Consider the following 109,371-nt stretch of genomic DNA (forward strand, 5'->3'; position numbering starts at 1 on the left):
TGGGCCCGGCCGGTGCGCAGGCCCGAGTATTCTTCCTTCAGCGAGGCCACGGACTTGTCCATGCGCTCGCGATAGGTGTTCAGGTCTGGCTTCGCCATGTTGTTCTCCTTGAGTCTCTTATAGTCAGGCGACGGTGGCGTTGTCGCTGATCACCGTAAAGGCGCCCTCGCCGCGCAGCACTCGGTGGAAGGCCCCCTCCTCCCGGATCGAGAAGACGACGATCGGAATGCCGCTGTCGCGCATCAGGGCCACGGCCGAGGCGTCCATGACGCGCAGGTCCTGCGCCAGCACCTGCTGATAGGTCAGCGTATCGTAACGGGTGGCGTTCTTGTCCTTCTTGGGGTCGGCCGTATAGACGCCGTCCACGCTGGTGCCCTTCAGCAGGGCGTCGCAGCCCATTTCGGCGGCGCGCAGGGCGGCGCCCGAGTCGGTCGTGAAGAACGGTGCGCCAACGCCGGCGGCGAAGATCACGACCCGGCCCTTTTCCAGATGACGCAGGGCGCGACGGCGGATGTAGGGTTCGGCGACGGCCGGCATGGTCAGGGCGCTCTGCACCCGGGTCTGGACGCCGATCTTCTCCAGCGCCGCCTGCATGGCCAGGGCGTTCATGACCGTGGCCAGCATGCCCATCTGGTCGGCGGTGGCGCGGTCCATGTCCCCGGCCGCCTTCGACAGGCCGCGGAAGATGTTGCCGCCGCCGATCACCAGGCAGATCTCGATGCCCTCGCTGGCGACCGAGCCGACGGCCCGGGCCACCTCGGCGACCGTCTTCATGTCGATGCCGTAGGGCTGGTCGCCCATCAGCACCTCGCCCGACACCTTCAGCAGCACCCGTTTATATTTCGGGGCGTGTTCGACGTCGGACATGGGAAAGCTCTTTCGCGAGGGGCGGCGCGGATTCGGGACAGCGCCTTATAGACGAAGGGCGCCCCTCGCTTCAAAGCCTTATGGATACGATCTTTTCGCAGATCGTCTCAGTCGCGGGCCGGATAGGCGAACGGGTCGCTCGGCGTCGGCGTGGTCGGCAGCGGCATGCGCGGCAGGGGCTCGTCGCTGTTGGCCGCGCTCAGCAGGATGCTGGCCAGCACCACGGCCGCCTGACGCAGGTCCTCGGCCTTCAGGTGGTCGTAGGTGTCGACCGAGGTGTGGTGGATGCGGCTGTTGTAGTCGAGCGGGTCCTGGATGAACTGGAAGCCCGGGACGCCCACGGTCTGCATATAGACGTGGTCGGTGCCGCCCGACGGGCGCAGGCCCACCGTCGTCACGCCCATGCTCTCGAACGGCTTCAGCCACTGCTCCAGGATCGGGGCGGCGGCGATATTGCCCTCGGCGTTGATGCCGCGGATCTTGCCCGAGCCGTTGTCGATGTTGAAATAGGCGACCAGGTCCGAATAGGTCGAACGCGGCTGGATCGGCCAGCGGGCGCGCCAGGTGCGGTTGTTGGGCATGTTGGCGAAGGCCGGATCGCTCAGCGGCGCCCGCGTCGCCAGATGCTGGTCGACATAGGCCAGCGAGCCCCACAGCCCCTGCTCTTCCCCGCTCCACAGGGCGAAGCGGATGGTGCGCTTGGGCTTGACGCCCATGGCCTTCAGGATGCGCGCGGCCTCCATGATCACCGCGCTGCCGGCGGCGTTGTCCGAGGCCCCGTCGCCCGCGACCCAGCTGTCCAGGTGGGCGCCGGCCATGACGTATTCGCCGCCCCGGGCCGAACCCGGGATGTCTGCGATGATGTTGTAGGCGTTGACGTCTGAGTCGTCGTACTGGACCTCGCTCATCAGCTCCAGCGTCGGCGCCGTGCCGCTCAGGGCCAGGCGGGCCAGACGGCGATAGTCCTCGGCCGCCAGCTCCATGCCGGGCACGGTCGGGGTCTGGCCGACGCGATAGCCCGAGCCGGTGCCGTGCAGCAGGTCGCCGTCACGCGCCGACATCCGCACCATGGCGATGGCGCCCTCGGCCTTCAGGAAGGCGTCCAGCTTGCCCGCAAATTCGGCCTGCGGGCCACGCAGCGCCCGCTCGGCGCCTGCCGGATCGTTGCGCGGCTGGGAGAAGGACATCCGGTCGGCCAGCTGGGCGTCGGTCCAGCGCAGGAAGGGCGCCGTGTCGGGCTCCGAGCCCGTGTCCGGGGTCGAGATCATCACGATCTTGCCCTGCAGCTTGCCCTTCCAGGCGTCGAACTGGCCGGCCGAGGTGATCGGAGCGACCACGACCGGGCCGCTGATGGTCCCGCCGGTGCCGGGCGTCCAGGCGATCGGGATGGCGTGCAGGTCCAGCGGACGGGGCTCGATCATCCGCGCGCTCGAGCGCACGATCGACCAGCCGCGGCCGAACTCGAAGCCCTCGGCATGGACGTTCGACAGGCCCCAGTCGCGGAACTGCTGCTGGGTCCAGCCCTCGGCCTGACGCATGGCCGGCGAGTTGGTCAGGCGGCCGCCGATGACGTCGGTCAGGTGCTGGGCCGTCTGCATCACCTGGCTGTGGTTCATGCCCTGATCGACGATGCCGTTGACGGCGTTCAGGTCCACCTCCTGGGCCAGCGACGGCGTGGCGATGAACAAGGCGGCGGCGGAAACGGCGGCGAGCAGACGTGACATGGCGGGGGCCCCAACTTCGATCCAGACTCAAATGAGGCCCTTCTGTGCCCGGAACCGTCACGGTTCGCAAACGCCCCTTCGCCGCAGCAGCGCCGCGAAACGCAAAAGGGGCCGGCGATCGCTCGCCGGCCCCTTCCGTGGTCTTCGGATGAACCGAGGACTTAGCCCAAAGGCTTAGCCCTGCATCATCGAGGCGACTTCGGTGGCGAAGTCCGGGCCTTCGACCTTCTCGACGCCTTCACCCAGGGCCAGGCGCACGAAGCCGGCCAGGTGCAGGTTGGACGAGCCGAGGTCCTTGGCCGTGTTGGCGACCAGCTGCTCGACGGTCACGTCGGGGTCCATGACGAACGGTTGCTTGGACAGCACCACGTCCTTCTGGAACTTGTTGATCTGGCCTTCCACGATCTTGGCGATCATGTTTTCCGGCTTGCCTTCTTCCTTGGCCTTTTCGGTCAGGACCTGACGTTCCTTCTCGATGGCGGCGGGGTCCAGGTCGTCGGTGTTCAGCGACAGCGGGGCGGTCGCGGCGACGTGCATGGCGATCTTGCGGCCCAGTTCACGCAGGGCGGCCTTGTCGCCTTCGCCTTCCAGGGCGACCAGAACGCCGATGCGGCCCAGGCCCGGCGAGACGGCGTTGTGGACGTAGGAGGCGACGACGCCTTCCGACACGGCCAGACGCGCGGCGCGACGCAGCTGCATGTTCTCGCCGATGGTGGCGATCATCTGGGTCACTTCGTCCTGGACGGACTTGCCGTTTTCCAGAACCGCGCCGTGCAGGTCCTCGACCGAACCGTGCTCCAGGCCGTGAACGGCGAACTGGTTGGCGGCGTTCTGGAACAGCTCGTTGCGGGCGACGAAGTCGGTTTCCGAGTTGAACTCGATGGCGGCGCCGATTTCGCCCTTGCCCTCATCGCGCGTGGCGACGGCGACCAGGCCTTCAGCGGCGACGCGGTCGGCCTTCTTGGCGGCCTTGGACAGGCCCTTGGCGCGCAGCCAGTCGATCGCGGCGTTGATGTCGCCGTCGGTCTCTTGCAGGGCCTTCTTGCAGTCCATCATGCCCACGCCGGACTTGGCGCGCAGTTCCATCACGAGGGCGGCGGTGATCTCAGCCATTGTATAGCTCCTGGGTATTCGTAATGCGGTAACGGCCGGGCTTGGTTAGCCCGGCCGTGTGTCAGTTCAACGCACGGCCTTTGTTTAAGGCCGCGGTAGAGGGCCTTAGCCCGCGGCTTCTTCGGTCTGGGCGGCTTCCAGCTCGGCGGCGACACCTTCCGTGCCGGCCGGGGCGGCGTCGGCTTCAACCGGAGCCGAGGCTTCGGCCAGCATCGGCTCAACCGGGTTTTCCGAGGCGCCCAGGTCGACACCGGCAGCGCCGGCGCCGGCGGCCAGGCCGTCCAGGACGGCGTCGGCGATCAGGTCGCAGTAGGTCTGGATGGCGCGGGCGGCGTCATCGTTGCCGGGCACCGGATAGGTGATGCCGTCCGGATCCGAGTTGGTGTCCAGGATGGCGATGACCGGGATGTTCAGCTTGCGGGCTTCCAGGATCGCGATCGCTTCCTTGTTGGTGTCGATCACGAACATGATATCCGGGATGGAGCCCATGTCCTTGATGCCGCCGAGGGACAGTTCCAGCTTGTCCTTCTCGCGACCCAGGGTCACCAGTTCCTTCTTGACCCGGCCTTCGCCGCCGCGCTCCATGATGCCTTCCAGCTCGCGCAGGCGGGCGATCGAGCCCGACACGGTGCGCCAGTTGGTCAGGGTGCCGCCGAGCCAGCGGTGATTCACATAGTACTGGGCGCAGCGCTTGGCGGCTTCAGCCACCGGGTCCGAGGCCTGGCGCTTGGTGCCGACGAACAGGACGCGGCCGCCCTTCGCGGCGACGTCACGCACGGCCACCAGAGCCTGGTGGAACAGGGGCATCGTCTGCGACAGGTCGATGATGTGGATGTTCGAGCGCGCGCCGAAGATGTAGCGATCCATCTTCGGGTTCCAGCGGTGCGTCTGGTGGCCGAAGTGAGCACCGGCTTCGAGCAGGGTGCGCATGGAGAATTCAGGCAGAGCCATCTTTGGAAGTCCTTTTTCCGATTATTCCGCCGCAGACGGTGAAAGAGCCGAATGGCCCCTCGGAACGGCCCGGACCGGGATGTCTCCCCGACCCACGCCACGCCTGCGTGTGAAGTGGGCGCGGATGTAGGGGGATTGGAGGCAAAAGGCAAGCCGCATAGGCTCCCTTCCTGATCGGAGCTCCTATACATGCTTCTGCCGCCCCTCGCCCTCCTCCTCGCCGCCCTCTGGCCCGCGCCCGCACCCGTTCAGCACGACCCCGCCCTCGCGGCGCGGTGCGAGGTGGCCCGGTCGGTGATCGCGGAACGGCTTCAGGGGCGAGAGAAGCCGGTCATCATCACTTCCGACGCCGGCTTTGGGGACAGCAAGATCAGCCTGACACAGTTCCTGCTCGGCTGGATCCGGGACCAGAAGCCGCCACGCGATCTTGCGGCCCGCTTCCTCGCCACGCCGAACGTCGATCTTCTGGCCTCCTGTCCTGAACTGACCCGGACGCTCGCGCGCGACGGGGTGGAGTTCGGCGACGAAGCGGTAACTGCGATGATCCAACGCGGACGCGACGCCGAGGGCCGCATATTGATGGTCTATTCGTCCGACATTTTCTCCTTCTCCCTCCCTGTGATCAGTGCGGACGGCCGGTCGGCCCTGATGCATTCCAGCGGGGTCTGCGGCGCCCTCTGCGGCTCGGGCTTCGTGACCTGGTTGAAACGCGACGCCGAGGGCCAATGGAAGGCGCAGAGTGGCCGGACCAGCTGGGTTTCGTGAGGGCCGGCGGCGACGTCGTCACGACCTGCCCCGACCTCGCCGCCCGGCTGGGCGCTCTGGGCGTCCGCTTCGGCGATGACGAAGCCACGAAGGCCCGGGTCGAGGCGCCCGACGGGACCGTGGTCTATGCCTTCTCCCTGCCCGTCCTCAGCACCGAAGGCCGCGAGGCCATGGCCTATGCCCATTATCTCTGCGGGGTCCGCACCTGCGGCGCCGGCGTCTTCTTCTACCTGCGCCGAGCCGATGACGGATCATGGACGGTCGCGGGCGGCAAGCCGGCCTGGATTTCGTGAACGGGCTACCACTTACCAACGGTCCAACCGCAGGTAAATCAAAGGCCTGCGGCGCTCGCGCCGCAATCGGTCCGGCACCCGTCCCCACCGTGCTAGACTGTGCCCGAACTATCGTCTCTGGTCTTTGACATCCACGAACACCTGCACACGCGTGCACTCCGAGTGCAAAAGTATCACCGGCTATGCATCGTTTGAATTCAGAGTCTTGCAGGCGAAACCTGCGCTGTGACTTTCAAAATTGCACTTTTTGCACCCGCTTTTTTTGAGTGCATTCTGCCGCTGCTGACAGCCCGCGGCCCGCCTGACGAAAGCGTAACTACCGGTCGCCGCCGAGCCCGGTTACCCAAAGGTCGTCCCGCTCCGGAGCCGCACCTTGCACCCCGCTTTTTCTGCACCCGCCCGATTTTCCTTCCCGGTTCTGGCTGCCGCTCTGGCCGCCCTCTGCCTCGCCTCAGGCCCGATCGCCGCCCTCCCCGCCGCCGCCCAGACCCCGGCAGCCCAGACCGCTCCCGACGCCGCCGCTTTCCGGGAGGACGCCCTGTCGATCCAGCCGCTGATCGACAGCCAGTACGCCTACCTCGACCGCTTCCCAGGCGGGGTCATGCCGATGACGCCGGAGCTCAAGGCCGAGGCTGAGGCCGTCTCTGACAGCCGGTCCCTGCTCCGCTACGCCGAACACGCCCTGACCGCCCTGGCCGACCACCACGCCATCACCGGCCGGTCGTTCAGCGACGACTGGGCCATCGTCCCCACCTACGGCGACCTCTGGATCGAGGCCCAGGCCAGAGACGGGGGCGCCGACTACGTCATCACCGCAGTCCGCCCCGGCTCCCCAGCCGAGGCCTCGGGCGTCCGGCCCGGTGACCGCCTGACCGCCGTCGGCAAGACCCCCACGGCCGCCGCCGTCGCCGCCTTCTGGAGCCCTCTGGGCCTGACCGCAGAGGGCGAGCGCGCCGCCTGTGGGGCCCGCGTCCTCGCCGCCGGCCGCCGCGATCGGCCCCGCGAGCTGACCTTCGACGGCCCCGCCGGAGCCCGCCGCCTCACCCTGCCCAACCTCTACGTGGGGGCGGTCGACCGCCCGCCGCTGGACGTCCGGACCGAGGGAGACGCCCTGGTCATCCGCTTCAACGACAGCCTGGGTCAGGACGGGACCGTCGCCGCCTTCGACGCGGCCATGGCCGCCGCCCGCCCCGGCCAGCCCATCGTCATCGACCTGACCGACACCCCCAGCGGCGGCAACACCGTCGTCGCCCGCGCCGTCATGGGCTGGTTCGTCAGCGCCCCGACCGGTTATCAGGTCCACAACCTACCCTCCGAGGAGCGCGAGACCGGCGTCCCCCGCCAGTGGGTCGAACAGGTCCTGCCCCGCCCCGGCAAGCATCACGACGGCCCGGTCTCGGTCCGCGTCAGCCGCTGGACCGGCAGTATGGGCGAGGGCCTCGCCATCGGCTTCGACGCCCTCGGAGCGCGGGTCACCGGCGGCCCCATGGCGGGCCTGCGCGGCGCCGTCTCGGACCTGACCCTGCCCCACTCGGGCCTCGTCCTGAAGCTCCCGACCGAGCGGCTCTACACCGTCGGCGGCCTGCCCCGCGAGGCCTTCGTCCCGGCGCCATAGGGGCCCAGACGCAGGAAGGGCGGCCCCGCAGGACCGCCCTTCCGCTCTCTCCCCAGAGACCTGTCAGCGATGCCCGAGGGTCAGTGCATCGCGTCCAGGAGGGCCTTCGCCCGGTCGCGGTGCGCCGTGACCTTGGGGGTGATCTCCCGGGCCAGCGCCGCCAGCGTCGGGGCCTCGGTGTTGTCGGCGAAGCCGTTCAGCAGGGTCAGGGCCTCGTCATGGGCCGCCGCCTGCTGGGTCAGGAAGACTTTGTCGAAGTCGGCCGCAGACGCCGCCTTGAGGTTGTCGATCAGCCCCTGACGGCGCTCGTCCAGCGCGGTCGGCAGGGCCACGGTCGGCGCCGCCGTCGGGGCCAGGGCCTTCAGCTTGGCCGAGGAGGCCGTGTGGTCGGTCGTGATCATGGCCGCCAGCGCCTTGACGTCGGCGTTGTCGGACTTGGAATAGGCGATCTTGGCCGCCTCCAGCTCGTACATGTCGGAGACGGCCAGGCCGTTGACGAAGCCGCCCACGGTGTTGGCGCCCAGGGTCGCCGCCGAGGTCTGGCCGACCGCGGTCGAGGTCGCGTCCTGGGCCGCGTTGACGGCGGCGTTCGCGTCGTCGGCGGTCTTGTCCGTCTGCTGCTGGCTGCAGGCCGCGAGAAGGGCGGCGACGGCGGCGGCGGCGAGGACGGGTTTGGCGAAGGTTCGGATCATGGGGTCTCCCTTGGTTGCCGGGGAGAACCGCTGCGGGCGCCGTTCGTTCCCATGTCCGTGACCGGACAGGGACGGCTCGGGATCAGTTCGCCGGCAGGCTGTACTCGAGGTCGTAGCGGTGCTCGCCGCCCTCGATCGTCAGGTGGAAGACGCCTGCGATCCCCGTCAGCGCCCCCGTGCCCGAGCCCGGCACGATGGTGATCAGAAGCTCCTGCGCCCCCTGATCCATCAGCCCCCGGTGGACCAGGGCGAAGGTCCCTTCGCGCCCGTCCAGCGTCCCGGTCACCCGCTCCATCGCCACATAGGCCCCCGAGTTCCCGCCGGCCATGGTGGCCAGCATCTCGCCCACGCCGGTCCCGCTCAGGCCGCCATGGAAGGTCTTGGCCAGGGTCATCCGACCCGGCGCATCGGGCGCGGCGTCCGCACCCGGCTGGACCGGGGTGATGGTCACGTCGAAGGTCCCGCGGGCGTGGCGGGTCTCGGCGGGCGCTTGAGCGGCTTCGGTCATGACGGCTCCAGTCGGGGGTTCGGACGCGGCGGCTCCGGTGGCCGAGGCCAGAATCAGCAGGGCGGCGGCGACCCGTCCGGACATCACGCGTCCTCCAGCATCAGCACGCCCGGCGCGGACTTGAGCGCCCCGCGCAGGGCGGCGTCCATGCGGTAGCGGCCAGGCAGTCGCAGCTCGACCTCGCGGCGCCCGTCCAGCGAGGCGACCAGGGTGATCTCCCCGCCCTTGGCGCCCTTCGACGCCTGCTGCGACCGTTCCAGCCGCGCGCGGATGGCCTCGGCGTCCGTGCCCCGCGCCGAGACGTGGACCCGCATCCCCGCGGTCGACTCGTCGATCAGGGTGTCCAGCCGCGAGGCGTCGTCGCCGAAGAAGCGCACCTCCCCGTCCGAGGACTTGGCGCGGATGCGGACCAGGACCGAGGCCCCGACCTCCAGCACCTCGCGGCACTTCCTCAGCTGCTCGGGCGGGAACAGGCATTCGAACTCGCCGGTCGGGTCCGAGAAGTTGACGAAGGCGAACTTCTCGCCGGTCCGGGCGCTGGCCCGCTCCTGACGGCGGCGCACGACCCCGGCCATCATGAAGGCCTCATGGCCGCTCTCGGCCAGGGCCGTGGCCTCGGCGACGAAGGTCACGCGCTTTCTCTTCAGGGCCGGGATCATGTCCTCCAGCGGGTGGCCGGACAGGTAGAAGCCGACGGCCGAGAGCTCGTGATCCAGCTGCTCGGGCCCGATCCACGGCTCGACGCTCTTGAGGCGCGGGCGGGCGGCGGCGGCCTGATCGGCGCCGAACAGGCTGACCTGCGACGAGGTCCGGTCGGCCGCCACGCTCTGGCAATAGGCCATCAGGACGTCGGCCTGTTCGAACAGCTGGCGACGGTTCGGATGGATGGTGTCGAAGGCGCCGGCCCGCGCCAGCCCTTCCAGCGCCCGCTTGTTGACCGCGCGCGGATCGACCCGCTCGAGGAAGTCGAAGATGTCGGTGAAGCGGCCGCCGGTCTCGCGCACCTCGACCAGATGCTTCATCGCCTCGAGGCCCACGTTGCGGATGGCCCCGAGCGCATAGAGGACCGACCCCTTGCCCTCCTCCCAGCTGACGTCGAAGTCGGCCGAGGAGCGGTTCACGTCGGGCGCCAGGACCGGCACCTCGAACTTGCGGGCGTCCTGGTAGAAGACCGCCAGCTTGTCGGTGTTCGACAGATCGAGCGACATGGAGGCGGCGAAGAACTCGACCGGGGCGTTCGCCTTCAGCCAGCCCGTCTGATAGCTGATCAGGGCGTAGGCGGCGGCGTGGGACTTGTTGAAGCCATAGCCCGCGAACTTGGCCACCAGCTCGAAGATACTGTCCGACTGCTGCTCCGGCACGGACTTCTCGGACGCGCCCTTGATGAAGCGCGCCTTCTGGAAGTCCATCTCCTCCTTCTTCTTCTTGCCCATGGCGCGGCGAAGAAGGTCGGCCTCACCGAGGCTGTAGCCCGCCAGGATCTGGGCGATCTTCATCACCTGCTCCTGGTAGATGATGACGCCGTAGGTCTCGGTCAGGACCTCCTTGAGGGAGGGGTGCAGATAGTCGACCTCGGCCCGGCCGAACTTGCGGTCGATGTAGGTGTCGATCATCTCCATCGGGCCCGGCCGATAGAGGGAGATCAGGGCGGTGATCTCCTCGATGGAGCCGCAGCGCATCTTGCGCAGGGTGTCGCGCATGCCCTGGGATTCCAGCTGGAACACCCCCACCGTCTGGCCCGAGGCCATCAGCTCATAGGTGGTCTTGTCGTCCAGCGGCAGCTGGTTCCAGACCGGCGCCGCGCCGCGCCGCGACAGATAGCCGTGGGCGCGGTCGAGCGTCGTCAGGGTCTTCAGGCCGAGGAAGTCGAACTTGACCAGACCCGCCGGCTCGACCCACTTCATGTTGAACTGGCTGGCCGGGATGGTGGAGCGCGGGTCCTGATACAGGGGCACCAGCTCGACCAGGGGCCGGTCGCCGATGACGATGCCGGCGGCGTGGGTCGAGGCGTTGCGGTAGAGGCCCTCGAGCTCCAGCGCCGTCTCCAGAAGGTTCCGCACCGCCGGCTCGGCGTCGCGCGCCTCCTTCAGGCGCGGCTCCAGATCGATGGCCTGGGCCAAGGTCACCGGATTGGCCGGGTTGTTGGGCACCATCTTGCAGAGCCGGTCGACCTGGCCCAGCGGCATCTGCAGCACCCGGCCGACGTCGCGCAGCACGGCCCGCGCCTGCAGGGTGCCGAAGGTGATGATCTGGGCCACCCGGTCCTTGCCGTAATGGGCCTGGACGTAGTCGATGACCTCTTCGCGACGCTCCTGACAGAAGTCGATGTCGAAGTCGGGCATGGAGACCCGTTCGGGGTTCAGGAAGCGCTCGAACAGCAGACCGAACCGCAGGGGGTCGAGGTCGGTGATGGTCAGGGCCCAGGCGACCAGTGACCCGGCCCCGGAGCCCCGCCCCGGTCCGACCGGGATCGAGTGGTCCTTGGCCCATTTGATGAAGTCCGAAACGATCAGGAAGTAGCCCGGGAAGCCCATCTGCTGGATGATCCCGACCTCCCATTCGAGGCGGCTCCAATACTCTTCCTCGGGGACCGCGGCGGTGACTTCGGTCAGCCGGACCTTGAGCCCTTCGCGGGCCTGGTGGGCCAGTTCATCGGCCTCGGAACGGCCCGCGCCGGTGTCGAACCGCGGCAGGATGGGCGCGTGGGTCTTGACCAGGAAGGCGCAGCGGCGGGCGATGTCGATGGTGTTGTCGCAGGCCTCGGGCAGGTCGGCGAACAGCTCGCGCATGGCCTCGGCGGACTTGAACCAGTGCTGGTCGGTGATCCGGCGCCGGTCCTCCTGACCGGTGAAGGCGCCGTCGGCGATGCACAGCAGGGCGTCGTGCGACTTCGCCTGGGCCTGTTTGGCGTAATAGACGTCATTGGTGGCGACCAGGGGCACGTCATTGGCATAGGCCCAGCGGACCAGCCCCTGCTCCCCCTGCCCTTCGTGAGGCAGGCCGTGGCGCTGGAGCTCGACATAGAAGCGGTCTCCGAAGACCCGGGCCATCTCGGCCAGGGCCGCATCGCCCTCGGCGGTCTTGTTCTGGACATAGAGGGGATCGACCGGGCCGTCGGGACCGCCGGACAGCAGGATCAGCCCCTCCGAATGGGCGACGATCTTCTCCCACGGCACGCCGGGCTCGTTGTCGCCGGCGTCGAGATAGGCGGAGGACGACAGGGCCGCGAGATTGCCCCAGCCCGTCGCGTCCTGACAGATCAGGACCACGGTCGGGACCTTGGCCCAGCGCTCGCCCGCCCGGCCGCCGATGCCGGTGACCGGCAGGGCGCAGGCGATCAGGGGCTGAACCCCCGCGCCCTTGGCCGCCTCAGAGAACTCCAGCGCGCCGAACAGGTTGGCGCGGTCCGCCACCCCCACCGCCGGCATCCCCGCGTCGGCCGCCAGCTTGGGGATCTTGCCCGCCTTGATCGCGCCTTCCAGCAGCGAATAGGCCGAGCGGACCCTCAGATGGACGAAACCCGTGGTGGAGACAGCTTCGGTGATGGCCTGATCCTCTTCGGCAGGCCGGAAGCGACTCATGACGCCAGCAGGGCCGCCTGCCAGACCATCCAGACAAAGCCGCTGCACGATGCAAGCGACAGCATATCCCTGACCAACCGCGACATAGGCTTATCCCCAGACTGTGTGTTCCGGGTATGTTCTATGTTCTGTTTGTGTTCTCGTCAACAGGCGTTCGATAAGCCGGGACAGAACGGGGGACGGCGCGTATGGCTGGCCGCCGACGCCCCGACCCGCCTTCCCGGCGGCAGGCGTTTCGGAGAGCGGTCATGGCCAAGGGTCAGGTGCGCAGCAACAAGGAAGTCCGCAAGCCCAAGGCGGAGAAACCCAAGCCGGCCGTCAGTGTGGGAACCTCGCCCTTCACCCAGATCCCGGGCAAGAAGTAGCGGCCCTGAGGGCGGTCGCGGCCGCCCTCCCCCAACTCAGCCCTTGTCGCGCAGCAGCCGGGCCTTGTCCCTCTGCCAGTCGCGTTCAGCCGAGGTCTCGCGCTTGTCGTGGAGCTTCTTGCCCTTGGCGAGGGCGATCTCGAGCTTGGCCTTGCCGTCGTCGTTCAGATACAGGCGGATCGGGATGATGGTCTGGCCGTCCTTCTGGACAGCCCCGATCAGCTTGTCGATCTGCTTGCGGTGCAGCAGCAGCTTCCGCGGCCGGCGCGGCTCGTGGTTGAAGCGGTTGGCCTGGACGTAGGGCGGGATGTCGGCGTTGATCAGGACGATCTCGCGACCCTCCACCGCCGCATAGCTCTCGGCGATGTTGGCCCGACCCATGCGCAGGGACTTGATCTCGGTGCCAAGCAGCATGATCCCGGCCTCGACGTTGTCCTCGAGGAAGTAGTCGAACTTCGCCCGGCGGTTCTCGGCGATCGTCTTGGCCGTCGAGATCGGCTCCTTTTCCTTCTTCGGCGCCATCAGCTCACGCCGGCGGCGACAAGCGCCGCGTCGATGGCCGGCTTGACCGCGTCACTGGTCGGCACCAGCGGCAGGCGCATCTCTTCCGAGCACAGGCCCAGCTTCGCCAGCGCATACTTGGCCGGGGCCGGCGAGGCGTCGAGGAACAGGGCCTTGTGCAGGCCGATCAGCCGGTCCTGCCAGACGCGGGCGGTGGCGAAGTCGCCGGCCATGACGGCGTTGTAGAGGGCGACCATGCCCTCGGGCGCGACATTGGCGGTCACCGAGATCAGGCCGACGCCGCCATGGGCCAGATAGCCGAGGAAGCTGGGGTCATCGCCCGAGATCAGGTCGAACTGCGTCTCCTGCGAGACGATGTTGGCGTGCATCCAGCTGGCCCGGCTCATGTCTCCGGTGGCGTCCTTGATGGCGACGATGTTCGGGTGTCGGGCCAGGCGCGCGACGCTCTCGTTCGACAGGTCGACGCCGGTGCGGCCCGGGACATTGTAGATGATCTGCGGCAGCTGGACCGCCTCGGCGACCGCCTCGAAGTGGGCGATCAGGCCTGCCTGGGACGGGCGATTGTAATAGGGCGTCACGACGAGCGAGCCATCGCAGCCGCACGCCTTGCCGTGGGCGGCCAGGTCGATCGATTCGTAGGTGGCGGGCGATCCGGCGCCCGCGATGACCTTGATCCGGCCGGCCGCGACACGAACGCACAGGGCGGTCACGCGCTTGTGTTCCTCGATAGTCAGGCCCCCGCCCTCGCCCGTCGTGCCGACGGCGACGACGCCGTGCACGCCAGCAGCGACCTGACGCTCCACCAGGGCTTCGAGCGCGGCTTCGTCCACGTTTCCGTCACGAAGTGGTGTGATCAGGGCGGTGATCACGCCCTTGAACAAGGGGGCGGACATAGGAACTACTCTACCTGCGTGGGAAAGGGGCGACGCGCGCCCGGATCAAGCGGTAGAGGGTAGGTTGCCGGCTTGGCCGCTGCAACCGGGTTGAATGGGGTTTGTTCGAACGATGATAGCGACCAGCCTGGCCGCGGCCCTTGCGATCCTCGCGCCGCTCCCTTCCGCATTGCCGCAGACGACGTCGGAACTGAACACCGGACCCCAGCCCTATTCAGAGGTCGTGGGAACCCCGAACCCGACCAACCAGCCGCGCGTGCTGAGCGCCTCGGACGGCGCCGCCTTCCGCGAAGGCCTGGCGGCGGCCCGCGCCCGCAACGTCATCGCCACCCAGGACGCCATCGCCCGCATCAACGACCAGACCGCGCGCAAGCTGGTGGAATGGGCCCTGGTCGACACCTCGGCGCCGCAGCTGGCCTTTGACGAACTGTCGCGCGACCAGCGGACCCTGGCCGGCTGGCCCCGGGCGGACGGACGCCGCGCCGCCGGCGAAATCGCCCTGGACCGCGCGGGGCTGCAGCCCAACGCCGTCCTCGCCTTCTTCGGCGACAGCAAGCCGACGACCGTCCAGGGCGCGATCGCCCTGACCTGGGCCCTGCAGCAGACGGGCCGCACCGATGAGGCTCGACGGCTGATCACAGACTGGTGGCGCACCCAGTCGTTCGACGACGCCAACCAGAGCCGCATCCTGGGCCAGTGGAGCAACTGGCTCACCCCGGCCGACCACGAGGCGCGGCTGAACATGCTGCTGTCGGGTCCGCACGGCCCGGCGACGCGGTCCATGATCAGCCTGGTCTCGCCGGAGCGGGCGGCCATCGCCAATGCCGTCCTGTCCCTGCGGACCGCCTATAGCCCCGACGCCATCGTCGCCTCGCTGAGCGCCAGCCAGGCGCTGGATCCCAATGTGGTGCTGGAGCGGGTGCGGATCCTGCGCGGCGCGAACCGCGAGCGCGAAGGCTATGAGCTGCTGCGCTACCTGCCGCCTGCCCCGCTGCATTCCGAGGGTCAGAACACCCTCTGGAGCGAGCGCCGCAACTACTATCTCGACGCCCTGCAGGACCGGAACTGGCAGGCCGCCTATGACGCCATGAACGGCCACGGCTTCGCCGGCGGCGACCGCAAGGTGGACGCCGAGTTCTTCGCGGGATGGGTGGCCCTGACCAAGCTGAACGACCCGGCGCGGGCGGCGCGGCATTTCGAGACCCTGCGCACCGTCTCCTCGACTCCGATCACCCAGGGCCGCGCCCTCTACTGGCTGGGCCGGGCGGCCGAGGCGCAAGGGGATCGCAACGGCGCCCAGCAGTGGTACCGGGCCGGATCGACTCATATCCAGACCTTCTACGGCCAGCTCGCCGCCGAAAAGGCCGGCTATACGACCCTGACCCTGCCGGCCGATCCTGCCGTCAGCGCCGCCGACGTCGCCCGGTTCGAGGCCAACGAGGTGGTGCGCGCGATGCGCATCCTCGGCGAGACGGGCGAAATGAGCCTGTTCCGGGTCTTCGCCTACCACCTTGACGACACCGTGCCCGGCGCGACCGACCTGGCCCAGCTGATGGATCTGTCGCGCGCCTATGGCGACGGCTTCGGGGCCATGATGGTCGGCCGCGCGGCCAGCCAGCGCGGCGTCCTGATGCCCGAGCGCATGTATCCGATCCGCATCCCGCCCCAGGTCGGCGGCGCGGCGCCGCTGGAGTTCACCCTGGCCATCACCCGTCAGGAATCCAGCTTCGACCCGCGCGCCCGTTCCGGCGCCGATGCGCGCGGCATGATGCAGTTCCTGCCCGCCACCGCCTCGGGCGTCGCCCGGCGCCTGGGCATGGGCTATTCGGCCGAGCGGCTGTGGGAGCCGGACTACAATATGACGCTCGGCAGCTATCATCTGGGCGAGCTGATGAACAACTACGGCGGCTCGATGCTGATGACGACGGTCGGCTATAACGCCGGCCCCGCCCGCCCGCCGCAGTGGGTGGCCCGTTGCGGCGACCCGCGCACCGGCCCGGACGCCGCCATCGACTACATCGAGTGCGCGCCCTTCACCGAGACGCGCAACTATATGATGCGGGTGATGGAGAATATGTCGGTCTACAAGGCCAGGCTGAACGGCGGTTCGGCGCCGCTGACCCTGTCGTCGGACATTTCGCGCGGCGTGGTTCCGGGGCCGCAGCCCTATACGGCGACGCCCTACCAGCCCTCGGGCCAGCCGTAGGGTCGGTCAGTCCTTGATCAGGCCCGTCAGCAGGGCGTCGATCATGGTCCGGGTCAGAAGGTCGCGCTCGACCCAGCCGAAATAGGGCTTGGTGATCACCAGGGACACCACGCCGTGCGCCCCGGCCCAGAAGACCTGGCCGGCCAGTTTGGCGTTGTCGACGCGCAGCCGGTCCGCGGCGATCAGCTGGGCCAGCAGATCCTCGAAGGTGCGGAACAGTTCGGCGCCCATCTGCTGGGCCGCCGACTGGGCGCCGTGCCGGGCCTCGACCGGACGGGTCAGATAGACCAGCCGATAGGCGTTCGGATTGGTGAAGCCGAAGCGCACATAGGCCTCCAGCATGTGCCGCAGCTTGACCTCGGCGGGCTCATTCACCGCGGTGATGGCGCGGTTCTCGCAGATCAGCTTCTCGAAGGCCTCGCGGCAGATCTCATGCAGGATCTCGCCCTTCTCGGAGAAGTGCATGTAGAGGGCGGTGGAGGACAGTCCGACCTCGTCGGCGATCTTGCGGATCGTCGCGCCCTCATAGCCGTGCTCGACGAAGATGCGCTCGGCGGCGGCCAGGATCTCGGCGCGGCGGACATGGCCCTCGCCCTTGGGCTTTCGCGCGGAACGGCCGGCGGTTTCGGGAGAAGCGAGACTGGCGGTTGGTGCGTCGGACAAGGACCAAACTCCACGAACGGGTCGATTGCATAAACCCATTCGCGGGCAGGCGGCAATCACCTCCCAGCATGGCTTGATTCGAACGCAACCCCAAGTTAACCATTTCCCATGGCGGGGGGCGGACCAGAACGGGCCGTAGGGGGCTGTTCCCCGTGCGAAAGCGCGGGCTGGAGAGGCGTCAGTGTCTTTCAGACCCTGTCGCTGGCTCTTGCTCTGGTTGTCAGCCTCGCCGCCCTGGCGGTCTGGAAGGACACGACGGACTGGCTGATCCTCGGCGTGCAGATCGGGTTCGTGATCCTGGCGGTCTGGCGGATCGCAACCATCCTGATCAGCCGGAACCCCGCCCTCTTGCAGCCGTCGGAGATGATACAGCCGAAGGGCGGCTGGCCGCGTTACACGATCCTCGCCGCCCTGCATGACGAGGCGGAGGTAGTCGGCCAACTCATCGCGCGTCTGTCGATGATCGACTATCCGGCAGACAGGCTGGAGGCGCTGTTGCTGCTGGAGGCCCATGATGCGGCGACGATCGCGGCGGCGATGCGGGCTTCCCGTCCCCACTGGATGCGTGTCGTGATCGTGCCGCCGGGCTCGCCCCAGACCAAGCCCCGCGCTCTGAATTTCGGTCTCGCCCAGGCTCGGGGCGAGCTGGTGACCATCTATGACGCGGAGGACGATCCTGATCCGTTCCAGCTGCGCGAAGCCGCCAGCCGCTTCGCCGCGGAGCCTACGGGCCGCCTCGCCTGCCTTCAGGCGCCGTTGCGCATCCGGCGGCGCGGGCGCTGCGATCACGCCGCCCCCTTTCTGGACCGGCAGTTCGCGGTCGAATACGCGGGGCTGTTCGAGGTCGCCCTGCCCGCGCTCGCGCGGCTGGGCCTTCCCTTCCCGCTGGGCGGAACCAGCAACCATTTCCGCGCCGATGTTCTGGGAACCGTGGGCGGCTGGGACGCCTGGAACGTCACCGAGGACGCCGATCTGGGTTTTCGGCTGTGGCGCGGCGGCTGGCGACTAGGGGTGCTGTCGCGGCCCACATACGAGACCCCGCCGGGCGCGCTCGAGCTGTGGCTGCCGCAGCGGACCCGCTGGCTGAAGGGCTATATGCAGACCTGGGGCGTCCATACCCGCAGCCCGGACGGGCTGGGCCTCAGGGGTGCGGCGGCCCTGATCCTGACGCTCGGCGTCGGCCTGGCCTCGGCGGCGATCCATGCGGTGAGCCTGGCCTGGGTGCTGGCCGCGGGGCTGGTGGCCGCGACCGCCGGCCTGTCCCCGCATACGCCGGTCTTCGGCCTGTGCGTCCTGGTGCTGGGCTCCGCCGCGGCCTGGCTGCAGGGCAAGATCGGGGCGATGCGCGCCCATGTGCCCTATTCCGCGACGGACATGATGGTCGCCCCCGCCTACTGGTCGCTGCTCAGCCTCGCCTTCTTTCACGCGGTCTGGAGGCTGGTCCGGGAGCCCTTCGCATGGGACAAGACCGCCCATTTCCGCGATGCCGAGCCGGAGCTGGAAGAGGTCCTCGTCGCGGTCGATGCTGGACGACAAGCCGCCTGACCCTCTAAGCAGCGCCCGATGGCTCCCGTTCTTTCCAAGACCCCCGAAACCCTGCTGACGACCGGCTGGTCCGACTACGCCCTGCTGGACAGCGGCGACGGCAAGAAGCTGGAGCGCTACGGGCGCCACACCGTCGTCCGGCCCGAGCCCCAGTGTTTCTGGTCGCCGCGCGACCCGGCCGCCTTCGAGGCCGCCAACGCCCTGTTCGATCCGCAGCAGGAGGAGGAGGATTCCGGCCGCTGGCGCTTCGACAAGCACGGCCCGATCGACGCCTTCCCCCTGGCCTGGCGCGACGTGCGCTTCGTCGGCCGCTTCACCCCCTTCCGCCACCTGGCCTTCTTCCCGGAACAGGCCGCCAACTGGGAATGGATGGACGCGCGCATCCGGACCCTTGAGAAGCCCCGGGTGCTGAACCTGTTCGGATATACCGGCGTGGCCTCTCTGGCCGCCGCCGCGGCCGGCGCGGAAGTGACCCACGTCGACGCCTCCAAGAAATCGGTCGCCTACGCCCGCGAAAACGCCGAGCTGTCGGGCATGTCCGACAAGCCGATCCGCTGGATCGTCGAGGACGCCCGCAAATATGTGGCGCGGGAGGTCCGGCGCGGGGCGAGGTATCAGGGCATCATCCTCGACCCGCCCAAATACGGACGCGGGCCGACGGGCGAGGTCTGGCGACTGTTCGAGGACATGCCAGCGCTTCTGAAGGACTGCGCCGCCCTCCTGGCCGACGACGCCTCCTTCCTGCTGCTCAACGCCTATGCGGCGCGGGTCTCGGGCCTGTCGCTGGCCCATCTGATGGCCGAGGCGACCCACGATCGGGGCGGACGCATCGACTGGGGCGAACTGGCCCTGTCGGAGGATCCGCCGAAGGGCGGCGGCGACGCCCGCGCCATCGGCCTGAGCTTCTTCGCCAGGTGGTCGGCATGAGTGACGAACGTCTGATCACCTCCCTGACCAACGACACGGTCAAGGCCGTCCGCGCCCTGAACATGCGCAAGGAGCGCGAGAGCACGGGCCGTTTCCTGGCCGAGGGGCTGAAGTTCATCGGCGAGGCCCTGGATCAGGGCCGCACCCCCAAGCTCCTGCTGGTCGGGATGGAGGCGCGGCCGCATCCGCTGCTGGACCGGGCGAAGGCGGAAACGCTCAAGGCCGGGGGCGAGGTCGTCACTGTCACCCACCCGATCCTCGAGAAGATCAGCCGCCGCGAGAACCCGCAGACGGTGCTGGCGGTGTTCGAACAGGCCTATACGCCTCTGTCGGCGCTCAAGCCCGAGAGCGCGCCCTGCTGGGTCGCGCTGGAGCAGGTGCGCGATCCGGGCAACCTCGGCACCATCATCCGCACGGCGGACGCGGCCGGCTGCGGCGGGGTCATCCTGATCGGGGACTGCGTCGATCCCTTCTCGGTCGAGGCGGTCAGAGCGACCATGGGTTCGGTCTTCGCGGTCAGCATCTCGAAGGCCACGCCCGCCGAGTTCCTGGCCTGGCGCCAGACCTGGCCGGGCAGCGTGGTCGGCACCCGACTGGACGCCACCTTCGGCTATCGCGACGCCGACTTCGCCAAACCGTCCCTGATCCTGATGGGCAATGAGCAGGCGGGACTGACGGATGCGCTCGCCGCCGCCTGCGACGTCAACGTCAAGATCCCCATGCGCGGCAGGGCCGACAGCCTGAACCTGGCCATCGCGACGGGGATCATGGTCTATGCGGTGACCGACAGCGTCTGACCCCGATCGGGCCAGTGATCAGGCCAGTGATCAGGCCGCCCCCTCGCCTTCCTCGTTCCTCAGCCGGGTCATGGCCCACAGCGCCAGGGTGGTCAGCAGGGCCGCGCCGGACAGATAGAGGCCCACCGCGCCCAGTCCGAAGGTCTTGCCCAGCTTGGTCGCCACATAGGGCGCGAGCGACGCGCCGAGGATGCCCGCGATATTGAAGGCCATCGAGGCTCCGGTGTAGCGCACAGCCGCCGGAAAGGGCCGCGCCATGGCCGCGCTCAACGGCCCGTAGGTGCAGCCCATCAGGGCGAAGCCGAGCGCGAAATAGACCAGCAGCCCCGGCAGGCCGGCGCCGAACAGCGGCGCGATCAGGAAGCCGAACAGACCGATCCCGATCGAGGCCAGCATAAGGATGCGCAGCTGCCCCCACTTGTCCGCCGCCAGGGCCGCGACCGGGATGAAGGCGCCGAAGAACATCACCCCGATCAGCTGCAGCGGCAGGATGTCGGCGCGGGCCAGACCCAGCTCTCCCGTCGCCCACGACAGGCCCCAGACGGTCAGCAGATAGAAGACCACGAAGGTCGTCGCCCCGCCCAGGGCGCCGAGCGCCAGCGCGCCCTTGTAGCGGGCGAAGAGGGTCACGACCGGGGCCCGCACCCGCTCGGCCTTGGCCAGCACCTTGCGGAACTCGGGCGTCTCATGGATGCGCAGCCGCACCCACAGGCCCACGAAGACCAGGGCCGAACTGGCGATGAACGGAATCCGCCAGCCCCAGCTCAGGAAGTCCGCCTCGGCCATGAAGCTGGTCAGCAGGATGAAGGCTCCGGTCGACAGGATGAAGCCGATCGGCGCGCCCAGTTGCGGGAACATGCCGAACCAGGCCTTGCGTCCGGGCGGCGCGTTCTCGGTCGCCAGCAGCACCGCCCCGCCCCACTCGCCACCGAGGCCGAAGCCCTGACCGAAGCGGCAGATGGCCAGCAGCAGGGGCGCCAGCACCCCGACCTGGGCGTAGGTCGGCAACAGGCCGATGGCGATGGTCGACAGGCCCATGGTCATCAGGGCGGCCACAAGCGTGGCCTTGCGTCCGATCCGGTCGCCGAAATGGCCAAACACCACGGCGCCGACGGGCCGGGCGAAGAAGGCGATGGCGAAGGTGACGAAGGAGCTCATCTGCGCCGCCGTCGGATCGCTGCCCGGGAAGAACAGGGCCGGAAACACCAGCACCGCCGCCGTGGCGTAGATGTAGAAGTCGAAGAACTCGATGGTCGTGCCGATCAGGCTGGCGAACAGCACGCGGCGGGTCGACGCCGGGCTGGGCGCGAACAGCAGGTTGGAGTCGGTCACGGGGGGCTTCCTCAGGCTCTTTCGACCATGGGATGCGCGGGGGCGCCGGTCAGGTCAAGCGCGAAGCTCTGCCGTGGCGGCCTCGGGCCGCGCTTCCGGCTCGGGGCGCTCGGCGTAGCGGCGAGCCAGGACCGCGCAGACGAACAGCTGGATCTGATGGAACAGCATCAACGGCAGGACGATCAGGCTGACCGCCTGACCGGCGAACAGGATGGCGGCCATGGGGATGCCCGAAACCATTCCCTTCTTGGAGCCGCAGAAGACGATGGCGATCTCGTCCTCCTTCGAGAAGCCCAGCCGCCGGCTCGCGATCGTCAGGGTGACCATGACGACGCCCAGCACCAAGATGTTGAGCAGGAAGACCAGACCCAGATCGAGGACGTCCAGCTTGCTCCAGATGCCGGCGACCATGCCCGCGCTGAAGGCGGCATAGACGACCAGCAGGATCGAGCCCCGGTCGACATAGCCGACCAGTTTGGCATGTCGGCTCAGGAAGGCCCCGATCAACGGCCGCGCCGCCTGACCCAGGACGAAGGGCAGAAGGATCTGCAGGGAGATGTCCTCGACCGCCTTCAGCGAGATGCCGCCGCTGGCGTGTGGCAGCAGGACGGTCACGAGGATGGGGGTGATGACCACGCCCAGCAGGTTGGACAGGGAGGCGCTGCACAGGGCGGCGGGAACATTGCCCCGGGCGATGGAGGTGAAGGCGATCGACGACTGCACCGTCGAGGGCAGCAGGCTGAGGTACAGCAGGCCCACTGCGATCTCGGGCGCCAGGAAACGCCCGAAGACGGCGTTCACCGCAAGGCCGATCAGCGGGAACAGGACGAAGGTCGAGGCGAACACCATCGACTGCAGCCGCCAGTGCGACAGCCCGGCCCAGATCGCCGCTGGCGACAGCCGCGCCCCGTACAGGAAGAACAGCAGGGCCACCGCCACCGCGGTCACCCACTCCGCCACGACCGCCCCCTCTCCCCGCGCCGGCAATATGGCGGCGACGGCCACCGTCGCGATCAGCATCAAGAGATAGGGGTCGATCAAGCGGCGCAGCGTGCTCATGCCAAGGCTTTGGGCCTCCGCGCTGCGATGCACAACCGCCCGCCGGGTCGACGGGTGTCACGAACGGTGACGGCGCCTTTCGGCGTTCACGTCCCGCGCGGCTTGGCCCGGCTGGTGGCCTCGGCGTTGGCGGGGTCTTCGGGCCAGGGGTGGCGAGGGTAGCGGCCGCGCATCTCGGCGCGCACAGCGGCCCAACTGCCGGACCAGAAGCCGGGCAGGTCCTTGGTCATCTGCACCGGGCGGCGCGCGGGCGACAGCAGGGCCAGGGTCAGGGCGACGCTCGCCTTTCCGCCGACGGTCGGGTGGGTCTTCAGCCCGAACAGTTCCTGCACCCGGATGTCGACGCGGGGTCCACCCTCGGCGGCATAGTCGATAGCGGCCGAACCCAGAGGCGTGACCAGACGCGCGGGCGCCAGATCATCCAGCGCCCGCTGTCGATCCCACGGGATCAGGGTCCGGAGCCCCTGCTCCAGCGCCCCGTCCGAGATCGCTTCCAGCGACTGGACGCCGTCCAGCAGCGGCCAGAGCCAGGTCTCGCGTTCGGCCAGCAGCCCGGCCTCGGTCATGTCCGGCCAACCGTCTTCGAGCGCGCCGAGCCAGCTCAGCCGGGCGCGCAGGTCAGAGGCGCGCTCACCCCATTTCAGGTCGCGCAGACCGTCGCGCTCGACCTCGGCCTTCAGGGCGGCGGTGACGGCGGTGTGGTCGGGAGCGCCGGTGATCTTCTCGTCGACGACGATGGCGCCCAGCCGCCGGATGCGGCGCATGACCATCCGGCCCGAGGGTTCGCGCGTCAGCCGGTCCTCGACGGTGACCAGATCCTCCAGCGCCGCCGGATCGGCGGGGGCGGCCAGACGGATGCGGTCCCGCGCGTCGCCGCCCCCGACTTCCGCCACCGCCAGCCACGGCTCGCGGGCCAGAGGGTCGGTCGGGTCGAGGAAGGCGCCGCGTCCGGAGGCCAGCAGCACCTCGCCGGGCTTGCCGCGCGCCTTGGCGATCCGTTCGGGGAAGGCGGCGGCCAGCAGGGTTCCGACGTCCGCGTCCCCACCCCTGCCCACGCCCTTTGACGCGGCCCGGCTCCAGCGTTCGGCCAGTTTCATGGCGTCGCGGGCGCGGGGCGAGCGATCGCGCTCCAGCCCGCGCAAACGCTCGCGGATATCGACGTCATTGCCGCCCAGCCCGGGCTCGGACAGCACCGCCGCCATCCGGGCGCCCAGCATCGCCTCCCCCGCATCGGCGGCGACGGCGGCCAGATGGCCGAGGCGGGGCGTCAGGGGAATGCCGATCAACCGCTGCCCGTGCTCCGTCAGGGCGCCGGTGGCGTCCAGCGCGCCCAGCCGGGTCAGGACATTCCGGGCCTCGGCGAAGGCGCCGACGGGCGGCGGATCCAGCAGGGCCAGTCCCTCCGCCGACCGCGCGCCCCAGCGGGCCAGATCCAGGGCGAAGGCGGTCAGGTCGGCTTCGAGAATCTCGGGCCTCTGGTGCTGGACCAGTCCGCGCGTCTGCTCCTCGTCCCACAGGCGGTAGCAGACGCCGGGCTCGACCCGCCCCGCCCGGCCCCGGCGCTGCTCGGCGGAGGATCGGCTGACGCGGACGGTGACCAGCCGGGTCAGGCCGCTGGACGGCTCGAAGCGGGGCACACGCGACAGGCCGCCGTCGATGACGACCCTCACCCCCTCGATGGTCAGGCTGGTCTCGGCGACCGAGGTGGCCAGCACGATCTTGCGCCGTCCGGGCGGCGACGGGTCCAGCGCCCGGTCCTGCTCGGCCTTGTCCAGCGCGCCGTACAGGGCGACCACATCGACCGAGGGATCACGGACCTGCTCCTTCAGCTTCTGCAGCGTGCGGTGAATCTCCCCCTGTCCCGGCAGGAAGGCGAGGATGGAGCCGGTTTCGTCGGCCAGGGCCTGACGGCAGGCGCGGGCCATGGCGTCCTCGAACCGTTCGGCGGCGTTGCGGCCCAGATAGCGGGTCTCGACCGGGAACATCCGCCCCTGCGCTTCCACGACCGGGGCGCCATCCAGCAAGGCGGAGACCCCGGCGATATCCAGTGTCGCCGACATGACCAGCAGCTTCAGGTCGGGCCGCAGCAGGGACTGGCTCTCGCGCGCCAGGGCCAGGCCGAGGTCGGCGTCGAGGCTGCGTTCGTGGAATTCGTCGAACAGGACCGCGCCAACGCCGTCGAGGCCCGGGTCGTCGAGGATCATGCGGGTGAAGACGCCCTCGGTGATCACCTCGATGCGGGTCTTCGGTCCGATCCGGCTCTGCAACCGGGTCCGATAGCCGACCGTGTCACCTGCGGCCTCGTTCAGCGTCGCGGCCATCCGCTCGGCGGCGGCGCGGGCGGCCAGCCTGCGCGGCTCCAGCACCAGCACCTTGCTGTCGCCCAGCCAGTCCTGATCCAGCAGGGCCAGGGGCACGACCGTCGTCTTCCCCGCCCCCGGCGGCGCGGCCAGCACGACCGCGTCCGACGCGGCGAGCGCGGCCTTCAGGTCGTCGAGAACGGCATGAATCGGGAGCATTTCGGGCTCAAGTAGCGCAAAGCGCGGTAGCCCCAAGAAGAAAAGTCGCGCTTTACCGGCAACGCAGCCGGTCACGAAAGCGTCGTCGCGGGTTCACCAGACTGATACCACGTTGCGTACCGGGATTTCCGTGGCTAGCGTCCCGCCCAAACCGGCAGGAGCCGGGGGCAACAAGTCGAGGGGTAATCCATGTGGCGCGTTAAATCGCTAGACGCGATTCTAGCCACGGCCGAGAAGAAGTCTCTTCATCGGTCGCTAGGTCCGGTTCAACTCACCCTTTTGGGTATCGGGGCCATCATCGGCACCGGCATTTTCGTTCTGACGGCGGCCGCCTCGCAAAAGGCCGGCCCGGGCATGATGCTCAGCTTCGTCATCGCCGGCGCGGTCTGCGCGGTCGCGGCGCTCTGCTACTCCGAACTGGCGGCCATGGCCCCGGTTTCGGGCTCCGCCTACACCTATACCTACGCCGTCATGGGCGAGCTGCTGGCCTGGTGTGTCGGCTGGGCCCTGATCCTCGAATACGCCGTGGCGGCCTCGGCCGTGTCGGTCGGCTGGTCGGGCTATGTGCTGGGGTTGATAGAGAACGGGCTACATTTCGACTTCCCTGACCTTCTATCCGCCGGGCCGACCTGGGCCATGAAGGGCTTCATCCCGGTGCCTGACTTCTCGGCGGGCATCGTCAATGTGCCGGCCATCATCGTGGCTCTGGCCGTGACCGGCCTGCTGATCCTCGGCACGACGGAATCGGCGCGCGTCAACGCCATCCTGGTGGCCATCAAGGTCATCGCCCTGACGGTCTTCATCGCCCTGACCCTGCCGGTCATCGACACCGCCAACCTGTCGCCCTTCACGCCCAACGGCATGTTCGGCGCCTATTCGGGCATGGGCGTCGTCGGCGCCGCGGCCTCGATCTTCTTCGCCTATGTCGGCTTCGACGCCGTTTCCACGGCCGCCGAGGAAACCAAGAACCCGCAGAAGAACGTTCCGATCGGCCTGATCGGTTCGCTGGCCTTCTGTACGGTCTTCTATCTGCTGGTCGCCCTCGGCGCGGCCGGCGCGATCGGCGCCCAGCCGGTGCTCGGCGCCGGCGGCGCTGCTGTCGAGCCGGGCTCGCCCGCCTTCGTCGCGGCCTGCGCCCTGCCCGCCAACGCCCAGCAACTGGTCTGCTCGAACGAAGCCCTGGCTCACGTCCTGCGCGTGATCGGTCACCCGCAGGTCGGCAACGCCCTGGGTCTGGCCGCCATGCTGGCCCTGCCGTCGGTCATCCTGATGATGATCTACGGCCAGACGCGCATCTTCTTCGTGATGGCGCGCGACGGTCTGCTGCCGGAAGGCCTGACCAAGATGCACAAGACGTTCAAGACGCCTTACATCGTGACCCTGTTCACCGGGATCGCCGTGGCCATCGCCGCCGCCCTGTTCCCGGTCGGGAAGCTGGCCGACATCTCCAACTCCGGGACGCTGTTCGCCTTCTTCATGGTGTCGATCGCGGTCATGGTTCTGCGCAAGACCGACCCCAACCGCGTCCGTCCGTTCAAGATGCCGCTGGTGTGGATCATCGCGCCGATCTCGGCCGCCGGCTGCGCCTTCCTGTTCTGGAACCTGCCGCACGACGCCAAGATGGTGCTGCCGATCTGGGGCGGCGTCGGCCTGCTGCTCTACTTCGCCTATGGCTACCGCAAGAGCCACATGGCCAAGGGTCGGATGGAGGTCCACGAGGACGACGCCGACATCCCGCCGCCGCCGGCGACGACCTGATCGGTCTGAAACGACAGAAAGGCCCCGGAGCGATCCGGGGCCTTTTTTGTTGGGCAGTAGAGGTGTTCAAGGCGCTCAGGCAGCGAGCCACCGCGTCGCGAGCGTTAGCGCCCTTCAAGAAACGCGCTCAAGCAGCGAGCGCCCGCGGCGCGAGCGTTAGCGTAACAAGAAAGAAGTTGGTGCGGATGAGAGGACTCGAACCTCCACATCTTGCGATGCCAGAACCTAAATCTGGTGCGTCTACCAGTTTCGCCACATCCGCACGGTAGGAGCGCCGCTCTACAGGCGAGCGCCGTCGCCGTCTACGGCTTCACGCCCACAGGCGGATGGCGTCCTCGTTCAGCGGGTCGTCGTTCGCGACGACGCCCGCCGTATAGGTCAGCCGGGTCTCGCGCGAGCCGCAGCGGCAGCGGAAGCGCTCGGAGCGGCCGCTGACGGGCCAGAACCGGCGCGCGCCGAACAGGGGCTGCGGATCGACCAGAATCTCATGGCTGCAACTCGCGCCCGCGCAGGCGACGATCAGCTGGGCGCCGGTGACGTGGATCGTCGTCGCGCCGACAGACGCGGTCGAAACCCGCAGGCCGGGCCGGCTGTAACGTTCGGTCCTGATGTCGTGCCTGACGTCGTGCATGGGGCGCCTCCTCGACTCGCGAGGCTAGGCAAACGGCCTGAACGGCTCAAGCCGGTTGTTGCTGTTCTGTTCCTGTTCCTGTGGATCGCTCCGACGACCGTCGTTCGACCTCAGGCGGCGTTGGGCGCCAGGTCCCCCAGCACCGCCGGAAGCAGTTCGGGCAGGTCCTCGGCGATCAGGCCCGGGCCGAATCTGGCGGCGGCGTCACAATGCATCCAGACGGCCGCGCAGGCCGCGTCGAAGCTGTCCATGCGCTGGGCGATCAGGCCCGCGATCATCCCCGCCAGCACGTCGCCGCTGCCCGCCGTGGCCAGCCAGGGCGTGCCGTTCGGATTGACCCTCAGCCGGCCGTCGGGGGCGGCGATGATCGTCTCCCTGCCCTTCAGCACCACCACGGCGCCGGCGACGCGTGCGGCCTCCCAGGCGGCGGTCTCGCGCCCGTGCTTGAGCAGATTCGGGAAGACCCGATCGAACTCCCCCTCATGCGGGGTCAGGACGTCGTCGCGGTCCAGACAGGCGAACAGGGCCTTGGGCCGGTCCTTGAACAGGGTCAGGGCGTCGGCGTCGACCACCAGGGCCGCCCCGGTCCGGCCGAGCGCCGCGAGGTTGTAGCCGGTCTCCTCCTCCAGGCCCGCGGCCGGGCCGATGACCACGGCGTCCAGCGGGTCGGCCAGCCGGCCGAGCGCCTCGGGCGACAGGAACTCGTCGATCATGATCGCCGTCACCGTCGGGGCGATCACCGGCGCCGCGCCGGGCGGACACAGGATGCGCACCAGGCCGGCGCCGATCCTCAGACCCGCCCGCGCCGCCAGCCGCGCCGCGCCCGTGTTGAAGGCGGGGCCGGAGACCACGCCCAGACGCCCCCGTTGATGTTTATGCGCATCCGGACCGGGCCACGGCAGAATATTGCGCCACAGGGCCGGGGTATTGGATTCCGTCATCTATCGGTCCGTCCTCTGACACGGAAAGTACAAATGGGGCTTGCCTTATTGTGCAATGCGATGTCCCTTTGGTCCCCGAGCGTCCGGCCAATCAAGAGCCGCCTCGGGAATGCGATGAAAAAGATCGAAGCCGTCATCAAGCCCTTCAAGCTGGACGATGTGAAAGAGGCGCTCCAGGACATCGGAGTGCAAGGTATGACTGTGCTGGAAGCCAAGGGATATGGCCGCCAGAAGGGACATTCCGAGCTCTATCGCGGGGCTGAGTACGTCATCGACTTCCTGCCCAAGATCAAGATCGAGGTGGTGGTCGCCGACGACCTCTACCCGGCCGTGGTCGAGGCGATCCAGACAGCGGCCCGCACCGGCAAGATCGGCGACGGGAAGATTTTCGTCACCGAAGTCACCGACGTCATCCGAATCCGAACCGGAGAAACCGGCGCCCAGGCCGTTTGATTCCATCCCGTCGGAGGGTTTCTGGGACCCGACGACACAGCTTCCTCCCCATAAGAAACAGGACCATCGAGACATGAGCGCGGCCGACAAGATCCTCAAGGAGATCAAGGACAAGGACGTGAAATACGTCGACGTCCGTTTCACCGACACCCGTGGCAAGCTTCAGCACGTCACCTTCGACATCGACCTGGTCGACGACGACTTCCTGAACGAAGGCACCATGTTCGACGGCTCGTCGATCGCGGGCTGGAAGGCCATCAACGAGTCGGACATGCTGCTGAAGCCCGACCTGACCACGGCCTATATCGACCCCTTCTACCAGGCCACGACGCTGTTCCTGTTCTGCGACGTCATGAACCCGGACACCGGCGAGCCCTACAACCGCGACAGCCGCTCGATGGCCAAGAAGGCTCTCAGCTACATCCAGTCCTCGGGCGTGGGCGACGTGGTCTATTTCGGCCCGGAAGCCGAGTTCTTCATCTTCGACGACGTCCGCTGGACGACCGAGCCGGGCCACACGAGCTATTCGTATGACTCGATCGAACTGCCGTCGAACACCGGTTCGGAATACACCGAAGGCAACATGGGCCACCGCCCTGGACCGAAGGGCGGCTACTTCCCCGTCAACCCGGTCGATTCGGGCCAGGACCTGCGCGCCGAGATGTTGGGCGTGATGCGCGACATGGGCATGCAGCCCGAGAAGCACCACCACGAGGTGGCCCCGGCCCAGCACGAGCTCGGCCTGAAGTTCTCGGACATGCTGACCATGGCCGACCGCCTGCAGCTGTATAAGTACATCATCCACAACGTCGCCGCGGCCTACGGCAAGTCGGCGACCTTCATGGCCAAGCCGATGTTCAAGGACAACGGCTCGGGCATGCACGTGCACCAGTCGATCTGGCGCGACGGCAAGCCGCTGTTCGCCGGCGACAAATACGCCGGCCTGTCGCAGGAATGCCTGTGGTACATCGGCGGCATCATCAAGCACGCCAAGGCCATCAACGCCTTCTCGAACTCGACGACCAACTCCTACAAGCGTCTGGTCCCGGGTTACGAAGCGCCGGTCAAGCTGGCCTATTCGTCGCGCAACCGCTCGGCCTCGATCCGTATTCCGTGGGTCTCCTCGCCGAAGGGCAAGCGTATCGAAGCCCGCTTCCCCGACCCCATGGGCAACCCCTACCTGACCTTCACCGCCCTGCTGATGGCCGGTCTGGACGGGATCGAGAACCAGATCGATCCGGGCGGCCCCGCCGACAAGAACCTCTACGACCTGCCGCCGGAAGAGCGCGGCTCGATCCCCGAGGTCTGCGGCTCGCTGAAGGAAGCTCTGGACAGCCTCGACAAGGACCGCGCCTTCCTCAAGAAGGGCGGGGTCATGGATGACGACTTCATCGACAGCTACATCGAGCTGAAGATGGAAGAGGTCGCGCGTCTGCAACTGCACCCGCACCCGGTCGAGTTCGACATGTACTACAGCTGCTGATGGATCACGGCGGGACTTCGGTCCCGCCGGACAATCAGACGCAACCCCGGCCGGGACGACACCGTCGCTCCCGGCCGGTTCGTTTTTGAAGGGGCTCGCACGTGAAACTGCTGAACTGGCTGCGAAACGCCCTGCCCCAGGCTCTGACCGGCGCGCGCCCGATCCCGCTGAAAGCCCTGCGCCGGATGGATGGGGAGACCCTGCTGCGGCGCAGCCGGGGCATGGCGAGCGCGGTCTATGTGGGCGACCGCACGGTCCTGTGCCGTGTGCTCAGCCGCTATCGCCTCTATGTCGCCTCCGACGACGTCGGCTTCGGCGTCCACGTCATGCTGGACGGGCTGTGGGAGAGCTGGCTGACGGCCTTCATGGCCCGGCGGATCCGGCCCGGCATGCGGATCGTCGATGCGGGCGCCAACCACGGCTATTACGCCCTGCTGTTCGCCCACCTGACCGGCTCCGCGGGCCGGGTCGCGGCGATCGAGCCCAATCCGCGTCTGGCCAACCTCATGCGGCGCTCGCTCTACGCCAACGGCTTCCAGACGCGTGTGGATCTGTTCGAACAGGCAGCCGGCGCCGAGGACGACGTGACCCTGCATCTCAGCGTGCCCGATCACGAACCCAAGAACGGCCATCTGATCGGCGAGGCCGCGCCGGGGACCGTCGCCGTGCGCGTCGCCCGCCTGGAGACCCTGCTGGCCGACTGGCCGCGCGTCGACTTCATGAAGGTGGATGTCGAGGGCCACGAGGAGGCCTTCCTCGACGGCGCCTGGTCGCTGATCCAGCGCGACCGGCCGATGCTGGTGCTGGAGTTCAACGCCCTGCGCTGCGCGGACCCCGCAGGCCTGCTGGATCGGCTTGAGGGCGTCTATGGCCGCATCGGCGTCATCGGGCGCGATGGCCGCACGACGCCGGCGGATCGGGCGCGGTTGCTGGACACGACCCGCACGGATGACTGGATGCTGTTCCTGGAGCCTTGAAGGCGCTCAGGCCACCTTCGCGTCGCGAGCCAGCATCCGGTCGATGGCCTCGGCCTCGACCGGGCGGCTGAAATAGAAGCCCTGGATGTCGCCGCAGCCGACGATGGCCAGACGGTCGACCTGGGCCCGGGTCTCGACCCCCTCGGCCAGCACCTTGAGGTCCAGGGCCTCGGCCATTTCGACGATGGCGCGGACGATGGCGTCGCTCTCGGGCTGCATGCCCAGATGGGTGACGAAGGACCGGTCGATCTTGATCTTGTCGATCGGGAACCGCTTCAGATAGCCGAGGCTGGAATAGCCGGTGCCGAAGTCGTCGATGGCCAGGGTGAAGCCCATCTTGCGCACGGCTTTCAGCGTCTCATAGGTCTCCGGATCGTCGGACAGCAGGACGCTTTCGGTGATCTCGATCTCCAGCGCCTTCGCCGAGGCGCCCGTTTCGGTCAGCAGGTCCTGCAGCAACCGGACCAGATCACCGGCCTGGACCTGGGTGGCGGAGATGTTGATCGCGGTGCGGATGCCGGGCCAGCGACGGCTGTCGATGAAGGCCTGCTTCAGGGCGAACCGGTCGACGGCTTCCGACAGGCCGCAATGCTCGGCCAAGGGCACGAAGACGGTCGGCGAGATGACCCCACGCACCGGGTGGTTCCAGCGCATCAGGGCCTCGACGCCCGTCATGGCGCCCTTGGCGTTGATCTGCGGCTGATAGGACAGGGTGAGCGCGCCTTCCCCGAGCGGAGTCTGGCTTTGGGCAAGAGCGGCGCGCAGATCGGCCTCCAGGGCCTTTCGCTCGCGCAGTTCGCTGTCCATGGCCGGGTCGAAGGCGCGCCAGCCGGCGCCGCCGTGCTTGCGGGCTCCCGCCATGGCCAGTCTCGCGCGGCGCAGCCCCTCCTCCGGCCGGCCGTCCGCAGGCGTCCAGAAGGCCAGGCCGATGGAGGCGGAGATGACGGTGTCCTTCGACGCGGCCTCGCACGGCGCAGCCAGCAGGCGCAGCAACTGGGCGGCGACGCCCTCGGCCTTGGCCGGTGTCAGATCGCGCCAGTAGAGGGCGAACACCCCGTCGGCGATCCGGGCCACGGTGTCGGTCTCGGGGCAGACGGTGGCCAGCCGCTTCGACAGCTCGGCGATCACCCGGTCACCGACGTCATGGCCGAGGAAGTCATACAGCTCCTCGAACTGGTCGAGGCCGATACAGAAGACCCCGACGCGGGCCTCATCCGGCAGATCGGCCATCCGGTCCAGGAACAGGGATTTGGTCGGCAACTGGGTGACGGGATCGTGGGTCGCGGAATAGTGGGCCCGCGCCTCGCTCATCCTGAGCCCGCCCTCGTTCTTGCGCAGTTGGCGGTAGAGGATCAGTCCGGCCGCGCCCAGGCCGATGGCCACCGTCGTGACCAGGCTCCGGCTCGCCGGGTCGTTCGCCGCGATGACCAGAAGAACGACCATCAACGCCATGATCGACAGGGCGGCGGCCGTGCTGAGGATATCCAGCGGCTGGCGGGCGGGAACAGGGCTCACGGCGGATCCTGACAGGAGAGGCTCAGGGTGCGCCTCAATCCTTGGCAAGCCGTAAACACCGGGAGTAGAGCCGCGCCCCGAGGCGAATGCCACCGGTAGTATCGACACGCCGGGCCCGGCCGTTCAACGGGGCCGAATCAGGCGGTCAGGCCCTCGGCCTCGTCTGCCTTGCGCTTGCGCAACTCGATGATGCGCACGCACCAGATCGAGATTTCGTAGAGCAGCACCAGGGGCACGGCCAGCATCAGCTGGCTGATCGGATCCGGCGGGGTGACCACAGCGGCGATGACCACAACCCCGACGATGGCGTAGCGGCGACCGGCGACCATGATTTTGGAGGTCACCAGTCCCGCCAGGCCCAGAAGCGTCGTCACGACCGGCAGCTGGAAGCACAGGCCGAACGCCAGCAGCAGCGAGGTCACCAGGCTCAGATATTCCGAGATTTTGGTCGTCTGGACCACGGCGATGCCCTCGGCCGCGACCTGCTGGCTGAGGGTGAACAGCATCACGAACGGCAGCATGACGAAATAGACCAGGGCCGCCCCCATGATGAACAGCGCCGGCGCCGCGATCAGGAACGGCAGGAAGGCGCCGCGTTCGTTGCGGTAAAGCCCGGGCGCCACGAACCGGTAGAGCTGCCAGGCGATGATCGGGAAGGCCAGGACGATGGCGCCGAAGCCGGCGATCTTCATCTTGCTGTAGAGCTGCTCGAGCGGCGCCGTGGCGATCAGCTCGACGGCGGCCTGACCGCCCTTGGGAATGGGCTTCAGGCCGGAAGTGACTTCCAGCAGTTCGATCGGATTGGCGTGTTTGTGCTGGGCGGTCGCCACGGCGTGGATGGCTGTAGCAGCCTGATAGGGCTTGATCAGGAAGATCTGGATCGGCGCGGCGAAGTAGAAACAGACCAGGAAGCCGATGACGAAGGCGGCGACGCAGACCATCAGCCGGCCGCGCAGCTCGATCAGATGGTCCATCAGCGGGGCGCGCGACGCCTCGATCTCGGCCTCGTTGCGATCGTAGGTCATAGGTCGAGCTTGCTGTTGCGCGGGGCGCGGGCCTTGGGCGCGGTCTTGGCGGCAGGGACCTTGGCCTTGGCGGCAGGCGCCTTCGCGGCAGGCGCCCTGGCGGCAGTCTTGGCGGGCGAGGTCGCGGCCTTGGCCGGCGCCTTGCGCTTCGCGGCGGTCTTCACCGGTACGGGTTCAGCCTCCGCCAGCGGCGGCGTGGCGACAGGCATCATGACCGGCTCGCCATCGGGCCATTCCGAGGCCGCGGGCGTCATCGCGGGTTCGGCGACCGACTCCGGAACGACCGTCGCCGGGGTATCGGCGAACAGCGGCTTGTCGAACTCGTCCTTGATGCCCTTGAAGGCGGCGTCCGCGTCGGCGCCCAGCCGCACGGGACTGTTCTGGCCGGTGCGCAGGGCCTCGACCTCCTTGCGGAGCTCGTCCAGTTCGGACTGACGCGCCATCTCGTCGAAGCTGGCGCGGAATTCATTGGCCATGCCGCGCGCCTTGGCGACCATCTTGCCCAATTGGCGCAAAAGGCCGGGCAGACGCTCCGGTCCTACGACCAGAAGCGCCACAAGGCCGATGATGAACCACTCGCTGCCCCCGATACCGGGACCCAGACCGCCCATGCTGCAGGCTCTTTCCGGTCAGTAGCGACTAGCGCTTCAGCTCTTCTTTTTCGGCGTCGGTGCGCGGCAGGCTGGACACGCCGTCCGACGGGCCGTCCTTCTTGTCGTCGTCCTTCAGGCCTTCACGGAAGGCTTTGATGCCCTTGGCCGCGTCGCCCATGATGTTGGACAGCTTGCCGCGTCCTCCGAAAACCAGCAGCACGACGACCGCGACGATGGCCCAATGCCAGATGCTCATGCTGCCCACGGCGGCGTCTCCTAAGGGGCCCGGATTCGGCCCGTCACAAATCTTCAGGCGCCATATAGGCTATTGCTTGGCGGCGCGGCAATCGACGCTGTAGTCACAGCCCCATGAACGCCCCCTCAAATCACGTGATCATCCACACCGACGGCGCCTGCAAGGGAAATCCGGGCCCCGGCGGCTGGGGGGCGATTCTGCAGGCGGCCGGAAAGACCAAGGAAATGTCGGGCGGCGAACCCCTGACCACCAACAACCGCATGGAGCTGATGGGCGCCATCATGGCGCTGGAGGCCCTGACGCGATCGTGCGACGTCGATCTGCACACCGACAGCAAATACGTCCTGGACGGCATCACCAAATGGATTCCGGGCTGGAAGTCGCGCGGCTGGCTGACCGCGGACAAGAAGCCGGTCAAGAACGACGACCTGTGGAAGCGGCTGGACGCCGCCCGCACGAAGCACAAGGTCAAATGGCACTGGGTCAAGGGCCACGCCGGCCATCCGCTCAACGAACGCGCCGACGAACTGGCCAACCGCGGTATCAGCGAGATGAGGGCGGCGGCGCGGGCCCGGTAACCCGCCTTCCCTAGGCCGCCCGCACCTTCAGGCCCGAGCCGATCGTCTGTTCGACCACCACGCTGTCGCCGACCATGGGGGGCTCGCCCTCGATCTCGGCGGGCCATTCGGCGCCCGAGACGAAGACCCGGCCCCGCCCGTCGACGAAGGCCGCGACGACCCGGGCGCGCTGGCCGATCAGGCGGCCGTCGCGGTCGTTGATGTCGGGGTGTTCGTCCGGATTGAGCCGCTGAACCAGTCGGCGCGAAGCGAAGGTCGAGATCAGGGTCAGGACGGCGAACAGGGCCGCCTCGGACGGGAAGCCGAGCCGCAGGCCCAGGGCGCAGACCACGGCCACCACGCCCGCCGAGACCGCCGGCCACAGCAGCCATTCGGTCGAAATGGCCGCCTCGATCCCCAGCAGGACCACCCCGACCGCCAGCCACAGCCAGAAGGGCTGGGCGGCGTAGATGTCGATCAGAGCGCTCATGGCGTCACGCGCTCGGCGGCACGGCGCCACCCCGACGCGTCGGCGTCGGCGCGGGCGGCGGGGTCGGACGGCTCTGCTGGTCCTGCGCCAGGCCGACCAGCTGGCCGATGCCGGCGATGGTGCCGACCAGACCGCTCATCTCGGCGGGAACGATGACCGTCTTCTGGGTCGGGTTGCGGGCCAGTTCGGCGAAGGCCTCCACATACTTCTGGGCGACGAAGTAGTTGATGGCGTTGACGTCGCCGCGGGCGATGGCCTCGGACACCATGGCGGTCGCCTTGGCCTCGGCTTCGGCGGCGCGCTCGCGGGCCTCGGAGTCGCGGAAGGCGGCCTCCTTGCGGCCCTCGGCCTGGAGGATGGCCGACTGTTTGGCGCCCTCGGCGCGGGCGATGGCGGCCTGTTTCTCGCCGTCCGCCTCGGTGATCACGGCCCGCTTCTCGCGCTCGGCCTTCATCTGGCGCGCCATGGCGTTGGTGATGTCCGCCGGCGGAGTCAGGTCCTTGATCTCGATCCGGTTGACCTTGACGCCCCACGGCTCGGTCGCCGCGTCTATGGTGGTCAGCAGCCGGCTGTTGATCGAGTCGCGCTGGAACAGCACCTCGTCCAGCTCCATGGCGCCGACCACGGTCCGCAGATTGGTCATGCACAGCTGGGTGATGGCGTAGGGCAGGTTCTCGACTCGATAGGCGGCCGAGGAGGCCTCCATCACCTGGATGAAGACAATGGCGTCGACCTTCACCATGGCGTTGTCCTTGGTGATGACCTCCTGCTGGGGCACGTCGAGGACCTGCTCCATCATGTTCATGCGGCGGCCGACCCGTTCCACGAACGGGGTCAGGATGCTGATGCCGGGCTTGAGGGTCTTGGTGTAGCGGCCGAAGCGTTCGACCGTGAATTCGCGCCCCTGCGGCACGATCTTGATGACGCTGAACAGCAGAACGAAGGCGAAGATCACCACGAGGGTGATGGCGACGGAACTCATAACCATGAACAGTCTCTCCCTTATGCGATCATTCTAGACCTTCGCCATAAGGGCCGCCATGGAAACCGGACGGCGTTCGTCCGGTTTTCGACAACCTCAGGAAGGACGGGGTTTCACGGATGACTTGTGAGGGCCCCGATCAGGACGTGGGCCTCGCGGATGATCCGCCGGGTCTCGCTCCAGTCGATCACGGCGTCGATTTCCGCGAGCGGCACGAACCGCGCCTCGGCCGCGTCGTCGCCCGCCACAGGCTCTCCGGAGATCCAGCGCGCGGCATAGTCGATCAGGACATAGTGCATCCCGGCCTCGGGAAAGACGCCATCGACGACGTCGATCAGGCCGACGATCCGGGCCTCGATCCCTGTCTCCTCGCGCAGTTCGCGCAGGGCGGCGTCGACGGCGCGCTCGCCCGGCTCGATGCGTCCGCCGGGCAGCGACCACTCCCCTGCCCGCGGCGGCTTGCCCCGGCGGATCAGCAGGACCTCCCCACCATCCAGGCTGTCTCGAATACAGACGACGCCCACGGCAGGAACGGGGGCGGGAATCGGGGGAGACGGCGCAAAATCCATGCCCCAGCATAGCTTTCGGCTTCCGTCGCGTGCACGTTTTTGACAGAAGACGCCCATGACCGCGCCCTCTCCTGCCGTACTCGACGAACTCAAGGCCGCGCTGGGCCCGGCGGGCTGGAGCCAGGACCCGTTCACCGTCGCCCCGCACCTGACCGAATGGCGCGGGCGCTGGACCGGCGAGACCCCGATCCTGCTGACGCCCGGCTCGACGCAAGAGGTCGCCAGGGCCGTCGCCATCTGCGCCGCACACGGGGTGGCCATCATTCCGCAGGGCGGCAACACCGGGCTGGTCGGCGGACAGATCCCCTATGGCGAGGTCCTGCTGTCCACGCGCCGTCTGCGCGCTGTGCGCGACGTGACGCCGCTGGATGACGCCATGACGCTGGAGGCCGGCATCACCCTGCTGGAGGCCCAGCAGCACGCCGCCGGCGCCGACCGCTTCTTCCCGCTCAGCCTCGCGGCCGAGGGCACGGCGACCATCGGCGGGGTCATCTCGACCAACGCCGGCGGCACCCAGGTCCTGCGCTACGGCATGATGCGCGATCAGGTGCTCGGCATCGAGGCCGTCATGCCCAATGGCGAGATCTTCAACGGCCTGAAGCGGCTGCGGAAGGACAACACCGGCTATGACCTGAAGCAGCTGCTGATCGGCGCCGAGGGCACCCTGGGCGTGGTCACGGCGGCGACGCTGAAACTCTATCCGGTCATGCGCTCCCGCGCCGTGGCCATGGTGGCGCTGGAGACGGCGGCGGCCTCGGTCGAGCTTCTGGCCCGCGCCCGCGCCGAGACCGGCGGCGGGGTCGAGGCCTTCGAGCTGATGAAGCGTCTGGGCGCCGAACTGGTCATCAAGAACATCCCCGACACCCGCTGGCCGCTGGAGCCGATCCCCGAGTGGTCGGTGCTGATCGAGATCGCCTCCGGCACGCCCGGCGGCGCCGAGGCCCAGCTGGACGCCCTGCTCGAGGTCGCCTTCGAGGAAGGCCTGATCACCGACGCCGCCATCGCCCAGAACGACAGCCAGCGCGCCGCCTTCTGGCGTCTGCGCGAAGAGCATTCGGCGGCGCTCAAGCCCGAGGGCGGCGGCTGGAAACACGACGTCTCCGTGCCCATCAGCCGCATCGCCGACTTCATCGACGAGGCCACGGCGGCGGTCGAGCGCTTCCATCCCGGCGCTCGCGTCTCGGTCTTCGGCCATGTCGGCGACGGCAACCTGCACTATGACATCCTGCCGGCCGTCGGCGAGGACATCCCCGCCTTCATCGCCCGCTGGAAGGAAGGGTCGCAGGTCGTCCATGACGTCGTCGCCCGGTACGACGGCTCCATCTCGGCCGAGCACGGCCTCGGCCGGCTGAAGACCGACGAGGTCCGCAAATACAAGTCGTCGCTGGAGGTCGAGACCATGGCCGCCATTCGCCGCGCCATCGACCCGAAGCGGATCATGAACCCGGCTGTGCTGTTCTGACATCTGCCGGGAATTTCTGGCGTTTCATGGTGAAGCCTTTTCGGGCATTCCGCGTTGACCGAAATCGGGATTCCCGAATCCTGAAGCGTTGGGGAATACGTCGCTGTCCGAATCTACCGCCCATGCTGCAGCCGACGCCGGTTTCCCGCGAGGATCCGGCGAGATGGCCGCGCGCATTCGCGCCTTCGACTGGACTGCGACGCCGCTCGGCCCCATCGACGCCTGGCCGCAGAGCCTGAAGACGGTCGTCGGCATGCTGGCCGCCGCGCCCAACCCGATGGTCCTGCTGTGGGGCCCCGAAGGCGTGCTGATCTACAACGACGGCTATGCACGGTTCGCCGGCCAGCGACATCCCGAAATCCTCGGCATGCCCGCCCAGGCGGCCTGGCCCGAGATCGCCGACTTCAACGCCGGGAACATCCGCCGGGGTCTGGCGGGCGAATCCTGGTCGCTCAAGGATCAGGAACTGGTGCTGGACCGGCGCGGCGTGCCCGAGCCTGCCTGGCTGGACCTCGATTATGGCCCTGTGCCTGACGAGAGCGGCCATCCGGCGGGCGTCATGGTCTTCGTCACCGAGACGACCGATCGGATTCTGGCCGACCGGGAGAAGACGGAAACCAACGAGCGTCTGGATCTGGCGCTGTCGGCCGGTCGCGGGGTCGGCACCTGGGACTGGGACATCGCCGCCGACCGTGTGGTCGCCGACGCCCGGTTCGCCGAGTTGTACGGCGTCGCCCCGAAGAAGGCGCGCGAGGGCGCCCCGATCGACGGCTTCTTCACCGCCATCCATCCCGATGACGCCGTTCGGGTCGGTCAGGCGATCCAGCAGACGCTGGACACCCGCTCGACCTTCCGTTCGGAGTACCGGCTGGTCCAGCCCGACGGATCAATTCGCTGGGTCGCCGCCGAGGGCCGCGTCATCCTCGGCGCCGACGGCAAGCCCGCCCGCCTGCCCGGCGTCTCCTTCGACATCACCGACCGGCGCGAGATCCTTGACGCCCTCGCCCGCAGCGAGGCCCATCTCCGCTTCCTCGATTCCCTGTCGACTTCGGCCCAGGGCGCGGTCGACGCGGCCGAGATCCTCAGCATCATCACCCGGCTGACGGGCGAGCATATGGGCGCCTCGGTCGTGGCCTATGCCGATATGGACGAGGACCAGAACGGCTTCACCATCCGGGGCGACTGGGCCGCGCCGGGCGCGACCAGTATCGTGGGCCACTACGCCCTGGCCGACTTCGGCAAGCTGGCGGTGCAGGAACTAGGCGCCGGCCGCCCCCTGATCGTCAACGACAACCTCAAGGAACTGGCCCCCGAAGAGGCCGCCACCTTCCAGGGCATCGGCATCGCGGCGACCGTCTGTATGCCCCTGCTCAAGGAAGGCCGGCTGATCGCCCTGATGGCGGTCCATCACAACACACCCCACGTCTGGACCGAGGAAGAGCTGACCACCATCCGCGAGGTGGTCACCCGCTCCTGGGCCCACGTCGAGCGCGTCCGCGCCGAGGCGGAACGGCGCGAGAGCGAAAGCCGCTACCGCACCCTGTTCGACACCATGGATGAGGGCTTCTGCGTCATCGAATTCTTCGACGGCCCGCATGGCCCGGACAGCGACTACATCCACGTCGAGGCCAATCCTGCCTATGCCGCCAACGCCGGCATCGAGAACGTCGTCGGCCAGACCCTGCGCGAGATGGTCGGCGACGAGGCCCAGGCTTGGGTCGACCGCTATGGCGCGGTACTGCACACCGGCCAGCCGATCCGCTTCGAGCAGGAGCTGGTCGCCACCGGCCGCTGGCTGGAACTGTCCGCCTTCCGCATCGAACCGCCCGAGCGCAAGCAGGTCGCGGTCCTGTTCCAGGACCTCACCGCCAAGAAGGTCGCCGAGCGGGAACTCCAGTCCCTCAACGCCACCCTCGAGGAGCGCGTCGTCGAGCGCACCGAGGAGCTGAACCGCGCCCACGAGGCCCTGCGCCAGTCGCAGAAGATGGAGGCCGTGGGCCAGCTGACCGGCGGCATCGCCCACGACTTCAACAACCTGCTGGCCGGGATATCCGGCAGCCTGGAACTGCTCGGCAAGCGTCTCGGCGAGGGCCGGCTGAACGGCATGGAGCGCTATATCGACGCCGCGCAAGGGTCCGCCCAGCGCGCCGCCTCCCTGACCCAGCGGCTTCTGGCCTTCTCACGTCGCCAGACGCTCGATCCCAGGCCGACCGACGTCAATCGCCTGATCGGCGGCATGGAAGACCTGATCCGCCGCACCGTCGGCCCGGACGTCGAGGTCGAGGTCGTCGGCGCCGGCGGCCTCTGGACCACGCGGATCGACGCGCCCCAGCTGGAGAACGCCCTTCTCAACCTCTGCATCAACGGTCGCGACGCCATGGCCCCGGGCGGCGGTCGCCTGACCATCGAGACGGCCAACAAATGGCTGGACGACCGCGCCGCTCGCCACCGCGACCTGCTGCCGGGCCAGTACGTGTCCCTGTGTGTCACGGATACCGGGACGGGGATGACGCCCGAGATCCAGGCCCAGGTCTTCGATCCCTTCTTCACCACCAAACCGCTGGGTCAGGGCACGGGCCTCGGCCTGTCGATGATCCACGGCTTCGTGCGTCAGTCGGGCGGGCAGGTCCGTATCTATTCCGAGCTCGGCAAGGGCACGACCATGTGCCTCTATCTGCCGCGCTACACCGGCGAGATGGAGATCGCGGACGAGGACAACATCGCCCCGGTCATCCACGGCGGCCATGGCGAGACCGTCATGGTCATCGACGACGAGGAAACCGTGCGAATGCTGGTCGCAGAAGTGCTCGGCGACGCCGGCTATCATGTGCTGGAGGCCCCGGACGGGCCGTCGGGCCTCGAAATTCTGCGCACGGACATCCGCATCGATCTGCTGATCACCGACGTCGGCCTGCCCGGCGGGATGAACGGCCGTCAGGTCGCCGACGCCGCGCGCGAAGTCCGGCCCGATCTGAAAGTCCTGTTCGTCACCGGCTATGCGGAGAACGCCGCCGTCGGGAACGGCCATCTGGACCCGGGCATGGAGGTCATGACCAAGCCCTTCGTCATGGCCGCCCTCGGCGACAAGGTCCGCGAGATGATCGAACGCTGAGGACAGATCGTCCCACAAGGTTCAATTCGTCACCGAAGCGGCCTATCTCGCGGCTCTGACTTCTGGAGCGACCTGTGCTGATCGTGCTGTCCCCGGCCAAGCGGCTGGATTTCACCGAGACCGACCCTGCCCTGCCGGCGACCACGCCGCGCTTCGTCGAGGACATCGCCAGCCTGTCGCGCATCGCCAAGCGCCAGACCAAGGCCGATCTGCGCAAGCTGATGGGCATCTCCGAAGACCTGGCCAGGCTGAATCAGCAGCGCTTCAAGGCCTTCGACCCGGCGGACACCGAGACCGGCATCCAGGCCGTCATGGCCTTCGCCGGCGACGTCTATCAGGGCCTGGACGCCCGCAGCCTGGATCCGAAGGCGCTGGACTGGGCCCAGTCGCACCTGCGAATCCTGTCGGGCCTCTACGGCCTGCTGCGTCCGCTGGACCGGATCCAGCCCTATCGTTTGGAAATGGGCGTGCGGCTGAAGACCCGGCGCGGGAACAGCCTGTACGACTTCTGGGACGACCGCATCTCGAAGCAGCTGAACCTTGACGCCGAAGGTCAGGCCGCGCCGGTCCTCGTCAACCTGGCCAGCCAGGAATATTTCGGCGCCGTCGACGCCAAGGCGCTCAAGATCCCCGTCGTCACCCCGAACTTCCGCGAGAACAAGGACGGCGAAAGCCGCATCATCTCCTTCTTCGCCAAAAAGGCCCGCGGAACCATGGCGCGCTTCGCCATCGACGAGCGCATCGAGAACCCCGAGGACCTCAAGGCGTTCGACCGTGACGGCTACAAGTTCGACAAGTCGCTCTCGACCGAAACGGACTGGATATTCACCCGATCGGGAAATTCTTGATCCGCCCTGTCGCCTTCGCCGTTCTGAGCGACTAGGCTGTCGTCAAAGCAGAAACTGAGCCTTCGGAAACGTCGCCATGTTCAACCGGACCAAGCCCGCCGCGATGGATAACCAGCGTCCCGTCTATCGTGACCCCAACGACCTGTCCGGTCAGGTGGCGGTCATCTCTGGCTCGACCTCCGGCATCGGCCTCGCTTTGGCCCGCGCCGTGGCCGCACGCGGCGGCGATGTCGTGCTGAACGGTCTGGGCGATCCGGCCGAGATCGAACGCACCCGCGCCGAGCTTGAGGCCAGCTGCGGCGTCAAGGTCCGCTACCACGCCGCCAACATGCTGCGCGGCGAGGAGGTCGCCGACATGGTGGCCTACGGCAAGCACGAGCTCGGCCGCGTCGACATCCTGGTCAACAACGCCGGCATCCAGCACGTCGAGTCCGTCGAGAAATTCCCCGCCGACCAGTGGGAGAAGATCATCGCCATCAACCTGTCCTCGACCTTCTACGCCACCCGCGCGGCGATCCCGATCATGAAGGCGCAAGGCCGCGGCCGGATCGTCAACATCGCCTCGGCCCACGGCCTGGTCGCCAGCCCGTTCAAGTCGGCCTATGTCGCGGCCAAGCACGGGGTGATCGGCTTCACCAAGACCGTGGCGCTGGAGCTGGCCCAGGACGGCGTCACCTGCAACGCCATCTGCCCCGGCTTCGTCGAGACCCCGCTGGTTCAGGCCCAGATCGCCGATCAGGCCCGGCTGAACGGGGTGTCGAAGGAAGTCGCCCTCAAGGACATCATCCTCGAGGCCCAGCCGACCAAGCGGTTCGTCACGACCGACGAACTGACCGGCATCTTCCTCTATCTGGTCTCCGATCTCGGCGCCTCGGCGACGGGCGCCAGCTTCTCCATCGACGGCGGCTGGACCGCCCGATAACCGAAACCCCGAGGGCCGATGGCGCTGTTCAAACGCAAGGCTCCCGTCCCCGCCAAGGCCGCGGTCGTCGCCGGGCCCGCTGAACCGAACGGCAAGAAGCCCATCGCCCTCGCGCTTCAGGGCGGCGGGGCCCACGGCGCCTTCCAGTGGGGCATTCTGGACCGGCTGCTGGAGGACGACCGCCTCGACATCCGCGCGGTGACCGCGGCCTCGGCCGGGGCGATGAACGGGGCGGCCCTGGTCTCCGGACTGGCCAAAGGCGGCGCGGCGGAGGCCCGCAAGACCCTCGACAAGCTGTGGCGCGAGACCAATCAGTCCGGCGGCAGGAACGTCTTCGGCGACAGTTCCATCTGGTCCTCGGCCATGACGCCCAACTGGCTGACCGAGACCCCGGCCTGGCGGTCGATGGAGACCCTGGCCGGCTCCATGAGCCCCTATCAATTCAACCCCTTCAACCTGAACCCGCTGAAGCGGGTACTGGACGCCACGATCGACTTCGAGGCGGTTCGGGCCTCGGACATCAAGCTGTTCGTCGCCGCCACCGCCGTGCGCCACGCCAAATCGCGCGTCTTCACCACGGCCGAGATCACCGATCAGGTCCTGATGGCCTCGGCCTGTCTGCCGCACCTGTTCCAGGCGGTGGAGATCGAGGGTGAGCCCTATTGGGACGGCGGCTATCTGGCCAATCCGCCGCTCTGGCCCCTGTTCTACGCCGACACGCCCGACGACGTGCTGCTGATGACCCTCAACCCGTTCGAGCGGGATGAGGCCCCGCGCGCCGCGGGCGAGATCATGGACCGGCTGAACGAGGTGGTCTTCAACGCCCCGCTGGCGGCGGAACTGCGCGCCGTGGCCTTCGTCCAGGAGCTGATCGAGGAAGGCCGGCTGAAGGAGGACGCGCGCGGCCGCTACCGCCACATCCTGATGCACGCCATCGAGGCCGACGGCTGGCTGGGCGACCAGTCGCTGGGCTCCAAGTTCAACACCGAATGGACCTATCTCAACGGCCTCAAGGCCAAGGGTCGACAGGCGGCGGAGGAATGGCTCTCGACCTGCTTCGAACAGGTCGGCGTCCGCTCCAGCGTTGACCTTCAGGCCCGGTTTGCGTGACCATAGGCCCGCCATGTCCGACCAGCCCAAACTCCTCTTCGGCGGCAATCCCCAGATCCCCAAGGGCTACGGCGACGAACCCGTTCAGGCCTGGATCGACGCCACCCCGGGCTGGAAACAGCCCATCGCCCGGCGTCTGGACGCGCTGATCGTCGAGGTCGTGCCCGGCGTGGCCAAGGCGGTGAAGTGGAACTCGCCCTTCTACGGCACGGTCCCGGGCGAGTGGTTCGTCAGCCTCCACGGCTATGCGAAGTATGTGAAGGTCGCCTTCTTCCGCGGCGCGTCGCTGGATCCGATGCCGCCGGGGACCTCCAAACAGGCCGAGGTCCGCTACCTCGATGTCCGCGAGACCGACGCCCTCGACGAGGACCAGTTCCGGGACTGGATCAGGCAGGCCGCCGAACTGCCGGGTCTCAGGATGTGAGTTGACGGTTACGGCCAACACGGCCCACACCGCCCCGCCTCCCCAAGGATACCCGATGCCCGCCGCGACGCCGAAAACCAACGACTCCGTCCACATCCGTCTGTCGATGCGTCACGACGGCGGCGCCTTCTGGCAGACCAATGCGACCATCGCCTCGGTGGCGGGCCGCACCGTCGTGCTGGACGGCTTCGACCGTCAGGTCACGGCTTCGATCACGGAGCTCAAGCCCTTCGGTCCTGGCCGCTGGAGCCTGGACTGGGAGATAAAGACGCGCCCCTAGGGGTCACTTCGAATAGATGACCCGGCACTCGCCATCGACGGTCGTGTAGCGGCCGTTAGCGGCGTCGACGAAGGCGATGCGCCCGTCGTCGCGCTCGACCTTGCCGGTCGACCGGCCCTGGAAGGTCTCGGTCCCATAGGTCCAGCAGGTGATGTCCGCCGGCTTGTCGCCGAAGGTCGCGGCGTTGCGCGCCCGCTTGCTGTCGGTACAGGCGCCGAGGGCGGCGACAGCAAAGGCGGCGAGGATCAGAACGGCGGGCTTCATGAGGCGACTCCTTGGTCGCCGGACACTAGCGGGTTCCCGGTCGCGGGCGATGCGACGATGCGCCCTACCCTACATACCCCGCCGCCCTGCGCAGCCGGTCGTTGATCGCCTCGCCCAGACCCGTCAGCGGGATCGGCGCCACGGCGATGCCCGCCGGATGCTCGCGGTCGGCCTCGCGCAGCAGGCGGAAGACATTGGCGGCGGCCTCGCGCAGGTCGCCGGTCGGGCTCAGGCTCCAGCGGACCTCACCGACGCCCGGCCCGAAGCCGAGCAGAATCTCGCCCGCCCTGGCCGCCTCCGCCTCGATCCGCACCGGGGCGTCGGGGGCATAGTGCAGGGTCAGGCGGCCGGGGGAGCGGTGCCCCTCCCCGCTGTCGGACAATGGCCCGACCAGGGCCTCGATCTCAGCGCGAGTCACGGCGCCGGGGCGCAACAGGGCGACCTTGCCGTCCAGCACCGAGACGACCGTGCTCTCAACCCCCACAGCGCAAGGCCCGCCGTCGACGGCGGCGGCGGCGAAAGCGCCGGTCTCCTCGACCGCATCCTCGAAAGTCGTCGGGCTGGGCCGTCCCGACCGGTTGGCCGAGGGCGCCACGACGGCGCCGCCGAAGGCCGACAGGATGGCCCGCGCCTTCGCATGGCCCGGCGCCCGCACCGCAACGCTGTCCAGCCCCGCCCGCGCCAGATCGCAGACCGCGCCGCGATCCCGCACCGGCGCCACGATGGTCAGCGGCCCCGGCCAGAAGGCCTCGGCCAGTTTGCGCGCCGCCTCGCCGAAGACGGCGACCGTCTCCGCCGCCACGGCGTCGGGCACATGGGCGATCAGGGGATTGAAGCGCGGCCGGCCCTTGGCCTCGAAGATGGCGGCGACGGCGGTGGCGTCCGACGCGTCGGCAGCCAGGCCATAGACCGTCTCGGTCGGCAGCAGGACCAGCTGGCCGGCCTTCAGCGCGGCGGCGGCGGTGTCGACGGAATCGCTGTCCCTCAGTCCGTTGCAGCTCATGGCGTCCTCCTTCGAACAACCAGCGACACATCGATACGCACGTCATCGCCGACCAAGCCGTTCAGCCCGCTCGCGCCGCCGACACCGAAGTCCCTACGATCGATCGTGAAGCTTCCGGTGATAGAGCCGCCATTGCCCTCCGGGAACGTCCCCAGCCGAAACTCGACCTGCCGGGTCTGACCCTTTATGGTAACATCGGCATAGGCGCGAAGCGCGCCGGTGCGGTCTTCCAGTGTCACGGAGCGCAGCCGGAACCGGATCAATGGATAGTGTTCCGCGTCGAGAAAGTCCGGGCCGGTCGCTTGCCGGCTCAGGGCGCCCTGCTTCATGGTCAGGGAAGCAGCACGGACATCGATGGTGCCATCGGCGTTCTCGTCCCGTCTCTCGTCGAAGAAGTGGATGTCGCTGCTGGTCCAGCTGGTGAAGCGACCCGCGTGGGTCATTCCCAAGGCCCTGACAGACATGCTGATGCTGGACTGCTCGCGGATCACCGACCAACGCCCGACTTCCGCCGGAGCGCCGCTCGCGGTTCCTGCGAGCAGCAGCACCGCGCCGATCAAGACCGCCCTCCTCAACATCAGGGACGCCGCGGGATCAGCGGGATCATCCGGTGCAGAACGTTGTCCCGGTTGACGAACTGATGCTTGAGCGCCCCCAGCACGTGCAGGGCCAGAAGGACGTAGAGCGCCTTGGGCAAGGCCTCGTGGACGCCCATCAGGGCCTTGGCCAGCGGCCGCCCGCCGCCGATCGGCAGCAGCGGGAAGTCGAACAGGCCGTAGAACTGGAAGTCCCGGCCCGCCGCCGAGCCCGCCAGCCAGCCCGTCAGCGGCAGGGCCAGCAGCAGGACGTAGAAGAGGACATGGACGCCCTTCGCCAGCCAGACCTCCCATCTGGGCGAACCGGCGGGCGCAGCCAGGGCCGGATTGGCGATCCGCCAGCCGATGCGGATCAGGGTCAGACCGAGAATCGCCATCCCGCCCGACTTGTGCAGCATCATCCACAGCGCCCGGTCCGCGCCCTTGGCCTCCGCCGCATTGATCAGCAGGATCTGCCCCAGGATCAGGGCCGCGATCAGCCAGTGCAGGGTCAGCGACACCGTCGAGTAGCGATTGCGCGGTTCGGCCATGGAGACTCCTCGTCAGCTACGCGGCACAGCGGTCCTGCCGGGCGGCGGCGCCCGGTCCCATCCTTCTTACTCTGGTGTCTTGCGTGCCGTCACGGCATGGCGGCATTAGACCTCAAAGTCTTGATCTACCGGAAGCCCGCCATGCCCTATCGCGCCCCTGTCCGCGACCTCGCCTTCAGCCTGACCGCCGTCGCCGGTGTCGAACAGCTCGAGGCCACCGGGGCCTTCCCCGACTTCGACCTCGACCTGATGAACGCCGTGCTCGAGGCCGGCGGCTCCTTCTCCGAAGAGGTGCTGGCCCCGCTGAACCGCCCGGGCGACCTGGCCGGCGCCAAGTACGCCAACGGCGCCGTCACCGCCGCCCCGGGCTTCGCCGACGCCTATCAGCAGTTCGCGGCCGGCGGCTGGACCGGCCTGACGGCCTCCGTCGAGGCCGGCGGGCAGGCCCTGCCCAAGGCGCTGGAGCTGGCGGCCTATGAGACCGTCCACTCGGCCAACATGGCCTTCGGCCTTTGCCCCATGCTGTCGCTGGCGGCCATCGAGGCGCTGGAGGCCCACGGCACCGAGGAGCAGAAGACCGTCTATCTGCCCAAGCTGGTCTCGGGCGAATGGACCGGGGCCATGGTCCTGACCGAGCCGGGCGCGGGTTCCGACCTCGGCGCCCTGACCGCCACCGCCACGCCCAACGGCGACGGCACCTACGCCCTGAACGGCCAGAAGATCTTCATCACCTGGGGCGACCACGACGCGACGCCCAACATCGTCCACATGGTGCTGGCCCGCCTGCCCGACGCCCCTCCCGGACCCAAGGGCATCAGCCTGTTCCTGGCCTCCAAGTTCGAGGTGAAGGACGACGGCTCGCTGGGCGCCCGCAACGACTTCCGCCCCGTCGGGGTCGAGCACAAGCTGGGCATCCACGCCTCCCCGACCTGCGTCATGTCCTATGAGGGCGCGCGCGCCACTCTGGTGGGTCAGCCCAACCAGGGCCTGTCGCACATGTTCGTCATGATGAACGCGGCCCGCCTCGCCGTCGGCGTCGAGGGCGTCGGCATCGCCGAGATGGCGTACCAGCACGCCCTGGCCTATGCGCTGGAGCGCCGTCAGGGCCGGTCGATCTGGACCGGCGAGGCCAACGCCCCGATCTTCGATCACCCCGACGTCCGCCGCATGCTGTCGGTGATGAAGGCCAAGATCGAGGCCGCCCGCGCCATCTGCTTCTCCACCGGCGTCGCCGCCGATCTGGCGAAGCACGCCGCCACCGACGAGGCTCGTAAGGGCTGGAAGGGTCGCGAGGACCTGTTCACCCCCATCGCCAAAGCCTGGTCGACCGACGTCGGCTGCGACGTCGCCTCCATGGGCGTCCAGATCCACGGCGGCATGGGCTTCATCGAGGAGACCGGCGCGGCCCAGTACTATCGCGACGCCCGCATTACCCCGATCTATGAGGGCACCAACGGCATCCAGGCCATGGACCTCGTCGGCCGCAAGCTGTCGATGGACGGCGGCGAGGCGGCCAAGGCCGTCATCGTCGAGATGAAGACGACCCTGACCGCGCTGGGCAAGCTCTACACCGGCAAGCCGGTCGAACGCTTCAGGACCGCCATCGAGGCCGTCGAGGACGCCACCCTGTGGTTGCTGGACGCCAAGGCCGACGCCAACCGCGCCGCCGACGTTTTGGCCGCCGCCGATGCCTATCTGAAGCTGCTCGGCGACGTCGTCGGCGGCTGGATGCTGGCCAAGGGCGCTCTGGCCGCCAAGGCGCAACTGGAGACCGGCGAAGGCGACCCCGCCTGGCTGGAAGGCAAGCTGGGCCTCTATGAGGTCTATGCCGCCAACGTCCTCGGCCACGTCTCGAGCCGCCTCGCCGCCGTCGGCCAGGGCGGCGACCTGCTCAGGAAGATGTCGCGGGAAGCCCTGGGGGCGTAAGCCCCCTTACGGAGCCTTCGGCTTGTCCAGCAGGGCGATGGCGTCGCGGATGTACTGGGCCTGGACGACCACGCCCAGTTCCAGCCGTTCGGTCCCGACGATGACCTCCTGGCTCAGCATACCGGCGATGAAGGGATGGTCCGGCTCGGTCGAGCCCGGGCGGCGCCGCGCCGTGGGCGTCCAGAAGATGGGGCCGCCCGAGTTGCCCGGGAAGACGGTGAAGTCCATCAGGAAGGTCGGGAAGGCCGAGACCGGCGTCAGCGGGTAAGACGCCACACGCCCGACCCTCAGGATCGGAAAACCCGCCCGGTTCGACGACAGGCCGCGCGGGAAGCCGAGCGCCAGCAGCTCGTCGCCCGGCCCGACGTCCAGCGTCTCGAAGCTGTCGGCGTCGGCCAGCCAGGCCAGGGGAATGGCGGCCTTGGCGAAGGCCTCGGGCGCCTGGACCTCCATCACGGCGATGTCGCGGCCTTCGAGCGTGGTCCACAGCGGCGTTCCGGCCTCGTTGCGGATCTCCAGCGGCTGGGGATCGAACTTCCAGCTGCCGTCCGGCATGGCGACGCGCCAGCCGACCCGCATGTCGGGATCGGGCATCTTCTCCAGCACGTGGCCGGCGGTGACCATGACCACGCGCGGCGTGCCGTCCGGCTTCGGCGCGTCGATCAGGAAGCCGGTCCCGACGGTGCGGGTCTCGGCGCCGGTGGGCTGGTCCAGCTGGACGGTGGCGTTGATCAGGCCGACGGTCAGATCCCAATGCCTGGCCCCTCCCGGAGCGACCTGCGCAGGAGCCGGGGCTTCGACCGCCGGCGGAGTCTGTAAGGCGAGCATTCAGGACGTTTCCGGTTTGACGGCGAGGTCGGCTGTCGCACAAGGTCGCGCCGACTCCTTGGGGACCCCATATCATGAACCGTCGCCAATTGATCACCTCCGGCGCGGCCGTCGGAATGACCGCCGCCCTGCCCGATCTCGCCTCTGCTGAAAGCCCTGTCCGTATGACCACACGCCCCGTCCCGCCCGTCGCCAAGAAGGTCCCCGTGCGGATCGAACAGCTCGGCCGGGTCCGCACGGACGACTATCAGTGGATGAAGGACGACGCCTGGCAGCAGGTCCTGCGCGACCCCTCCATCATAAAGGCGGACGTCAAGGAACACCTGACCGAGGAGAACGCCTATCGCGAGGCCATGATGGCCCCGACCCTGCCGATGCAGGAGGCGATGTTCGAGGAGATGAAGGGCCGCATCAAGGAGGACGACAGCTCGGTGCCGATGCCGGACGGCTTCTGGGAGTACTACGTCGAGTACCGCACGGGCGAGCAGCACCCGCGTTACATGCGCAAGCGCCGCGCCGCGCCCTTCATGCACGACGGCGCCGTGGTCAACGAGGTCCGCGCCGCCGGGACGCCTGAGCTACTACTGGACGCCAACGCCCTGGCCGAGGGCAAGGCCTACTCCGAGGTCAGCGCGACCTCGCATAGCCCCGACCACAGCCTTTTCGCCTATGCCGAGGACGCCCAGGGCTCCGAGGTGTTCAGGATCTACGTCAAGGACCTGGCCACCGGCGAGGTCCTGCCCGCGGTGATCGAGAGCGCGACCGAGAACTTCACCTTCTCGCCGGACAGCCAGTGGATCTTCTGGACCAACCGCGACGACAACGGCCGCCCGGACAAGATCTTCCGCCGCCCGGCCCGCGGCGGCGAGACGACCCTGGTCTATGAAGAGGCCGACGACGGGATGTTCATCAGCGTCGGCGTGACCTCCGACGAGGCCTTCATCGGCGTGTCGATCGCCAATCAGGAGACGTCCGAGTACCGCTACATCCCGGCCTCGGACCCGACCGCGACGCCGGTCGTGCTGGAGCCGCGCCACACCGGACGCCTCTACGACGCCGACCACTGGGGCGACCGCTGGGCCATCCGCACCAATGAGGGCGCCGTCGACTTCCGCATCGTCGAGGCCCCGACCGCGACCCCGGGTCTGTCGCACTGGACCGACATTGTCGCCTATGCGCCGGGCCGCTTCATCGAGGGCTTCGGCCTGTTCAAGGACTATCTCGTCCGTCAGGAGCGGGCCGAGGCCAACAGCCGCGTCATCGTCCGCGATCGCGCCGGCGCCGAGCACGAGATCGCCGTCGACGAGCCCGCCTACGCCCTGTCCCTCGGTGGCTCGGCCGAGTTCGACACCACGGTCATGCGCTACGCCTACAACTCGCCGTCCACGCCGAACCAGACCTTCGACTACGACATGGCGACGCGGACGAAGACCCTGCGCAAGACCCAGGAAGTCCCCTCGGGCCACGACCCGGCCGACTATGTCGTCGAGCGGCTGAACGCCCCGGCGCCCGACGGCCAGCTGGTGCCGATCACGGTGCTGCGGAAGAAGACCACGCCCGTCGACGGCTCGGCGCCCCTGCTGCTCTATGGCTACGGCTCCTACGGCATGCCGATCGCGGCCAGCTTCTCGACCAACCGGCTGAGCCTGGTGGACCGGGGCTTCATCTATGCCATCGCCCACATCCGGGGCGGGTCGGACAAGGGCTGGAACTGGTTCCTGACCGCGCGCCGCCACACCAAGAAGAACACCTTCACCGACTTCATCGCCTGCGCCGAACACCTGATCGCCGAGCGCTACACGACCGCCGGCAACTTCGTCGCCGAGGGCCGGTCGGCGGGCGGGATGCTGATGGGCGCCGTCACCAACATGCGGCCGGACCTGTGGGCCGGGATCATCGGGGGCGTGCCCTTCGTCGACGTGATCAACACCATGTCGGACACCTCCCTGCCGCTGACGCCGCCCGAGTGGCCGGAGTGGGGCAACCCGATCGAGTCGGCCGAGGACTACGACTACATGATGAGCTACAGCCCCTATGACCAGGTGGCGCCCATGGCCTATCCGGCGGTGCTGGCGACGGGTGGTCTGTCGGACCCGCGCGTGACCTATTGGGAGCCCCAGAAGTGGGTGGCGAAGCTGCGGCCCGCCACGACCTCGGGCAAGCCCATCCTGCTCAAGATCAACATGACCGCGGGTCACTTCAGCTCCTCGGGCCGGTTCGACTACCTCAAGGAGATCGCCCACGACTACGCCTTCGCCGTCTGGGCCGTGAACAAGGGCTGGGAACAGGCGTGAGCGAGGCTGCGGTAGTCGTCCGCGACGCCGTCGACGCGGACCTGGAGGCCATCACGGCCGTCTATGCCGAGGGGGTCCTGACCGGGACCGGCACCTTCGAACTGACCGCCCCGGACGCGGCGGAGATGGCCGGGCGGCGCGCGGCGATCCTCAAGCTGGGCCTGCCCTGGCTGGTGGCAGAGCTGGACGGCGCCGTGGTCGGCTACGCCTATGCCGGGCCGTTCCGGACGCGGGCGGCCTATCGCTACACGGTCGAGGACTCGATCTATGTGCTCAGCTCGGCCCACGGGCGCGGGGTCGGCAAGGCCCTGTTGCTGGCGCTCATCGCGCGCTGTGAGGCGCTCGGTCTGCGCCAGATGCTGGGCGTCATCGGCGACAGTGCCAACACCGGCTCCATCAAGCTCCATGCCGCCTGCGGCTTCACGCCCATGGGCGCGGTCGAGGGGGTGGGCTGGAAGTTCGACGACTGGCTGGACGTGGTCTTCATGCAGCGCCGTCTGAACGGCGGTGAGACCACGGCGCCGGACGCCCCGGGCATGCCGCTCGACTGACCCTCAGTGGGGAGCGATGTCCCGCGGCGGGGTCTTGAGCCAGGGCGCGAGGCGGAACCGGCGCGGGGCCTGGCCCACCGTCTTGTGGAAGATGAACTGACGGGCGAAGGCGATGACGGCGCGTATGGTCATCTCGTCGAACGGCTTGGACACGGCCCCAAGGGCGCCGGCGAAGCCCTCCGGGATCTGCTCGGGGTTGGCGGTCAGGAAGACCACGGCCGTGCCGTACTCCTCGACCAGCCGATGGGCGATCTGGGGACCGGTCATCCCGTCCAGCAGGTTGACGTCGACCAGGGCCAGGTCGGGCCGCTCGCGGTCGCCTATGGCGAAGGCCCCTGCACGGTCCATGGCGCAACCCACGACGTCGCAGCCGGCGTCCGTAAGCACCAGCTCTAGCTCCATCGCGAGGATGGCCTGGTCTTCAACGATCATGACCCGGAGGTCGGGTGTATCAGTCACTACAGCCCCAGTACGCGCGCTCGACAGCCCCGTTAGCACTACTCTGTCGGTTACCGAACAGTTGGAACGCAGACATGGCGAAAGGGTTCAAGCTGGGCTATTGAAAATGTCAAGTTTTCAAGGGGCCGGGTGGGAATGACCGCGAACGCGGAGCTACAGATCGCCGACCTGCGCCGCCGCCTGCTGGGCGGCTACCAGCTCCTGCAGGCCCTGGTGGGCATACGGCTGAGGCGCGTGACCGATCCGGAGAGCCGGCGGCACATGACCTGGCTCAGCGACGTCACCGCCGCCATGACCCTTCTCAACCGCCGAATCAGCGATGAGGGGCCGGTCGACTTCGCGGCCTATCTGGGCGACGCGGCGGGCTTCTGGCGGCGGTCGGTCGAGGAGCGGGGCATCCGGATCGACGTCCGGGCGGCCGAGGCGCCGGTGGCGGAGACGCACGCCCTGCCCCTGGCCATCATCGTCCATGAGCTGGTGTCCAACGCCGTGCGCCACGCTTTCCCGGACGGGGCGCGGGGGTCCATCGCCATCGCCTGCTCCCTGGCCTCGGGCGGGGTCAGCCTGGTGGTGCGCGATTCGGGTGTGGGGGCCGAGAGCCTGACGGCCGGCGACGGCCTGGCCCTGGTCGAGGGGCTGGTCGAGCACCTGGGCGGCCAGATGTCGATCGAGACGGCCCCGGGCGCGGGCGTCGGGGTGCGCGTCCGCCTGCCGCTGACCGGCGACGCCGTCCACTAGTCCATGTCTTGAGAGGGGCCTCAGAGGGGGCCTAAGGGGCGAGCCGGACCACAGCTGCGAAGCGTCGGCCCAGGCTCGCCCGCCGTCCCCCGACGGCGGCCTATGGATACAGGTTGCCGGCCCCGCCCGCAGCCTGACTTTGGTTATAGAGGCGCTGTGACGGCGGGCTCTCTAACCAAGGTGATAGAGCCCGCGACGGCGGTCTATGTCATTGATATCGCGGGGCCGTGCGGGGCTCCCGTGGAGTATCGCCGACGTGGCCCTGAGGGGACAGAAGGAGCGCTATGAGGGGCCGGACCGACGCGAGGGCGTCGAGCTGGACGCCGAAGGCTGCCGCGAGCAGGCCCGCATCTGCTTCGCCCAGGCGGTCGCCGCCGGGGACACCATGGACGGTGAGCGCCTGCGCCTGCGCGGCGAGCACTGGATGCGCCGCGCCCGCGACTGGCGGCCCCGCGGCGCGAGAACTCAATAATAATCCGAACAATCAGTGATTTGAGAGAATTCTCTCAGATCCCGCCTTCAGGCCGCTGATCGTGTGGCGGCCGCGGGATAAAGGGGCGGATGGCTGGGGAACTAGGACTCGAACCTAGAATGACGGTACCAAAAACCGGAGTGTTACCATTACACCATTCCCCAGCAGGTCCGGCGTTTCCTGAGGGGCTGCCCCCTCGGGAGGCGGTCAGATACGCCAAGCCGTTCCGGGATGCAACAGGGGTTTTGAACTTGCTTCAAACTCCAGCACTGGCGGGCCTCTGACGTGGGCCGGGACGCTGTCCACGGAGCGAATCTCTCGCCATCTCTGCGCCTTTTCCGCGAGAGAACAGGCAATTTTCGCTTAGGTGATTTGGCCGCTTGCGGCGGCGAAACCTCGTCGTTATAAGCCGCGCTTCAAAGTCGGAGTGTGGCTCAGTCTGGTAGAGCACTGCCTTCGGGAGGCAGGGGTCGGAGGTTCGAATCCTCTCACTCCGACCATCTTATTCAGGGGTTCCCGAGACCCCGACACGATCGAAAGAGCGCCCCTCGCGGGGCGCTCTTTTCGTTTCAGCCTTTCGCCCTGGAAGCCGCCTCCGTCAGATGGGCGCCGACCGCCTCGATCGTGCGTTCGCCCAGCGCCTTGCGGTTGGCGAGAAGCTCGGGCGAGCCGGCGTCATAGTCGGCCATCAACCGCTTCACGAAGGAGCCGTCGCGGACGTCGGACAGGACCCCGTCCATGGCCTTGAGCGAGGCCTCGCCGATGACGCGCGGGCCGGTCAGATAGGCGCCGTACTCTGCCGTGTTCGAGATCTTGGCGAAGGCCCCGGCGATGCCGCGCTCAAACATCAGGTCGGTGACCAGCTTGAGCTCGTAGAAGCATTCGAACCAGGCGACCTCGGGCGGATAGCCGGCGTTGACCAGCTTCATGAAGGCGCCGTCGACCAGCTCCGCCACCCCGCCGCACAGGACGACCTGTTCGCCGAAGAGGTCCGATTCGCATTCGGCGGCGAAGGTGGTCTCCAGAATGCCCTTGCGGCCGCAGCCGAGCGCGGCGGCATAGGAAAGGCCGAGCGCATGGGCGCCGCCGGTCGCGTCCTGATGCACGCCGAACAGGCAGAAGACGCCCTCCCCGGCTTCGTAGAGGTCGCGGATGCGCGGGCCGATGCCCTTGGGCGAATCGAGGATGACGTCGAGGTCCGGGCGCGGCGTCACCAGACCGAAACGCACCGACAGGCCGTGGGCGAAGATCAGGGCGGCGCCGGGCTGCAGATTCGGCTCCAGCTCGTCGCGGTAGAGATCGCGGTGGGCCTCGTCCGAGACCATGACGGCGACGACCTCGGCGCCCGACGCGGCCTCGCCCGCCGTGGCGACCCTGAACCCGTCGGCCAGAGCCTTCGCCCGCGTCGCCGAGCCCGCCTTCAGGCCGATGACGATGTCGGCTACGCCCGAGTCGCGCAGGTTCAGGGCGTGGGTCCGCCCCTGGCTGCCATAGCCGATGACGGCGACGCGCTTGCCACGGATGATCGAGAGGTCGCAGTCGCGGTCGTGGAAGACGGGGAGCGGATTGGGTAGAGTCTGGGTCATGACCGACCTTCTATCGCCTTCCGACGTGATCGCCTTCTGGAAAGAGGCGGGACCGAAGCTCTGGTACGCCAAGGACGACGCCTTCGATGCCCGGTGCCGGACGGTGCTGGCGGAGGGGCACTGGGCGGCGGCGCGGCGGGCGCTGGACGGCTGGATGGAGACCGCCGAGGGGGCGCTGGGTCTGATGGTCCTGCTGGACCAGTATCCCCGGAACAGCTTCCGCGAGACGGGACACCAGTTCGCGACCGACGGGCTGGCCCTGATGTTCGCGAAGACGGCGGTGGCGCGCGGGTATCTGGACGCGGTCGATCCGGAGATGCGGCAGTTCTTCCTGACGCCCTATGAGCATTCCGAGCGACTGGCGGATCATGACGAGTTGCGGGTGGTGCTGGATCGGGGGCTTGGGGCGGAGATCCCGGACGTGGATCGCTATGCGGTGATCCACCGCGACATCATCGTGAAGTTCGGGCGGTTTCCCCATCGCAACCGGGCGCTCGGCCGTGAGACGACGGCGGAGGAGCAGGCGTTCCTGGATCAGGGCGGGTTCGCGGGGTAGCCGTCCCGGCCTTCGCCGGGATGACAAGGGTGCGGGCTCGCCCCCAGCCCGGCGAGCTGTTCGTCGATGTCCGTGACGCCGATGCCGAGCGCCAGACGGCGGGAACGCAGCAGAAGCAAGGCCTTGCGCTGGATGTCTTCGAGTGTGTCGCAAGGCGGTATGGCCGCTGCAGGCGAGCTCGGGTCAGCGGCGAGCCCGGCTTGGCAGGCCGCTTCGGTCTCCGGTTGCGGTTCGGCTTCTGACGCAGGGCCAGGGTCGGTTTTGCACTCGGAAAAAACAGGGCGCAAAAGGTGCAAGGCCTCACAGGCATCCTGAGGTTCAGGCTCCATTGCGCTGGAATCACTTAGGCCTTCCGGAGAATCGACAATCGTCAGACGCAGGGTTTCGCGCTCCGGCTCGGGTTCGGGTGCCGGAGGCGGCGGGAAGTCGGGGAGTTCGGACATGACCTCGCCCTGGGCGCGCAGGGCCAGTTTGTCGAACAGCCGCATCCAGGACGCCGCCTCGGCCGCCCGGCGGGCGCCGATGGCCTTGCGGATGTTCAGGAAGACCTGATCGGCGAGGTCGGCGAAGCCGACGTCGTCGTCGGGGTGATATTCGCCATCCTCGGGCTCGACGTCGCAGTCCAGCCGGTCGATGCGCCGCCACTTCTCCACCCGCGCCCTGAGGCGAAAGGAGCGCAGCGACATGCCGTAGCGCCGGCAGATGTCGATGGCCCGCATGCCGGACAGATATTCGCGCCGGGCCAGGTCCCAGATGTTTCCCTGATCAGCCGCGTCGGTTTCGGGGTTGTAGCGCCAGTGTTCCATTCAAGAATGATAGAACACCGGTTCGTCAGAAGCGGACGTGGACGGCTACGCAAGCATTCCTGAGGCGACTTTGGTCCGCGCCCTCGATGCCGCTTTCAACGCACCCGTTGCGATCAGCCAGACACAGCCTGCAGCCAGTACGGCTGTCGCGGCGATGCTCGCCTCCGGGCCGAACGCTCCGCCCGTCAGCCACCACGGCGCGCCGGAGACCGGCGTCAAACCCAGGACGATCGGTGTGACGGCGACCTTTTGACCGCTGACCTCCAGTCCGAAACCCATGCCAAGGAGAGCGTTCCAGGCCGTGTGGAAGGCGCACACGCCCCACAGGGACCCTTCCCTGACGGCGTAGAAGCTCAGCAGGACGGCGAAGAGAAGCAGGTTGAAGAGGCCGAGCGCGAGCTCCTTCGAGGGATCGATGTTGCTCGCATGGAGCAGGGCGAAGAAGCCGGAGTTGAGCAGAACGGCGGCGATCAATCCGTGCCGGGAAGCCACCAGGGGCATCAGCCAACCGCGCAGCATGGTCTCTTCGGCTGCGCCCTGGATCATATACCCACCGAACAGGGCGAGAAGCGGCGTCAGAACCGCCGGCGCCAGCAAGCCCAGGAACAGATTGCCGTGGGCCTCATAACCCCCGGCGGTGAAAATCGCGCCGACGACGGCGCCCAGGCAAAGCGCTCCCACCAGCAATCCGCGCACATAGGCGCCGGCTATTCTGGCGTTGAAGCCCAGGGCCGCGGGTGGTCTGCGCTCGAACAGAAAGGCCCAGGCCAGGATGAGGAGTATCGTGATGGTTCCCCCGGCCAGGGAGATGGCGAGCGGCTGCCATTGCGTATCCAGGTCCGCACTGTGAAAGCCCATGGGCTTCAGCACGGCGAAGATGGTCGCCAGCTGCCCGATCAGAAAGAAGACGACGACCAGGACAAGGGCCGCAACAGTCCATGTGCGCCGGGTCTTCGCAGTCCGCGGCGCAAAAATCTCGATTCCACTCATAAGCCCCCCGACTTTCTCAAGACATAAATGGGCGCGCCGCGCGCCTCTATTGGTAAGGGCGCGGGTCAATGTTCGGCCCGCAATGTAGAGGTGTCGGGACAGGCGGCCGGATGCAGCAACGCTCATTAATTTTTTGTCAGGCCACTCAAATCGTCGCCACGCGCAAGCGCATGACCGGGTGAACACGGTTGTTGTGGGCAAACGAATCGGCGGGGTGCGGACGAGGCGAATCAAAGGCATCCTCCCCCCATGACCGTCGCCCTCGCCCATGCCGATCTGCAGATCGAAGCCGCCGCTGCGGACCATCCCGAGCGCCAGTATCTGAACCTGCTCAGCGACATCCTGGAGAACGGGGTCGAGCGCGGGGATCGGACGGGGACCGGGACGCTGGGCGTGTTCGGGCGGCAGATCCGCTTTGATCTGTCCAGGGGCTTCCCCCTGCTGACGACCAAGAAGCTGCATCTGAAGTCGATCATCGTCGAGCTGCTGTGGTTCCTGCGCGGCGAGACCAATGTGCGCTGGCTGCAGGAGAACGGCTGTTCGATCTGGAACGAATGGGCCGACGCCGAGGGCGAGCTGGGGCCGGTCTATGGCAAGCAGTGGCGGTCGTGGGCGGCGCCGAATGGCGAGAGCATCGACCAGATCCAGCGCCTGATCGAGGGGCTGAAGACCAATCCGAACGGGCGGCGGCACATCGTCTCGGCCTGGAATCCGGCCGACATCGAGGACATGGCCCTGCCGCCCTGTCACTGCCTGTTCCAGTTCTTCGTCGCCGACGGCAAACTGAGCTGCCAACTGTACCAGCGCTCGGCCGACGTCTTCCTGGGCGTGCCGTTCAACATCGCCTCCTATGCCCTGCTGACCATCATGATGGCCCATGTGGTCGAATTGGAGCCGGGTGAGTTCGTCCATACCTTCGGCGACGCCCACCTTTATCTGAACCACGTCGAACAGGCGAAGCTGCAGCTGACGCGCGAGCCCCTGCCCCTGCCGACGATGACGATCACGCCGAAGCGCGACCTGTTCGCCTATGAGCTGGCCGACTTCGCCCTGACCGACTACGCGCCCTGGCCGCACATCAAGGCGGCCGTCGCGGTCTGAGCCGCCTTCCCTCTCGCTTCGGAAACGACCCATGCTGATCCGCGTCCTGGCCGCCGGCCTGTTCCTGTCCGTCGCGCCGATGACGCCTGCGCTGGCCCAGACAGCGCCCGCGGCGACTGCCCCCGCCTTCGAGGCGCGGCATCTGATGATCCCGGCGCCGGACGGGCGGACCATCGACATCAGCGTCTGGGCGGCGCCTGAGGAGCGGGGCGTGATCGTCTTCTCGTCGGGCTTCAACTCGGCGCCGGCGGCCTATCACCGCATTCTCTCGGAGTGGGTGAGCCACGGCTATACGATCGTCGCGCCGCTGCACGTCGACAGCCTGCAGCATCCCGAGCACGACAAATACGACAACCGGGCCGCCTTCGCGACGCGGATCATGGATGTCGCGGTGGCGCGGGGCGTGGCGCGCAGCATGGCCCCGGGCAAGCCGATCATCGCGGCGGGCCATTCGTTCGGCTCGCTGATCTCGGCCATCGAGGGCGGCGCGGTGACGGCGGCGGGCGCCCATGGCGACCCCGAGGTGAAGGGGGTGATCGAACTGTCCTCGCCGGGGATCATCCAGGGGCTGGTGACGCCGACGACCTGGGCGACGCTGGACAGGCCTTTGCTGGTCATCACCGGCGACAAGGATGTGGTCCCGGGCTTCGCCACCGACTGGCATGATCACCGCGCCGCCTTCGACGGCAGCCCGGCGGGCGACAAGACCCTGATGGTCTTCGCGGACGGGGACCATTCGCTGGTCGGCAAGGCCGACGAGGCCGACTTCGCCCTGATCGTCGAGGCGACCGAGGCTTTCCTCGACGCCTATGCCCTGAACGATGCGGCGGCGAAGGCGAAGCTGGCCGGACTGACGGCGCCCGACGGCGTGACCATCGAGCGGCGCTGATGGACCTGAAAGGCCTGTCCGACGACGTCGTCCGCATCTCCGACATCTATGCGCGCGAGCACGATATCGACCGCGACAAGGCGGCCTCGGGCGATTGGGCCTTGCTGAAGCTGCAGGAGGAGCTGGGCGAGCTGACCGCCGAGCATCTGCGGATGAGCGGCCGGGCGCGCGGCGAAGCGGACAGTCAGGCCCTGCAGGACGAGGCGGCCGACGTCATGGGCATGCTGCTGATCTATTGCGACCGGGTCGGGATCGATCTGGAGGCGGCGATGCGGCGCAAATGGCTGAGGTGGCTGGAACCCTGAGAAGGGCCTTCGGGGAACACCCGATAGCTGGGCCATGAGAAAGGCGCATCCTGAGACCGTCCGTGTCAGGCGGACGGCGCTCTGGAGGGCCCCATGGTGAAGTCGTTTTCGGCCGAGCTGTTCGGGACGATGGTGCTGGTGCTGTTCGGCTGCGGCGCGGCGGTGCTGGGCCCGGCGCCGTTCGATCAGCTGGCGGTGGCCCTCGCCTTCGGCTTCGCCATCGTAGCCATGGCCTACGGCATCGGGCCGATCTCGGGCTGTCACGTCAATCCTGCAGTGTCGCTGGGCGTGTTCATCGCCGGGCGGATGACCGCGAAAGAGATGCTGGTCTACTGGGTCGCCCAGTTCTTCGGCGCTCTGCTGGGGGCCTTCCTGCTGTCGCTGATCGCGAAGACCGGCATGGCCAGTCTGGGCCAGAACGGCTGGGGCGTGGGCGTGCAGGGCGGCTATCCGCTGCAGGCGGCGCTGATCTTCGAGATCGTGGCGACGGCGATCTTCGTTGTGGTGATTCTGGGCGTGACCGGACCGAAGGGCGAGGCGCCGTTCGCTGGCATCGCCATCGGCATCACCCTGGCGGTGATCCATATCGTGGGCATTCAGGTGACGGGGGTGTCGGTCAATCCGGCGCGCAGCTTCGGACCCGCGGTGCTGGTCGGCGGCCAGGCGCTCAGCCAGCTGTGGCTGTTCATCGTCGCGCCCCTGATCGGCGCCGCGATCGCCGGACTGCTGTTTCGCTTGCGGGTGCTGGACCCGGAGGGCTAGGCAAGGTCTTGAAGGGCGCGTCGAAGGGCGCGGCCGCAGACCGGAGCCGCCCGTGTTGATCCCCGATATCGCCCTGATCGTCGCCCGGGGCCGCAACGGCGTCATCGGCCGCGACGGCGACCTGCCCTGGCGGCTGCGCTCGGACCTCCAGTCGTTCAAGGCGATCACCATGGGCAAGCCCTGCATCATGGGCCGCACGACCTGGGAAAGCCTGCCGCTGAGGCCCCTGCCCGGCCGGCTGAACCTGGTGCTCAGCCGGGACCTTTCCTACGAGGAGCGGGGCAAGGCCAGGGGCGCCGTGGTCTGCGCCAGTCTGGACGAGGCCCTCGACATCGCGCGCGAGACGGCGGTCGACGACGGCGTCGGCGAGGTCTGCGTGATCGGCGGCACGGCCATCTTCGAGGCCACCCTGCCCAAGGCCAAGCGGCTCTACATCACCGAGGTCGACGCCGCGCCCGAGGGTGACGCCGTCTTCCCGACCTTCGACGAGAGCGGCTGGCGCGAGATTTCCAACGAGCCCCATCTGGCGGGCGAGAAGGACGACCATGCTTTCGCCTTCCGGGTGCTGGAACGTCTCTGAAACCACGGGAGGACGACCATGCTAGTGACCACCACCAACGACCTGGCCGGCTATCGGATCGTGCGCCACATCGGCATGACGCGCGGCATTACCGTGCGGTCGCGCAACGCCATCAGCGACTGGATCGGCGGGGTGCAGTCGATCTTCGGCGGCAAGGTCGGGGTCTATGTGAAACTGGCCGAGATGGCGCGGCAGGAGGCCTATGACGACCTGGTCGCCCATGCCGCCGCCCAGGGCGCCAACGCCATCATCGCCATGCGCTACGACGCCAACGAGATCATGGACGGGATCACCGAGGTGCTGGCCTATGGGACGGCGGTCGTCGTCGAACCGGTCTAGCGGGAATCTGGCATCCCGTCTGTGCCGCAGAGCCGATCCCAGAAGCGGAAATACAGGCCGTAGTTGGTCTTCATATGGGTGTGGTGGCGGCTGTGGTGGGTGGCGGTGATGAGCTGGGCGCCCGGGCCTGATCGCACCCAGCGGTCGGGCCAGAGTTCGCGGCCGGCGTGGTTGAGGACGGCGGCGGCGGTCATGACCGTCAGCAGCAGCGCCAGCATCCAGACGTTGAGCGGGATCAGGAAGGTCAGGACCGGCATGAGCCAGGCGGTCAGGGCGGCCTCGACCGGATCGAACGCGAAGCTGGCGAAGGGGCTGGGCTCGCGCGAGCGGTGATGGGCGGCGTGGGCCCATTTGAAGACCTCGCGCCGGTGCAGCAGGCGGTGGGTCCAGTAGTAGTGCGCATCCTGCACGACCAGCAAAAGCAGGAAGCTGACAGGCAGCCACCACAGGGGGTATGCGCCGGGATCGAGGTAGAGCTTCGTGCCGCCCGCCTTCCAGGCCTCCAGAGCGATGGCCGCCGGGAAGGCATAGATGGGCGTAGACAGCAGAGAGAAGCGGATCTCGTGTGCGATCAGGTCGCGGGATGGGGCGGCGCGGTTGAGCTGGAGGCCCGGGCCGGTTCCCCTGCCCCACAGCGCGAACCAGACCCCGCCCGCGATCAGCAGATAGCGCAGCCCGATGATCAGGCTGAGCCAGACTGTGGTGGCGAGGATGGCGAGGACCATGCCTCAGCCTACGCGATCCTCTCCCCTTGGGGGAGGTGGCGCGCCGCTTCTTCGGCGGTGTGACGGAGGGGGCTGATCCGGATACGGCGTGTGCGGCTGGCCCCCTCCACCGCCCACCGGTCGCCGTGCGACCGGCCCCTCCACCGCTTCGCGGTCCCCCTCCCCATCAGAGATGGGGAGGATATGCGGTCCCCCTCCCCCGATGGGGGAGGATTTTTAGTAGAGGACGCCGAGGTTCTGCCGTTCGAAGTTCTGCAGTTCGTCGGTGCGGCCGTCGCGGATCTTGTCGACCCAATGGGGGTCGGCCAACAGGGCGCGGCCGACGGCGACGAGGTCGAACTCGTCACGCTCCAGCCGTTCGATCAGGCCGTCCAGCGAGGCCGGCTTCGAGCCCTCGCCGCCGAAGGCCGCGATAAACTCGCCGTCCAGGCCGACGGAGCCGACGGTGATGGTCGGCTTGCCGATCAGCTTCTTCGTCCAGCCGGCGAAGTTCAGGTCCGAGCCCTCGAACTCCGGCTCCCAGAAGCGGCGTTGCGAGCAGTGGAAGACGTCGACCCCGGCGTCCGACAGGGGCGTCAGCCACTCGGTCAGGCCCTCGGGCGTCTCGGCGATGCGGGCGGTGTAGTCCTGCTGCTTCCACTGCGACAGGCGCAGGATGACGGCCATGTCCGGACCCACGCCCTCGCGCACGGCCTTGACCACCTCGGCGCCGAAGCGGGCGCGGTCGGCGATGGTGGAGCCGCCCCAGCGGTCCTCGCGGCCGTTCAGACCGCCCCAGAAGAACTGGTCGATCAGATAGCCGTGGGCGCCGTGGATCTCGACGGCGTCGAAGCCGATCTCCTTCGCCGCGCGGGCCGAGGCGCCGAAGGCGGCGATGACGTCGGCGACGTCTTCGTCGGTCATCGGCTCGTACTTCTGCTTGCCGGGAGCGACGAGACCCGAGGGGCTGTCGACCTTGCCGAGCGGCTGCCATTCGGCACCCTGGCCGCGGGCCGAGCCGACGTGCCAGATTTGCGGCGCGATCAGGCCGCCGGCGGCATGGACGTCGTCCACGACCTTCTTCCATTCCGGCAGGGCCTCGCCGTGGAAGACCGGGACGCGGGCGTCATTGCGGGCGGCGGGGCGTTCGACGACCGTGCCCTCGGTGACGATCAGGCCGACCCCGCCTTCGGCCCGACGGCGATAGTAGGCGGCGACGTCGGAGGTCGGGATGCCGTTCGGCGAGAAGGACCGCGTCATGGGCGCCATGACGATGCGGTTCGGCAGTTTCAGGGACTTGACCTGGAAAGGCCGGAACAGGGCGTCGACGCTCATGGGAGATCCTCATCGGTTAGGAACCGGCAAGGTGGCGGTTAGAGTTGCGTTTGAAAACCCTAATCTTCCGAAATTCTATAGATTGAGCGCCTTCGCCACCGCCTCCGCGAACCCGGCGAAGCGTTTGGCGACCTCACCCGACGGCTCGGCGATTACTACGGGCGTTCCCGCGTCCCCGCCCTGACGGACGGCGGCGGTCAGGGGAAGGTCGCCCAGATAGGGAACCTCAAGGCGGGCGGCCTCGGCCTCGGCGCCGCCCTTGCCGAAGATGTCGCCGGTCATGTTCTCGATCAGGCCCAGGGTCGGGACATTGACCTTCTGGAACAGGGCGTGGGCGCGGCGGGCGTCGGCGAGGGCGACCTCCTGAGGGGTGGAGACGATGACCGCGCCGTCCAGCGGGGTCTTCTGGATCAGGGTCAGCTGGACATCGCCGGTGCCCGGCGGCAGGTCGACGACGAGGACGTCGAGGGGCCTGGCCTCCGTCCCCCAACGGGTCTGGGTCAGCATCTGGGTCAGGGCCTGGGAGGCCATGGGGCCACGCCAGACCATGGCGTCGCCCGCGCCGGTCAGGAGGCCGACCGACATGGCCTTCAGGCCATGGGCCTCATGCGGGACGATGGCGCCGTCCTCGTATCCGGGCTTGCCCGACAGGCCGAGCATGGTCGGCAGGGACGGGCCGTAGACGTCGGCGTCGAGGACCCCGACCGACAACCCGCGCGCCGACAGGGCGGCGGCGAGGTTGACGGCGACGGTGGACTTGCCGACGCCGCCCTTGCCGCTGGCCACGGCCAGGACGCGGCGAACGTGGGCCGGACGGTCGGTCGGGACCGGGGCCTTGGCGCGGGTCTGGTCGATGGCGGCCGAGGACAGGCCGGCGGTGCGGCGGGGCTCCTGCGCCGGGGCGGCCTCGGCGGTCAGGATGACGGAGACGCGGCTCATGCCCGGCATGGCCCGGAGCGCCGCCTCGGCCGCATCGCGCACGGGGGCGTAGAGGGCGGCGTCGGCGACGGCGACCTCCATCGCGAAACCGGCGCGGTCCTCGGCGACGGTGAGGCCCTTGGCCAGACCGGAGGCGACCAGCCCCTGCCCCGACTTCGGGTCGAGGATGGCGTCGAGGACGGAGATGACGGAAGCGCGGTCGATCAAAGACTTGTTCTCAAGCTTGCAGGCGAAGACGGCTGCTTCTATCGCCGGAAGGCCCCCGCTGCGAGCCTTCCTTTGTCCCGACCCCTCATAACCCTGATCGCCGGGCCGACCGCCTCCGGCAAGTCGAAGCTGGCGCTCAGGCTGGCGGCCGAGAGCGGGGCGGTGATCCTGAACGCCGACAGCCAGCAGCTCTATTCCGATCTGCGCGTGCTGAGCGCCCGGCCCTCGGTCGAGGAGGAGGCGCAGGCGGAGCATCGGCTCTATGGCGTGGCGGACGCCGCCGACGCCTGGTCGGTGGGGCGCTGGACCCGGGCCATCCTGCCCCTGCTGGCGGAGCTGCGCGCCGAGCGACGGCCGGCCCTGATCGTGGGCGGGACGGGACTGTATTTCACGGCCCTGACCAAGGGGTTGGCGGATATTCCTGATATTCCGATCGAAGCGCGCGAGGAGGCCGGCGCCCTCTATGACACCGAGGGCGAAGAGGCGTTCCGGCTGAGGCTGACCGCCTTCGACCCGCCCGCGGCGGCGGCCATCGCGCCGGGCGACCGGCAGAGGCTGACGCGGGCCTGGGCCGTGGCGCGGGCGACGGATCGCTCGCTGTCGGACTGGCAGGCCTCGACAAAGCCTCTGCTGGAGCCCCGCACCTATGAGCGGATCGTGGTCGAGCCGGACCGCGCGGCCCTCTACGCCAACTGCGACGCCCGGGTGGCGGTCATGGTCGAACAGGGGGCGCTGGACGAGGTGAAGGCCCTGGCGGCGCGCGGCCTCGACCCCATCCTGCCAGCGATGAAGGCCGTGGGGGTGCGGGAGTTCGCCAGCCATCTGGCCGGAGAAATCCCGCTGGACGCGGCCATCGATCAGGTGCGACAGGCGACGCGCAACTACGCCAAGCGCCAGCTGACCTGGTTCAGGAACCAGACCCCGGACTGGCCGCGGGCCTGATCCTGTTGGCCTGACAATCCCGGCCTAGAACTCCTCCCAGCCCTCGGCGAGGGCGGCGCCGCCGTTGCGGGCGAAGGCGACGACCCGCTGCTGGGCCTCGGCGACAGGGGCGCGCGCAGGCGCGGGAGCCGGACGGGCGGGCGTCGGGGCCGGACGATGCTGGGCCTTGTGGTGTCGGGCGCCGGTGTCGAAGCGGCCGACCAGCTCAGCCAGATGCATGGCCTCGGTCTTCAGACTGGTCGCGGCGGCGGTGGCCTGTTCGACCATGGCGGCGTTCTGCTGGGTCACCTGATCCATCTGATTGACGGCGGTGTTGACCTGGCTGAGACCGATGGCCTGTTCCTGCGATGAGGCCGCGATCTCGGAGATCAGGGTGTCGATCTCGGCGACGCTCTCGACGATGTGGTCCAGCGCGGCCCCGGTCTCGCCGACCAGACGCACGCCTTGCGACACCTGCGAGCTGGAGGCCGAGATCAGGACCTTGATCTCCTTGGCGGCCTCGGCGGAACGCTGGGCCAGGGCCCGGACCTCGGAGGCGACGACGGCGAAGCCCCGGCCCGCGTCCCCTGCCCGCGCCGCCTCGACGCCCGCATTGAGCGCCAGAAGGTTGGTCTGGAAGGCGATCTCGTCGATGACGCCGATGATCTGGGTGATCTGGGCCGAGCTCTGTTCGATCTGGCTCATGGCCGAGACGGCGTCGCGCATGACGTCGCCCGAGCGGGCGGCGTCGGAGCGGGCGCCGGTCGCGGCGGTCGCGGCCTGTCTGGCCCCCTCGGCGCTGCGTTTGACGGTGGCGGTGATCTCGTCGAGGGCGGCGGCGGTCTCCTCCAGCGAGGCGGCCTGCTGCTCGGTGCGGCGCGACAGATCGTCGGAGGCGCTGGCGATCTCGTCGGAACCGGTGCGAAGCCCGGTGGTGGCTTCGGAAATCCCGTTCATCGCCTGACGCAGGCTGTCGACGGCGGCGTTGAAGTCGGTCTTGAGCTGCAGATAGCGGCCCTCGAACGCTGCCTGGATGCTGGTGGTCAGGTCGCCTCCGGCCAGGGCCTTGAGGCCGTCGGCCAAGGCCGAGACCACGCCGGTCTGTTCGGCCTCGGCGGCGTCACGCGCGGCGATCTGGCGTGCGGCCTCGACCTCGGCCGCCGTGACGTCCGTGGCGAATTTGATGACCTTGAACGGCTTGCCGTCCTCGTCGAGCACCGGGTTGTAGGAGGCCTGGATCCAGACCTGACGCCCGTTCTTGCCGACCCGCAGGAATTTGCGGGCGACGAACTCGCCCCGGTTCAGCTCACGCCAGAAGTCGCGGTACTCGGCCGTCTCCGCCTCGCCCGCCGGCAGGAACATGCTGTGGTGACGCCCCACCACCTCTTCGGCCGAATAGCCCAGGGCGCCGAGGAAGTTGGCGTTGGCCTGCAGGATGGTTCCGTCGAGCCGGAACTCGATCACCGCCTGGGAGCGGTCCATGGCATTGGCTAGGGCCTGAAGCTCGCGCATCTGGCGCAGGGCGGCGTCCTTGGCCCGATCAGGGAAAAACATCTGCAAATCTCGACGACTAGGGAGGCTTCCATGGGGCCGGAAACTCCCTAACGAGATGCTAAATCTCCCCTCGAAGGCGAGCCGATGTTACACAATTTTGCAATTGCTTCGCAAAACTCAACTTCTGATATATCCTTGTTCAACCAGCGATTTTCAGGCTGGCCCGTTCAGCGGCTGTCCGGCCCGGATCGGCCGCGCGGGGCCCGGCTTCGAGCCCCGCCGTTCCTTCAGCCGAGGCGGAAGCGGACCCTGAACTGGATCGTCCTGCCCGCCGCGCCGGCATCGATCATCGAAGGGGCGAGCCGGGCCCTTCCGGCCGCCTCGACGGCCGCCGGGCCAAAGCCCGCGCCGACCGGGTCTTCGCTGAGCACGGCGCAGTCCGTCAGGCGGCCGTCGACCTGGGCGATGCAGGACACCATCGCACTGCCGCCGGTCACGTCCGCGCCTGCGGCCTGGGGCCAGAAGGGCTGCGGAGGCTGGACCCAGGAGGGATTGGTGAGGGGCGCCGCCTCGGGCGTGTTGGTCGCGGCGGAGGCCCTGACGGGTTCGCCCACGGGGGCAGCGGGCGTCGCAACCGCGACGGGGCGGGCCGGGACAGACGCCGCCGGCGGCACGGCCACGACGGCGCGGGCGACCGGCAGGGGGCGAGCCGCCGGCGTGACGGCCGGCTGAGGCCGGGCCTCTGCCGCGTGCTGCCCGGCCAGGGCGACCGAGGCCGTGCCGGCGATGGCCGCAAGGGCGAGGCCCGCCCCGAGCACGGTCAGGCGATGGCGGGCGCCCGAGACGGGGACCGGAGACAGGATGGCTTTCAGGCGACGCATGACGAGTATCCTTCTGCTGCTGGTGAACGTGAGTGCGGGCGCGACAGCGTGCGAAGACGAGGCCCGGAGCGCGTCAATGAGGGAGCGGGCGTACAGGCGGCGGGCCGCTTCTCCGGAATGGCGCAGGGCCACGGCGTCGCAGGCCTCCTCCCGGGCCGCCGCGCACCGGGCGCGGATCAGGCCGAGGACCGGGTTGAAGGCCATGAGAGCGAGCAGGACCTCTTCGGCCCACAACGCCCGATGATCGCCGCGCCGCAGATGCGCCAGTTCATGGGCGCAGACGGCGTCCAGCGCCGGAGCCTCGACGAGCGCCGCCGGCAGAATGAGGACGGGCCGGAACAGGCCGACGATCATGGCCTCCGGGCCCTGCCCGGCGATCCGGACCTGCGGCGTCGGGGCGCCCGTGCGGCGCGCGACCTCAGCCACCCCGGCGACGACACCCGCGGGAGCCGCGTGGGTGGAGCGAAGAAACCGGCGCAGTCGCAGGGCCCGCAGGACGAGCCGTGCGGCGCCAGCCGTGGAAAGCACGCCCGCCAGCCCGAGAACCAGGGCGGCGAAGGCGTCCGGCCCAAGGCCCGGGAGGCTGCGCTGGAAGACAAGATCCACGACCAGCAGGGCCGGGGCGCCCGAACCCTGCGCCGCCGGCTGAAGCGGAGTGGCCAGCGGCGGCGGGAGGATGGCGATCGCGACCAGAGCGACCGGCAGGACCGGAAGATTGAGCGCCAGGGCCCATCCCCGCTCCCGCAGCGCCGGATCGGACTGACCCCGTTCGAACAGGGCCATGAGCGCCCAGGTCATCGCCGCAAGAAGAACCGACAGACCCAGAGACAGGACCAGGATCTCAGACGTCTCCATCGTCGTCGCTCCCGATCGGGGTGTTGAGCAGGGCCTCGAGCTCGGCGATGTCGGCCTCGTCGAGCCACTGGCTGCCGGTGAAGGCGGCGGCCGGCAGGGCCTTGTCCATATCGAGCAGGGCCGAGAACCGACGCATCAGCCCGGTCAGGATCTCCACCTTCGGGCGGCCTTGCGAATAGACGGCGACGCCGTGGACGGTGCGACGCGAGAGCAGGCCCTTGGCCCGCATCCGTTCCAGCACCGTGCGGGTCGTGGACGGGGTCCAGTCCTGCTGGACGGCGACACGGTCGTGCACCTCACGCGAGGACAGGTCGCCGTCGCGCCAGAAGCATTTGAGCACCTCGAGTTCGGCGTCCGTCGGGTTTAGCTGAGCGGGCTGCGTCATGCGAAATCTCTCTTTGTCGCGCCGACGCTACAATTGTCGCTCAGGGACGTCAACCGTCGCTCACCCTAACCTTCTGAACAACCCGGAAGCGATTTGACAGGGCCGGTTCGCCCCGCTCTTCGCAGTATACAATCTATGATCTAGCGCTGTTTCAGCTCGTGATTTCGGCGCGCCTTCATTCAGCGCCTGCGCAGGCGCCGCATCAACTGCAGGCGACTGGCGACGTCCTCCTCCCGGGCGGTGAACTGCAGGGTCCGGTTCTCGGCGTCACCGGCGGTGAAAAACGCCAGGCGATCCCCGACGTCGCCGAGGGGTTGATGGGAACAGGCCGCCGTCCAGACCTCGAAGGTCAGGGTCCGTGGAGCGCGCCGCCCCTTCCACGTCCGGTCGATGGCCAGGGTGATCCGCGCGCCGCCGACGATGGAGTCGAAGCCGCCGTCCTCAGACGGAAGAGGCAACGGCGTCGATTCAACGATGACCCCGCTCACCACCAGATCCGAAGACCGCACCCACCAGCCGACAGGCTCGGGCATGCAGGCGCTAGCCGTCGCGCCGATGGCGGTCGCGATCCAGAAGCCGCCGACCAGCAGAAGCCGAAGCATCCCGGTGCGCCTGAAGCCCGTCACTCTCAAGAGAGAGGCCGCGTCGTTCCGGCCGGGAAGGTCACGCCTTCGAAATCCGGATAGATCTGCTTCAGCATGGCGACCTGGGCCGCCTCCTCGATGCGGATCAGATACCACTGGCCGCCGTCCTCCATCGCCAGGGTCTGGTTGTCGGCGCGGAAACGCCCCTGTCCTTCGATCGCCAGTTCGGTCCAGGTCGGGATCAGCAGATAGGTGCGCCCGCCGGTCGGGGTGGTCTTCACCGTGGCGGCGGCCAGATCCATGCCATAGCCCTCGATCTTCACCCCGGCCATCATCGCTCCCACCGCCTGCCGCATGGCGGGGGCCAGCTGTTCGGGAGGAATGCCGAATCTGGCGGCGATGGCCGTCTGCAGACGCGGCGGCACCACGACGAGGGCCCCGGCCATATCACCCTTCGAAATCATGCCGCCGAGTTCGTCGATGCGAGCCTGGATCAGGGCGCGATCGGCGTCGGGGACCGACTGGGCGGCCGCCGCCTGGCCCGACAGGGCGATGCAAAAGGCGGCCGCGACGAGCAGCAGCATGGAACGGATCATGGTCCCCCCGAACCTGAAACGGGACGTCCGTCGCCCTCGTCCGCTTCGGATAGCATGAAAATGCGAAGGCGATATTGGTCGCGGACGCGACAGGCCCTATATTGGGTTCGTCCGGGTTCGCCCGGACTATGGCGATAAACGCGCTTGTAATAAGCGGACCGGACCCGGGTGCGATTCCCGGCGGCTCCACCAATCGCTCCCGGTTATCGGCGGGAGATGCGGGGCCGACTAGCATCGACGGACGTGTAAAGAAGACTGCTTTCGCTCGTCCTGGCCCACCGTATCGGGCCATTTTCTAACTGCGAACGATAACTTCGCTGGAGAAGTCCGCCTCGCCGCGTAATGCGGTTCGGTTGATTTCGAATCTTAAGTCCTAGGGGTTCAGATCCCTGGGCGGGGCTTGTCGGGGAGCCTGCCAACAGAATCCCCGGCGCTTTACCAGTTTCCCGTCTTTCGCCGACAGGCCGGCGCGGTTATCAGACACGTCACAGACGCTGAGGATCAGATGGCGGAAGACACCCCCCCGGTCGACGAGATGCACTATGAGGCGCTGGCCCAGGACGCGCTGCGTGGCGTGATCCGGTCCGCGCTCGAACGCGCCGCCAGCCCGACGGGCATCCCCGGCGAACACCATTTCTACATCACCTTCAAGACGCGCGGCCGTGGTGTCAGCGTGCCGCCCGACGTCCTGGCCAAATATCCGGACGAGATGACCATCGTCCTGCAGCACCAGTACTGGGACCTGGCCGTCGAGCACGACCTGTTCTCGGTCATGCTGAAGTTCGGCGGCATGCCCAAGGTGCTGACCGTGCCCTATAACGCCGTCACCCGCTTCTATGACCCGAGCGTGCAGTTCCTGCTCCAGTTCGAGGCGCCGGAGACGGTGCCGGAACCGGTGGCGATCATGACGCCCGAGCCGACCCGCCCCGCGACCGTCTCTCCCGAGGGCGATGATTCGGGACCGAAGGTCGTCTCCCTGGACCAGTTCCGCAAAAAATAGTCCGTGAACCCCGCTCGCAGGGCTTTCCAGACGCGATAACGCCGATAGTCTGAACCCGTTCGAGCCTTCCTGGGGAGCGGGTCCTTGAGCGTACGGCGTATCCTCACAGCGGTGATCGGCCTCGCCCTTCTGGCGATCGCCCTGCCCTGCGCCGCCCAGACCTCACCTCCGGCGCCGAGCCGGTTCGCCGGCTGGGCCTCCGTGATCGTCGACGGCGACTGGCGCAGCCACACCCGGCCGATCCAGGCCTTCGACAATGCCCGCCGCGACCTGGTCGCCGGCTTCCTCAAGGCCGGGTTCAGCCGGGCCGACATGTATGACGCCACCCTGAGGCCCGACGTCCCCAATCCGACCACGGCGACCGCGGCGGTCGAGGCGATCACGGCGACCACGGCGCGGGCGACGCGCGGCTGTCTGATCTATTTCACCTCACACGGCGCGCCCGATGGAATGGTGTTCGGCCCCAACCGGCAGATCAGCCCGACCATGATGGCCCAGCTGGTGCGCAACTGGTGCCCGGACCGGCCGACGGTGCTGGTGGTCTCGGCCTGCTATTCGGGCATTTTCGTCGACGGACTGGCGGCGCCGAACCGGATGATCATCACCGCCGCGCGCCGGGACCGGACCTCGTTCGGCTGCGGCGCGGAGGCGACCTATCCCTATTTCGACGGCTGCATCATCGAGGGGCTGACGACGGCTTCGGACTTCATCGCCCTGGCCAACGCCACGCGCGCCTGCGTCAAGCGACGGGAAGAGGCCGAGCACCTGACGCCGGGCTCCGAACCCCAAGTCTCGATCGGGGCCAATATGCAGTTCCTGCTGCCGACCCTGAGGTTCACGCCCCAGGCGCCGCCGGGCGGACCGCCGACGACCACCACCGCCGTCGCCGGGGCCGCATCGCCGGCGGGGTGAGACGTCCCGGACTGAATGCAAACCTGTGACCACGATTTAACTTGAGGTTATCAGGGATAACCTGAAGGACACTCCCCAGAACAGGGGTGAGTTCCATGAAGTTGAAATCAATCGCGTCGGCCCTGGCGCTGGCAGGCCTGTGCGCGGCTTCCGCCCACGCCCAGACCGTCACGTTGCCCCCCTTCGCCGAGCGTCTGGCCCAGGCCGGCTCGCCGCTGACGGTCCGGCCGGAGGGCTTTTCGGGTCCGGGCGCCGCGATCCTCTCGGGCGCGATCGACGCGAGCCGGTACGTGCTCATCGGCGAGAGCCATTTTTCGCGCGAGATCCCCGTCTTCACCACCAATGTCTGCCGACTGATGGCGCCGGGCGGCCTGACAGCCATGGCCGTCGAGGTCGGGCCCGAGGCCGCCGTCGCGGTCAACGTACGGCTGAGAGCGCCGGACCGGGAAGAGCAGATTGCTGACTTCGTAACCGCCCATCCCGACGTGATGGCCTTCTACAGCAGCCGCGACGAGAACCAGATGGCGGCCGATTGCGCCGCCGCCGCCGGGCCGGACTTCGAGCTTTGGGGACTGGACCAGGAGTTCCTGGGCGTCAGCGGCTATCTGTTCGAACAGATGCTGGCGGCCGGTCCGGGACCGCTGGCCCGCGCCCGGATCGAAGCGATGGCCGAACAGGAGCGGACGGCGACGCAGGCCGCGCTCGCCTCCGGTTCGCCGTTCGACCTGTTCCTGCTCAAGGCCGACGACGCCACTCTGGATGAGGCGGGCGCGGCCATCGATCAGGACGGGGGCGAGCGGGTCAAGGCGCTGTTCGCCGCCCTGCGCGAAACCCGCGCCATCTATCAGGCCTCGCGGTCCCGCACCGGCGATCCCAACGGGCGCAGGGTGCGGCTGATGAAGCGGACGCTGGAGGCCCATCTGGCCGAGGCGCCGCAGGCGCGCGTGCTGATGAAGTTCGGCGCCAACCACATGTACAAGGGCTACAATCCGCTCGAGCAGCGCGACCTGGGCAACTACGTCGCCGAGCATGCCGACGGCGCAGGCGTGATGTCAGTCAATATGATCGTCGTCGGCGCCAGGGGCTCGGAGGGCGGATACAACGGGGTCGGTCGGCCGGCTCGCGTGCACGCGTTCGATGCGACCACGGACGAGGACAGCGACTGGCGCAAGGATGTCATGCTGGCCCGCCCTGCCGACACAACGCCGGGCGACTGGTTCCTGGTGGATCTGCGCCGTCTGCGCGGCGGCGATCTGGAGGCCCTGACGCCGGAATGGCGCGAGCTCATCCGCGGCTATGATCTCGCCATTGTGGCGCCGGAACTGTCCGCGTCCTCGTTGCTGGGGATGCGTGTCGCCCCCTAACCCCTGCGCGGGAAGCTCCGGATGGTGATCCGCTCGCGCTCGCCTTCGCGGCGTTCGACGAGGAGGCGGGCGACCTGGCTGTCGTCGTGGAACAGATAGCCCTTGATGGCGTCGAGCAGGGCCTTGGCGAGGTTGTCGAGGTCCATCCAGGGCGGGTCGCCGACGTGCTCCATGACGATCTCGACGACATAGTCGCCGTACGAGGGGCGCGAGGCCCACTCCTTGCGCATGAACTCATAGACCAGGGGCTTGTAGTATTTCGCCTGGGTGGTCAGGCCGTCGATCGTGATCTCGACGACCTCGCCCGTCTCGCGCGCGCGGACCTTGCCGGTTCCGATCCAGCCCTGGCTTTGGCCGGAAGTCATGTGTTCGCCTTGCCCTGCATGAACCCCGTGCTACACCGCCCGGCATTCCTTCGCCACGCCTGAGAGCCTTGTCCGCGCATGACCAGCTTCCGCACCGAAACCGACACCTTCGGCCCGATCGAGGTCGATAATTCGAAGTATTGGGGGGCCCAGGCGCAGCGGAGCCTCGGCAACTTCAAGATCGGCTGGGAGAAGCAGCCCCTGCCCGTCGTGCGCGCCCTGGGCATCGTCAAGCGCGCCGCCGCCGAGACCAACCAGGCCCTGGGCAAGCTGGATCCGAAGCTGGCCGAGGCCATCATCGCCGCCGCCAACGAAGTCATCGAGGGCAAGCTGGACGACCACTTCCCGCTGGTGGTCTGGCAGACCGGCTCGGGCACCCAGTCGAACATGAACGCCAATGAGGTGATTTCGAACCGCGCCATCGAGATGCTGGGCGGCGAGATGGGGACCAAGAAGCCGGTCCACCCGAACGACCACGTCAATATGAGCCAGTCGTCCAACGACACCTATCCGACGGCCATGCACGTCGCCTGCGCCGAACAGGTGGTCAAGGAGCTGCTGCCGGCCCTGAAGCACCTGCATGCGGCCCTGAAGGCCAAGTCGGAAGCCTGGGCCCACATCATCAAGATCGGCCGGACCCACACCCAGGACGCCACCCCCCTGACGCTGGGTCAGGAGTTCGGCGGCTATACGCAGCAGGTCGAGAACGGCATCAAGCGCATCGAACAGACCCTGCCGGCCCTGATGGAACTGGCCCAGGGAGGCACCGCTGTCGGCACCGGCCTGAACGCCCCGGTCGGCTTCGCCGAGAAGGTCGCGGCCCAGATCGCCGCCATCACAGGCCTGCCCTTCACGACCGCCCCGAACAAGTTCGAGGCCCTTGCCGCCCACGACGCCATGGTCTTCTCGCACGGCGCCATCAACACGGTCGCCGCGTCGCTGTTCAAGATCGCCAACGACATCCGCTTCCTGGGCTCCGGCCCGCGCTCGGGTCTGGGCGAACTGGCCCTGCCGGAGAACGAGCCGGGCTCCTCGATCATGCCGGGCAAGGTCAACCCGACCCAGTGCGAGGCCCTGACCCAGGTCTGCGTGCAGATCTTCGGCAACAACGCCGCCCTGACCTTCGCCGGCTCGCAGGGCCATTTCGAGCTGAACGTCTACAACCCGGTCATGGCCTACAACTTCCTGCAGTCGGTGCGCCTGATGGCCGATGCGGCGATCAGCTTCACCGACAACTGCGTGGTGGGCATCGAGGCCCGCGAGGACAATATCGCCCGCGGCCTGAACAACTCGCTGATGCTGGTCACCGCCCTGAACGGCAAGCTCGGCTACGATATCTGCGCCAAGATCGCCAAAACCGCGCACAAGAACGGCACCACCCTGCGCCAGGAAGCCGTCGGCGGCGGCTACCTGACCGACGCCGAGTTCGACGAGGCCGTGCGCCCCGAGAAGATGATCTCGCCGGGCTGAGGTCGGGCGACAATCTGAAGACCTTGACGGGGACCGGCCGATTTGGCGCGGTCCCCGTTTCGCGTTAGGCTTCGGCCATGGCCGAACCCGTGCTCAAGAAGATCGAGATCGAACCGGAACTGCTTGAGCAGGCCGCACGGCTGGGCATCGACGTTACCGGCGTGGATGAGCGGACCCTGCGTCTGTACCTGCAGAAGGTCGATCCCGCAGGCGCCGAGGCGCGGGCGAAACGCTGGGCCGAAGAAAATGCCGAGGCTATCCGACTGCATAACGAGCGCATTCGAAAGCATGGCGTCTTTGGCGAAGATTTCCGCAGCTGGTGATCCGCCAGTTCGATCTCCTCGATAATCCATCACCGCGATCACGCCCGATCGCTCCCTTGGTCATGGTGGTTCAATCGCATCTCTATGACGAGGGGCCGACACTCCTCGTCGCGCCTCTGTTTCAGATGACGCCGGCTGCGGTGATGACCACGGTCTCACTGCCTGTCGTTTACAACGGCGTCGGATACATCCTGATGCTGTCAGAGATGGGTGCAATCGGCCGCAAGCAGGCCGGCACGGTTCGTGGCTCCCTCCTCAGCGACGAAGACGACATCCGCCGGGCGCTGGACCGGCTGTTCACCGGCTTCTGAGATGACCGCCCTCACCCGCCCCTACTGGATCGAGGCCCTGTTCGAGCGGCGGGAGGGTTGGGACGAGACCGCCTATCCGTTCAACCTGCCGGCGGTGAGGTCGCTGCACAGTCTGGAATTCCATCCGAACGTCACCTTCCTGGTCGGAGAGAATGGGTCCGGCAAGTCGACCCTGATCGAGGCCCTGGCCGTGGCCTGGGGCTTCAACGCCGAGGGCGGCGGGCGTGAACATCGATTCAAGACGCGCGACAGCCATTCGCCCCTGCACCGGTTCGTGCGACCGATCCGGTCGCCACAGCGCGTTCAGGACGGCTTCTTCCTTAGAGCCGAGAGCTTCTTCACCGTGGCCAGCTATCTGGAAGATCCCGAGGTGCGGGCCAGCCGGTTCGGAGCGCGGCCTCTGCACGAACAGTCGCATGGCGAGAGCTTCTTCGCCCTGTTCGAGAACCGGTTCGGCGGCGACGGCCTCTACATTCTCGACGAACCCGAGGCCGCCCTGTCGCCGACGCGACAGCTATCGTTCCTGGCCAAGATGCACGAGCTGGTGCTGGCGCGGTCGCAACTGATCATCGCCACCCATTCGCCGATCCTGCTGGGCTATCCCAACGCCTGGATCTATCAGACTTCACAATTCGGTCTGGACCGAGTCGAATACGAGGACACCGACCACTATCAGGTGACCCGCAACTTCCTGAACCGCCGTGAGACCATGCTGGATGTCCTGCTGAAAGAGGACTGAGCGGCGGCCCGCTTTTCGCGACATGCCGCAGCTACACACGCCTTGGTTGCTAAACGGACCCGTGATATGTGAGCCCGACCCACGCCCGGCCGTGGGGTTCACGAGGAGCGACCGATGCCCGGCGTCCGCGTCTTCTTTGCGACCAACCGCAACCACATCCCCGCCAGGCAGACCTTCGGCGGCGCGTTCAATCCCGACGGGGTGGCGGCGCTGAGGTTCGGCTATGCCGACTTCACCGCTGATCCGAAGAGCCCGGTGCGGCAGTCGCTGTACGTCTATCCGGACAAGAAGGGCGTGCAGGACATCGCCAAAACGGGCGGCGGCATGTTCATGAGCGACCTGCGCGGCGTGATGGCCTCGGGGCCGAAGACGGACACCCTGGTGTTCATTCACGGGTTCAATGTGACCTTCGACGGCGCGCTGCAGGCGGGGGCTCTTTTGGCGCAAAGCCTGAAGGTCGAGGGACGCGCGGTGAACATCGTCGTCTTCAGCTGGCCGTCGGACGGCAAGGCCGTGCCGCTGATGTCCTACTACAGCGACCGCGAGGACGCCCGGGTCACCGGCCCCGCCATTGCCCGCGCCTTCCTGAAATTCCGCGACTATGTGCTGGCGCTCAAGGATAGCGAATACTGCCAGCGCAGCGTCCACCTGCTGGTGCACAGCATGGGCGCCTATGTGCTGCGGAACTCCATCCAGGCCCTGATCGCCAAGGACCAGAACAGCCTGACCCGACTGTTCGACCAGATCCTACTGGCGGCGCCGGATGAGGACGACGACACCTTCGAGCATGACGACAAGCTGCGCCTGCTGCCGCGCATCGGGCGGCAGGTGACCGTCTATTTCAACCCGCGCGACAAGGGGCTTCTGATCTCGGACAAGACCAAGGCCAATCCGGACCGGCTGGGCTCCGACGGGCCGCGGATGATCGACCTGATCCCCAAGAAGATCGTCTGCGTCGACTGCCGCGTGGTCGCGGGCGACGCCGATCCCTTCGTCGAGCACAGCTATTATCTGCGCAGCAGGGCGATGGCGAAGGACATCTCCAATGTGCTGGCCGACCATGCCCTGGATGGCTTCCCCAACCGGGAATACGTCCCCCGCACCCGGGGCTGGCGCGTGAAGGCCGAAGCCGGCGAGACTCCTGCGGAGGTGCCGGACCCGTCCAACCCCCTCAACCCGCCCTGAGGCCGGCCCTACTTGTCGCGGATGGTGCGGCCGACGGGGGCGAGGGCCAGCTTGGCCAGCTCCAGGTCCTTGAGCGCGAACGGGATGCCGATGATCGAGACGAACTCGGCGACCGCGACGATCAGGTGCGCGAGGGCGATGTACCAGCCGGCGAAGACGAACCAGATGATGTTCAGCGGCAGACCCAGGCAGCCGCCGCCCGCCGGAACCTCGTCCTGCCAGACGATCTCGCGGCCGAAGGGCCAGAAGGAATAGCTGGCGATCCGCCAGGCCGCGAAGGTCCAGGGCAGGCCGACCACGGTCAGGGCCAGGATCGCGCCGCCCAGCAGCCAGAGCAGACCGGACACCCAGCCGCCGAAGATGAACCAGAGGATGTTGAGGATCAGTCGGATCATGATGATCCAATGCTGAAGCTGTGCGTTGCAGCAAGCAAGGGCCTGACTGCGTTTGTGTTGTGAATTCGCGGTAAGTCCGGCGTCTGAAAATCGCCTCTGGAAGGGCAATGTCGATGATACGCAGGACCGTTGCGGCCTTCGCCGTTCTGGGCGCCCTGATGCTGGCCGGGTGCGGGACCCTGGCGCGACCGGAGGGGCCGCTCAGGATCGCGCCGGAATCGGTGATCCCGGTCGCCGATCCGCGCATCCGCTCCAACGACACCGCCAAGCTGCAGGCCCTGGCCGACCTGATCGAGAGCCGGCTGAGCGCCGAGGGCGGCCATGAGAGCATCCTGGCCCTGTCCGGCGGCGGGGCCAACGGGGCCTATGGCGCGGGGGTCATCGTCGGCTGGACCGCGCGCGGCGACCGGCCGAGCTTCAACGTCGTCACCGGGGTCAGCACCGGCGCCCTGGCCGCGCCCTTCGCCTTCCTCGGGCCGGAGTGGGACGATGAACTGCGCGAGGCCTATGTCGGCGGCGGGACCAATGGCCTGCTCAGCGCCCGCACCTTCTCGGCCCTGCTGGGCCCCAGCCTGTTCAGCTCGCGCGTGCTGCGCGATCTGGTCGACAAGAACGTCACGCCCGAGCTGCTGCGCGCCATCGCCGCCGAACACGCCAAAGGCCGCCGGCTGCTGGTCGCCACGACCGATCTGGACACCGAAGAGACGGTGATCTGGGACATGGGGGTGCTGGCGACCCAGGGCGATGAGAACGCCCTTCAGCTGTTCCGCGATGTGCTGGTGGCCTCGGCCAGCATCCCGGGCATCTTCCCCCCGGTGCTGATCGCCGGGATGACACCCCAGGGCCAGGTGGTGCAGGACATGCACGTCGACGGCGGGGTCAATACGCCCTTCCTCGCCATTCCCGAGGATCTGCTGCTGTGGACCAACCCGTCGCAGCACAAGGCCAACAGCGCCCTCTATGTGATCATCAACGGCCAGGTGGGCAGGAACACCGGCGTCACCCCGGGGCGGATCGACGGCATCCTGAGCCGGACGTTCGAGAGCATGAGCAAGTCGTCGCTGAGGTTGTCGCTGGCCGCGACGGCAGCGTTCGGGGCGCGCAACGGCATGTCGGTGACCATGTCCTCGATCCCGGACAACATCACCGTCTCCAGCCTGAAGTTCGACACCGCCTCGATGCAGGCCCTGTTCGAGCTGGGCCGCAGCCGGGCCGTCAGCGGCGAGGCCTGGGCATCGGTCAACCAGACCGGGCGGCCCGAACCGCTGGTCGCGCCCCAAACCCTGCGCGAGGACGAGATCCCCGAGGCCTTGGCGACGCCGCCGACCCCGGCCGCTCCGGCGGGGGCGCCTGCGACGGCGCCTCAGGCGCCGGCGCCAAAGCCCTGATCGCCCATAGCAAAAGACCCCGCCGATTGACGGGGCCTTTCGTTCGGGGAGGCGGTGTCGGCCTAGTGGGGCTTCTCGGTCCAGCGCGCCTTTGCGTCGTCCTTGGTGACGTTCAGGTGGACGTGCTCGTCGATATGATCGACCCAGCTGACCGGGATCATATGGTGTTTGAAGCCGCCGGCGAGGTCGAGCTTGGCGAGTTCGATCTGGTCGCCGCTGACGTGGTCGACGCGACCGACGTGGCCGCCGTCGGAGCCGACGACTTCGAGGTGTTCCTTGATGAGGGCGAGGTCTACCATGGGGGTTCTCCGTGCGAGATGGGGTTCGCCGTATCAACGCGACGGGGCCGGACGGGTTTCGCGAAACGACCTGCTATCCCGTTGATTTATCAAGCTTCACCGGAGGAGCCTTCGGCCGAGATCATCAATCTGAACCGGGCGCGCAAGGCGAAGGCGAAGACGGACGCCAAGGCGACGGCGGCGGCCAACCGCGCGGCGCACGGCCGGACCAAGGGCGAGCGCCAGGCGGCGGAGACGGAACGGTCGAAGGTCTCGCGCCTTCTCGATGGAGCGAAGCGCGAGACGCCCGAGGAGAGCTGACATGGGCGGATACGCCGCCGATCCCCGCACCCGGCTGGGCCTGATCTCGCTGCTGGCCGTGCGTCGGATCAAGGCCGAGAAGATGCGCCGCATGAAGGCCGCCGCCGCGAAAACGCCGGAACAGGCCGAGGCGGCGAAGGCGGCGGAGAAGCGGACGAAGCGGTCCGGCTGGTTCCGGTAATTCGGCGATAGACGCCGCGAAAGCTGTCTGGGTCCCCGCCTGCGCGGGGATGAGCGGCGTTGAGGCTCAGGACGCCTTGGGCGCCCGGGCCAGCAGGACCTGACCCGCCACGACCAGACCCACGCCCAGGATCGCCGTCCAGCCGAAGCGGGCGCCTTCGAAGACCACGGACACCAGCAGCGCGATCGGCGGCGTCAGGGCGCCGATATAGCTGGCGAGCGTATAGCCCCGGCTGCGGGCGACGCTGAAATAGATGACGAAGGCGATCACCGAGCCGAACACCGACAGATAAAGCAGCGAGCCGAGGTAGGCGGGCGTGAGGGCGATCGAGAAATGCACGCCCGTGATCAGGCCGAAGACGGCGACCAGGGCCGCGCCATAGCCCATGGCCCAGGCGGTGGCCGGGATCACTTCTGACCCGGCCTGCTGGCCGCGCCAGGCGAACCAGTTGGCGATGGTCGAGACGGCGGCGGCGGCGACGGCCAGGGCCACGCCGATCCCTGCTTGAGGCCCCAGACGGGCGCCCAGCAGCTCTCCGCCCGAGAGAACGGCGACGCCGAGGGCGCCGAGCGCCGCGCCGATCCAGACGGCGCGATGGGCGGTCTGTTTCTGCGTCACCCGGAACAGGATCAGGTTCATCAGGGCCATGGAGGCGAAGGCCACGGCGACGATGCCCGAGGTGATCATCCCCTCGGCCGTGTAGACGAAGGTGTAGCTGAGGGCGAAGGCGAAGGTCCCCTGCCCCGCTGCGGCCAGATGCTGGACCCGGCTCAGCCGGATCGACCGCCGCGTGGCCAGACAGACGCCGAACAGGATCAGCGACGCCAGGCCGAAGCGCCAGACGATGGAGGCGATCGGGTCGACGTGGCCCAGCTGGAAGGTGATGGCGAACCAGGTCGTGCCCCAGATCAGGGCGCACACCGCCACGCCCAGCACCGCGAGGGTTCCGGCGGAGGGTCTGCGCAGGGTCGGACGGGTCAGCTGGGTCGGGGTCAAGGCGCGCTCGGGGAGATGGTCCCGTCAGATGGACGGAGAACAGCGGCGCCGCAAGCGGGTTGTGGGTCGGCAGCGATAAGGCAGACTTATAGGCGGGCTTCCGCGTCAGGCCGCCCGCAGCTTCAGCCCTGCCTTCTTCGCCTCGGGCACGGCGGCGTAGACGGTCGCCGGACGGATGCCGAGGCGGGTGCGGGCGGCGTCGAGGGGCTCGGCGAACAGGGCGTCATAGTCGAGGCCCGGCAGCCAGCGGGCCGCGCGTCCGTTGCGCCAGGCCTGGAAGGCGGCCTTGCGGGCGGGGATGTCGCGGGCCTCGCGCTGGATCTCGCGCGCCGCGCCCCAGCCGATGAAGGCGAAGCCGAGGTTGCGGGTCTGGCCATAGGAGAAGGAGACGACGCAGGCCTCGCCCAGGGCATCGGTGCCGTAGCCCGTCAGGACGTGCCAGATGTCGTGGACGTCGCGCAGGCGGCGCGAATACCAGACGATCGGATGTTCGGCGTCGACATAGGGAATGACCTCGCGTTCGGCGTCGGCCAGGCCGTCGGCGGTAAAACCCCGGGCTTCGCGGAAGGCGAGATAGGCGGCGCCGACCGTGCCGGGCGCGAACCGCGCCAGCCAGGCCGGATCATCCAGCTTGTGCGCCAGCTCTTCGGCGAGGAAGGCCTGACGCCCGCCCTCGACCGAGCGCAGCATGCGGTTATAGCCGCGCGCCACCGAACGGCCCGACAGGGCGCGCATGATCTCGAACACCTGGGCGGTGTCTTCCTTGTCGCGGATCAGCTTCTGGAAGGCGCGGAACGCCGTCAGGGGCCGCATCTTCTGCGGGCGGACGCGGTCGAAATCGTCGGCGTAGGCGGCGTTCGTCATCAGCGGTTCCGGCAAGAGACGGATCAATGTCGATGAGACTATTCTAGCGCAGCGAAGGGCGAGTTAACATGCCCCTCCCGAGCCCCTTCGCCCTCCCCGCCGCAGGCCCTCCGCATGTTGAAGAAGCGCTCCGTCGTCCTGTCGGGCCATGCCACCTCGGTGGCGCTGGAGCCCGAGTTCTGGGCGGTGCTGGACGCCTTCGCCGAGCAGCGCGGTCAGAGCCATGCGGGCTTCCTGGCCTGGGTGGACGAGACGCGCGGGCGGCGGCCGCTGGCCTCGGCCTGCCGGATCCTGGCGCTGGAATTCGCGTCCGGAAAACACCGTTTGACAACGCCATAGGCGAGCGCATTCTCCCGCCAATTCCGGGAAGAAACATCATGCAATTCGACAAGTCCCTGCTGCCTCCGGCCGTGTTCGGCGGGCTGATCGCCATTGGCCTGATCGGGGCCGGGCTGTTTATCGGCAAGGGGGTGGTCAACGCCCGGGTCGGCGACCGGCAGGTGACGGTGCGGGGCGTGTCGGAGCGCAATGTGACCGGCGACCTGGCCGTGCTGTCGCTGCGCTTCACGGCCGCCGGCGACGAGCTGCCGTCCGCCCAGGCCAAGATCGACACCGACCTGAACCTCGTCCGCAGCTTCCTGAAGGCTCAGGGGTATGGGGACGACGTCGTGACGCTCGGCCGGCTGGAAGTGACGGACACCAAGAGCCGGGAGTATGTCTCCAGCGAAGCCGTGCCTCACTACATCCTGGCCCAGAGCGTGGTGGTGCGCACGACCGATGTGAACCGGATCGCCGCGACCGGCCGGGCGCTGAACGAGCTGGTGCGTCAGGGGGTGGTGCTGGACTTCACCCCGCCGACCTATGTGTTCACCAAGCTGAACGACGTGCGGCCGGCCATGATCGCCGAAGCCACGGCCTCGGCCCGCACGGGCGCGGAGCAGTTCGCCAAGGACTCGAAGACGCCTCTGGGCGGCATCCGTCAGGCAACGCAGGGCTCGTTCGAGATCCTGGCCCGCGACGACATCGGCGACGAGACCTCCTCGCTGAACAAGAAGGTCCGCGTCGTCACGACGGTCACCTATCAGCTGAAGTGATCAGCTGAAGTCCTTGATTCAGTTCGTCTGGGGCGTGGGGGCGTCCGGCAGTTTGGGCGCCTCGACCTTGGGCAGGTTGACGTCGACATCGACCTTCTTGGTCTGATCCATGCCGCCGCGGGCGAAGACGAAGAAGGCGATCACCGCGACCACGACCAGAAGGCCGCCGACGATGAAGGCGAGGCCGGCGTTGCCGCCGCCGCTGGAGTTGGCTGTGTTCTCGGCCATTGTGTAGTCCCTTCCGTTATCCCTGTGGCGGTGAGAACGGCGGGCGATCGAAAGCGGTTCCCGAACGGTAACCACGGCGCCCGGTCACGTCCGGGACTGACTTTGTTCGCCGTACTCCCTATGTTCCGGCGATACGCCCTGCTTACGAGTCGCTCTTGTCCGATCTGCCCACGCCCAAAATCTCCGACCTCGCCCGTTCGCGGGGGCCTGATGGCGCGTCTGGCGTCCAGGATTACCTCGCCGGGCTGAACACCGAGCAGAGGCTGGCGGTAGAGACGACCGAGGGACCGGTCCTGGTCCTGGCGGGCGCGGGGACGGGCAAGACCAAGGTCCTGACCACCCGGCTGGCCCACATCCTGAAGCTGGGCAAGGCGCGGCCGTGGGAGCTGCTGGTCGTCACCTTCACCAACAAGGCCGCGCGCGAGATGCGCGAGCGGATCACCCATCTGATCGGGCCGTCGGCCGAAGGCCTGCGCTGGCTGGGCACCTTCCACTCGGTGGCGGCCCAGATCCTGAGGCGGCACGCGGAACTGGTGGGACTGAAGTCCAGCTTCACCATCCTGGACACCGACGATCAGGAGCGGCTGCTGAAACAACTGCTGGAAGCCGCCAATCTCGACACCAAGCGCTGGACGCCCAAGTCCCTGGCCAACCTCATCGACCACTGGAAGAACCGCGGCTGGACGCCCGAGAAACTGCCGACGACCGAGGATTTCGCCAACGGCAAGGGCCAGACCCTGTACGCCGCCTATCAGGCCCGACTGGCGACGCTGAACGCCTGCGACTTCGGCGATCTCCTGCTGCACAACCTGACAATTCTGTCGAAACATGCGGATATCGCTCAGGAATATCGCGACCGCTTCCGCTACATCCTGGTCGACGAATATCAGGACACCAACGTCGCCCAGTATCTGTGGCTGCGGCTGCTGACGTCGTCGACCGGCAATGTCTGCTGCGTCGGCGACGACGACCAGTCGATCTACGGCTGGCGCGGGGCCGAGGTGGACAACATCCTGCGCTTCGAGAAGGACTTCCCGGGCGCCCGGATCGTCAAGCTGGAGCGCAACTACCGCTCGACCAGCCATATTCTGGGCGCGGCCTCGGGCCTGATCGCCTCGAACCGCGACCGGCTGGGCAAGACCCTGTGGACCGAGGACACGACCGGCGACAAGGTCCGGGTGCGCGGCGTCTGGGACGGCGAGGCCGAGAGCCGGCTGATCGCCGACGAGATCGAAACCGCACGTCGGACTGGTATGAAATACAAGGACATCGCCGTCCTTGTTCGCGCGTCATTTCAAATGCGGGCGTTCGAGGAACGCTTCGTCATGCTCGCCATTCCCTACACCGTCATCGGCGGGCCGCGCTTCTTCGAACGGGCCGAGATCCGCGACGCCCACGCCTATCTGCGGCTGATCCAGTCCGAGGACGACGACCTGGCCTTCGAGCGGATCGTCAATGTACCCAAGCGCGGCATCGGCGACACCAGCGTCCAGAAGATCCTGCAGATCGCCCGGCACGAGGGCGTATCGGCGATCACCGCGGTCCGGGCCCTGATCGGGTCCGACGAGTTGCAGGCCCGGACGCGCACGGCCCTGTCCAACTTCGTGCGCGATCTGGATCGCTGGCGCGACTTCGCCCGCGACAGCCGCCACTGGGACCTGACCGAGATGGTGCTCGAGGAGAGCGGCTATACGGACATGCAGAAGGCCGACCGGGTCACCGGCCAGACGCGGCTGGATAACCTGAAGGAGTTGGTTCAGGCGATGCAGCAGTTCGAGACGCTGCAGGCCTATCTGGAGCACGTCTCGCTGGTCATGGACCTCGACAAGGGCGCCGGCGATGACGCCGTCCAGATCATGACCCTGCACGGCGCCAAGGGGCTGGAGTTTCCGCTGGTCTTCCTGCCGGGCTGGGAGGAAGGCGTCTTCCCCTCGCAGCGGTCGATCGACGAGAAGGGCGAGAAGGGTCTCGAGGAGGAACGGCGGCTGGCCTATGTCGGCGTCACCCGGGCTAAGTCGGACGCGCGGATTTCCTTTGCTGCCAACCGGCAGGTCTATGGCCGCTGGACCTCGCAACTGCCCAGCCGCTTCGTCGACGAACTGCCCATCGCCCACGTCGAGGCCGAGAGCGACACCGGCTACTACGGCGCCTCGGGCGGGATGAAGGAGGCCAAGTCGCGCTGGGACGACACCCCGTCGTTCGGCTCGAGCTATTCCTCGCCCGGCTGGAAACGGGCCCAGTCCTTCACCGCCAGCCAGACGCCGCGCTCCGCCCAGGCGCGCCATGCGGTGATCGAGGGCGACGGCCGTCTGGTCGCCACCGCCGACCCGAAGGCGGCCGCGAAATGGAAGCGCGGCGAACGGGTCTTCCACCAGAAGTTCGGCTACGGCAACGTCCAGCAGATCGAGGGCAACAAGCTGCTGGTCGACTTCGAAAAGGCCGGCGAGAAGCGGGTCATCGACAGCTTCGTGGAAAAGGCGGGGTAGCCGCCCCCCCCCCCCGTCCGTGGGTCAGGCCGCCCGCAGACTGACCGTCTCCCAGCCCGCGACCGCGATCAGCACCGCCGTCGTCAGGGCGGCGAGGATCAACGGCGTCACGAACGGCACCGCGAACCACAAGGCCGCGAGCGCCACGCAGCCCACCACCCGTGGGATCGACCAGCGGACGAAGATGGCGAGCTTGGCCAGCAGGCCGCCGATCATGAACAGCAACGGGCCGCCGATCAGGACGGCGGCGACGGCGGGCTCGACATGGCCCGTGGGGTGGACCAGCGACAGCTCGTCGCCGACGGCAGTGACGATGATGCCCGCCACGATCAGGATCGGGCAGTAGGTGTAGGCGCGGCGGGCCAGGGTGCCGGGGTCGTCGGCTTTCGAGATGACGTCCGAGGCGGCGTCGTGGGCGGCGCTGAAATAGATCCACCACATGGCCAGGGTTCCGACGAAGGCGACGGCGGCGGCGGCGATGACCTCGGACGTCCAGGTCGCCTCGGCGAAGGTGGCCCCGGTGATCAGCAGGGACTCGCCCAGGCAGATGATGACGAACAGGCCGACGCGTTCGGCCATATGGCCGCCCTCGACCGTCCATTCGGCGGTGTTGGCCTTTCCGAGACCGGGCACGCGGTAGAACATGGCCGGTGAGATGTATTCGATGAACAGGGCGGCCAGCCACAGGCCGGTGCGCAGGTCGCCCTCCATCAGCCCGCCGGCGATCCAGAAGACGCCGGAGAACATCTGCCAGATGATGATGCGCTGGAAATTGCGCTTGAGCATGGCGTCGTTGCGCGCCGCCCAGAGCATGAAGCCGCTGCGGACCATGGAGGTGGCGACGAAGGCCAGGGCGAACCACAGCCCCTTCTCGGTGAAGGCTTCCGGCACAGACGTCGACATGACGAGGCCCAGGGCCATCAGGGCGAACAGGGCGACACGAACGGGGACGCGCTCCGGATCGGCCCAGTTGGTGACCCAGCTGGTGTAGATCCACGACCACCAGATCGCCGCCGCCATCATGGCCGCGTGCAGCGCGCCCTCCCAGGTCAGGTGGTGCAGCAGGCTGTGCGAGATCTGGGTCACGGCGAAGACGAAGACCAGGTCGAAGAAGAGTTCGACGAAGCCGACGCGGGCGTGATGCCCGTCGCGTGTTCTCAGCAGACTATCAGCCATCCCCGACCCCAAATCCCAACGGTTCGTTAAGCACGAACGGCGACCCTGCCGCCGTGACCTTTATCCGTCCAGAGCCTGATTCCGACATATCGTCGGCAGGGGCCTCTCCCCCGTGGTGGGAGCAGGCCGCGGTGATCTTCGTGCTCGTCATGCTGACGGGCGCCCTGATCGGCCCGGTCTTCGCGCCGCTGCAGGAAGAGACGCCGATCCTGCGGCTGATCTGGCTGCCGGTCTATGCGGTGATCACCGCCCTGCTCTGCTGGCGCGCCGACAAGGTGATCAACGCCTGGCCGACGCTGATCATCCTCGGCCTGCTGATCCTGCACGCCTATGCCTCGAAATACTGGTCGATCGATCCGGGCGTGACCTCGCGGCGGACCATCGCCATGGCCTTCTCCAGCGTCTTCGCCATCTATCTGGGGGCGGTGTTCAGGGGACCGCAGCTGCCGCGCGTCCTGATGCTGTCGGGCCTGCTGATGGGGATCGGGAGCCTGATCATGGTCTTCGCCTTCCCGACCATCGGGGTACACCAGTACGACAACGCCGGCCTGTGGCGCGGCCTCTGGTATGAGAAGAACCAGATGGGGGTGGTCATGGTCGCGGGCGCGATCGCCGCCGCCGCCTGTCTGGCGCTGGAGGAACAGCGGACGAAGATGGCCTGGGCCGGTTTCGGGATCACCGTCATTCTGGTGCTGGCGACCCAGTCCAAGACCTCCCTGCTGTGTCTGGTCATCGGCGTGGGTCTGATCGGGACCCTGTGGGCGATGAAGAAGGGCGGGCCGGCGCTGACGGTGATCGGCGTCTGGTTCGGCGTCGTCCTGTTCGGCCTCGTGGCCTATGTCTTCATCACCGAGCCGGCCGTGGTGCTCAAGGCGCTGGGCAAGGACCCGTCCCTGACCGGCCGGACCGACATCTGGACCGCCCTGATGCGCGAGGTGGCCGAGCGGCCGTGGACCGGCTTCGGCTATCAGGCCTTCTGGGGCCGCGACTCCATTCCCGCCGCCTGGATTCGGGCCGAGACCCAGTGGCCCGTGCCTTCGGCGCACAACGGCTGGATCGATCTGCTGATCCAGCTGGGCTGGCCGGGCGCCATCGCCGTGGGGGCGACAGTGCTGATCGCCTTCCTGACCACCCTGTTCCGCATTCCGACCGCGGGGAACCGCGAGGGCTGGTTCGGCATCGCCTATTTCGCCGTCTTCCTGATGCTGAGCCTGTCGGAGAGCGTACTGCTGACCAACGCCAACCTGCCCTGGACCCTGTTGCTGGCGATCCTGACGCGCGGGCTGATGACCGGACAGGACGCGTTGATCCCCAGAAGCCGCGTCAAGCTTGCTCCAAACGCCGCCGGGGCCTACCTGACGCGGTCCCGAATCGCCTCACAGTACGCCCATGGCTCCCGCCGATCTGTTCTCCTTCGATGATGACCAACCGCAGCCGCCCAAGCCGGCCGCTGCTCCCGCGCCCACGCCCCCGGTTGCTCCGGTAGTGGCGAGCGCGCCTGCGCCCGCGCCCGAGGCGCCGAAGCCGGCCGCTCCGGCCGAGCCCGCGGCCCCGCCCGTTCCCGGCGGCTATTCCGCGTCTTCGATCGAGGTGCTGGAAGGGCTGGAGCCGGTCCGCAAACGCCCTGGCATGTATATCGGCGGCACCGACGAACGGGCCCTGCACCACCTGTTCGCCGAAGTGCTCGACAACGCGATGGACGAGGCCGTGGCCCGCCACGCCAAGCTGATCACCGTCGATCTGGACGCCGACGGCGTGCTGTCGGTCAAGGACGACGGGCGCGGCATTCCGGTCGATCCCCACCCCAAGCATCCGGGCAAGTCGGCGCTGGAAGTCGTCATGACCGTGCTGCACTCGGGCGGCAAATTCTCGGGCAAGGCCTATGAGACCTCGGGCGGTCTGCACGGCGTCGGCGTCTCGGTCGTCAACGCCCTGTCGGACCTGCTGGACGTCACCGTCTGGCGCGACGGCTTCGAGTGGAAGCAGTCCTTCTCGCGCGGCATTCCGCTGGGCCCCATCGCCCAGATCCAGCCGTCGAAGAAGAAGGGCACCCTGATCCGCTTCCATCCGGATCACGAGATCTTCGGCGTCGGCGCGGCGTTCAAGCCCGCGCGGCTGTTCCGCATGGCGCGGTCCAAGGCCTATCTGTTCCGCGGCGTCGAGATCAAATGGACCTGCGCGCCCGAGCGGATCACCGACGCGACCCCGGCCAGCGCCCTGCTGCACTTCCCCGGCGGTCTGGCCGACGCCCTGGCGGAACGCATCGGCGAGTTGGAGACCGTGACCCCGACCTTCTCGGGCCGGGTCGAGCGCAAGGGCGAGGCGGGCGCGGTCGAATGGGCCGTGACCTGGTCGCCGATCGGCTTCGGCGAGGCCGACGGCTTCGTGCAGTCCTATTGTAATACCGTCTCCACGCCCGACGGTGGCACCCACGAGGCCGGCTTCCGCGCCGCGCTGGTGAAGGGCCTCAAGGCCTATGGCGAGCTGACCAACGAGAAGCGCGCGGTCCAGATCACGGCCGAAGACGTCATCGCCAACGCCGGCGCCCTGATCAGCGTCTTCATCCGCAATCCCGAGTTCCAGGGCCAGACCAAGGACCGCCTGTCCTCGCCCGAGGGCCAGCGGCTGGTGGAGCAACTGCTCCGTGACCCGATCGACCACTGGTTGACCGAGAGCCCGAAGCAGGCCAACACCCTGCTGGGCTTCGTCATCGACCGGGCCGAGGACCGTCTGCGCCGCCGCAAGGACAAGGACGTCCAGCGCGCCGCCGCGACCCGCAAGCTGCGCCTGCCCGGCAAGCTGTCGGACTGTTCGCGCCAGTCGGCCAACGGCACCGAACTGTTCATCGTCGAGGGCGACTCGGCCGGTGGCTCGGCCAAACAGGCGCGCGACCGCACGACCCAGGCCATCCTGCCCCTGCGCGGCAAGATCCTGAACGTCGCCTCGGCGACCGCCGACAAGCTGCGCCAGAACATCGAACTGTCGGACCTGACCCTGGCGCTGGGCGTCACGCCCGGGCCGCGTTTCGACATCGAACAGCTGCGTTACGAGCGCATCGTCATCATGACGGACGCCGACGTCGACGGCGCCCACATCGCGGCGCTTCTGATCACCTTCTTCTACCGCTCCATGCCCGAGGTGATCCGTCAGGGTCGGCTCTATATGGCCCTGCCCCCGCTCTACCGGATCAGCGCCGGGCCCCTGTCGGAATACGCCCGCGACGACGCTCACCGCGACGAGCTGATGGCGACCGTCTTCAAGAACAAGAAGACCGAGGTCGGCCGGTTCAAGGGTCTGGGCGAGATGATGGCCTCCCAGCTGAAGGAGACCACCATGGATCCGAAGAAGCGCACCCTGGCCCGCGTCACCGTCCCCGAGAGCGAGGACGACATCGAGGATCTGGTCGAGCGGCTGATGGGCAAGAAGGCCGAGGCCCGCTTCCGCTTCATCCAGGACAACGCCCAGTTCGCGGTGGCTGATCTGGACGTCTAGGTCCGCCGCGACGCAGGAGACGACGCCATGGCCGATCTGACCCGTCGTATGCTCGGATCGGGCCTTGGCCTTGGACTGGCGATGGCGCCGCTGGCCGCCCGCGCCGAGACGCCCGGCGCCCTGCTCAGCCTCGGCTTCATCGAGGAGACCCCGCCCTATCCGGAGGCCCATGCCTCGACGATCGTGGAGATCGGTCCCGGCGTGCTGGGCGCGGCCTGGTTCGGGGGGACGAAGGAACGCAATCCGGATGTCGAGATATGGTTCGCCCGCTGCGAGGGCGGGCGCTGGGGGACGCCGGTCAGTTTGGCGGACGGCGTTCAGCCCGACGGGACGCGGCATCCGACATGGAACCCGGTGCTGTTCCAGCCGCCGGGCCAGCCGTTGGTGCTGTTCTACAAGGTGGGACCCACGCCGCAGGACTGGTGGGGCATGGTCATGACCTCCGGCGACGGCGGACGCAGCTGGTCGGCGCCGCGAAGGCTGCCCGGCGGCATTCTCGGCCCGATCAAGAACAAGCCGGCCGTGCTGGCCGACGGCGCCTGGCTGTCGCCGTCCAGCGTCGAGGCGGGCGAAGGCGTAGGGGCGAACGCCGGAGCCGGCTGGAGCCTGCATTTCGAGCGGTCCGGCGATCAGGGCCGGAGCTGGACGAAGAGCGATCCCGTCTCCTCCCCGCTCAATATCGACGCGATCCAGCCCAGCGTGCTCATTCACAAGGACGGCCGGCTGCAGGCCGTGGCGCGGACACGGCAGGGCGCCTTGGCCTCGACCTGGTCGGAAGACGGCGGGCGGACCTGGAGCCCGCTGGGGGCCGTCGACCTGCCCAATCCCAACTCGGGGACCGACGCCGTGACCCTGGCCGACGGGCGTCAGCTGATCGTCTACAACCCCACGGCCCATGCGGCGGCGACGCCCGGCAAGGGACCGCGCTGGCCGCTGGCGGTGGCCCTGTCGGATGACGGGGTGGTCTGGCGGCGGGTGCTGACGCTGGAGACCGAGCCCCTGACCAGCGGCTACGCCTATCCGGCGGTCATCCAGACGGCGGACGGCCTCGTGCACATGACCTGGACCTGGGACCGCAAGCGCATCCGTCATGCGGTCGTGGATCCGGCCAGGCTCTAGGCAGGCACGGCCTCGCGCGGCATGAGTCCGGCCAGCTTCCTCGCCAGCTCGCGGCGCAGGAAGAAGAGCGCGATCAGCATGTGGACGAAGACCGAGGCGGCCGAGAGCATCCAGACGTGCTCCAGCCGCGCCCAGGGCTGGGTCGAGAGCCAGATGGCCGGGCCGGCGAAGGTGATCAGGCGCGAGACGCTGCCGAACAGGGCCGGTCGGGTGTCGCCCAGCGCCTGAAAGGTCCCGGACGCCGTGAAGATCAGGCCGGTGGCGATGAAGTTCAGGGAGATGATCTTCAGGAAGGTCGAGCCGATCTCGATCACCCTGGGGTCGTGGGCGAAGGCGCCGATCATAAGGTCGGGCCGGATGTGGCACAGGGCGGTCAGGACCAGCATCAGGCCTATCGAGAGGACGGCGGCGTCGCGCACCGTGCGGCGCACCCGGTCAGCCCGGCCGGCGCCGAAATTCTGACCCGCCACAGGGGCGACGGCGAAGGACACCGCCATGGCCGGCAGGAAGACCGCCTGCATGACGCGCGAACCGACGCCGTAGCCCGCCTGGGCCTCGGGGCCGAAGTGGCGGATGACGCCATAGACCACGCCCGCAGTGATGAACATCAGGAGGAACTCCGCCGCCGACGGCAGGCCGACGCCGATGATCCGCCTCCAGACGGCGAAGTCCGGGCGCGGCAGTTTCAGCGGGTCGGCGATGAGGGTCTGGGAGCGGCCGAAGACATAGACCGTGCCGATGAAGCCCAGCGCCGATGCGATGGAGCTGGCCAGACCCGCGCCGAAGACTCCGAGCGGATGGCCCGTACCCCAGCCCGCGATCAGGACCGGCGCCAGGACGGCGTTGAGCAGGACCGTGCCCGTCTGGATCAGCATGGTCGGCCGCACGACGCCGGCCGCCCTCAGGGCCGAGCCCAGGGCGTTGGTCGGGTACATCAGGGCGAGCGCGGGCAGGAAGCCGAAGAGATAGGACACGCCCATCGATGCCGTCTCCCGGTCCGCCGCCAGCAGGTTCAGACCCGCATGGGCGAACAGATAGCCGGCGACCAGGGTGATGGCGCTGAGGCCCAGGGCAATGACCATGGACTGGCGATAGACCCCGTCGGCCTGATCGAAGGTCTTCGCGCCGATGGCCCGGGCTATCAGGCTGAGGGCGCCAACGCCGACCATCTGGGACGCGGCCATACACAGGAAGAAGGCGTTGCCCGCCAGCCCCACGCCCGCGATGGCCGAGGCCCCGATGCTGGCGACGAAATAGAGGTCGACGAGGAAATAGAGGGTCTGGAACAGCAGCCCCATGCCGATGAAGGCGGCCATGCCCACGAGCCGGCCGGTGATCGAACCCTGTGTCAGATCGTGCTGCATGATCGTCTCCCCCTCCGGCTCTCATAGCACGGTTTGGCGGAGATGATTTACCCGGGTAAAATACAGACGTCAAACGGCCTGGCGTTAGTCGGCCGCCTCGGCCAGATGAACGTCGCTTTCCTCGACGCCCGCTTCGATTCCGAGCGCGACATAGAGGGCGCGGGCCTCGGTCCAGGCCCTGAGGGCAGCAGGCGGGCGACGCAGGCCTTCGAGGGCGAGAGCCATCAGGCGGAGAGCGTTGGCGGCGTCGAGCGACGCCTCCTGCCCGTGCCGACGATAAAGGGCGAGCGCCTGTTCGGCGTGGGCCAGGGCCTCGGCCGGACGATCCGCCTCCAGGTCCAGATCCGACAGGTGGCGCAGGGCGAAGGCGCGCAGCAGCGGTTGGCCGGTCTCGCGCGCCAGGGCGGAAGCCTTTGCATAGCCGTTGCGGGCGGCGACGGCATCCCTGTCGGCGCGGGCCTGCCGGGCGATCTCGAACTGGGTCTGGATCGCCTCGGTCATTTCAGCGTGTCCTAGTAGGTCTGGCTCTCGGCCGGACGTTCTTCCAGATGGCCGTCCTTCAGGGCGAAGACGCGGTCCATGTGACCGGCCAGCTCCATGTTGTGAGTGGCGATCAGGGCAGCGACGCCGGTCGTCTTGACCAGATCGTGCAGGGCCTCGAACACCGTCTGGCTGGTGGCGGGGTCGAGGTTGCCGGTCGGTTCGTCGGCCAGCAGGAGGCGCGGCTTGTTGGCCAGGGCGCGGGCGAGCGCGACGCGCTGCTGTTCGCCGCCCGACAGCTGGGCCGGCTGGTGCAGCAGACGTTCACCGAGACCCAGCGAGGCCAGGGCCGTCTCCGCCGCCTTGCGGGCCACGGCGTCGGAATGGCCGGCGATCCGCAGCGGCAGGGCCACGTTGTCGCGCGCGTCGAACTCGGGCAGCAGATGGTGGAACTGATAGACGAAGCCGATGCGGTTCAGGCGGATGCGGGTGCGGGCGCGTTCGTCCAGCTGGCCCACATCGTCGCCGTCGATGATGACCTGGCCCTCGGTCGGGCGTTCCAGCAGGCCGGCGGCGTGCAACAGGCTGGACTTGCCCGAGCCCGACGGGCCGATCAGGCCGACGATCTCGCCGGGCCGGACGTCCAGATCGACGCCCTTGAGCACCGTCAGCGCGCCCTGGCCGGTCGTATAGGTGCGGACGATCCCGCGCAGGCTCAGGACAGGATTGGGGACGGGGCTACTCATAACGCAGGGCCTCGATGGGATCGATCCGGGCGGCGATCCAGGACGGCACAAGGCTTGCGATGCAGGACAGCAGCAGCGACCAGCACGAGATCCAGATCACGTCAGCCGGGTCGACCTTGGCCGGGATGGCGTCCAGCATATAGACGTCGGCGTTGAACAGCTGGACCCCGGTGACGCCTTCGATGAAGTGCTGGATCGCGGCGATGTTCAGACAGAAGACCAGACCGAGGAACAGGCCGACGACCAGGCCCGAAACCCCGATGATCATCCCCGCCAGGAAGAAGACCCGCAGGATCGAGGACTGGGTCGAACCGACGGTGCGCAGGATGGCGATGTCCTTGGTCTTGTTCTTCACCAGCATGACGATGCCGACGATGATGTTGAGCGCGGCCATGATACCGAGCATGGCCAGAATGATGCTCATGGCCACCCGCTCGACCTTCAGCGCCCCCCAGAAGGCGGCCAGACGCACGGTCCAGTCGGTGACCAGAGCCCCCCTGCCCGCCGCCTCACGCACGGCGTCGGTATAGGTCTGGACCTGATCGGGGTTGGCGACCTTCAGCTCGATGACATCCCAGACGCCCTCCTTGCCGAAGAAGAGCTGGGCCTGTTCCAACGGCATGAAGATGAAGGCGCGGTCGTAGTCGGCCGTGCCCGAGGAATAGGCGCCGCCGACGAAATAGGTCTTCGACAGGCCGCCGAGGTTGCCGAAGGCGCTGTCGGCGCCCGAGGGCGAGAAGATGGTGATGGGGTCGCCGACGCGCAGGCCGAGCTGGTCCAGCAGGGCCTGGCCGACCAGAACCCGGTCGCCGCCATAGGCGCCCTGGCCGAAGCCCGCGCGGGCCTCGGCCGACAGGCTCTTGTAGACATAGTTCATCGACGGCAGGTCGGACGGCTTGAGGCCACGCACGATGGCGCCCGTCGTCTGGCCGCCGCCCTGGATCAGGGCCTGGGTCTCGATCAGCGGATCGGCGCTGACCACGCCGGGCACGGCCTTGATCCGGGCAAGGGCCTGTTCGCGGTCGGGCGCGTTGAGCACCTGACCCGAGACATACATATGGCCGTTGAAGCTGAGCATCCGGCTGAGCAGCTCGGACCGGAAGCCCGACATGATGCTGAGCGTCACGATCAGGGCGAAGACCGAGAGCAGGGTCGAGACGAAGCTGACGATGGCGATGAAGGCCACCCAGCCTTCCTTGCGCTTGGGCCGCAGGTAGCGAAGCGCCAGGGCGAACTCCCAGCGGGAGAAGGGCCCGGCGGGCTTCACCGGCTTCAGATCAGGCAATCCGGTCGCGGGGACGTCGCTCAACCGATGATCTCCAGCGCCTGGGTCAGGGAGACGGTCTGCTTCTCGCCGGTGGCGCGGCGCTTCAGCTCGACGACGCCGTCCGCCAGACCCTTGGGCCCGATGGTGAGCTGCCAGGGCACACCGATCAGATCCGCCGTAGCGAACTTGCCGCCCGGACGCTCGTCGGTGTCGTCATAGAGGACGTCCTTGCCGGCGGCCTCGAGTTTGGCCACGGCCTCCTCGCAGGCGGCGTTCACGCCCTCGTCGGAGACGCGCAGATTGATCACGACCACGTCGAACGGGGCCACGGCGTCCGGCCAGATGATGCCGCCCTCGTCGTGGCTGGCCTCGATGATCGCGCCCAGCAGACGCGACACGCCGACGCCGTAGCTGCCCATATGGACCTCGGTGTCCTTGCCGTCCGGCCCGGCGACCTTCGCCTTCATCGGGGCCGAGTATTTGGTGCCGAAGTAGAAGATGTGGCCGACCTCGATGCCGCGGGCGGTCAGGCGGTTCTCTTCGGGCGTGCCAGCCTCGAAGGCGGCGGCGTCGTGCATTTCCTCGGTGGCCGCATACAGGGCCGTGCGCTCGTCGAAGACGGACTGCAGGTCGTTCCAGTCGACGTCGTTTCCGGGCGGGGCCATCTCGACCAGACGCTTGTCGCAGAAGACCTGGCTTTCGCCGGTGTCAGCCAGGACGATGAACTCGTGGCTCAGATCGCCGCCGATCGGGCCGGTGTCGGCGCGCATGGGCACAGCCCTCAGACCCATGCGGGCGAAGGTGTTCAGATAGGCCGCGAACATGCGGTTATAGGCCTTGCGGGCCGAGGCCTCGTCGATGTCGAACGAATAGGCGTCCTTCATCAGGAACTCACGGCCGCGCATGACGCCGAAGCGGGGGCGGCGCTCGTCACGGAACTTCCACTGGATGTGGAACAGGTTCAGCGGCAGCTGTTTGTAGGACTTCACGAAGCCGCGGAAGATGTCGGTGACCATCTCCTCATTGGTCGGTCCGTAGAGCAGCTCGCGCTCGTGCCGGTCGGTTATGCGCAGCATCTCGGGGCCATAGGCGTCGTAGCGGCCCGACTCGCGCCACAGGTCGGCCAACTGGAGGGTCGGCATCAGGAGCTCGACGGCGCCCGCCCGTTCCTGCTCCTCGCGCACGATCTGCTCGATCCGGTTCAGGACGCGCAGGCCCAGCGGCAGCCAGGCGTAGATGCCGGCGGCTTCCTGTTTGATCATGCCCGCGCGCAGCATCAGCTGGTGCGAGACGATCTGGGCGTCGGAGGGCGCTTCTTTGAGCGTAGGCAGGAAATAGCGCGACAGGCGCATGGCAGAATCCGCGTGGTCAGTCAGACCTGAGCTTTAGCCGGGACGGCAGGGCAAAAGCTAGGCAATCCTCCCCTTTTGGGGGAGGTGGCGCGACGCCCTTCGCGTCGTGACGGTGGGGGGCGATCCAGAAGCGGTGTATGGGGCTGGCCCCCTCCACCCCTTCGGGGCCCCCCTCCCCCGATGGGGAGGACTAGCCCAGTTTCGGCAGCGGCAACCAGCCGGTGAAGATCAGGACCATGGCCAGACCCCAGACGATGGCCGAGACCCAGGTGGTGGTGATGAATTTCTTCTTCAGATTGGGCGTCTTCGGCGCGCCCCATTGGCCGCCGTCCGTCGGCGGGGCCTGATCCTCCTGCGACATGCCCAGCGGCAGGACGCAGAACAGCACCGTCCACCAGATGGTGAGGAAGACGGCGGTCATGGTGATCGGGCCGATGGGCATCAGGACTCCTGGGACGCGGTCGATCCAGCCCCTACCCCGCTTCCCTGGTTCGAACCAGCGGCAGGCTCGGTCGATGGCGTCGCGGCGTCGGTGGGCTTGTCCGGCTCATGACGCGCCGGGGCGACATGGCCGGCCTTGGGGGTGCCCGTGATACGAATCTGGGTCGTCTCGGTGCGCCTGCCGGCGCCGTCGTGGCAGGCGTCGACCGTCAGGCCGACCGTGGCCAGGACGGTCAGGACCGCCAGGGTGCGAAGGGTCATACGCGGACTTTCCCCGATCTCCAGGGCGCGACCTTACGCCGCGCCCCTCGAAGCGCAAATCACGTTCAGAGACGCAGGATCACCGTCTCGACGATGGGGCGACGGTCCCAGATCTGCTGCGAGGCCTTCTTGAGGACCCGGGCCACGGCCTGTTCGACCACGGTGTCGTCCTCGCGGGCGTCGCCCTTCAGGCTGTTGACGGCCTGTTCGGCGCGCTCGGCCAGTTCGTCGAGAGCCTCGCCCAGCGGGCTTTCCTCATCGCCCGGCAGGCCGATGCCGCGCACGTCGATGTCGGAGACGATCTTGCCGCGACGGTCCATCGCGAAGGAGACCACGATCACCCCGTTGGTCGAGGCGTGGCGGCGTTCGCGCAGGGCCTCGCCCTGTTCGGGCACCAGCATGCCGCCGTCGACGAACAGGCGGCCGTTCGGCACCTCGTCGATGATGGCCGCCGGTCCGGGGGCCAGACGCACCATGTCGCCATTGCGCGGGGTGACGGTCTCGGGAACGCCCAGCTCGGTCGCGAACAGGGCGTGTTCGGCGATGTGGCGGCGCATACCGTGGGTCGGGACCGCGATCTGCGGCCGCGCCCAGGCGTACATCTGGCGCAGCTCGTCACGGCAGGGGTGGCCCGAGACGTGGATGCCGGGATGGTCCTTCTCGGTGTAGAGGCGCACGCCGCGCTCGGCGAGGCGGTCCTGCAGACGGCCGATCGACAGCTCGTTGCCGGGGATCACCCGGGCGGAGAAGATGCAGTGGTCGCCACGGCCCAGCTTGACCGTCGGGTGGGTGCCGGAGGCGACGCGGGCGAGCGCCGCGTTCTGTTCGCCCTGGCTGCCGGTGCAGAGATACAGGATCTCGTCGGCGGGCCAGACGCGGGCCTCTTCGTCGGACAGGAATTTCTTCACGTCGGACAGCATGCCGACGTGCTTCGCCGCCGCGGTGATGCGGTTCATCGAGCGGCCGGCCAGGAAGATCCGGCGGCCGTGCTTCTCGGCGGCGCGGATGACGCTGTCCATCCGGGCGACATTGGAGGCGAAACAGCCGACCGCGATGCGGCCGTGCTTGAGGCTTCCGATCAGCTTGTCCAGTTCCTCGGCGACGCCGGTCTCGGAGCCGGCCGAGCCTTCGGAGAAGACGTTGGTGCTGTCGCAGACCATGGCCAGCACGCCCTCGTCGCCGAGCGCGGTGATGGCCGAGGCGTCGGTGACCTGACCCACGACGGGGCCGTCATCGATCTTCCAGTCGCCGGTGTGGAACACCGTGCCCAGAGGCGTCTTGATGGCCAGGCCGTTCGGCTCGGCGATCGAGTGGGTCATGGTGATCATCGTCACCTGGAACGGACCCAGGTCGATGGTCCCGCCCAGCGGCACCTCGTGGATCTTCACCTGGTTCAGGATGCCGGCTTCGCGCAGCTTCTCGCGGATCAGGAAGGCGGTGAAGGGCGTCGCATAGAGCGGGGCCTTCATCCGGGTCCAGAGCCAGCCCAAGGCGCCGATATGGTCCTCGTGCGCATGGGTCAGGACGATGCCCTTGATCTTCTCGCCCTCGAGGAAGGACGGATCGGGGACGATCACGTCGATGCCGGGCGTCGAAGGGTCGCCGAAGGTCACGCCGACGTCGGCGATGATCCATTGGCGATTATGCTCCGGCCCATAGCCGTAGCAGTTGAGGTTCATGCCGATCTCGTTCGAGCCGCCCAGCGGCAGGAAGACGAGTTCGTCGTTGGCAGATTTTTTCATTCAGTCTTTCAAATCAGTATTGCGGCGCCAGATTTCCAGCAGGCCGCGGATGGTCAGGTCCGGATCGAACCGGTCAATTGCTGTTGTGGCGCCCTCGAACAGGGAGGCGACGCCGCCGGTGCCGACGACCGTCATCGGTGCGCCCCACTCGGCCTTGATGCGGGACACCAGTCCCTCGATGAGGGCGATATAGCCCCAGAAAACGCCCGATTGCATGGCGGCGACCGTGTCCTTGCCGATCACCCTCTCCGGCTTCTGGATGGCGATGCGAGGCAGTTTCGCGGCGGCTTCGTGCAGGGCCTGTAGCGACAGATTGATGCCCGGGGCGATCAGGCCGCCCTCGAAGGCGCCGTCGGCCGCTACGATGTCAAAGGTGGTGGCGGTGCCGCTGTCGATCAAGAGCAGGTCGCCCGGATAGACCAGATGGGCCCCGATGGCATTGACCAGACGGTCCGCGCCGGCTTCCGACGGCTTGGCGATCCGCACCTCGATGCCGAGCTTCGCATTCTCGCCGATGACCAGTGGTTCGGCGTTCATATAGCGCCGCGACAGGTTCCTCAGGTTGAAGATCGACTGGGGCACGACGCTGGAGATGATGCAGCCTGTCAGCTCGTCGAACGACAGGGCGTGCATGTGGAGCAGCTGGCTCAGCCAGACGGCGTATTCGTCGGCGGTGCGGTTGGCCTCGGTCGCCGTGCGCCACTGGGCGATCCACGCCTCGCCGTTGTGGATGGCGAAGAGCGTATTGGTGTTGCCCTGTTCGATGGCCAGCAGCATCAGCCCTGCCCTCCTGAGGTCGAACCGAAGAAGACATCGCCCGCCGAGATCAGGCGCAGATGGCCGTCGGGCAGCCGCAGACGCAGGGCGCCGTCGGCTTCCACGCCTTCGGCCATGCCTTCCAGCGTCTCATGGCCCAGACGGGCGACACAGGGACCGTCGAGGCCCCGGGTGCGGGCGATCCAGGCGTCGAGCACCGGCTGGAAGCCCAGGGTCTCCCAACGGTTCATCCAGATGGCGAAATGACCGGCGAGGATTTCGGCGGCGTCCTCGATCCGGGGCGTCGAATGGACGTCGCCCTTCAGATGGGCGGCGACGGACGTCGCGGGACGTTCGGTCCCGGTCGGGGCTTCGGTCAGGTTGACGCCGATGCCGACGGCCAGCCACAGGCCGCCGTCTTCGTGAGGTCCGGACTCGACCAGGATGCCGACCAGCTTGTCGGCCTCGACCATCACGTCATTGGGCCATTTGATGGTGACCAGTGGCGGCGGGACCAGCTCGCAGACCAGATCGGCGGCGGCCAGCGCCGCGACGAAGGTCACCTGCGCCGCCTCGGCCGGAGCCTTGCGCGTGGTGGTCAGCAGGGTCGCATAGAGGTTGCCGGTCTCGCTGACCCACTCGCGCCCGCGCCGACCGCGACCGGCCGACTGACGGCGGGCGACGATCCACAGGGGACCGCGCTCGCCCGCCTCAGCCCGACGACGGGCCTCGGCGTTGGTGGAATCCGTCTCTTCGAGCAGCAGGATCGGTGCGGGCGTCACCGCCCTACCCGGCTCCGAAGCCGGCGGCCGCGGCCTTGGCCAGGGGCTCGAGATAGATCAGACCGAGGATCACGACGGGGAAGGAGAAGGCCGCGCAGGCCCAGCCGATCCATTGCGACTCGACCGGAGCGGCGTCCGTGCCGACCTCGTCCAGCGGCGCATCGAACCACATCAGCTTGAGGATGCGCAGGTAGTAGAAGGCCGCCACGACCGAGGCCACGAGGCCCGCCGCCGCCACCATCCAGTAGCCGGCGCTCGCCGCCGCGCCGAAGACGTAGAACTTGCCCCAGAAGCCCGAGAACGGGGGCATCCCCAGAACCGACAGCGACAGGACGGTGATGGCCACCGTGGTGACCGGACGCGTCTTCTTCAGACCGGCCAGATCGGCGATCTTGCGGATCGGCTTGCCGCCCTTGGACAGCGACAGGATCAGGGCGAAGAAGCCGAATTGGTCGATGACGTACAGGGTCATGAACATGAGCATGGCCTGGACGCCGACGGTCGTGCCGGCGGCGATGCCCAGCAGGGCATAGCCGATGTTGATGATGGAGGAATAGGCCAGCAGGCGCTGGATGTCCTTCTGGGCCAGACCGCCGAACGAACCGACGGCGAACGAGATCAGCGAGATCAGCACCAGCACCTGGGCCCACTGGGCATGGATGCCGATGAAGGCGCCGTCCAGGACGCGGACGATCAGGACCATGGCCGCGACCTTGGGGGCCGTGGCGAACAGGGCGACGACCGGGGTCGGAGCGCCTTCGTAGACGTCGGGCGTCCACATGTGGAACGGCGCGGCCGAGACCTTGAAGGCCAGACCCGAGATCAGGAACACCAGACCGAAGATCAGACCGGCGCCGACGTGGTCGCCGGAGGCGACGGCGGCGATGTCCTCGAAGCGCATCGAACCGGTGAAGCCGTAGATCAGGCTGGCGCCGTACAGCAGCAGGCCCGACGACAGGGCGCCGAGGACGAAATACTTCAGACCGGCTTCCGAGGCCTTGAGGTCGTCGCGGTGGAAGGCGGCGAGGACATAGAGGGCCAGGGAATGCAGCTCGATGCCGACGTAGAGCGAGATCAGGTCGCCCGAAGAGGCCATCATGCTCATCCCGACCGAGGCCAGGACGATCAGGATCGGGAACTCGAACTTGGCGATCTTGTTGCGCTGCATCCAGCCGCCGCCGAGGATCACCGCCACCGCCGAGCAGAGGTAGATGACGACCTTGGCGTAGACCGCCAGCGGGTCGGCGACATAGGCGCCGTGGAAGGCCGCGCCCAGCGGGCCGGTGGCGGCGATGGCCGAGGCGGCGACCAGCAGGGCCACCGACAGGATCGAGATCAGACGTGCGCTCTTCTCGCCGATGAAGGCGCCGAGCACGAGCAGGACCAGACCGCCGATAGCGAGCGTGAGCTCCGGGGCGGCGAGATGAAGGGCGGAGGACAGATCAGGCATTGTTATCTCACCCGCCGATCGCGGCGCGATAGACGCCCACGACGGCGTCGACGGAGGCGGCGGTATAGTTGAGCACCAGGTCAGGCTGCACGCCCAGCCAGATGGTGCCGACGATCAGGGGGACGAAGATGACCAGCTCGCGCAGGTCGATGTCCTTGATGTCGGCCAGGGCCGGGTTGGTGATCTCGCCGAACATGACGTTGCGGTACAGCGTCAGGGCGTAGACGGCCGAGAAGATCACGCCCGAGGCGGCGACGAAGGCCACCCAGGTCGCGGCCTGGTAGCCGCCGGTCATGGTCAGGATTTCGCCGACGAAGCCCGAGGTGCCCGGCAGGCCGACGTTGGCCATGGTGAACATCAGGAAGATGGCCGCATACCAGGGCATGCGCGAGGTCAGGCCGCCGTAGAAGCTGATCTCGCGGGTGTGCATCCGGTCATAGACCACGCCGACGCAGAGGAAGAGCGCGCCCGAGATCAGGCCGTGGCTCAGCATCTGGAAGACGGCGCCCTGCATGCCCTGGGCGTTGCCGGCGAAGATGCCCATGGTCACGAAGCCCATGTGGGCGACCGACGAATAGGCGATCAGCTTCTTGATGTCGGTCTGACGGAAGGCGACCAGCGAGGTGTAGACGATGGCGATGACCGACAGGGTCATCACGAACGGCTGGAACATCTGCGACGCGATGGGGAACATCGGCACGTTGAACAGGATGAAGCCGTATCCGCCGAGCTTCAGCAGGATGCCGGCCAGGATGACCGAACCCGCCGTGGGCGCCTGGACGTGGGCGTCGGGCAGCCAGGTGTGGACCGGCCACATCGGCATCTTCACCGCGAAGGAGGCGAAGAAGGCGAGCCACAGCAGCGGCTGGAACTCGGCCGGGAAGTGGAAGGCCTTGAGCTCGGGAATGCTGGTGGTGCCGGCGTAGTAGGCCATCCACAGCATGGCCAGCAGCATCAGCACCGACCCCAGCAGGGTGTAGAGGAAGAATTTGTAGGACGCGTAGATCCGGTTCGCCCCGCCCCAGATGCCGATGATCAGGAACATCGGGACCAGGGTGCCCTCGAAGAAGATGTAGAAGAGGAACAGGTCCAGCGACGTGAACACGCCGATGACCAGGGTCTCCAGCACCAGGAAGGCGATCATATATTCGACGACGCGCGTCTCGATCGCTTTCCAGCTCGACACGATACAGATCGGCAGCAGGAAGGCCGTCAGCAGGACGAACAGGATCGAGATCCCGTCGACGCCCAGATGATAGCTCGCGCCCGCGAACCACTTGTGCATCTCGACGAACTGATAGGCCGTGTTCGACGGATCGAACTGCATGACCAGAACGATGGACACCGCGAAGGTGGCCAGGGTCGTGATCAGGGCGATCCAGCGCGCCAGCGGCGCGGCGGCGTCAGCGGTCTTCTGCGTGAACCGCGCGGCCAGGAGCACGAGGGCCCCGACCAGCGGCAGGAAGGTGACGATGCTCAGGATTGCGGGCACGGTCAGCCTCCGAACGCATAGAGAGCGAAGGCGAGGAAGCCGGCGACACCGACCAACATCACGAACGCATAGTAGTAGACGTACCCCGACTGGAACTTCGACAGCCAACTCGCGGACTTGAGCGAGGACCAGGCGGCGCCGTTGGGGCCCAGGCCGTCGATGATCTTCACGTCGCCAATCTTCCAGAAGAAGTCGCCGATGGCCTTGGCGCCCTTCACGAAGACGGCGTCATACAGCTCGTCGAAGTACCATTTGTTGTAGAGGAAGGCCCAGACGGGGCTCTTCTGCTCGGCCCAGTACTTCGCGACGCCTTCCTTGAGGACGTAGATCCAGAAGGCGATCAGGGCGCCGAGAACGGTCAGGACCAGCGGCGACAGCTTCACCCACATCGGAACCTCGTGGCTCTCGTGCAGGACGTGGTTGTGGGCGCCGGTGAAGATGGCTCCGCGCCAGAACTCGTGCTCGCCGTGGCCGATGAAGTTCGGGGCGAACACCATGCCCGCGAAGACGGCGCCGACCGACAGCAGCAGCAGCGGCACGACCATGACCCAGGGGCTCTCGTGCGGGTGCAGCGGGCCGTGGTGGTGGTCGTCATGCGCGTGGTCGCCGTGCGCGTCGTGACCATCCGGCTCGGAGTGGGTCTCGATCTGGGCGTGCGAGGCGTGATCGTCAGCATGGTCGTGCGCATGCGCGGCCAGGGCCTCTTCCGTCCACTGGGGCTTGTTGTGGAAGGTCATGAAGATCAGACGCCACGAATAGTAGCTGGTCAGACCCGCGGCCATGATGCCGATGAAGAAGGCGAAATAGCCGGCCGGCGAATGGCCGCTGGAGGCCGCGGCGAAGGCGCTCTCGATGATCGAGTCCTTCGAGTAGAAGCCGGCGAAACCGCCCACTTCCGGAATGCCCAGGCCGGTGATGGCGATCGTACCGATGACCATGACGGCATAGGTGATCGGCAGCAGCTTCCACAGGCCGCCCATCTTCCGCATGTCCTGCTCGTGGTGCATGCCGTGGATCACCGAACCGGCGCCCAGGAACAGCAGGGCCTTGAAGAAGGCGTGCGTGAACAGGTGGAACATGGCGCCCTGATAGGCGCCGACGCCGGCGGCGAAGAACATGTAGCCCAGCTGCGAACAGGTCGAGTAGGCGATGACCCGCTTGATGTCGTTCTGCATCATGCCGACGGTCGCGGCGAACAGGGCCGTGATGGCGCCGACGATGGCCACGATCAGCGAGGCGGTCGGGGCGTATTCGAAGATCGGCGACAGCAGGCAGACCATATAGACGCCGGCGGTGACCATGGTCGCCGCGTGGATCAGGGCCGACACGGGCGTCGGGCCTTCCATGGCGTCCGGTAGCCAGGTGTGCAGGAAGAACTGCGCCGACTTGCCCATCGCGCCGATGAACAGGAGGAAGGCGGCCAGGTCGATCGCCGACCAGTTATGGCCAAGGAACTCCCAGGTCGTGCCGGCCTTCGATCCGATCATCGGGAACAGCTCGGCGAAGTTGATCGTGCCGAACATCCAGAAGACGGTGATGATGCCGAGCGCGAAGCCGAAGTCGCCGACGCGGTTGACGACGAAGGCCTTGATGGCGGCGGCCGAGGCGGTCGACTTCTTGTACCAGAAGCCGATCAGCAGATAGGACGCCAGGCCCACCCCTTCCCAGCCGAAGAACAGCTGCATGAAGTCGGCGGCGGTGACCAGCGCCAGCATGGCGAAGGTGAACAGCGACAGATAGGCGAAGAAGCGCGGGCGGCTGTCGTCTTCCGACATATAGCCCCAGCTGTAGAGGTGGACGAGCGAGGAGACGCTGGTCACCACGATCAGCATGGTCGCCGACAGGGCGTCGACGCGGATCGACCAGACCGACTTGAAGTCGCCCACGGTGATGAAGGGCGCGATCTTGACGGTGAAGGGCTCGAGGCCGCCCCAGGTCCACTGGCCGAAGACGGTCCAGGCCACGGCGCAGGCGAAGAACAGCAGGCCGGTCGTGATGGTCTGGGAGACGATGTCCCCGAGACGGCGACCGAAGAAGCCGACGATGGCGGCGCCCAGGAGGGGGGCGAAAACGCCGAGAGTGACGAGCAAGTGCAGGTTCACGATCAGCCCTTCATGACCGAGGCGTCGTCCACGGCGATGTCGCCGCGGTTACGGAAGAAGGTCACCAGGATGGCGAGGCCGACGGCGGCCTCCGCGGCGGCGACCGTCAGGACGAACATCGCCATGATCTGCCCCTGCACGTCGTGCAGATAGGTCGAGAAGGCGACGAAATTGATGTTCACGGCGAGCAGGATCAGCTCGATCGACATCAGGATGATGATGACGTTCTTGCGGTTCACGAAGATGCCGAACACCCCGATGGTGAACAGCATGGCCGCGACGACGAGATAGGCGTGCAGACCGATCATCAGAGAAGCTCCTCGGGGCTGAGGCCGGCGCCCGAAGCGGCGCCCTTGATCTCGATCGCGGTCTTGGCGTCGCGCGTGACCTGGTCGTGGATCTTCTGGCGACGGACGCCCGGCTTGTGGCGCAGCGTCAGGACGATGGCGCCGATCATCGCGATCAGCAGCACGATCCCGGCCGCCTGGAAGAAGTAGATGTAGTCGGTGTAGAGCACCCGCCCGATGGCCTCGATGTTCGAGGTTTCCGGCGTGGCCACCAGAACGTCGCGGGCCTGGGCCCCTGCCCCGCCGGTCACGACCGCCGAGGTGATGATGATCATCTCGATCAGCAGCACGGTCGCCACGATGATGGCGATCGGCATGTAGCGGGCGAAGCCTTCGCGCAGGCCGACGAAGTCGACGTCCAGCATCATGACGACGAACAGGAACAGCACCGCGACGGCGCCGACGTAGACCACGACCAGAAGCATGGCCAGGAATTCGGCGCCCAGCAGGACGAACAATCCGGCCGACGAGAAGAAGGCCAGGATGAGGAAGAGCACGCTGTGCACGGGATTCTTCATGGTCACGACCAGAAGGCCAGAGACCACGGCGACCGTCGCCAGCAGGTAGAAGGCTATGCCTTGCAGCATGATGGGCCCAGCGCCCCTTTCCGTCCTGAACCGCGATCCGTGAATCGCGGCTCTGTTTAAGCGTTGAGCGCCTTAGCGATAAGGCGCGTCGAGTTCCAGATTCTTCGCGATCTGCCGTTCCCAGCGGTCGCCGTTTTCGAGCAGGCGTTGCTTGTCGAAATAGAGTTCCTCACGCGTCTCGGTGGCGAACTCGGAGTTCGGTCCCTCGACGATGGCGTCCACCGGGCAGGCCTCCTGGCACAGGCCGCAGTAGATGCATTTGACCATGTCGATGTCGTAGCGGGTCGTGCGGCGGCTGCCGTCGGCGCGCGGTTCGGCCTCGATGGTGATGGCTTGCGCCGGGCAGATGGCCTCGCACAGCTTGCAGGCGATGCAGCGCTCTTCGCCGTTGGCGTAGCGGCGCAGGGCGTGCTCGCCGCGGAAGCGCGGCGACTGCGGGTTGCGCTCGAACGGATAGTTGACCGTCATCTTGGGACGGAACATCTCGCGGACCGTCAGGCCGACGGCGCCGAAGGCGTCGAGCAGAAGGGCGCCCTTCGCGGTCTGGATCAAACGGGCGATCATCGGATGGGGTCTCCCGGACGGGTGCAGTCGCGTTTGTAGCGATCGCTGTCCTTGTTCATGATGGCGCACAGGCGCACGCGCTCGTCTTCACGGCGCTGGATGTCGTCCTGCCGGCGCTGCCAGCCGTAGACCGACGTCGGATCGGCCTCA

114 protein-coding genes, 3 tRNA genes and 1 other RNA gene (2 of these 118 cut by a window edge) are annotated in these 109,371 nt (G+C 67.9%); 52 read left to right on the forward strand and 66 right to left on the reverse strand.

The features are described 5' to 3' along the window. From frr to rpsB, 5 genes are all read right to left on the reverse strand, one after another. Positions 1-98: the 5' portion of a ribosome recycling factor gene (frr, locus tag AC1ROD_RS09130; RefSeq protein WP_492947945.1), read on the reverse strand. Its footprint begins 460 nt before the window's first position; the window shows 98 of its 558 coding nt (coding positions 1-98); the start codon lies at positions 96-98; the stop codon falls past the left edge of the window. A 25-nt stretch (positions 99-123) separates the two neighbouring features. Continuing rightward, on the reverse strand, positions 124-867 hold the full coding sequence (gene pyrH, locus AC1ROD_RS09135; RefSeq protein ID WP_492947946.1) for a UMP kinase: 744 nt from the start codon (positions 865-867) through the stop codon (positions 124-126). A 107-nt stretch (positions 868-974) separates the two neighbouring features. Continuing rightward, positions 975-2,591, reverse strand: coding sequence for a M20/M25/M40 family metallo-hydrolase (locus tag AC1ROD_RS09140; protein WP_492947947.1), 1,617 nt, complete (start codon positions 2,589-2,591; stop codon positions 975-977). Between the two features lie 174 nt (positions 2,592-2,765). Beyond that, positions 2,766-3,704, reverse strand: coding sequence for a translation elongation factor Ts (gene tsf / locus AC1ROD_RS09145; protein WP_492947948.1), 939 nt, complete (start codon positions 3,702-3,704; stop codon positions 2,766-2,768). Between the two features lie 105 nt (positions 3,705-3,809). Beyond that, entirely contained in the window at positions 3,810-4,655 is an 846-nt protein-coding gene (gene rpsB / locus AC1ROD_RS09150; protein ID WP_492947949.1) for a 30S ribosomal protein S2, read from the reverse strand. A gap of 189 nt (positions 4,656-4,844) precedes the next feature. Between rpsB and AC1ROD_RS09155 the strand changes: the two genes are divergently transcribed. From AC1ROD_RS09155 to AC1ROD_RS09165, 3 genes are all read left to right on the forward strand, one after another. Beyond that, positions 4,845-5,420, forward strand: coding sequence for a hypothetical protein (locus AC1ROD_RS09155; protein WP_492947950.1), 576 nt, complete (start codon positions 4,845-4,847; stop codon positions 5,418-5,420). Next, positions 5,381-5,713 (forward strand): hypothetical protein, encoded by a 333-nt coding sequence (locus AC1ROD_RS09160; protein ID WP_492947951.1) that lies wholly within the window; start codon positions 5,381-5,383, stop codon positions 5,711-5,713. The genes AC1ROD_RS09155 and AC1ROD_RS09160 overlap by 40 nt, the downstream gene beginning before the upstream one ends. Before the next feature lie 373 nt (positions 5,714-6,086). After that, positions 6,087-7,328, forward strand: coding sequence for a S41 family peptidase (locus tag AC1ROD_RS09165; RefSeq protein ID WP_492947952.1), 1,242 nt, complete (start codon positions 6,087-6,089; stop codon positions 7,326-7,328). Positions 7,329-7,408: 80 nt separating this feature from the next. Here the strand turns inward: AC1ROD_RS09165 and AC1ROD_RS09170 are convergent, their stop codons facing one another. The 3 genes from AC1ROD_RS09170 to dnaE form a co-directional block, all read right to left on the reverse strand. Next, positions 7,409-8,020, reverse strand: a complete 612-nt coding sequence (locus tag AC1ROD_RS09170) for a DUF4142 domain-containing protein (protein WP_492947953.1) — start codon at positions 8,018-8,020, stop codon at positions 7,409-7,411. Positions 8,021-8,102: 82 nt separating this feature from the next. Continuing rightward, the gene (locus AC1ROD_RS09175) at positions 8,103-8,612 is read right to left on the reverse strand and encodes a DUF3224 domain-containing protein (protein ID WP_492947954.1); all 510 of its coding nucleotides are present in this window, start codon (positions 8,610-8,612) and stop codon (positions 8,103-8,105) included. Continuing rightward, the gene (dnaE, locus tag AC1ROD_RS09180) at positions 8,612-12,109 is read right to left on the reverse strand and encodes a DNA polymerase III subunit alpha (protein ID WP_492947955.1); all 3,498 of its coding nucleotides are present in this window, start codon (positions 12,107-12,109) and stop codon (positions 8,612-8,614) included. Before dnaE ends, AC1ROD_RS09175 begins: the two co-directional genes overlap by 1 nt. Positions 12,110-12,357: 248 nt before the next feature. Here dnaE and AC1ROD_RS09185 point away from each other — a divergent pair, with 248 nt between their 5' ends. Next, complete coding sequence (locus AC1ROD_RS09185) at positions 12,358-12,474, forward strand: hypothetical protein (protein WP_492947956.1); 117 nt, start codon at positions 12,358-12,360, stop codon at positions 12,472-12,474. A 36-nt stretch (positions 12,475-12,510) separates the two neighbouring features. Here the strand turns inward: AC1ROD_RS09185 and smpB are convergent, their stop codons facing one another. Then, complete coding sequence (gene smpB, locus AC1ROD_RS09190; RefSeq protein ID WP_492947957.1) at positions 12,511-12,996, reverse strand: SsrA-binding protein SmpB; 486 nt, start codon at positions 12,994-12,996, stop codon at positions 12,511-12,513. Beyond that, positions 12,996-13,889: a 4-hydroxy-tetrahydrodipicolinate synthase gene (gene dapA, locus AC1ROD_RS09195; protein ID WP_492947958.1), complete on the reverse strand. Its 894-nt coding sequence runs from the start codon at positions 13,887-13,889 to the stop codon at positions 12,996-12,998. Before dapA ends, smpB begins: the two co-directional genes overlap by 1 nt. A 112-nt stretch (positions 13,890-14,001) precedes the next feature. On the opposite strand from dapA, the gene AC1ROD_RS09200 reads away from it, so the two are divergent. Continuing rightward, on the forward strand, positions 14,002-16,095 hold the full coding sequence (locus tag AC1ROD_RS09200; protein ID WP_492947959.1) for a lytic transglycosylase domain-containing protein: 2,094 nt from the start codon (positions 14,002-14,004) through the stop codon (positions 16,093-16,095). Between the two features lie 6 nt (positions 16,096-16,101). Here AC1ROD_RS09200 and AC1ROD_RS09205 read toward each other — a convergent pair whose 3' ends face one another. After that, positions 16,102-16,758: a TetR/AcrR family transcriptional regulator gene (locus tag AC1ROD_RS09205; RefSeq protein WP_492947960.1), complete on the reverse strand. Its 657-nt coding sequence runs from the start codon at positions 16,756-16,758 to the stop codon at positions 16,102-16,104. 108 nt (positions 16,759-16,866) lie between these two features. Here AC1ROD_RS09205 and AC1ROD_RS09210 point away from each other — a divergent pair, with 108 nt between their 5' ends. From AC1ROD_RS09210 to AC1ROD_RS09220, 3 genes are read left to right on the forward strand one after another with little or no spacing between them, the layout of a single operon-like run. After that, positions 16,867-18,303 carry a glycosyltransferase gene (locus AC1ROD_RS09210; protein WP_492947961.1) on the forward strand — a complete coding sequence of 479 codons (1,437 nt, stop codon included), beginning with the start codon at positions 16,867-16,869 and terminating at the stop codon, positions 18,301-18,303. Positions 18,304-18,321: 18 nt separating this feature from the next. After that, positions 18,322-19,230, forward strand: coding sequence for an RsmD family RNA methyltransferase (locus AC1ROD_RS09215; protein ID WP_492947962.1), 909 nt, complete (start codon positions 18,322-18,324; stop codon positions 19,228-19,230). Then, a complete protein-coding gene (locus tag AC1ROD_RS09220) occupies positions 19,227-20,027 on the forward strand; it encodes a TrmH family RNA methyltransferase (protein ID WP_492947963.1) in 801 nt (266 codons plus the stop codon). The genes AC1ROD_RS09215 and AC1ROD_RS09220 overlap by 4 nt, the downstream gene beginning before the upstream one ends. 30 nt (positions 20,028-20,057) lie before the next feature. Here the strand turns inward: AC1ROD_RS09220 and AC1ROD_RS09225 are convergent, their stop codons facing one another. The 3 genes from AC1ROD_RS09225 to hrpB form a co-directional block, all read right to left on the reverse strand. Continuing rightward, a complete protein-coding gene (locus AC1ROD_RS09225; protein WP_492947964.1) occupies positions 20,058-21,359 on the reverse strand; it encodes an MFS transporter in 1,302 nt (433 codons plus the stop codon). A 54-nt stretch (positions 21,360-21,413) separates the two neighbouring features. Beyond that, positions 21,414-22,418, reverse strand: a complete 1,005-nt coding sequence (locus AC1ROD_RS09230) for a bile acid:sodium symporter family protein (RefSeq protein ID WP_492947965.1) — start codon at positions 22,416-22,418, stop codon at positions 21,414-21,416. An 86-nt stretch (positions 22,419-22,504) separates the two neighbouring features. Beyond that, positions 22,505-24,937, reverse strand: coding sequence for an ATP-dependent helicase HrpB (gene hrpB / locus AC1ROD_RS09235; RefSeq protein WP_492947966.1), 2,433 nt, complete (start codon positions 24,935-24,937; stop codon positions 22,505-22,507). Between the two features lie 189 nt (positions 24,938-25,126). On the opposite strand from hrpB, the gene AC1ROD_RS09240 reads away from it, so the two are divergent. Then, complete coding sequence (locus AC1ROD_RS09240; RefSeq protein WP_492947967.1) at positions 25,127-26,695, forward strand: amino acid permease; 1,569 nt, start codon at positions 25,127-25,129, stop codon at positions 26,693-26,695. 177 nt (positions 26,696-26,872) lie between these two features. On the opposite strand, the gene AC1ROD_RS09245 is transcribed toward AC1ROD_RS09240, so the two are convergent. From AC1ROD_RS09245 to AC1ROD_RS09255, 3 genes are all read right to left on the reverse strand, one after another. After that, a tRNA-Leu gene (locus AC1ROD_RS09245) sits at positions 26,873-26,957 on the reverse strand. A 48-nt stretch (positions 26,958-27,005) separates the two neighbouring features. Next, a complete protein-coding gene (locus AC1ROD_RS09250) occupies positions 27,006-27,326 on the reverse strand; it encodes a hypothetical protein (protein ID WP_492947968.1) in 321 nt (106 codons plus the stop codon). Between the two features lie 110 nt (positions 27,327-27,436). Continuing rightward, entirely contained in the window at positions 27,437-28,267 is an 831-nt protein-coding gene (locus tag AC1ROD_RS09255) for an NAD(P)H-hydrate dehydratase (RefSeq protein ID WP_492947969.1), read from the reverse strand. Positions 28,268-28,381: 114 nt separating this feature from the next. On the opposite strand from AC1ROD_RS09255, the gene AC1ROD_RS09260 reads away from it, so the two are divergent. From AC1ROD_RS09260 to AC1ROD_RS09270, 3 genes are all read left to right on the forward strand, one after another. Beyond that, entirely contained in the window at positions 28,382-28,720 is a 339-nt protein-coding gene (locus tag AC1ROD_RS09260) for a P-II family nitrogen regulator (RefSeq protein WP_207931906.1), read from the forward strand. A gap of 73 nt (positions 28,721-28,793) precedes the next feature. Next, positions 28,794-30,203, forward strand: a complete 1,410-nt coding sequence (gene glnA / locus AC1ROD_RS09265) for a type I glutamate--ammonia ligase (protein ID WP_492947970.1) — start codon at positions 28,794-28,796, stop codon at positions 30,201-30,203. A 101-nt stretch (positions 30,204-30,304) separates the two neighbouring features. Continuing rightward, positions 30,305-31,180: an FkbM family methyltransferase gene (locus tag AC1ROD_RS09270; protein WP_492947971.1), complete on the forward strand. Its 876-nt coding sequence runs from the start codon at positions 30,305-30,307 to the stop codon at positions 31,178-31,180. A 6-nt stretch (positions 31,181-31,186) separates the two neighbouring features. Here AC1ROD_RS09270 and AC1ROD_RS09275 read toward each other — a convergent pair whose 3' ends face one another. The 4 genes from AC1ROD_RS09275 to AC1ROD_RS09290 all read right to left on the reverse strand — a co-directional run bounded on the left by AC1ROD_RS09275 (position 31,187) and on the right by AC1ROD_RS09290 (position 34,578). Further along, on the reverse strand, positions 31,187-32,695 hold the full coding sequence (locus tag AC1ROD_RS09275; RefSeq protein WP_492947972.1) for a putative bifunctional diguanylate cyclase/phosphodiesterase: 1,509 nt from the start codon (positions 32,693-32,695) through the stop codon (positions 31,187-31,189). A 137-nt stretch (positions 32,696-32,832) separates the two neighbouring features. Continuing rightward, on the reverse strand, positions 32,833-33,720 hold the full coding sequence (gene tatC / locus AC1ROD_RS09280; protein ID WP_492947973.1) for a twin-arginine translocase subunit TatC: 888 nt from the start codon (positions 33,718-33,720) through the stop codon (positions 32,833-32,835). After that, entirely contained in the window at positions 33,717-34,331 is a 615-nt protein-coding gene (tatB, locus tag AC1ROD_RS09285; protein ID WP_492947974.1) for a Sec-independent protein translocase protein TatB, read from the reverse strand. Before tatB ends, tatC begins: the two co-directional genes overlap by 4 nt. A gap of 28 nt (positions 34,332-34,359) precedes the next feature. Then, the gene (locus tag AC1ROD_RS09290; protein ID WP_207931910.1) at positions 34,360-34,578 is read right to left on the reverse strand and encodes a twin-arginine translocase TatA/TatE family subunit; all 219 of its coding nucleotides are present in this window, start codon (positions 34,576-34,578) and stop codon (positions 34,360-34,362) included. A 104-nt stretch (positions 34,579-34,682) separates the two neighbouring features. Here AC1ROD_RS09290 and rnhA point away from each other — a divergent pair, with 104 nt between their 5' ends. After that, positions 34,683-35,147 (forward strand): ribonuclease HI, encoded by a 465-nt coding sequence (gene rnhA / locus AC1ROD_RS09295; protein ID WP_492947975.1) that lies wholly within the window; start codon positions 34,683-34,685, stop codon positions 35,145-35,147. 10 nt (positions 35,148-35,157) lie between these two features. Here the strand turns inward: rnhA and AC1ROD_RS09300 are convergent, their stop codons facing one another. From AC1ROD_RS09300 to AC1ROD_RS09310, 3 genes are all read right to left on the reverse strand, one after another. Continuing rightward, positions 35,158-35,616: an NfeD family protein gene (locus AC1ROD_RS09300; RefSeq protein ID WP_492947976.1), complete on the reverse strand. Its 459-nt coding sequence runs from the start codon at positions 35,614-35,616 to the stop codon at positions 35,158-35,160. A gap of 4 nt (positions 35,617-35,620) precedes the next feature. After that, positions 35,621-36,598, reverse strand: coding sequence for an SPFH domain-containing protein (locus tag AC1ROD_RS09305; protein WP_492948433.1), 978 nt, complete (start codon positions 36,596-36,598; stop codon positions 35,621-35,623). Positions 36,599-36,711: 113 nt separating this feature from the next. Continuing rightward, positions 36,712-37,167: an NUDIX hydrolase gene (locus AC1ROD_RS09310; protein WP_492947977.1), complete on the reverse strand. Its 456-nt coding sequence runs from the start codon at positions 37,165-37,167 to the stop codon at positions 36,712-36,714. A gap of 55 nt (positions 37,168-37,222) precedes the next feature. Here AC1ROD_RS09310 and AC1ROD_RS09315 point away from each other — a divergent pair, with 55 nt between their 5' ends. The 7 genes from AC1ROD_RS09315 to AC1ROD_RS09345 all read left to right on the forward strand — a co-directional run bounded on the left by AC1ROD_RS09315 (position 37,223) and on the right by AC1ROD_RS09345 (position 45,325). After that, positions 37,223-38,629 (forward strand): FAD-binding oxidoreductase, encoded by a 1,407-nt coding sequence (locus AC1ROD_RS09315; protein ID WP_492947978.1) that lies wholly within the window; start codon positions 37,223-37,225, stop codon positions 38,627-38,629. 163 nt (positions 38,630-38,792) lie between these two features. Further along, positions 38,793-41,741 (forward strand): PAS domain-containing protein, encoded by a 2,949-nt coding sequence (locus AC1ROD_RS09320; protein WP_492947979.1) that lies wholly within the window; start codon positions 38,793-38,795, stop codon positions 41,739-41,741. A 74-nt stretch (positions 41,742-41,815) separates the two neighbouring features. Beyond that, positions 41,816-42,589: a peroxide stress protein YaaA gene (gene yaaA, locus AC1ROD_RS09325; RefSeq protein WP_492947980.1), complete on the forward strand. Its 774-nt coding sequence runs from the start codon at positions 41,816-41,818 to the stop codon at positions 42,587-42,589. Between the two features lie 103 nt (positions 42,590-42,692). Beyond that, complete coding sequence (locus AC1ROD_RS09330; protein ID WP_492948434.1) at positions 42,693-43,511, forward strand: 3-hydroxybutyrate dehydrogenase; 819 nt, start codon at positions 42,693-42,695, stop codon at positions 43,509-43,511. A gap of 18 nt (positions 43,512-43,529) precedes the next feature. Continuing rightward, on the forward strand, positions 43,530-44,621 hold the full coding sequence (locus AC1ROD_RS09335; RefSeq protein ID WP_492947981.1) for a patatin-like phospholipase family protein: 1,092 nt from the start codon (positions 43,530-43,532) through the stop codon (positions 44,619-44,621). 13 nt (positions 44,622-44,634) lie between these two features. Further along, on the forward strand, positions 44,635-45,045 hold the full coding sequence (locus AC1ROD_RS09340; RefSeq protein WP_492947982.1) for a DUF1801 domain-containing protein: 411 nt from the start codon (positions 44,635-44,637) through the stop codon (positions 45,043-45,045). A gap of 55 nt (positions 45,046-45,100) precedes the next feature. After that, complete coding sequence (locus tag AC1ROD_RS09345; RefSeq protein ID WP_492947983.1) at positions 45,101-45,325, forward strand: hypothetical protein; 225 nt, start codon at positions 45,101-45,103, stop codon at positions 45,323-45,325. Positions 45,326-45,328: 3 nt separating this feature from the next. On the opposite strand, the gene AC1ROD_RS09350 is transcribed toward AC1ROD_RS09345, so the two are convergent. From AC1ROD_RS09350 to AC1ROD_RS09365, 4 genes are all read right to left on the reverse strand, one after another. Next, a complete protein-coding gene (locus tag AC1ROD_RS09350; RefSeq protein WP_492947984.1) occupies positions 45,329-45,589 on the reverse strand; it encodes a hypothetical protein in 261 nt (86 codons plus the stop codon). 64 nt (positions 45,590-45,653) lie between these two features. After that, positions 45,654-46,592 (reverse strand): L-threonylcarbamoyladenylate synthase, encoded by a 939-nt coding sequence (locus AC1ROD_RS09355; RefSeq protein WP_492947985.1) that lies wholly within the window; start codon positions 46,590-46,592, stop codon positions 45,654-45,656. Beyond that, positions 46,589-47,152 (reverse strand): YceI family protein, encoded by a 564-nt coding sequence (locus AC1ROD_RS09360; protein WP_492947986.1) that lies wholly within the window; start codon positions 47,150-47,152, stop codon positions 46,589-46,591. The genes AC1ROD_RS09355 and AC1ROD_RS09360 overlap by 4 nt, the downstream gene beginning before the upstream one ends. A gap of 17 nt (positions 47,153-47,169) precedes the next feature. Further along, positions 47,170-47,718 carry a cytochrome b gene (locus tag AC1ROD_RS09365; protein WP_492947987.1) on the reverse strand — a complete coding sequence of 183 codons (549 nt, stop codon included), beginning with the start codon at positions 47,716-47,718 and terminating at the stop codon, positions 47,170-47,172. A gap of 141 nt (positions 47,719-47,859) precedes the next feature. On the opposite strand from AC1ROD_RS09365, the gene AC1ROD_RS09370 reads away from it, so the two are divergent. Next, complete coding sequence (locus tag AC1ROD_RS09370; RefSeq protein ID WP_492947988.1) at positions 47,860-49,644, forward strand: acyl-CoA dehydrogenase; 1,785 nt, start codon at positions 47,860-47,862, stop codon at positions 49,642-49,644. 6 nt (positions 49,645-49,650) lie between these two features. On the opposite strand, the gene AC1ROD_RS09375 is transcribed toward AC1ROD_RS09370, so the two are convergent. Beyond that, the gene (locus tag AC1ROD_RS09375) at positions 49,651-50,472 is read right to left on the reverse strand and encodes a trypsin-like serine peptidase (protein WP_492947989.1); all 822 of its coding nucleotides are present in this window, start codon (positions 50,470-50,472) and stop codon (positions 49,651-49,653) included. 74 nt (positions 50,473-50,546) lie between these two features. Between AC1ROD_RS09375 and AC1ROD_RS09380 the strand changes: the two genes are divergently transcribed. Next, on the forward strand, positions 50,547-52,766 hold the full coding sequence (locus AC1ROD_RS09380; protein WP_492947990.1) for a S9 family peptidase: 2,220 nt from the start codon (positions 50,547-50,549) through the stop codon (positions 52,764-52,766). Next, the gene (locus AC1ROD_RS09385; RefSeq protein WP_492947991.1) at positions 52,763-53,317 is read left to right on the forward strand and encodes a GNAT family N-acetyltransferase; all 555 of its coding nucleotides are present in this window, start codon (positions 52,763-52,765) and stop codon (positions 53,315-53,317) included. Before AC1ROD_RS09380 ends, AC1ROD_RS09385 begins: the two co-directional genes overlap by 4 nt. 3 nt (positions 53,318-53,320) lie before the next feature. Here AC1ROD_RS09385 and AC1ROD_RS09390 read toward each other — a convergent pair whose 3' ends face one another. After that, positions 53,321-53,776 carry a response regulator gene (locus tag AC1ROD_RS09390; RefSeq protein ID WP_492947992.1) on the reverse strand — a complete coding sequence of 152 codons (456 nt, stop codon included), beginning with the start codon at positions 53,774-53,776 and terminating at the stop codon, positions 53,321-53,323. A 135-nt stretch (positions 53,777-53,911) separates the two neighbouring features. Here AC1ROD_RS09390 and AC1ROD_RS09395 point away from each other — a divergent pair, with 135 nt between their 5' ends. Both AC1ROD_RS09395 and AC1ROD_RS09400 read left to right on the forward strand, forming a co-directional pair. Continuing rightward, positions 53,912-54,514 (forward strand): sensor histidine kinase, encoded by a 603-nt coding sequence (locus tag AC1ROD_RS09395; protein ID WP_492947993.1) that lies wholly within the window; start codon positions 53,912-53,914, stop codon positions 54,512-54,514. Positions 54,515-54,770: 256 nt separating this feature from the next. Then, positions 54,771-54,986, forward strand: a complete 216-nt coding sequence (locus AC1ROD_RS09400; RefSeq protein ID WP_492947994.1) for a hypothetical protein — start codon at positions 54,771-54,773, stop codon at positions 54,984-54,986. A 90-nt stretch (positions 54,987-55,076) separates the two neighbouring features. On the opposite strand, the gene AC1ROD_RS09405 is transcribed toward AC1ROD_RS09400, so the two are convergent. Further along, positions 55,077-55,150: transfer RNA gene (locus tag AC1ROD_RS09405), tRNA-Gln, on the reverse strand. Positions 55,151-55,409: 259 nt separating this feature from the next. On the opposite strand from AC1ROD_RS09405, the gene AC1ROD_RS09410 reads away from it, so the two are divergent. After that, positions 55,410-55,486: transfer RNA gene (locus AC1ROD_RS09410), tRNA-Pro, on the forward strand. A gap of 69 nt (positions 55,487-55,555) precedes the next feature. Here AC1ROD_RS09410 and ilvC read toward each other — a convergent pair. Further along, positions 55,556-56,572, reverse strand: a complete 1,017-nt coding sequence (gene ilvC, locus AC1ROD_RS09415) for a ketol-acid reductoisomerase (RefSeq protein ID WP_492947995.1) — start codon at positions 56,570-56,572, stop codon at positions 55,556-55,558. Between ilvC and AC1ROD_RS09420 the strand changes: the two genes are divergently transcribed. Beyond that, positions 56,571-57,128, forward strand: coding sequence for a DUF924 family protein (locus AC1ROD_RS09420; protein ID WP_492947996.1), 558 nt, complete (start codon positions 56,571-56,573; stop codon positions 57,126-57,128). The two genes, ilvC and AC1ROD_RS09420, sit on opposite strands and share 2 nt — an antisense overlap. On the opposite strand, the gene AC1ROD_RS09425 is transcribed toward AC1ROD_RS09420, so the two are convergent. After that, complete coding sequence (locus AC1ROD_RS09425) at positions 57,107-57,934, reverse strand: hypothetical protein (protein WP_492947997.1); 828 nt, start codon at positions 57,932-57,934, stop codon at positions 57,107-57,109. The genes AC1ROD_RS09420 and AC1ROD_RS09425 overlap by 22 nt on opposite strands. 45 nt (positions 57,935-57,979) lie before the next feature. Then, on the reverse strand, positions 57,980-58,924 hold the full coding sequence (locus tag AC1ROD_RS09430; protein WP_492947998.1) for a CPBP family intramembrane glutamic endopeptidase: 945 nt from the start codon (positions 58,922-58,924) through the stop codon (positions 57,980-57,982). A 249-nt stretch (positions 58,925-59,173) separates the two neighbouring features. On the opposite strand from AC1ROD_RS09430, the gene AC1ROD_RS09435 reads away from it, so the two are divergent. From AC1ROD_RS09435 to AC1ROD_RS09460, 6 genes are all read left to right on the forward strand, one after another. Then, complete coding sequence (locus AC1ROD_RS09435) at positions 59,174-60,025, forward strand: thymidylate synthase (protein WP_492947999.1); 852 nt, start codon at positions 59,174-59,176, stop codon at positions 60,023-60,025. Between the two features lie 31 nt (positions 60,026-60,056). Then, entirely contained in the window at positions 60,057-60,914 is an 858-nt protein-coding gene (locus AC1ROD_RS09440; RefSeq protein WP_492948000.1) for an alpha/beta hydrolase, read from the forward strand. Further along, positions 60,914-61,219, forward strand: a complete 306-nt coding sequence (locus tag AC1ROD_RS09445; protein ID WP_492948001.1) for a phosphoribosyl-ATP pyrophosphohydrolase — start codon at positions 60,914-60,916, stop codon at positions 61,217-61,219. Before AC1ROD_RS09440 ends, AC1ROD_RS09445 begins: the two co-directional genes overlap by 1 nt. Before the next feature lie 93 nt (positions 61,220-61,312). Beyond that, on the forward strand, positions 61,313-61,981 hold the full coding sequence (locus AC1ROD_RS09450; protein ID WP_492948002.1) for an aquaporin: 669 nt from the start codon (positions 61,313-61,315) through the stop codon (positions 61,979-61,981). Positions 61,982-62,033: 52 nt separating this feature from the next. Then, positions 62,034-62,561, forward strand: coding sequence for a dihydrofolate reductase (locus AC1ROD_RS09455; protein WP_492948003.1), 528 nt, complete (start codon positions 62,034-62,036; stop codon positions 62,559-62,561). Between the two features lie 18 nt (positions 62,562-62,579). Beyond that, positions 62,580-62,900 (forward strand): YbjQ family protein, encoded by a 321-nt coding sequence (locus AC1ROD_RS09460; RefSeq protein WP_492948004.1) that lies wholly within the window; start codon positions 62,580-62,582, stop codon positions 62,898-62,900. On the opposite strand, the gene AC1ROD_RS09465 is transcribed toward AC1ROD_RS09460, so the two are convergent. The 3 genes from AC1ROD_RS09465 to AC1ROD_RS09475 all read right to left on the reverse strand — a co-directional run bounded on the left by AC1ROD_RS09465 (position 62,897) and on the right by AC1ROD_RS09475 (position 66,085). Continuing rightward, positions 62,897-63,625: a sterol desaturase family protein gene (locus AC1ROD_RS09465; RefSeq protein ID WP_492948005.1), complete on the reverse strand. Its 729-nt coding sequence runs from the start codon at positions 63,623-63,625 to the stop codon at positions 62,897-62,899. The two genes, AC1ROD_RS09460 and AC1ROD_RS09465, sit on opposite strands and share 4 nt — an antisense overlap. A gap of 216 nt (positions 63,626-63,841) precedes the next feature. Further along, positions 63,842-64,939 (reverse strand): NADH:flavin oxidoreductase, encoded by a 1,098-nt coding sequence (locus tag AC1ROD_RS09470; RefSeq protein WP_492948006.1) that lies wholly within the window; start codon positions 64,937-64,939, stop codon positions 63,842-63,844. 75 nt (positions 64,940-65,014) lie between these two features. Beyond that, entirely contained in the window at positions 65,015-66,085 is a 1,071-nt protein-coding gene (locus AC1ROD_RS09475) for an Mrp/NBP35 family ATP-binding protein (RefSeq protein ID WP_492948007.1), read from the reverse strand. Between the two features lie 72 nt (positions 66,086-66,157). On the opposite strand from AC1ROD_RS09475, the gene miaA reads away from it, so the two are divergent. Continuing rightward, positions 66,158-67,027: a tRNA (adenosine(37)-N6)-dimethylallyltransferase MiaA gene (gene miaA / locus AC1ROD_RS09480; protein WP_492948008.1), complete on the forward strand. Its 870-nt coding sequence runs from the start codon at positions 66,158-66,160 to the stop codon at positions 67,025-67,027. A 24-nt stretch (positions 67,028-67,051) separates the two neighbouring features. Here miaA and AC1ROD_RS09485 read toward each other — a convergent pair whose 3' ends face one another. From AC1ROD_RS09485 to AC1ROD_RS09505, 5 genes are all read right to left on the reverse strand, one after another. Beyond that, a complete protein-coding gene (locus AC1ROD_RS09485) occupies positions 67,052-68,560 on the reverse strand; it encodes a methyl-accepting chemotaxis protein (RefSeq protein WP_492948009.1) in 1,509 nt (502 codons plus the stop codon). Positions 68,561-68,787: 227 nt separating this feature from the next. After that, positions 68,788-70,236 (reverse strand): M56 family metallopeptidase, encoded by a 1,449-nt coding sequence (locus tag AC1ROD_RS09490; RefSeq protein ID WP_492948010.1) that lies wholly within the window; start codon positions 70,234-70,236, stop codon positions 68,788-68,790. Then, positions 70,223-70,621, reverse strand: coding sequence for a BlaI/MecI/CopY family transcriptional regulator (locus tag AC1ROD_RS09495; RefSeq protein WP_492948011.1), 399 nt, complete (start codon positions 70,619-70,621; stop codon positions 70,223-70,225). The genes AC1ROD_RS09490 and AC1ROD_RS09495 overlap by 14 nt, the downstream gene beginning before the upstream one ends. Before the next feature lie 179 nt (positions 70,622-70,800). After that, positions 70,801-71,223: a hypothetical protein gene (locus tag AC1ROD_RS09500; RefSeq protein WP_492948012.1), complete on the reverse strand. Its 423-nt coding sequence runs from the start codon at positions 71,221-71,223 to the stop codon at positions 70,801-70,803. 26 nt (positions 71,224-71,249) lie between these two features. Further along, positions 71,250-71,801: a hypothetical protein gene (locus tag AC1ROD_RS09505; protein WP_492948013.1), complete on the reverse strand. Its 552-nt coding sequence runs from the start codon at positions 71,799-71,801 to the stop codon at positions 71,250-71,252. Between the two features lie 70 nt (positions 71,802-71,871). Here AC1ROD_RS09505 and ssrA point away from each other — a divergent pair. The 4 genes from ssrA to AC1ROD_RS09525 all read left to right on the forward strand — a co-directional run bounded on the left by ssrA (position 71,872) and on the right by AC1ROD_RS09525 (position 75,077). Continuing rightward, positions 71,872-72,234, forward strand: a transfer-messenger RNA (tmRNA) gene (gene ssrA / locus AC1ROD_RS09510). 72 nt (positions 72,235-72,306) lie between these two features. After that, positions 72,307-72,801, forward strand: coding sequence for an SspB family protein (locus tag AC1ROD_RS09515; protein WP_492948014.1), 495 nt, complete (start codon positions 72,307-72,309; stop codon positions 72,799-72,801). An 84-nt stretch (positions 72,802-72,885) separates the two neighbouring features. Continuing rightward, positions 72,886-73,713 (forward strand): C13 family peptidase, encoded by an 828-nt coding sequence (locus tag AC1ROD_RS09520; RefSeq protein WP_492948015.1) that lies wholly within the window; start codon positions 72,886-72,888, stop codon positions 73,711-73,713. Between the two features lie 95 nt (positions 73,714-73,808). Beyond that, entirely contained in the window at positions 73,809-75,077 is a 1,269-nt protein-coding gene (locus AC1ROD_RS09525; protein ID WP_492948016.1) for a TraB/GumN family protein, read from the forward strand. Here the strand turns inward: AC1ROD_RS09525 and AC1ROD_RS09530 are convergent. Next, positions 75,074-75,442 carry a RusA family crossover junction endodeoxyribonuclease gene (locus tag AC1ROD_RS09530; protein ID WP_492948017.1) on the reverse strand — a complete coding sequence of 123 codons (369 nt, stop codon included), beginning with the start codon at positions 75,440-75,442 and terminating at the stop codon, positions 75,074-75,076. The genes AC1ROD_RS09525 and AC1ROD_RS09530 overlap by 4 nt on opposite strands. A 78-nt stretch (positions 75,443-75,520) precedes the next feature. Between AC1ROD_RS09530 and fumC the strand changes: the two genes are divergently transcribed. The 5 genes from fumC (at position 75,521) to AC1ROD_RS09555 (ending at position 79,470) form a co-directional block, all read left to right on the forward strand. Then, positions 75,521-76,912, forward strand: a complete 1,392-nt coding sequence (gene fumC / locus AC1ROD_RS09535) for a class II fumarate hydratase (protein WP_492948018.1) — start codon at positions 75,521-75,523, stop codon at positions 76,910-76,912. A gap of 77 nt (positions 76,913-76,989) precedes the next feature. Beyond that, positions 76,990-77,235 carry a type II toxin-antitoxin system CcdA family antitoxin gene (locus AC1ROD_RS09540; protein ID WP_492948019.1) on the forward strand — a complete coding sequence of 82 codons (246 nt, stop codon included), beginning with the start codon at positions 76,990-76,992 and terminating at the stop codon, positions 77,233-77,235. After that, positions 77,232-77,546: a CcdB family protein gene (locus AC1ROD_RS09545; RefSeq protein WP_492948020.1), complete on the forward strand. Its 315-nt coding sequence runs from the start codon at positions 77,232-77,234 to the stop codon at positions 77,544-77,546. The genes AC1ROD_RS09540 and AC1ROD_RS09545 overlap by 4 nt, the downstream gene beginning before the upstream one ends. Before the next feature lies 1 nt (position 77,547). Further along, the gene (locus AC1ROD_RS09550; RefSeq protein ID WP_492948021.1) at positions 77,548-78,285 is read left to right on the forward strand and encodes an AAA family ATPase; all 738 of its coding nucleotides are present in this window, start codon (positions 77,548-77,550) and stop codon (positions 78,283-78,285) included. 114 nt (positions 78,286-78,399) lie between these two features. Next, positions 78,400-79,470, forward strand: a complete 1,071-nt coding sequence (locus AC1ROD_RS09555) for an alpha/beta hydrolase (RefSeq protein WP_492948022.1) — start codon at positions 78,400-78,402, stop codon at positions 79,468-79,470. A gap of 8 nt (positions 79,471-79,478) precedes the next feature. Here the strand turns inward: AC1ROD_RS09555 and AC1ROD_RS09560 are convergent, their stop codons facing one another. Then, positions 79,479-79,865, reverse strand: coding sequence for a YccF domain-containing protein (locus tag AC1ROD_RS09560; protein ID WP_492948023.1), 387 nt, complete (start codon positions 79,863-79,865; stop codon positions 79,479-79,481). Positions 79,866-79,978: 113 nt separating this feature from the next. Between AC1ROD_RS09560 and AC1ROD_RS09565 the strand changes: the two genes are divergently transcribed. Continuing rightward, on the forward strand, positions 79,979-81,253 hold the full coding sequence (locus AC1ROD_RS09565) for a patatin-like phospholipase family protein (RefSeq protein ID WP_492948024.1): 1,275 nt from the start codon (positions 79,979-79,981) through the stop codon (positions 81,251-81,253). A gap of 62 nt (positions 81,254-81,315) precedes the next feature. Here the strand turns inward: AC1ROD_RS09565 and AC1ROD_RS09570 are convergent, their stop codons facing one another. Further along, positions 81,316-81,552 (reverse strand): DUF2171 domain-containing protein, encoded by a 237-nt coding sequence (locus AC1ROD_RS09570; protein ID WP_492032674.1) that lies wholly within the window; start codon positions 81,550-81,552, stop codon positions 81,316-81,318. A gap of 81 nt (positions 81,553-81,633) precedes the next feature. Between AC1ROD_RS09570 and AC1ROD_RS09575 the strand changes: the two genes are divergently transcribed. After that, entirely contained in the window at positions 81,634-81,852 is a 219-nt protein-coding gene (locus AC1ROD_RS09575; protein WP_492948025.1) for a DUF4169 family protein, read from the forward strand. Between the two features lies 1 nt (position 81,853). Next, positions 81,854-82,033, forward strand: a complete 180-nt coding sequence (locus AC1ROD_RS09580) for a hypothetical protein (protein ID WP_492948026.1) — start codon at positions 81,854-81,856, stop codon at positions 82,031-82,033. Positions 82,034-82,099: 66 nt separating this feature from the next. Here the strand turns inward: AC1ROD_RS09580 and AC1ROD_RS09585 are convergent, their stop codons facing one another. After that, positions 82,100-83,029 carry a DMT family transporter gene (locus AC1ROD_RS09585; protein WP_492948027.1) on the reverse strand — a complete coding sequence of 310 codons (930 nt, stop codon included), beginning with the start codon at positions 83,027-83,029 and terminating at the stop codon, positions 82,100-82,102. Positions 83,030-83,134: 105 nt separating this feature from the next. Then, positions 83,135-83,893 carry a Coq4 family protein gene (locus AC1ROD_RS09590; RefSeq protein ID WP_492948028.1) on the reverse strand — a complete coding sequence of 253 codons (759 nt, stop codon included), beginning with the start codon at positions 83,891-83,893 and terminating at the stop codon, positions 83,135-83,137. A gap of 114 nt (positions 83,894-84,007) precedes the next feature. Here AC1ROD_RS09590 and AC1ROD_RS09595 point away from each other — a divergent pair, with 114 nt between their 5' ends. Further along, positions 84,008-84,232, forward strand: coding sequence for a ribbon-helix-helix domain-containing protein (locus AC1ROD_RS09595; protein ID WP_492948029.1), 225 nt, complete (start codon positions 84,008-84,010; stop codon positions 84,230-84,232). Between the two features lie 38 nt (positions 84,233-84,270). Then, entirely contained in the window at positions 84,271-84,987 is a 717-nt protein-coding gene (locus tag AC1ROD_RS09600) for an SIMPL domain-containing protein (protein WP_492948030.1), read from the forward strand. A gap of 18 nt (positions 84,988-85,005) precedes the next feature. On the opposite strand, the gene AC1ROD_RS09605 is transcribed toward AC1ROD_RS09600, so the two are convergent. Then, positions 85,006-85,215: a hypothetical protein gene (locus AC1ROD_RS09605; RefSeq protein ID WP_492948031.1), complete on the reverse strand. Its 210-nt coding sequence runs from the start codon at positions 85,213-85,215 to the stop codon at positions 85,006-85,008. 155 nt (positions 85,216-85,370) lie between these two features. On the opposite strand from AC1ROD_RS09605, the gene AC1ROD_RS09610 reads away from it, so the two are divergent. Next, on the forward strand, positions 85,371-87,701 hold the full coding sequence (locus tag AC1ROD_RS09610) for an ATP-dependent helicase (RefSeq protein WP_492948032.1): 2,331 nt from the start codon (positions 85,371-85,373) through the stop codon (positions 87,699-87,701). Between the two features lie 24 nt (positions 87,702-87,725). On the opposite strand, the gene AC1ROD_RS09615 is transcribed toward AC1ROD_RS09610, so the two are convergent. After that, positions 87,726-88,877: a low temperature requirement protein A gene (locus tag AC1ROD_RS09615; RefSeq protein ID WP_492948033.1), complete on the reverse strand. Its 1,152-nt coding sequence runs from the start codon at positions 88,875-88,877 to the stop codon at positions 87,726-87,728. A 131-nt stretch (positions 88,878-89,008) separates the two neighbouring features. Here AC1ROD_RS09615 and AC1ROD_RS09620 point away from each other — a divergent pair, with 131 nt between their 5' ends. Genes AC1ROD_RS09620 through AC1ROD_RS09630 form a run of 3 tightly spaced genes read left to right on the forward strand, consistent with a single transcriptional unit; the run spans position 89,009 to position 93,488 of the window. Next, the gene (locus AC1ROD_RS09620) at positions 89,009-90,298 is read left to right on the forward strand and encodes an O-antigen ligase family protein (RefSeq protein WP_492948034.1); all 1,290 of its coding nucleotides are present in this window, start codon (positions 89,009-89,011) and stop codon (positions 90,296-90,298) included. After that, positions 90,267-92,369 (forward strand): DNA topoisomerase IV subunit B, encoded by a 2,103-nt coding sequence (gene parE, locus AC1ROD_RS09625; RefSeq protein WP_492948035.1) that lies wholly within the window; start codon positions 90,267-90,269, stop codon positions 92,367-92,369. Before AC1ROD_RS09620 ends, parE begins: the two co-directional genes overlap by 32 nt. A 27-nt stretch (positions 92,370-92,396) precedes the next feature. Further along, entirely contained in the window at positions 92,397-93,488 is a 1,092-nt protein-coding gene (locus AC1ROD_RS09630) for a sialidase family protein (RefSeq protein ID WP_492948036.1), read from the forward strand. Here the strand turns inward: AC1ROD_RS09630 and AC1ROD_RS09635 are convergent. The 17 genes from AC1ROD_RS09635 to AC1ROD_RS09715 all read right to left on the reverse strand — a co-directional run. After that, positions 93,485-94,852, reverse strand: a complete 1,368-nt coding sequence (locus tag AC1ROD_RS09635; protein WP_492948037.1) for an MATE family efflux transporter — start codon at positions 94,850-94,852, stop codon at positions 93,485-93,487. The genes AC1ROD_RS09630 and AC1ROD_RS09635 overlap by 4 nt on opposite strands. A gap of 84 nt (positions 94,853-94,936) precedes the next feature. Then, on the reverse strand, positions 94,937-95,353 hold the full coding sequence (locus AC1ROD_RS09640; RefSeq protein WP_492948038.1) for a hypothetical protein: 417 nt from the start codon (positions 95,351-95,353) through the stop codon (positions 94,937-94,939). 11 nt (positions 95,354-95,364) lie between these two features. Beyond that, complete coding sequence (locus tag AC1ROD_RS09645) at positions 95,365-96,078, reverse strand: ABC transporter ATP-binding protein (protein WP_492948039.1); 714 nt, start codon at positions 96,076-96,078, stop codon at positions 95,365-95,367. Continuing rightward, the gene (locus AC1ROD_RS09650; protein ID WP_492948040.1) at positions 96,071-97,387 is read right to left on the reverse strand and encodes a lipoprotein-releasing ABC transporter permease subunit; all 1,317 of its coding nucleotides are present in this window, start codon (positions 97,385-97,387) and stop codon (positions 96,071-96,073) included. Before AC1ROD_RS09650 ends, AC1ROD_RS09645 begins: the two co-directional genes overlap by 8 nt. Further along, complete coding sequence (proS, locus tag AC1ROD_RS09655) at positions 97,384-98,697, reverse strand: proline--tRNA ligase (protein WP_492948041.1); 1,314 nt, start codon at positions 98,695-98,697, stop codon at positions 97,384-97,386. Before proS ends, AC1ROD_RS09650 begins: the two co-directional genes overlap by 4 nt. Before the next feature lie 190 nt (positions 98,698-98,887). Next, the gene (locus tag AC1ROD_RS09660) at positions 98,888-99,139 is read right to left on the reverse strand and encodes a DUF1467 family protein (protein WP_492948042.1); all 252 of its coding nucleotides are present in this window, start codon (positions 99,137-99,139) and stop codon (positions 98,888-98,890) included. Further along, positions 99,139-99,399 carry a hypothetical protein gene (locus tag AC1ROD_RS09665; protein ID WP_492948043.1) on the reverse strand — a complete coding sequence of 87 codons (261 nt, stop codon included), beginning with the start codon at positions 99,397-99,399 and terminating at the stop codon, positions 99,139-99,141. Before AC1ROD_RS09665 ends, AC1ROD_RS09660 begins: the two co-directional genes overlap by 1 nt. A gap of 65 nt (positions 99,400-99,464) precedes the next feature. After that, entirely contained in the window at positions 99,465-101,141 is a 1,677-nt protein-coding gene (locus AC1ROD_RS09670) for a ribonuclease J (RefSeq protein WP_492948044.1), read from the reverse strand. Further along, positions 101,142-101,921, reverse strand: coding sequence for a type III pantothenate kinase (locus tag AC1ROD_RS09675; protein ID WP_492948435.1), 780 nt, complete (start codon positions 101,919-101,921; stop codon positions 101,142-101,144). Beyond that, positions 101,918-102,679: a biotin--[acetyl-CoA-carboxylase] ligase gene (locus AC1ROD_RS09680; protein WP_492948045.1), complete on the reverse strand. Its 762-nt coding sequence runs from the start codon at positions 102,677-102,679 to the stop codon at positions 101,918-101,920. Before AC1ROD_RS09680 ends, AC1ROD_RS09675 begins: the two co-directional genes overlap by 4 nt. Before the next feature lie 4 nt (positions 102,680-102,683). Then, positions 102,684-104,129, reverse strand: a complete 1,446-nt coding sequence (gene nuoN, locus AC1ROD_RS09685; RefSeq protein ID WP_492948046.1) for an NADH-quinone oxidoreductase subunit NuoN — start codon at positions 104,127-104,129, stop codon at positions 102,684-102,686. Between the two features lie 7 nt (positions 104,130-104,136). Continuing rightward, on the reverse strand, positions 104,137-105,621 hold the full coding sequence (locus tag AC1ROD_RS09690) for an NADH-quinone oxidoreductase subunit M (protein WP_492948047.1): 1,485 nt from the start codon (positions 105,619-105,621) through the stop codon (positions 104,137-104,139). 2 nt (positions 105,622-105,623) lie between these two features. Continuing rightward, entirely contained in the window at positions 105,624-107,717 is a 2,094-nt protein-coding gene (gene nuoL, locus AC1ROD_RS09695) for an NADH-quinone oxidoreductase subunit L (RefSeq protein WP_492948436.1), read from the reverse strand. An 8-nt stretch (positions 107,718-107,725) separates the two neighbouring features. Continuing rightward, positions 107,726-108,031 (reverse strand): NADH-quinone oxidoreductase subunit NuoK, encoded by a 306-nt coding sequence (nuoK, locus tag AC1ROD_RS09700; RefSeq protein ID WP_207931989.1) that lies wholly within the window; start codon positions 108,029-108,031, stop codon positions 107,726-107,728. Beyond that, complete coding sequence (locus AC1ROD_RS09705; RefSeq protein WP_492948048.1) at positions 108,031-108,657, reverse strand: NADH-quinone oxidoreductase subunit J; 627 nt, start codon at positions 108,655-108,657, stop codon at positions 108,031-108,033. Before AC1ROD_RS09705 ends, nuoK begins: the two co-directional genes overlap by 1 nt. 72 nt (positions 108,658-108,729) lie before the next feature. Continuing rightward, entirely contained in the window at positions 108,730-109,221 is a 492-nt protein-coding gene (nuoI, locus tag AC1ROD_RS09710) for an NADH-quinone oxidoreductase subunit NuoI (RefSeq protein WP_492948049.1), read from the reverse strand. Next, positions 109,218-109,371, reverse strand: partial view of a hypothetical protein gene (locus AC1ROD_RS09715; RefSeq protein ID WP_492948050.1) — the 3' portion only. It continues 89 nt past the right edge of the window; the window shows 154 of its 243 coding nt (coding positions 90-243); its start codon lies beyond the right edge, outside the window; it ends in the stop codon at positions 109,218-109,220. Before AC1ROD_RS09715 ends, nuoI begins: the two co-directional genes overlap by 4 nt.

It is taken from the genome of Brevundimonas sp. GW821-FHT12E07, from assembly GCF_058807035.1.

What these genes read in the sequence shown, in the direction of transcription:
- pyrH (WP_492947946.1), bottom strand. Translation starts at nt 867, where the DNA reads ATGTCCGACGTCGAACACGCCCCGAAATATAAACGGGTGCTGCTGAAG.
- AC1ROD_RS09140 (WP_492947947.1), bottom strand. Translation starts at nt 2,591, where the DNA reads ATGTCACGTCTGCTCGCCGCCGTTTCCGCCGCCGCCTTGTTCATCGCC.
- tsf (WP_492947948.1), bottom strand. Translation starts at nt 3,704, where the DNA reads ATGGCTGAGATCACCGCCGCCCTCGTGATGGAACTGCGCGCCAAGTCC.
- rpsB (WP_492947949.1), bottom strand. Translation starts at nt 4,655, where the DNA reads ATGGCTCTGCCTGAATTCTCCATGCGCACCCTGCTCGAAGCCGGTGCT.
- AC1ROD_RS09155 (WP_492947950.1), top strand. Translation starts at nt 4,845, where the DNA reads ATGCTTCTGCCGCCCCTCGCCCTCCTCCTCGCCGCCCTCTGGCCCGCG.
- AC1ROD_RS09160 (WP_492947951.1), top strand. Translation starts at nt 5,381, where the DNA reads ATGGAAGGCGCAGAGTGGCCGGACCAGCTGGGTTTCGTGAGGGCCGGC.
- AC1ROD_RS09170 (WP_492947953.1), bottom strand. Translation starts at nt 8,020, where the DNA reads ATGATCCGAACCTTCGCCAAACCCGTCCTCGCCGCCGCCGCCGTCGCC.
- AC1ROD_RS09175 (WP_492947954.1), bottom strand. Translation starts at nt 8,612, where the DNA reads ATGTCCGGACGGGTCGCCGCCGCCCTGCTGATTCTGGCCTCGGCCACC.
- dnaE (WP_492947955.1), bottom strand. Translation starts at nt 12,109, where the DNA reads ATGAGTCGCTTCCGGCCTGCCGAAGAGGATCAGGCCATCACCGAAGCT.
- AC1ROD_RS09185 (WP_492947956.1), top strand. Translation starts at nt 12,358, where the DNA reads ATGGCCAAGGGTCAGGTGCGCAGCAACAAGGAAGTCCGCAAGCCCAAG.
- smpB (WP_492947957.1), bottom strand. Translation starts at nt 12,996, where the DNA reads ATGGCGCCGAAGAAGGAAAAGGAGCCGATCTCGACGGCCAAGACGATC.
- dapA (WP_492947958.1), bottom strand. Translation starts at nt 13,889, where the DNA reads ATGTCCGCCCCCTTGTTCAAGGGCGTGATCACCGCCCTGATCACACCA.
- AC1ROD_RS09200 (WP_492947959.1), top strand. Translation starts at nt 14,002, where the DNA reads ATGATAGCGACCAGCCTGGCCGCGGCCCTTGCGATCCTCGCGCCGCTC.
- AC1ROD_RS09210 (WP_492947961.1), top strand. Translation starts at nt 16,867, where the DNA reads ATGGCGGGGGGCGGACCAGAACGGGCCGTAGGGGGCTGTTCCCCGTGC.
- AC1ROD_RS09215 (WP_492947962.1), top strand. Translation starts at nt 18,322, where the DNA reads ATGGCTCCCGTTCTTTCCAAGACCCCCGAAACCCTGCTGACGACCGGC.
- AC1ROD_RS09220 (WP_492947963.1), top strand. Translation starts at nt 19,227, where the DNA reads ATGAGTGACGAACGTCTGATCACCTCCCTGACCAACGACACGGTCAAG.
- AC1ROD_RS09230 (WP_492947965.1), bottom strand. Translation starts at nt 22,418, where the DNA reads ATGAGCACGCTGCGCCGCTTGATCGACCCCTATCTCTTGATGCTGATC.
- hrpB (WP_492947966.1), bottom strand. Translation starts at nt 24,937, where the DNA reads ATGCTCCCGATTCATGCCGTTCTCGACGACCTGAAGGCCGCGCTCGCC.
- AC1ROD_RS09240 (WP_492947967.1), top strand. Translation starts at nt 25,127, where the DNA reads ATGTGGCGCGTTAAATCGCTAGACGCGATTCTAGCCACGGCCGAGAAG.
- AC1ROD_RS09250 (WP_492947968.1), bottom strand. Translation starts at nt 27,326, where the DNA reads ATGCACGACGTCAGGCACGACATCAGGACCGAACGTTACAGCCGGCCC.
- AC1ROD_RS09255 (WP_492947969.1), bottom strand. Translation starts at nt 28,267, where the DNA reads ATGACGGAATCCAATACCCCGGCCCTGTGGCGCAATATTCTGCCGTGG.
- AC1ROD_RS09260 (WP_207931906.1), top strand. Translation starts at nt 28,382, where the DNA reads ATGAAAAAGATCGAAGCCGTCATCAAGCCCTTCAAGCTGGACGATGTG.
- glnA (WP_492947970.1), top strand. Translation starts at nt 28,794, where the DNA reads ATGAGCGCGGCCGACAAGATCCTCAAGGAGATCAAGGACAAGGACGTG.
- tatC (WP_492947973.1), bottom strand. Translation starts at nt 33,720, where the DNA reads ATGACCTACGATCGCAACGAGGCCGAGATCGAGGCGTCGCGCGCCCCG.
- tatB (WP_492947974.1), bottom strand. Translation starts at nt 34,331, where the DNA reads ATGGGCGGTCTGGGTCCCGGTATCGGGGGCAGCGAGTGGTTCATCATC.
- rnhA (WP_492947975.1), top strand. Translation starts at nt 34,683, where the DNA reads ATGAACGCCCCCTCAAATCACGTGATCATCCACACCGACGGCGCCTGC.
- AC1ROD_RS09300 (WP_492947976.1), bottom strand. Translation starts at nt 35,616, where the DNA reads ATGAGCGCTCTGATCGACATCTACGCCGCCCAGCCCTTCTGGCTGTGG.
- AC1ROD_RS09305 (WP_492948433.1), bottom strand. Translation starts at nt 36,598, where the DNA reads ATGAGTTCCGTCGCCATCACCCTCGTGGTGATCTTCGCCTTCGTTCTG.
- AC1ROD_RS09310 (WP_492947977.1), bottom strand. Translation starts at nt 37,167, where the DNA reads ATGGATTTTGCGCCGTCTCCCCCGATTCCCGCCCCCGTTCCTGCCGTG.
- AC1ROD_RS09315 (WP_492947978.1), top strand. Translation starts at nt 37,223, where the DNA reads ATGACCGCGCCCTCTCCTGCCGTACTCGACGAACTCAAGGCCGCGCTG.
- AC1ROD_RS09320 (WP_492947979.1), top strand. Translation starts at nt 38,793, where the DNA reads ATGGCCGCGCGCATTCGCGCCTTCGACTGGACTGCGACGCCGCTCGGC.
- AC1ROD_RS09330 (WP_492948434.1), top strand. Translation starts at nt 42,693, where the DNA reads ATGGATAACCAGCGTCCCGTCTATCGTGACCCCAACGACCTGTCCGGT.
- AC1ROD_RS09335 (WP_492947981.1), top strand. Translation starts at nt 43,530, where the DNA reads ATGGCGCTGTTCAAACGCAAGGCTCCCGTCCCCGCCAAGGCCGCGGTC.
- AC1ROD_RS09340 (WP_492947982.1), top strand. Translation starts at nt 44,635, where the DNA reads ATGTCCGACCAGCCCAAACTCCTCTTCGGCGGCAATCCCCAGATCCCC.
- AC1ROD_RS09345 (WP_492947983.1), top strand. Translation starts at nt 45,101, where the DNA reads ATGCCCGCCGCGACGCCGAAAACCAACGACTCCGTCCACATCCGTCTG.
- AC1ROD_RS09350 (WP_492947984.1), bottom strand. Translation starts at nt 45,589, where the DNA reads ATGAAGCCCGCCGTTCTGATCCTCGCCGCCTTTGCTGTCGCCGCCCTC.
- AC1ROD_RS09355 (WP_492947985.1), bottom strand. Translation starts at nt 46,592, where the DNA reads ATGAGCTGCAACGGACTGAGGGACAGCGATTCCGTCGACACCGCCGCC.
- AC1ROD_RS09365 (WP_492947987.1), bottom strand. Translation starts at nt 47,718, where the DNA reads ATGGCCGAACCGCGCAATCGCTACTCGACGGTGTCGCTGACCCTGCAC.
- AC1ROD_RS09370 (WP_492947988.1), top strand. Translation starts at nt 47,860, where the DNA reads ATGCCCTATCGCGCCCCTGTCCGCGACCTCGCCTTCAGCCTGACCGCC.
- AC1ROD_RS09375 (WP_492947989.1), bottom strand. Translation starts at nt 50,472, where the DNA reads ATGCTCGCCTTACAGACTCCGCCGGCGGTCGAAGCCCCGGCTCCTGCG.
- AC1ROD_RS09380 (WP_492947990.1), top strand. Translation starts at nt 50,547, where the DNA reads ATGAACCGTCGCCAATTGATCACCTCCGGCGCGGCCGTCGGAATGACC.
- AC1ROD_RS09395 (WP_492947993.1), top strand. Translation starts at nt 53,912, where the DNA reads ATGACCGCGAACGCGGAGCTACAGATCGCCGACCTGCGCCGCCGCCTG.
- AC1ROD_RS09420 (WP_492947996.1), top strand. Translation starts at nt 56,571, where the DNA reads ATGACCGACCTTCTATCGCCTTCCGACGTGATCGCCTTCTGGAAAGAG.
- ilvC (WP_492947995.1), bottom strand. Translation starts at nt 56,572, where the DNA reads ATGACCCAGACTCTACCCAATCCGCTCCCCGTCTTCCACGACCGCGAC.
- AC1ROD_RS09425 (WP_492947997.1), bottom strand. Translation starts at nt 57,934, where the DNA reads ATGGAACACTGGCGCTACAACCCCGAAACCGACGCGGCTGATCAGGGA.
- AC1ROD_RS09430 (WP_492947998.1), bottom strand. Translation starts at nt 58,924, where the DNA reads ATGAGTGGAATCGAGATTTTTGCGCCGCGGACTGCGAAGACCCGGCGC.
- AC1ROD_RS09435 (WP_492947999.1), top strand. Translation starts at nt 59,174, where the DNA reads ATGACCGTCGCCCTCGCCCATGCCGATCTGCAGATCGAAGCCGCCGCT.
- AC1ROD_RS09440 (WP_492948000.1), top strand. Translation starts at nt 60,057, where the DNA reads ATGCTGATCCGCGTCCTGGCCGCCGGCCTGTTCCTGTCCGTCGCGCCG.
- AC1ROD_RS09445 (WP_492948001.1), top strand. Translation starts at nt 60,914, where the DNA reads ATGGACCTGAAAGGCCTGTCCGACGACGTCGTCCGCATCTCCGACATC.
- AC1ROD_RS09450 (WP_492948002.1), top strand. Translation starts at nt 61,313, where the DNA reads ATGGTGAAGTCGTTTTCGGCCGAGCTGTTCGGGACGATGGTGCTGGTG.
- AC1ROD_RS09460 (WP_492948004.1), top strand. Translation starts at nt 62,580, where the DNA reads ATGCTAGTGACCACCACCAACGACCTGGCCGGCTATCGGATCGTGCGC.
- AC1ROD_RS09465 (WP_492948005.1), bottom strand. Translation starts at nt 63,625, where the DNA reads ATGGTCCTCGCCATCCTCGCCACCACAGTCTGGCTCAGCCTGATCATC.
- AC1ROD_RS09470 (WP_492948006.1), bottom strand. Translation starts at nt 64,939, where the DNA reads ATGAGCGTCGACGCCCTGTTCCGGCCTTTCCAGGTCAAGTCCCTGAAA.
- AC1ROD_RS09485 (WP_492948009.1), bottom strand. Translation starts at nt 68,560, where the DNA reads ATGTTTTTCCCTGATCGGGCCAAGGACGCCGCCCTGCGCCAGATGCGC.
- AC1ROD_RS09490 (WP_492948010.1), bottom strand. Translation starts at nt 70,236, where the DNA reads ATGGAGACGTCTGAGATCCTGGTCCTGTCTCTGGGTCTGTCGGTTCTT.
- AC1ROD_RS09495 (WP_492948011.1), bottom strand. Translation starts at nt 70,621, where the DNA reads ATGACGCAGCCCGCTCAGCTAAACCCGACGGACGCCGAACTCGAGGTG.
- AC1ROD_RS09500 (WP_492948012.1), bottom strand. Translation starts at nt 71,223, where the DNA reads ATGCTTCGGCTTCTGCTGGTCGGCGGCTTCTGGATCGCGACCGCCATC.
- AC1ROD_RS09505 (WP_492948013.1), bottom strand. Translation starts at nt 71,801, where the DNA reads ATGATCCGTTCCATGCTGCTGCTCGTCGCGGCCGCCTTTTGCATCGCC.
- AC1ROD_RS09515 (WP_492948014.1), top strand. Translation starts at nt 72,307, where the DNA reads ATGGCGGAAGACACCCCCCCGGTCGACGAGATGCACTATGAGGCGCTG.
- AC1ROD_RS09525 (WP_492948016.1), top strand. Translation starts at nt 73,809, where the DNA reads ATGAAGTTGAAATCAATCGCGTCGGCCCTGGCGCTGGCAGGCCTGTGC.
- AC1ROD_RS09530 (WP_492948017.1), bottom strand. Translation starts at nt 75,442, where the DNA reads ATGACTTCCGGCCAAAGCCAGGGCTGGATCGGAACCGGCAAGGTCCGC.
- fumC (WP_492948018.1), top strand. Translation starts at nt 75,521, where the DNA reads ATGACCAGCTTCCGCACCGAAACCGACACCTTCGGCCCGATCGAGGTC.
- AC1ROD_RS09540 (WP_492948019.1), top strand. Translation starts at nt 76,990, where the DNA reads ATGGCCGAACCCGTGCTCAAGAAGATCGAGATCGAACCGGAACTGCTT.
- AC1ROD_RS09550 (WP_492948021.1), top strand. Translation starts at nt 77,548, where the DNA reads ATGACCGCCCTCACCCGCCCCTACTGGATCGAGGCCCTGTTCGAGCGG.
- AC1ROD_RS09555 (WP_492948022.1), top strand. Translation starts at nt 78,400, where the DNA reads ATGCCCGGCGTCCGCGTCTTCTTTGCGACCAACCGCAACCACATCCCC.
- AC1ROD_RS09560 (WP_492948023.1), bottom strand. Translation starts at nt 79,865, where the DNA reads ATGATCCGACTGATCCTCAACATCCTCTGGTTCATCTTCGGCGGCTGG.
- AC1ROD_RS09565 (WP_492948024.1), top strand. Translation starts at nt 79,979, where the DNA reads ATGATACGCAGGACCGTTGCGGCCTTCGCCGTTCTGGGCGCCCTGATG.
- AC1ROD_RS09570 (WP_492032674.1), bottom strand. Translation starts at nt 81,552, where the DNA reads ATGGTAGACCTCGCCCTCATCAAGGAACACCTCGAAGTCGTCGGCTCC.
- AC1ROD_RS09580 (WP_492948026.1), top strand. Translation starts at nt 81,854, where the DNA reads ATGGGCGGATACGCCGCCGATCCCCGCACCCGGCTGGGCCTGATCTCG.
- AC1ROD_RS09590 (WP_492948028.1), bottom strand. Translation starts at nt 83,893, where the DNA reads ATGACGAACGCCGCCTACGCCGACGATTTCGACCGCGTCCGCCCGCAG.
- AC1ROD_RS09595 (WP_492948029.1), top strand. Translation starts at nt 84,008, where the DNA reads ATGTTGAAGAAGCGCTCCGTCGTCCTGTCGGGCCATGCCACCTCGGTG.
- AC1ROD_RS09600 (WP_492948030.1), top strand. Translation starts at nt 84,271, where the DNA reads ATGCAATTCGACAAGTCCCTGCTGCCTCCGGCCGTGTTCGGCGGGCTG.
- AC1ROD_RS09605 (WP_492948031.1), bottom strand. Translation starts at nt 85,215, where the DNA reads ATGGCCGAGAACACAGCCAACTCCAGCGGCGGCGGCAACGCCGGCCTC.
- AC1ROD_RS09615 (WP_492948033.1), bottom strand. Translation starts at nt 88,877, where the DNA reads ATGGCTGATAGTCTGCTGAGAACACGCGACGGGCATCACGCCCGCGTC.
- parE (WP_492948035.1), top strand. Translation starts at nt 90,267, where the DNA reads ATGGCTCCCGCCGATCTGTTCTCCTTCGATGATGACCAACCGCAGCCG.
- AC1ROD_RS09630 (WP_492948036.1), top strand. Translation starts at nt 92,397, where the DNA reads ATGGCCGATCTGACCCGTCGTATGCTCGGATCGGGCCTTGGCCTTGGA.
- AC1ROD_RS09635 (WP_492948037.1), bottom strand. Translation starts at nt 94,852, where the DNA reads ATGCAGCACGATCTGACACAGGGTTCGATCACCGGCCGGCTCGTGGGC.
- AC1ROD_RS09640 (WP_492948038.1), bottom strand. Translation starts at nt 95,353, where the DNA reads ATGACCGAGGCGATCCAGACCCAGTTCGAGATCGCCCGGCAGGCCCGC.
- AC1ROD_RS09645 (WP_492948039.1), bottom strand. Translation starts at nt 96,078, where the DNA reads ATGAGTAGCCCCGTCCCCAATCCTGTCCTGAGCCTGCGCGGGATCGTC.
- proS (WP_492948041.1), bottom strand. Translation starts at nt 98,697, where the DNA reads ATGCGCCTGTCGCGCTATTTCCTGCCTACGCTCAAAGAAGCGCCCTCC.
- AC1ROD_RS09660 (WP_492948042.1), bottom strand. Translation starts at nt 99,139, where the DNA reads ATGCCCATCGGCCCGATCACCATGACCGCCGTCTTCCTCACCATCTGG.
- AC1ROD_RS09665 (WP_492948043.1), bottom strand. Translation starts at nt 99,399, where the DNA reads ATGACCCTTCGCACCCTGGCGGTCCTGACCGTCCTGGCCACGGTCGGC.
- AC1ROD_RS09670 (WP_492948044.1), bottom strand. Translation starts at nt 101,141, where the DNA reads ATGAAAAAATCTGCCAACGACGAACTCGTCTTCCTGCCGCTGGGCGGC.
- nuoN (WP_492948046.1), bottom strand. Translation starts at nt 104,129, where the DNA reads ATGCCTGATCTGTCCTCCGCCCTTCATCTCGCCGCCCCGGAGCTCACG.
- nuoK (WP_207931989.1), bottom strand. Translation starts at nt 108,031, where the DNA reads ATGATCGGTCTGCACGCCTATCTCGTCGTCGCGGCCATGCTGTTCACC.
- AC1ROD_RS09705 (WP_492948048.1), bottom strand. Translation starts at nt 108,657, where the DNA reads ATGCTGCAAGGCATAGCCTTCTACCTGCTGGCGACGGTCGCCGTGGTC.
- nuoI (WP_492948049.1), bottom strand. Translation starts at nt 109,221, where the DNA reads ATGATCGCCCGTTTGATCCAGACCGCGAAGGGCGCCCTTCTGCTCGAC.